The following is a 115343-nucleotide window of genomic DNA, read 5'->3' on the forward strand; positions in this document are numbered from 1 at the left end:
CGCGAATCAGGACTTTGGCGGTATCGCCGTCAAAATCTTTCGGTACGCGGGCGATGGCGATGGATTGTTTCAGGCTGGGCGAGAATACGCCGCTGGTGGTTTCGCCTTGGCCTTTATCGGTCAACACTTCCATATGCGCGCGCAGGATGCCGCCTTTGTCGAGCAGCAAACCGACTTGTTTGACGGCAACGCCTTTTTCTTTCAATGCCAGCAAGGCGGCTTTGCCGACGAAATCGCGGCTTTCGTCTTTCAAATCAACCGTCCAACCCATGCCTGCTTCGAGCGGGCTGGTGTCGTCGTCCATATCGTTGCCGTAGAGATTCATGCCGGCTTCCATGCGCAGGGTGTCGCGCGCGCCGAGGCCGCAGGGCTGCACGCCGGCTTGTTGCAAGGCTTTGAAGAATGCGACGGCTTCGGTGCCGGGCAGGATGACTTCGACGCCGTCTTCGCCGGTGTAGCCGGTGCGGGCGACAAACCAATCGTTGCCCAAATCCGCGCCTTGGAACGGTTTGAGATTATTGACGACATCCGCCCATTCGGGTTTGACGGTCAGGAGTTTTTCAATGGCTTTAGGACCCTGTACGGCAAGCATACCGAGGTCGTAGCGCGGATTGAAGGCAACGCCGAATTCTTGTCCGACTTTGTGGAATTGCGCCGTATCTTTTTCGCGGGTCGCGCCGTTGGACACGATGCGGTATTGGGTTTCGGCTTCGTTGGTGCGGTAAACGATCAAGTCGTCAATCACGCCGCCGTTGTCGTTTAGCAGCGCGGAATAAAGGGCTTTGCCGACGAAGGCGAGTTTGGCAACGTCGTTGGCAATCAGTTTGCGGAAAAAGGCTTTGGCATTTGCGCCTGCTACGTCGGTAACGAGCATGTGTGATACGTCGAACATACCGGCATCGGTGCGCACGGCTTCGTGTTCGGCGATTTGCGAACCATAATGGATGGGCAGCTCCCAGCCGGCAAAATCGACCAGCTTCGCGCCTGCATCTTGATGGGCTTGATAAAACGGGGTGGTTTTCAGGGCAGTCATTCTCAAGTTTCTCCGGATTTTTTGTTCAGATGCCGCCCGCGCACCTGTGCGCGGATGACCCTATCTGTCCTTGAACCTGAGATTTTCGGCCGTATCCGCATGATGGCAAACCAGTCTGCTCACTGCTTTGCGCGGTTGTCTGAATGGTGGTTCAGACGGCCTTCTCCCCTTCGGTGGACGTTATTCAAACGCCGCTCTCCAGATTGTTTGTTTCAATGTGCAGTCCCTGATACCTGAGCGATTTAAGGGTGTCTGCGCCTTCGGTGGCTACATGTAGTTGGGTGTAGCTCTCTCCTGCACATGCTCCGATTATGGCTTGAATCGGCGGTTTGGGCAAGTGGCCGACGAATATTTATGATGTGAATATTCATCTTTTTATCAAAACGGCCGACCGCAAACCTTTGCAAAATTGCCGGATATGCGGCAAATGTTTTTGCAAAAGTCTCAGGCCGTCTGAAGCCCTTACCCGTTTTTCCTATATAATTCTGTTTTTTCGATTTATCTGCGTCCATCATGAACCGCCTCAAACGCATTAAAACCATCCTCTGCACGCTCTACCGCTACCGCCTTGCCGAGCTGATTGCCTCGCTGGTCCGTCCGGGTTGGGCGCGGACTTTCCTCAATATGCTGCCGCAGTCGTCCAAGTTCAAACACGAAACGCCTGCCGTGCGCCTGCGTTTGGCGTTGGAAAGCCTGGGGCCGATTTTCATCAAATTCGGACAGGTATTGTCCACGCGTCCCGATTTGATTCCACACGATTACGCGGTCGAACTGGCAAGGCTGCAAGACAAAGTGCCGCCGTTTGACGCACAGCTTTCGCGCTCGCAAATCGAAAAATCGCTGGGTCAATCCATCGACACTTTATACGCGGAATTTGAAACCGAGCCGGTCGCCAGCGCGTCCATCGCCCAAGTACACAAAGCCCGCCTGCATTCGGGCGAACAAGTAGCGGTCAAAGTCTTGCGCCCCAACCTTTTGCCCGTTATCGAACAGGATTTGTCACTGATGCGCTTTGGCGCGGGCTGGGTGGAACGTTTGTTTTCAGACGGCAAGCGTTTGAAGCCGCGCGAAGTGGTGGCCGAATTTGACAAATATCTGCATGACGAATTGGACTTGATGCGCGAAGCCGCCAATGCCAGCCAACTCGGTCGCAATTTCCAAAACAGCGATATGCTGATTGTGCCGAAGGTGTTTTACGACTACTGCACCAGCGACGTGCTGACCATCGAATGGATGGACGGCACGCCGGTATCCGATATTGCCAAACTCAAAGCCGACGGCATTGATTTGCACAAACTCGCCGATTACGGCGTGGAAATCTTCTTCACGCAAGTCTTCCGCGACGGCTTTTTCCATGCGGATATGCACCCCGGCAATATTTTGGTCGCCGCCGATAACCGCTACATCGCCCTCGACTTCGGCATCGTCGGTACGCTGACCGATTACGACAAACGCTATCTCGCCATCAACTTCCTCGCCTTCTTCAACCGCGACTACCACCGCGTCGCCACCGCACACATCGAATCGGGCTGGGTACCTGCCGACACGCGCGCGGAAGAATTGGAAGCCGCTGTCCGCGCCGTGTGCGAGCCTGTGTTCAACAAACCGATTTCGCAGATTTCCTTCGGCTTGGTGCTGATGCGCCTGTTTGAAGTCAGCCGCCGCTTCAATGTCGAAATCCAACCGCAGCTGGTATTGCTGCAAAAAACGCTGCTCAACATCGAAGGCTTGGGCCGCCAACTCGATCCCGATTTGGACTTGTGGAAAACCGCCAAACCGTTTTTGGTGCGCTGGATGAACGAACAGGTCGGCCCCAAAGCCCTCTGGCGCAACCTCAAAAACGAAGCCCCCGACTGGGCGCAAATCATCCCTTCCCTGCCGCGCAAAATCAGTGCGCTGATTGATGAAAACCGCCAACAGGAAATGCGCGATGCCTATGTGCATCTGGTCAAAGTACAGCAACGTCAAAGCCTGTGGCTGGGTGCGATTGCGGTTGTTTTGCTGCTGATTTTGCTGTTTAAGTAAACCGTAATACAGCTTTAAACGACATAATAAAGGCCGTCTGAAATCTGATTTTCAGACGGCCTTTATTATGCCGACCTATTCTTTTTTCTCGTGCTGAACATGTCCGCTTTCGGCTTCGATATGCCGTCTGAAGCGCAAACCTGCGGCATGGTAAAACGGATGCGGCGAGAATTGGCGCGAGACTTGCGAAGCGAAGATGCAAGTCAACAGCATCCAAAACAGTAAATTCTGTCCGCCCGTCATTTCCATGACCACCACGGCGGCAGTCAACGGCGATTGGGTCGCGGCGGCAAGGAATGCGGCCATGCAGAGCAAAACCGCGACATTGGACGCGTCGCCCAGTTGCGCGAAAGAAGCCATGTGTTCGCCTATCATCGCGCCGATGGTTAACGACGGCGTGAAGATGCCGCCGGGAATGCCTGCCCAATAGCTGAACACGGTTGCCGCCCATTTTGCGGCAGCCAAGCCGAACGGCGCTTCATACGCGCCTTTGAGTGCGGCTGCGGCTTCGTGATAGCCCGTGCCATAGGTTTTACCTTGATAAAACGTACCGAGCAACGCCAGCAAAATACCCATCACAAAGGCAACCACCAACAAATGGCGGCGAATGAAACTGCGCCAGCGTACCGGTGCGAATGCCGCCGCGCCGCGATACAAAAAGCTGCCGAACAATCCGCCTGCCACACCGCAGACGATGCCCGACACCGCCGCCCACATCAGCATATTTGGCAGCTCATGCCCTTGAAAACCTGAGAAATACGGGTTATTGCCCTGTATCGCCACTTGAATGAAACCGGCCGCCAACACGCCCATCAGGATTTGACGTTCCCAACGTAAAAGCACGCCGCGCCCCAATTCTTCGATGGCAAACACCACGCCGGCCAAAGGCGCGTTAAACGCCGCCGCCAAACCGCCGGCCGCGCCTGCGGCAATCAAATCGTTTTCCTGCATGCCCCTAAACGCCAGCCCGTGCTTTTTACACCACGCGCCCCAAGCGTTCATGACCGCCGCACCCACTTGTACAGACGGCCCTTCCCTACCGATCGACGCCCCCAAAATCATGCCCAAAAACGTCAGCGGAATCTTAAAAAAGGTTTCGCCCAGACGAATCAGACGGGTTTTCTGCGCGCCATACGGCAAAGACAACGAAGCGATGACCTGCGGAATACCGCTGCCGGAAGTGTACGGCGCAAATTTGCGCGTAAACCACGCCAAAAGCGGCAAGCCCAGCGGCAAAGCCACCCACGCAAACCACGGATATTTGCCCACCAACAAAGCGTTCCATTCCAAAGCCAAATCCGCCAAACGCGCAAACAGCAAAGCCGTCAGGGCAACCAGCGCCGAGCCTGCCAGCAAAAACAGAAAAGCCATGCTTTTTTTCGACAAGCGTTTGGTTTGGCGGATTTTGTGGGCGAGGCGCGCCGCCCAAGTCTGTGGAAATTTCATCATAAACACGCAGTCAATGTGTTCAGACGGCCTTGATACTTTTCTCAAAGGCCGTCTGAACACAAGGATAAAGGTTTTTTAAGAACGGTAATCCGCGTTAATCGACACATACTCGTGCGACAAATCGCAGGTATAGACGACCGCCTCCGTATCGCCGCGTTGCAAATCGATGCGGACGGTGATTTCCGGACGGTTCATCACGGCTTGTCCAGCCTCTTCGGTATAGCTTTCCGCACGGCCGCCGTTTTCGGCCACCAACACGTCATCCAGCCACATTTTCAAAGCATCAACATCCAAGTCTTCAATACCGGCATAGCCGACGGCTGCCAACAGACGACCCAAGTTCGGGTCGGAGGCAAAGAACGCGGTTTTCACCAAAGGCGAATGGGCGACGGCATAAGCCACCTTGCGCGCTTCTTCGCGGGTTTTCGCGTTTTGCACTTCAATCGTGATGAACTTGGTCGCGCCCTCGCCATCACGGACAATCGCCTGCGCCAATTCCAATGCCAGCGAACCGAGCAAGGCTTTGAGCTGCGCATAGCGCGGATCGGCGGTATTGTCGATTTCGCTCTGACCGCAACGGCCTGTCGCCATAATCACGAAGCTGTCGTTGGTGCTGGTATCGCCGTCCACGGTAATCGTATTGAAACTTTCGTCTGCGATTTCTTGCGTCATCAGCTGCAAAATCGGCTGGGACACTTTGGCATCGGTGGCAATAAACGACAACATGGTCGCCATGTTCGGATGAATCATGCCCGAACCTTTGGCGATGCCGGTGGCGCGGACTGTGTGTTTTTCGCCGACCAAGCCTTGGCGCGAAGCGGCTTTCGGCACAGTGTCCGTCGTCATGATGGCACGCGCCGCGTCCGACCAGAATGCAGGGCGCACTTGCGGCAAAGCGGCCACGATTTTATCCACAGGCAAGGGTTCTAAAATCACGCCGGTCGAAAACGGCATCACCTGATTGGATTGGCAGCCGACCTGTTCCGCCGCCGCCGCACACACTTTAATCGCGTCCAGACGGCCCTGTGCGCCGGTACCCGCATTGGCATTGCCCGTATTGACGACTAAGGCACACACGCCGTCTTGGTCAAACAGATGCGACTTGGCGATATGCACCGGCGCGGCGCAGAAACGGTTTTGCGTAAACACCGCGCCCACCGTATGTCCGCCGCCCAACACCATCAGCGTCAAATCGTCGCGGTCTTGTTGCTTGATGCCGGCACGACCCGTAAACAGACGGATGCCGTCGATTTCCAACAATTCGTCTGCACGTTTTTCAGTCAAATTTACAGCCATATCATTTTCTCCTGTTTTACACTGTTTTCAGACGGCCCAAACGCTATACGCCCAATAAGGGAATCAAAATGGGCACCAATACCGCCGTCAATACGCCGTTGAGCGTCAAGCCCAAGCCGGCATAGGCGGCCATACGGCGGCCGTATTCCAAAGACGCCGCAATCCCCATCGCATGGGAAGCCGTCCCTAAAGACATCCCCACTGAAGAAGGCATGTACAACGCCCCTTTCAACACTTTATATCCGGCCATCTGTCCAAAAAGTCCGGCGATAATCACCGTTGCCGCCGTAATCGCCGGAATACCGCCGACCGATGCCGTGATTTCAATCGCAATCGGGTTGGTCACCGATTTGGAAGCCAACGATAAAACCACATCGCGCGACGCGCCCAGCCATTTGGCGAAATACACGCCCGTAACAATGCCCGTCACGCTGCCCGCCAACTGCGACAACACCACCGGCAACCACTGGCTGCGGATACGGTCCCAATTTCGATAAAGCGGCACGGCCAGCAATACGACCGCCGGTTTCAACCAAAAATCGATAAACTGCGCCGCGTCGTGATACAGCTCGTAATCGATGGCAAATACCTTCAAATACCCCATCAACACCAGCGTGCTGATCAATACCGGATTGCACAAAACGTTTCCCGTGCGCACCCGAATCTGCACCGCCAAAGCATATACGGCCAAAGTCAGAAACAGCATAAGCACGGGCATACGCAACAAATTGTCGATATCGCCCATCACATCAGCCTCCTGACCCATTCATGCACCTTGCCCGTGACCAACAACACGCACACCGTACTGGCGATGGTGGCCGTCAAAATCGAAAACCAGTCGTTTGCAATCACATCCAAATAGCTGATGACAGCCACGCAAGGCGGCACCAAAAACAAAGTCAGGTTCGCCATCAAAATGTCCGCCAGCTCTTCCACCCAAGACAATTTGACCCAACCGGCCTGCAGCGCGGCAAACAGCAAACCCATGCCAACAATGCTGCCCGGCAGCTTCAACCCCAAAATCCAAACGGCCGCCTCGCCCAAAGTCAGGCAACCCAATACCACCAATAAGGCACGAATAATATTCATTAAGCCGGTTTCTCCCTATCTTTTTCAGACGGCCTCAAAAAATTTATTAATCATTGAATCATATCGTGTCACAGGCCGTCTGAAAAGGGAAGAAACGCCTTCTTTTAAGTTTAATGAAAGATAAGCATGATTGCTCCGGCAGATTGGCTTCGGAGCATTGAAACCCTTGCCCTGCTTTTGTCTTTAACGGCCGCCGCAAACCGGACATTCGGGATTGCGCCTCACCCCGTATTGCCGCCATTGTCCGCTCAATGCGTTGTAGGTGGAAAGTTTGCCGTGCGACGGCGTGCCGATACCGAGCAGCACTTTGAGCGCTTCGGCGGCTTGGGTCGTTCCGACAACACCGACCAAGGGCGAAAAAACGCCGAACAATGCACAAGCGCCGTCGTCAGCTTGTTCGCCGTCAAACAGGCAGGCATAACAAGGCGTATCGGGAAGGTCGGGGCGGTACACGGCGATTTGTCCGTCAAAGCGGACGGCCGCGGCGGAAATCAAAGGTGTGCGCGCTGCAACGGCGGCGCGGTTGACCGCCTGGCGCGTGGGATAGTTGTCGGAACAATCGAGGATGATGTCGGCGGCGTTTGCCAATTCGACCAGCCTGGCCTCATCGAGAAATTCGGCCATGGCGGTAATGTGTGTTTGGCTGTTGATCTGTTTCAGACGGCCTTGCATGACCAAAGCCTTGTTTTTACCGATGTCGGCTTCGGTAAACGTGATTTGGCGTTGAAGGTTGGTCTCGTCGACGGTATCGGCATCGGCAATCGTCAGGCGGCCGATACCGGCGGCGGCAAGATACGGCAAGGCCGCCGCACCCAGACCGCCGCAACCGACAACGAGCGCATGGGCGGCTAAGAGTTTTTCTTGGCCTTCGATACCGATTTCATCCAGCAGGATATGGCGGCTGAACCGCAAAAGTTGTTGATCGTTCATCATAACAATAAGGCCGTCTGAAACCCAATGTTCAGACGGCCTGAGTGGTTTAGAAATTGATATTTTCGTAGGCGTTGTCAAACAGGAAAGGACGGCCTTCGCTGCTGGTTTCGGATTCGAGGCGGATGCCACTGAGCATCATATTGCGGTCAACGTCTTTCATCATGTCGTAAACGCTCAAGAGTGCCAAATTGAGGCCGGTCAGGGCTTCGGTGGCAATGCTGCCGTTGCTGTGCGCTTGGACGGTCAATGTGGCTTTCAGGCAGGCCAGCTCGATGTTAATATCGAAATCAACCTGCACGCCGATGATGCGGCCGGGCAGGTGCAGCGGAATCAGGTTGCCGCTTTGTTTGATGTTTTGAATGGCGGCAACGCGGGCGATGGTCAGGATGCTTGCCTTTTCGGCGGCATTCTCTATCAACACCCGTACCGCCTGCTGGCTCATGTTGATGGTGCCGACGGCGACGGCGGTGTGTTGCTCAGGAAAATCGGGCTGGTTGGGGAATTCAATCATGGGGTTCTCGCCTCTGTTTTGACAGTCAATATTTTACGGCATTTTACAGACACCGGCCACGCGGCGGATACGGACGGCCGTTTTCCGGTTTGAAATGTATCGGACGGCAGCATTGGCAGTTTACAAAAATTTGCTATACAATGGATTCGGGACAAACCCAAATTAACATTTAAATAAGAGAAAAATCATGCAACTGCATATCTTAAACAATCCCAAAGATGCCGCTTTGGCAGCGGATGCGGAATTTTTAAAACAGTCTCTGTTCAATCTGCTGCATGAAGAAGCATCGCCTTTGGTGGTCGAAACCGTTAAGTTGTTATCGACTTCAGACGACAGCGCCGCCTTGATTGAGAAGGTGTTGCCGCAACTGGACGAACAGCAAACCCACGATTTAACCCTGGCCTGCGGCCTGTTCGCACAAATTCTGAACATCGCCGAAGACGTGCACCACGAACGCCGCCGCCAAATCCACGAAGATGCAGGACACAACAGCGCCGAAGGCAGCCTGACGGAAACCGTGCGCAAGCTCAAAGCCGGAAAAGTCAACGGCAAAGCGGTGCAACAACAACTGGACAACACGGTCGTTACCGCCGTTTTGACCGCGCACCCGACCGAGGTGCAACGCCAAACCGTCTTGAGCTTCAACCGCCGCATCCGCGCGCTGCTGCCGCAACGCGAACGCTGCACTAATCCTGATGCACTGGCTCAATTGCGCCGCGAAATCGACACAGTCCTTTTGGGCTTGTGGCAGACCAGCGAAACGCGCCGCCACAAACTCAGCGTCAACGACGAGATCAACAACGGTGTATCCATCTTCCCGATGAGCTTCTTTGAAGCCCTGCCTAAACTCTACCGCACAATGGAACGCGATTTTCAGACGGCCTATCCCGGTGTCCGCGTTCCGAATATTCTCAAAATCGGCGGCTGGATCGGCGGCGACCGCGACGGCAACCCGTTCGTTTCTGCCGAAACCTTGCGTTTTGCGTTCAGACGGCATGCCGACGCCGTATTCCGTTTCTATCGCGGCGAACTCGACAAACTCTACCGCGAATTGCCGCTCTCCATCCGCCGCGTCAAAGTCAACGACGACGTGATGGCACTTTCCGCCCAGTCTCCCGATGAAGAAATCGCCCGCGCCGAAGAACCCTACCGCCGCGCCATCGCCTACATCATGGCACGCGCTATGGGCAAGGCACGTTCACTCGGTTTGGGCATGGGCTGCAAATTCGGCTTCCTCGAGCCTTATGCCACGGTTGAAGAGTTCCTCAACGACCTGAAAAAACTGCAACGCTCGCTCCACGAAAACGGCAGCCAACTGCTGGCAGAAGGCCGTCTGGCCGACATTATCCGCAGCGTGTCCGTGTTCGGTTTCCACATGATGCCGCTCGACCTGCGCCAACACGCAGGCAAACACGCCGATGTGGTTGCCGAACTTTTCCAACACGCAGGTTTGGAAGACTACAACAGCCTGAACGAAGAGCAAAAACAAGCCGCCCTGTTGCGCGAATTGAGCCATCAACGCCCGCTATACAGCCCGTTCATCACATACAGCGACCATACCCGTCACGAACTGGCGATTTTCAACGAAGCGCGCAAAATCAAAGACGAATTCGGCGAAGATGCCGTTACGCAAAGCATTATTTCCAACTGCGAACAACCCAGCGACCTGCTCGCCTTGGCATTGCTGCTGAAAGAAAGCGGCCTGTTGACAGTGGGAAACGGCAAACCGCGCAGCCGCATCAACATCGTGCCTCTGTTTGAAACCATCGAAGCGCTCGAAAACGCTTGCCCGGTCATGGAAACCATGTTCCGCCTCGACTGGTATGACGCCCTGCTCGAAAGCCGCGGCAACATTCAAGAAATCATGCTCGGCTACTCCGACTCCAACAAAGACGGCGGCTACGTTACCAGCTCATGGTGTCTGTATCAGGCCGAATTGGGCTTAGTCGAACTCTTCAAAAAATACAATGTCCGCATGCGCCTGTTCCACGGCCGCGGCGGCAGCGTAGGTCGCGGCGGCGGCCCGTCTTACCAAGCCATTTTGGCGCAACCTGCAGGCAGCGTTGCCGGACAAATCCGCATTACCGAGCAAGGCGAAGTCATTACCGCCAAATACGCCGACCCAGGCAATGCCCAACGCAACTTGGAAACCTTGGTTGCCGCGACTTTGGAAGCCAGTATCCTGCCGGATAAAAAAGACCCTGATGCCAAACTGATGCAGGATTTGTCGGACGTATCGTTCAAATACTACCGCGAACTGATTACCCACCCCGACTTTATCGACTACTTCCTGCAAACCAGCCCGATTCAGGAAATCGCCACCCTCAACCTCGGCAGCCGTCCCGCCAGCCGTAAAACCCTGGCGCGGATTCAGGACTTGCGCGCGATTCCGTGGGTATTCTCCTGGATGCAAAACCGCCTCATGCTGCCGGCTTGGTACGGTTTCGGCAGCGCAGTGGAAACCTTGTGCGAAGGCAAACCCGAAACCCTCGCCGCCCTGCGCGAACACGCCCAAAACAACCCGTTCTTCCAAGCTATGCTCTCCAATATGGAGCAAGTGATGGCGAAAACCGACATCACCTTGGCGGAAAACTATGCCGGCTTGAGCGAATCGCCCGATAAAGCAAAAGTCATCTTCGGCATGATCAAGGAAGAATACCAACGCAGCCGCAAAGCACTGCTCGACCTGCTGCAAACCGAAGAGCTCCTGCGCGACAACCGCAGCCTTGCCCGTTCGCTTGCCTTGAGGATTCCATACCTGAACGCCCTCAACGGCCTGCAAGTCGCCATGCTCAAACGCCTGCGCAAAGAGCCCGACAATCCGCACGCCCTGCTGATGGTTCACTTGACCATCAACGGCGTAGCGCAAGGTTTGCGTAATACCGGTTAAAGCAGTACGGAAAAAAGGCCGTCTGAAACAGTTTTCAGACGGCCTTTCAACCAACTGCGAACCATAGCAAAGGCTTTATCCATAAGCCTCATAATGTTTTTCAACCTGCTTGCCACTCTTACCCTATTCATTTAACTTGCCCGTATTTCGGACTATTTTGGGCAATAGCAGATAACCCGCTACAAAATCAATGTGCTCAATGAAGCATGGCAACCGCTTCAGCACGATGATAGTCAACTTACTGACATACCTTAATGCGGCACTGCTCCATATCGCAGCACAATAAGCTTTCAGACCACCCAGATGCCGTCTGAAAAATAAAAATACCTCACACCAAGGCAACCGTCATTATGTTTGACATTGTATTTATCTTGTTATTCGGCAGGCTTCAGCCCCACAAAACAGCCGATTCATCCGACACGCCTGTCACTTTTGGGAGTTCGGCGGCAGGCTCGGCTTTAATTTATTTATGCATACGCATAGGGACAATCATCCTTTATGGGTCGATTTCCGAAGCCATTGACAGCCTCCCCATCATTCTGTTTCAAACAATCTGCATGTTCGGCTGTCTGGTTTTGTATTTCAAAATGTTGCGTACCGCATCCGACCCGAAATACCGTCAGATGATTTATTGGGTACTGGGCATTCTTTTGGGTTTAATCTTAAGCCTCCTGTCCATAAAATTGTTTTATTTAATGGCTTTATTCATTTACTCATTCTTCGGAAGAACAATAGGCTGAATGCCTGCCCCTCTTTTTCAGACGGCCTTTTATTATAAGAACACACCAGCATTGCGGCTGTTTTGAGTACCTCCACAATATGCTATAATCCGCCGTTAAACTTTTATCTTTTCAGGAAAAACCATGAGCTTGAAATGCGGCATCGTCGGCCTGCCCAACGTCGGCAAATCCACCCTCTTTAACGCGCTGACCCAATCGGGTATCGAAGCGGCAAACTATCCTTTCTGTACCATCGAACCCAACGTCGGCATCGTTGAAGTCCCCGATCCGCGCATGGCCGAATTGGCAAAAATCGTCAATCCGCAAAAAATGCAGCCTGCCATCGTCGAATTCGTCGACATTGCCGGTTTGGTTGCAGGCGCGAGCAAAGGCGAAGGTTTGGGCAACCAGTTCCTCGCCAACATCCGCGAAACCGACGCGATTGTCAACGTCGTACGTTGCTTTGACAACGACAACATCGTCCACGTTGCAGGCAAAGTCGATCCAATTGCCGACATCGAAACCATCGGCACCGAATTGGCACTTGCCGACCTCGCCAGCGTCGAAAAAGCCATCGTCCGCGAAGAAAAACGCGCCCGCTCAGGCGATAAAGACGCGCAAAAACTGGTCGAGCTGTGCAAAAAACTGCTGCCGCATCTGGACGAAGGCAAACCCGTCCGCTCCTTCGGTTTGGACGCGGAAGAACTCGCCATGCTCAAGCCGCTGTTCCTGCTGACCGCCAAACCTGCCATGTACGTCGGCAACGTTTCCGAAGACGGTTTTGAAAACAATCCGCACCTCGACCGCCTGAAAGAATTGGCTGAAAAAGAAAACGCCCCCGTCGTCGCCGTTTGCGCCGCGATGGAAAGCGAAATCGCCGAATTGGAAGACGACGAAAAAGCCGAATTCCTCGCCGAAATGGGCTTGGAAGAACCGGGCCTGAACCGCCTGATTCGTGCCGGCTACGACCTCTTGGGCCTGCAAACCTACTTTACCGCCGGCGTGAAAGAAGTCCGCGCCTGGACTATCCACAAAGGCGACACTGCGCCGCAAGCCGCCGGCGTGATTCACACCGACTTTGAACGCGGCTTCATCCGCGCCCAAGTTATCGCCTACGAGGACTTCATCGCTTTAGGCGGCGAAGCCAAAGCCAAAGAAGCCGGCAAAATGCGTGTGGAAGGCAAAGAATACGTCGTACAAGACGGCGATGTGATGCACTTCTTGTTTAACGTATAACCCGGTAAAACGCTTTTTCAGACGGCCTTTTCTAAGATTAAGGCCGTCTGAATTTATTTTCAGACGGCCTCACGTCTTGAAATATCAACAAAACAAGACATTATCTCCATAATAAATGCGGGCATAGCCCGTAATTTTTCTTTCTTAAAATCTCCCATTTCTTACCAACACCTTACCTAAAAATAGCGCAAGGTTACATCATCAATAACAATATCATTGATATGACAATGAAAAATCAAACTATACCATATCGTATTGATTCATTATAAAAACAACATATTAAATATTATGTTGAAACTATCAACTTTATTCCTACTCTAATCCATTACTATTCAAACGCATATCATCAGCAATCATTCTAAGAAGGCAAACAAACTGCCCTGTTCCGACAAACAATGGCCGACCTCCGAAATACTGCCATTCTCGGCAGGAATCACTTTTCAGACGACGCCATTAAAATAAACTAATTAAAATCAAAATATTATGAGCAAAGTTTTATCTTACCGCCCAGATATTGATACATTGCGTGCCGTTGCTGTTCTATCCGTTATCGCTTTCCATATTGAAAAAAACTGGCTGCCTGGCGGCTTTCTTGGTGTTGATATCTTTTTTGTCATTTCGGGCTTTCTGATCACGATGATTATCCATCGTGAAATGAGCAGCGGGATTTTCTCGTTCAAAAAGTTTTACATCCGCCGTATCAAGCGGATACTGCCCGCATTTTTTACCGTATTGGCGGCAACGCTGATATGCGGCTTTCTTTTATTCACCAAAGATGATTTTTCCCTTTTATGGAAGACGGCACTGTCTACCTTGGGATTCATCTCCAATATCTTTTTTGCAAAGGGTCAGGGCTATTTCGATCCCATACAAGAAGAAAAACCTTTGCTTCACATTTGGTCTTTATCGGTTGAAGAGCAATATTATTTCATCTTCCCGATATTGCTGTTATTGGTGGTCCGCAAAAGCTGGCGCACTCAGTTTGCCTTCCTCATCACGCTATGCGTATTCAGCATTTTGGCTTCTTTTATACCGACTTCGCTGGATAAATATTACCTGCCCCATCTGCGCGCCTGCGAAATGCTGATCGGCTCGTTGACGGCCGTGTGGATGCAATATCGGCAACAACAAGGGCTGGATACCGGCAAACCATATGCGGCGGCAGGCGCATTGCTTTCCGTCTGCGTACTGTTTGCCTGCCTGTTTGCCTATACGGAAAAAACCGCCTATTTCCCGGGACCTGCCGCCATCATTCCTTGTTTGGCCGCTGCCGCATTCATTTATTTCAATCAATTTGAACACCGGCTGAAAAAATTCTTCCAATGGAAGATTACAGTCGGCATAGGCTTGATTTCCTATTCGCTGTATCTGTGGCATTGGCCTGTATTGGCTTTTATGAGATACATCGGTTCAAACAATCTGCCTTCATATTCGACTGCGGCCGCGATTGTCTTAATGTTTGCACTCTCCCTGTTTTCTTATTATTTTGTCGAGAAACCGTTTAAAAAGTGGAAAGGCTCTTTTGCCCAATCTGTGGCATGGGTTTATGCCGCCCCCATGCTTGTTTTGGCCATAACGCCTTTTCTTGCCATGAAGCTCCCGTTTATGGAGCAGTACGACCATATGGGATTGGCGCGTTCCTACACTTCTTGCCACAACAATACCGACAAACAATGTGTTTGGGGCGATACCGACAAACAGCCGGAATTACTGATTTTGGGCGATTCGCATGCCGACCAATATAAAACGTTTTTTGATACCGTCGGCAAAAAAGAAAAATGGTCGGCAACGATGGTCACGGCGGACAGTTGTGCCTATGTAGAAGGTTATGCCGCCCCCATATTCAAGCAAAACGCCTCCTGCCGTGCCGTTTATGAGTATGCCAAAGAGCATCTGTCCCAATACTCAAAAGTGCTTTTGGCCATGCGCTGGGGCAGCCAAATGCCTGAAAACAGCCATTCCCTTGCTTACGATGCCGATTTTTTCAAAAAATTCGACCTCATGTTGCAAAAACTTTCTTCGGAAAAACAAGCGGTTTACCTGATGCTGGACAACCCTAATCTATCCTACAACGGTTTGCGCGCCTATATCCTGTCTTACCGCATACCGGGATTTAATCAAAATCTTGTTATTGATGAACAAAACACTTTTAAAGGAAATGAACGCATCAAAAAATTAGCCGAAAAATATGCCAATGTGTATATTATCGATGCCACCGCCTATATTCCGCACAGTTTCAAAATCAACGGATTGCCGGTTTATTCCGATAGAGACCACATCAACCCTTACGGCGGTAGAGAACTGGCCAAGCGTTTTTCTGAAAAACACACGCTTCTTCAGTAAGCCATAGCCATTCATCCGATGAAATTTGTTACAATTAGCAGTTTGTAAAACTGCTAATTTTTTTGGAAGACATCAATGAGCGTCATCAAAGACCTACAATCGCGTGGCTTAATCGCGCAAACTACCGACATCGAAGCCTTAGACGCTTTGTTAAACGAACAAAAAATTTCCCTCTATTGCGGTTTTGACCCGACGGCCGACAGCCTGCACATCGGCCACTTGCTGCCTGTATTGGCATTGCGCCGTTTCCAACAAGCCGGCCATACGCCGATTGCTTTGGTGGGCGGTGCGACCGGTATGATCGGCGACCCAAGCTTTAAAGCGACAGAACGCAGCTTGAATTCCGCCGAAACCGTTGCCGGCTGGGTGGAAAGCATCCGCAACCAATTGACCCCTTTCTTAAGTTTTGAAGGCAATAACGCTGCTATTATGGCCAACAACGCCGACTGGTTCGGCAGCATGAACTGCCTCGACTTCCTGCGCGACATCGGCAAGCATTTCTCCGTTAACGCCATGTTGAACAAAGAGTCCGTCAAACAGCGTATTGAGCGCGACGACGTGGGCATTTCCTTTACCGAGTTCGCCTATTCCCTGCTGCAAGGCTACGACTTTGCCGAGTTGAACAAACGCCACGGCGCAGTTTTGGAAATCGGCGGTTCCGACCAATGGGGCAACATCACTGCCGGTATCGACTTGACCCGCCGTCTGCACCAAAAACAAGTATTCGGCCTGACCCTGCCTTTGGTAACCAAATCCGACGGCACCAAATTCGGCAAAACCGAAGGCGGCGCGGTATGGTTGAACGCGAAGAAAACCTCGCCGTATCAGTTCTACCAATTCTGGCTGAAAGTGGCCGACGCCGATGTGTATAAATTCCTGAAATACTTTACCTTCCTGTCCATCGAAGAAATCGATGCCATCGAAGCCAAAGACAAAGCCAGCGGCACCAAGCCAGAAGCGCAACGCATTCTCGCCGAAGAAATGACCCGCCTGATTCACGGCGAAGAGGCCCTTGCCGCCGCCCAACGCATTTCAGAAAGCCTGTTTGCCGAAGACCAAAGCCATCTCACCGAAAGCGACTTCGAGCAGCTGGCACTCGACGGCCTGCCGACTTTTGAAGTTTCCGAGAGCCTCAACGTGGTTGAGGCTTTAGTGAAAACCGGTTTGGCGTCTTCCAACAAAGAAGCGCGCGGCTTTGTCAACAGCAAAGCAGTTTTGCTCAACGGCAAACCTGCCGAAGCCAACAATCCGAACCATGCCGCTGAAAAACCTGACGATGCCTATATGCTGACCGACGAACACAAACGTTTCAGCAAATACACTATCGTCCGCCGCGGCAAACGCAACCACGCTTTGTTGGTTTGGAAATAATCTTTAAACATTAAACGCATCGTTTAAAACAATCATGCCGTCTGAAATCAGCCACGCTTTTTTCAGACGGCATTTTCTATTGATGATATTCAGTTTTCCCAAAAAGAAAGGACAGGTTTTTCACCTGCCCTTCTATTAAATAATCCAATTTTTTAAGCAACTTTTATCGCGCGATTACTGCAAACGCTCATTCTCTTGACGGACGGCATTCACTACGTCCGCGCCAAACAAAGCGTTGACATCGGTTTCATCAAACACATATTTGCTATGGCAGAAATCGCAGTCAATTTGAATACTGCCTTGTTCTGCCACCACGCCGCCGATTTCCTGACCGCCAAGCATCAACAGCATATCGCTGACTTTGCCGCGGGAGCAGGTGCAGGCAAATTCAATGGCTTCCGGTTCAAAAACGCGGGGCGGGGTTTCATGGTAAAGGCGGTAAAGGGCGTGATGAGCGTCCAAACCGGTCAATTCTTGCGGAGTAAGCGTTTGCGCAAGCGTGGTCACATGTTCCCACGCGGCATCATCCAATTCTTCTTCCGGCAGACGTTGCAGCAATAATGCGCCTGCGGCGTGGTCGTCGGCGGCAAGCGTAATATAAGTATCGAGCTGCTCGGAACGTTTCATATAGTTGACCAGCATTTGCGCAATGCTGTCGCCTTCCAGTGGGACAACACCTTGCCAAGGGTCGGCATCTTTAGGCTGATGGGTTAAAACGAACACGCTGTTTTCGCCCAACAGCGCAGTCAGGCTTTCATCATCACGGATTTCAGCGTTTTCGTCCCAACGGGCGGTAGCGCGGACAGTATTTTCAGAAGTCGCTTCCACCACCAACATTTTCAGACGGCCCTGACCTTGAACCTGAACAATCAGCGTGCCTTCGTTTTTAAGGTTGGCAGACAATAAAGAGCCGGCGGCCAGCAACTCGCCCAAAGCGCGGCGGATGGCGACAGGATAATGTTTTTGGTTGACGATGTGTTGCCAAACCTTTTCGAGGCGGATGTGCATACCGCGGATGGGCATATCGTCAAAGATAAAGCGTGTACGGATATCGCTGTGATTTTGTGTCATGTCAGTCTCTGAAAATAAATCAATGAATGCCGCTTATATGGTTGCAGCGGCGGATAAATCAAGCGAAACCGTGCCTGATGTTTTTCTAGTTCTTTTGGAAACAAGGGTTTAACGCAAAATAACAGCAGTTTTTTTGCCAAAAAGACAGTTTTTTAATACAATCAAGCAGATAACAAGAGAATGATACGGGATAACATCTCAGAAACCGGCAATGTGCCTGCAATCGGCAGGGAATGCCTTCTGAAACGGAAGTTTGTACAATGAATTTTTTACTCCGGCTCGCAGCAGTTTGGACTTCGGTCGCCATGCTCGCGAGCGTCAATTTTTCTTACGCCGATGATTTGGAAAACCTGATTACCACCCGTCAGCGTGTTTTAAACCAATTCAACGACAATGCCAATGTTTACGGCAATACGCGTCAGGCAACCCCTGTCCATCCCACCAATACCTATTCTGCCGCAGGCAACAATACGCGCGCACCTTCGGGCAATGCAGATGAGTTAATCGGCAGCGCCATGGGCTTGCTCGGCGTGGCCTACCGCTACGGCGGCACATCAGCCTCTACCGGCTTTGACTGCAGTGGCTTCATGCAACACATCTTTAAACGCGCCATGGGCCTGAACCTGCCGCGTACTTCTGCCGAACAAGCGCAAATGGGCGTTGCCGTGAGCCGTTCCGAATTGCAGCCGGGCGACATGGTCTTTTTTCGCACCATGGGTCGTGGCCGTATTTCCCACGTCGGCCTCTACATCGGCAACAACAATTTCATTCACGCACCGAGGACGGGCAAACGTATCGAAATTACCAGCCTCGGCCACAAATATTGGAGCGCGAAATACGCCTTCGGCCGCCGTGTGAAGAAAAACGATCCTTCCCGTTTCTTAAACTGAGGTGAGCTATGGCAATGCCGCAAATGCCCAAATGGTATGACGACGACGGTCAGATCGTTTCCTGTACCGAAAAAGTCAAAGTCATGACCGAAAACTTGAACGAACTGTACCAAATGGCGCAGGACGCTTTTGAAGACGCCCTGCTGATGGGTTGCTCCGAAAAACAGTTGCGCGAATACTTCCGCGACTTAATGGCCGGGCTGGAAAACCCTTATCAAAAAAATGTTTAATTTCTTCAATCCATACAAAAAAAGGCCGTCTGAAAGTTTTTCAGACGGCCTTTTTTATCGGGCAATTGCCCTATTCTATTTCTAACATTCCACCACGCGCACGGATACGGGGACGGCTTTTTTCTGCAAGGTAACGGCCAGGCCGGCGAGTGAGGTTTCTTTGTAGGTTGCCTTCATATCGCGGCCGGTTTGCAGCATGGTTTGAATCACTTCATCAAGTGAAACTTTTTTGTCTGTGCCGTCTTCCAAAAGCGCAAGCGTGGCGAGCTTGAGGGCTTTTTCGGCAGCGATGCCGTTGCGTTCGATGCAGGGGATTTGCACCAAGCCGCCGACGGGGTCGCAGGTTAAACCCAAGTGGTGCTCCATGGCCATTTCGGCGGCGTTTTCCACTTGTTTGGGCGTGCCGCCGATGACTTCGGCGTATGCGCCTGCCGCCATGGAACACGCTACGCCGACTTCGCCTTGGCAGCCGACGTCCGCGCCGGAAATCGATGCGTTGGTTTTGTACAAAATGCCGATGGCGCCGGCAGTCAGCAGGAAGTCTTCAACACGCGATTGGTTGGCGTGCGGATTAAATTTGCGGAAATAGTGCAAGACGGCAGGAATAATGCCTGCCGCGCCGTTGGTCGGTGCGGTTACGACGCGGCCGCCGGCGGCATTTTCTTCGTTGACCGCCATGGCGTACACCATCGGCCAAAGTTGGGTATTGACGATTTCACTCTCGCGCAGGACTTTGAGTTTGGCCGCCAACTGCGGCGCGCGGCGGCGTACGTTCAAGCCGCCCGGCAATTGCCCTTCCGCACCCAAGCCGCGCTTGATGCAGTTTTCCATCACATCGGCCACGGCGGCCACACGGCAGCGAACTTCCGCTTCGTCGCAATCTGCCAACGCTGCTTCATTGGCCAACACGACTTCGGAAATATTCAACTGGTTCAGACGGCATTGTGCCAGCAACTCGTCGCAGTTTTTGTATGGATACGGCACATCGGCATTTTCCTGAGCCTCTTGTGCAAACCCTTCGTCTGTTACGACAAAACCGCCGCCGACCGAATAATAAATCTGCTCTTTCAGCTTCCGGCCGTCTGAATGGTAGGCGATAAAGTTCAGGCCGTTCGGATGTTTGGGCAACACTTTGTCGCCGCGGATGTCCAAATCTTTTTCGGGATTGAAGGCCATTTCGCGGCCGTTGAGTTTTAAAACGTGTTGCGTGCGGATGCGTTCCAAGCGTTGGGGGATGTCTGCCAGTGGAATATCGTGCGGCAGGCTGCCTTCCAAACCGAGCAATAATGCATCGAATGTACCGTGTCCGATACCGGTCAAAGCAAGCGAGCCGTACACTTCAATGACAATGCGCGCCACTTGTGTATCCAAGTTTTCGGCATGCAGCAAATCGGCAAAAGCGGCCGCAGCCTTCATCGGGCCGACGGTGTGCGAGCTGGACGGGCCGATGCCGATTTTAAAAATATCAAAGATGCTGATCATAATTTTCCTATCATTGTGTGTGCGGGCAGGCTGTTTTTTAGACGGCCTTAAGGCCTAAAGAGGAATCTTGTGCGCCGCTTGCCAATGCAAGTACCAAATGTCCGACAGTCATCAAAGGATCGCCTGCTTCCGGCGAGGTGTATTTCAGCGTCAGCGGTTTTTTACGCAAGGGTTCGTAACGGCTGACTCTACAATGCGTGTCTTCCAAACTTGTGGAACCGGCGCGGTATCTGTATGCCAACAGCCGTAAATCGTTCAAGTCCATTTTCATGCCGTTGTCCAACAATTCGCGCAACTGGTTTTCCCAGGCAATATCGTTGCTTCCGTCTTTAATGGCAATCAAGATGGACTTTTCGAGGATTTTTTTGATGTGCTGGTTCAAGGAGCGGATTGGGAAGTGCCCCAGCCACAACAAATCGGTCTCCGCAAATTGGGCGGAAAAATGCTCGATAAACCAGGAATGTAAACCTCGATAATCCGGCGAATGAAACAGGGTTGATTTAACCTTGTTGCCATCTTTATCCAACATGTAATGGCAGCCGATAATCACGCTGCAAGATTCGGCTGCCCATCTGGGGATAATGACTTTGGGGGTAAAGAGCGTTTCGAGGCGTTGCTCGGTAAATTGAGTGGTGAAATCAGGGTTGTATTGCAACGATGTCGGCAAATAGCCGCGCCAAAGGTACATGCCGATCCTGTTTTCGCCGATAACATCCAAAAGTTGTTCCAGCATGATACGGCTAGGACATGAAATAAATTCGTCCGCATCCAGCGGAAAAACGAAATCTATCGCTTCATCTTTTGCTACAAGCTGCTTCATCAGCTGGTTGACCAATTGCTCATGATTAAACTTGAGCGCTTGATATTGATAGATAAATATCGGCAAACCTTCTTCTTTCAATTGAATCAGGATTTCCCTTGTTCCATCGCTGCTGCCGTGATCGATGATGTGCATTTCATCCATCAGCTCGAGATTGTGACGGACAAACGATTCGATCACGTCGTTTTCGTTGCGCACCATGCTGATGCTGATTAGTTTTTTTCCCATAAATTATGCAATGTATTGATAGGTTTTAATCATCATTTTTCAGACGGCCTTGATCCAGCCGGCAATGCGTTTTTCAATCGCTTCGGCACTCAAACCCAAGTCGTCCAACAGTTTTTTCGGGTCACCGTGTTCGGTAACTTTGTCTTCTACACCCAACAGCAACACCGGTTTGCAGATGCCGTGTTTCGCCAACACTTCCAACACCGCGCTGCCTGCGCCGCCTTGTTCGGCGTTTTCTTCGGCGGTAACGATGTAATCGTGGCTTCGGGCGAGACGGACGATCAGCTCTTCATCTATCGGTTTGACAAAGCGCATATCGGCAACGGTCGCATTCAGTTTATCGGCAGCGGCCAATGATGGGGCAACCATGCTGCCAAAGGCGATAACGGCAATTTTCTCGCCTTCGCGACGGATGATGCCTTTGCCGATTTCAACGGTTTCCAGGCCGTCTGAAACAGTTGCGCCAGTACCCGTACCGCGCGGATAACGGACGGCGGACGGCGAATTTGCCTGATAGCAGGTTGAGAGCAGCAGGCGGCATTCGTTTTCGTCGCTGGGTGTGGCAATAATCATGTTCGGCACGCAGCGCAAAAAGCTCAAGTCGTACAAACCGGCATGGGTCGGGCCGTCTGCACCGACAATACCTGCGCGGTCGATGGCGAACAAAACAGGCAGGTTTTGCAAGGCAACGTCGTGCACCAACTGGTCGTAAGCGCGTTGCAGGAAAGTGGAGTAAATCGCTACAACAGGCTTGATGCCTTCGCATGCCAAACCGCCGGCAAAGGTAACGGCGTGTTGCTCGGCGATGCCGACGTCGAAATAGCGGTCGGGGAATTGCTGTTCAAACTCAACCAAGCCGCTACCCTCGCGCATGGCAGGCGTGATGGCAACCAAACGCTCGTCAGCCGCCGCTTGGTCGCACAGCCATTGGCCGAACACTTGCGTATAAGTCGGTTTGGCCGCGGCAGGTTTCACTTCCGGGGCAGGCACTTCGCTCGGCAGCTTGGCGACAGCGTGGTATTTGACGGGGTCGTTTTCGGCGAATTTGTAGCCGTTGCCTTTTTTGGTGATGACGTGCAACAACTGAGGGCCTTTGCGGCCGCGCAAGTCTTTTAATACGTCCACCAGATTTTCAACGTTGTGGCCGTCCACAGGGCCGGTGTAACGGAAACCGAAGTTTTCAAACAAAGACAGCGACTGTTTGGCGTATTCCGCTTCGCCTGCCAAGGTTTTGATTTTGTTTTCGACTTTTTGGGCAAGCTCCATCGCTCCGGGCAATTTGTCTAATACTTTGCTTGATTGGGCTTTGATGGTACTCAACAGGCCGTGCATATCGCGCACGACGTTGCTGGCGAGATATTTCGGCAGCGCGCCGACATTGGGGGAAATCGACATTTCGTTGTCGTTGAGGATAACCAGCAAATCGACATCCATATCACCTGCACAGTTCAGAGCCTCAAACGCCTGACCCGCTGTCATGGCTCCATCGCCGATAATAGCGACGCTGCGGCGGTTGTTGCCCAACTGTTTGTCCGCAACGGCCATGCCCAAGGCCGCGCCGATGGATGTGGAAGAATGCCCCACGCCGAACGCGTCGTATTCCGACTCGCTGCGTTTCGGAAAACCGGCCAAACCGCCGTATTGGCGCATGGTGTTCATTTGATTTTTGCGGCCGGTCAGGATTTTGTGCGGATAGCTTTGATGGCCAACATCCCAGACCAAATGGTCTTCGGGCGTGTCGTACACATAATGCAGCGCCACCGTCAGCTCGACCGCGCCCAAGTTGCTGGCGAAATGGCCGCCCGTCTTACCGACGGAATCCAACAGAAATTCGCGCAATTCGGCGGCGACTTGCGGCAGCTGTTTTTTCTCCAGACGGCGCAAGTCCTGAGGCGTATCGATCATATCGAGCAAAGGGCTTGGGTTCATGATTTTTGGCGGTGATTTTTTGTGTAACGGACGATTATATCAAGAGATTGCACAACTTGTTACAAATGCTTTCAGACGGCCCGAACCTTTATCCTTTATAATACTGCCAACTGAAAACACAAGGCCGTCTGAAATGACCCAAAACGCAAACAACCTCTGCTGGCTCGATATGGAAATGACCGGCCTCAACCCGGAACACGACCGCATTATCGAAGTCGCCATGATCATTACCGACTCCGATTTGAACGTACTGGCGCAATCGGACGTATACGTCATCCATCAAAGCGACGAATTGCTCGACAGCATGGACGAATGGAACACCGCCACCCACGGCCGTACCGGTCTGACCCAACGCGTACGCGAATCCAAACTGACCGAAGCCGAAGTCGAGCAAAACCTGTTGGACTTCATGTCCGCATGGATACCCGAGAAATCCACGCCCATGTGCGGCAACTCCATCCATCAAGACCGCCGCTTCATGGTCAAATACATGCCGCGTTTGGAAGCCTATTTCCACTACCGCAACTTAGACGTATCCACGCTGAAAGAATTGGCCAAACGCTGGAATCCGGCCGTCGCCAAAAGCGTGGTCAAACGCGGTTCGCACAAGGCATTGGACGACATCCTCGAAAGCATCGAAGAAATGCGCCATTATCGCGAGCATTTCCTCAAACTCCCTTCCGAACAATAATCCCAAGGCCGTCTGAAACCGGTTTGACACCGTTCAGACGGCCTCATCGGCTTCCTTCATCTCATGAAAATCACCAAAATCTTTACCTTCGATTCCTCGCACATGCTCGACGGGCATGACGGCAAGTGCCAAAACCTGCACGGCCACACCTACAAACTCGAAATCACCGTCTCCGCGCCCGTTATCCAAGGCGGCGCGAAAGACGGCATGGTGATGGACTTTACCGACCTGAAAGCCATCGTCAAACAACACATTACCGACCCGTTCGACCATGCCTTCATCTATCACGGCGACAACGAACGCGAAAGCCAAATCGCCGCGCTTTTGGAAGGCTGGAACATGAAAACCCTGCGCCTGCCCTGCCGCACCACCGCCGAAAACATGAGCGTAGAAATGTATGGCCGTCTGAAAAACGCCGGTGTCAAAGTGTGCAGCGTAAAATTATGGGAAACGCCGACTTCGTGTGCGGAATATGAAGGGGAATAAACCGCCATCCTGTATTTTTCAGACGACCTGTTCCCATAAATACCTCATACACTAAACATCAAAAGGAATCTTCATGAAACTCCTCTCCACCCTCCTCGTCCTCTTCGTCGCTATCGAACATTTCTACATCGCCTGGCTCGAAATGACGCAAATCCCAAGCGAAAAAGCGTCAGAGCTGTTCAACATGCCTTACGAATTTATGGAACAAAAACGCGTACAAACCCTGTTTTCCAACCAAGGTCTGTACAACGGCTTCCTCGCCATCGGCTTGGTATGGGCGCGCTTTGCCGCACCTGACAACGCCGTTTATGGCGCGACCATCCTGTTCCTCGGCTTCGTCCTCATCGCCGCCGCATGGGGCGCGTTTTCATCCGGCAACAAAGGCATTTTGTTCAAACAAGGCTTGCCGGCATTTTTGGCCGCCGCAGCCGTCATTGCCGCTTAAATACACACCAGCCATTCTTTCCCATTGAACTAACAGAAAGAATGGCTGCCTCACATCACTTCTTCAAACGCTTCACGACAACAATTCAATCCCACACACCTAATATTCATGACCATTCACATCACGCCGAACAATCCCCAATACCGCATTGTCGAAATCTTTGAAAGCCTGCAAGGCGAAGGCTGGAACACAGGCATGCCCGCCGTTTTCATCCGTTTGGGCAAATGCAATCTCGCATGCAGCTGGTGCGATACCGACTACCTCAAATTCGGCATGATGAGTCTGTCCGATATTTTAGGCCGTCTGAAAACCTACACAGCGCGCAACATCATCATTACCGGCGGCGAACCCACCATCCAACCGCATTTGAATACCCTGCTCAACGCACTCAAAGCCGAAGGCTATTTTCTGTGTATCGAAACCAACGGCCTCAACCCCGCTCCGCCGCAAATCGACTACGTTGCCACCAGTCCTAAAGCCTGTTACGCCGCCAAATACGAAAAAAGCTGCATCGAGAAAGCAGACGAAGTGCGCATTGTTGCCGACGGCGAAGTCATTGCGTTTTGTCAGAAAATGGAACACAAAATCCGCGCCCGGCATTACTACCTTTCCCCCTGCGAACAAGACGGCGCGATGAATATCTACGACACCATCCGCCAAATCGGTGTGTTAAACAGCCGACCCGACGCCCCCGTCCATTGGCAACTGAGCGTACAGACGCATAAGTGGGCAGGAATAGAATAATTCGTTTGAAATCAATCAAAAATTAAACCTTTACAAAATATTGAATGTAAATACCATTCGATATTCGACCAAATGCACTACTGGCAAAGCGCTCAGGCCGTCTGAAACCCTATTTCAGACGGCCTTTTTTGTTATAAAACTCTTGACCGATTACATAAGATTACGTAAAGTGTGCAACAGTTTTCATAAATTGGTAAAACCAATTTACCTGATGACTAACCGCATCTGAGGATGCAAATATCTATTCGAAAAACATTTATTGCTCAACACATCGTATCAAACCGCCATTGCATTGACGGTTATGGTGCTTGTTGCCCCGAGGATATTCCTATGGCTCTCTTTCTCAGCATTTTCCCCATCATCCTGCTGATTTGGCTGATGGTTAAGAAAAACAGTATGCCGTCTTACATTGCACTACCGATTACCGCCGCGCTGATTTACGTCATCAAACTGTTTTATTTCGGCGACAACGCCATGTTGCTCAACGCAACGGCAGCTTCAGGCCTCGTTTCTACCCTGACCCCGATTACCGTGATTTTCGGTGCCATTATGTTCAACCGCATGATGGAAACCACCGGCTGTATCGACGTCATCCGCAAATGGCTGGCCACCATCAGCCCGAACCCGATTGCCCAATTGATGATCATCGGCTGGTCTTTCGCCTTTATGATTGAAGGCGCGTCCGGTTTCGGTACGCCTGCCGCCATTGCCGCGCCGATTCTGATGAGCTTGGGCTTTAATCCGCTGAAAGTAGCCATCTTTACTTTGGTAATGAACTCCGTACCTGTTTCCTTCGGCGCGGTAGGTACTCCGACTTGGTTCGGCTTCGCACCTTTAGGCTTGGATCAAAAGAGCATTATGGAAATCGGTATGCAAACCGGCGTAATGCACTTCTTTGCAGGTTTCATCATCCCTGTTATCGGCCTGAGCTTCATCGTACCTTGGGCTGAAATCCGCAAAAACTTGGGCTTCATCGGCATTGCCGTATTCTCCTGTACCCTTCCTTATGTCGCATTGGCGATGGTCAATGAAGAGTTCCCATCTCTGGTTGCCGGCGCAATCGGCCTGTTGGTATCCGTATTCGCGGCAAACCGCGGCTGGGGCTTAAGCAAAGATTACGCCAAAGACCCGAATGCAGAAAAAGTACCTTTCGCACAAGTTGCCAAAGCACTGGCTCCTTTGGGTATGCTGATCGGTATGCTGGTAGTCACCCGTATCAAACAGTTGGGCATTAAAGGCCTGCTGACCAGCAAAGAAGAATGGTTCAGCTTCCAACTGCCGTTTGATTTGTCCAAAATCACCGTCAGCGACTCCCTGACCATCACCTTCGGCAACATCTTCGGCCAAGGCGTAAACGCTTCCTACCAAACCCTCTACGTTCCGGCTTGGATTCCGTTTGTCTTCACCGTTTGGATTTGCATCCTGCTGTACAAAACCAAGTTCAAAGATGCCTGGTCTTTCTACGCTGCAACCTTCAACCAAACCAAAAAACCTCTGCTTGCCCTGATGGGTGCGTTGATTATGGTTCAACTGATGATGGTTGGCGGCGATGACTCCATGGTGAAAATCATCGGTAAAGAGTTTGCCTCGATGGCAGGCGAACACTGGGTGTACTTCTCCCCTTACCTTGGCGCAATCGGTGCATTCTTCTCCGGTTCCAACACTGTATCCAACCTGACTTTTGGTCCGATTCAACAACAAATCGCGCTTGATACCGGCCTGTCCGTTACCCTCATCCTCGCCCTGCAATCTGTCGGCGGCGCAATGGGTAACATGGTCTGCATCAACAACATCATTGCCGTGTGCAGTGTATTGAACGTAAACAACGCCGAAGGCGCTATCATCAAGAAAACTGTCATCCCGATGAGCATCTATGGCGTCATCGCCGTGACTATCGCTTCAATTTTCTTCTTGTAAACCGCTTCATATCAAAGGCCGTCTGAATATTCAGACGGCCTTTTTTGTATTCTTTCGCTATATTTCTTAAAGAATCATTAATGTATATATTCCGCAACAACCCACATAACTACTTTGCAACACCAAATTACAAACAACTTTCTATTAATAAACAATCGGGTAATCATAAGTAAACACTGTTTTGCAATTTACCTAATTGCCACTACCGACAAAACGCCTAAAATACGCTTCATCTGCAAACGGAAACCCTTTCTCACTTTGCAAGATAACACACAACCCTCATATGGAGCTTAGATCATGAAATTACTTTCTGTTATCACTGCAGCCGCATTGGCTACTGTTTCCTTCTCTGCTGCCGCTGCACCTGCCGGCTTCGTTTCTTACCGTTGTGACGGTGGCAAATCACTGAACGTGATGTACGGTTTCGACCGCAGCGGTCGCGCAGTTACTGCCGACGTAAACGCCGGTGGCAAAAAAGCCTCTTTGGTTGTCGACAAAAAACGTTCTGACAGCACTGGCACTACTTTCACCAACCGTAAAGGCTATGTAATGTCTGCCGGTTTCATCGACAAAAACACCCATACTACTTCTGAAGTGGTTGGCGTGAACGCCCCTAACGGCTCATTCCTGGTGAAAAACTGCGAACCACGTCCACGTTAATCCCAGTTTTCCTATTTAACCGAATCATCCCGGTTTAATCAAAGGCCGTCTGAAAAACAATTTTCAGACGGCCTTTTGATTCAAGCATATAAAAAAGAGCGTGTACCGTACACGCTCTTTTTGTTTGTTCACACATCAATTAAATACGCATCGGCATTACGATGTATTTGAAGTTCGGATTATTCGGTACGGTAAACAGCGTTGAACGGTTGACATCGCCAAAAGCAAGCTGCATATCGTCGGAGTGGATGTTACGCAACACATCCATCAGGTAGCCGATGTTGAAACCGACTTCGAGTTCTCCGCCTTGGTAAGCGATTTCCAGCTCTTCGCGCGCTTCTTCCTGCTCATTGTTGCTACATACGACACTCAGCAAACCAGGCTGCAAGAACAGTCGCGCACCGCGGAATTTTTCATTGGCAAGAATAGCGGCACGCTCGAGCGCACCCAAAAGCTGGGTACGGGATACGAGGAAAATCTTGTCATTATCCAAAGGAATCACGCGGTTAAAGTCAGGGAACTTGCCGTCGATGACCTTGCTGACGATGGTTGTACCATTGCATTGGAAGCGTACTTGATTGTCCAAAAGCTCAACGGTGATGGACTCGGACGGATTGTTCAACAGCTTGAAGAGTTCCAATACCGTTTTGCGCGGCAGGATGACTTCCGTTTTCGGCAGTTCCGCTTCAATTTGGCTGGCCGCATAAGCAAGGCGGTGGCCGTCGGTTGCAACAAGGCGCAGTTGGTTTCCTTCAACCTGCATCAGTAAGCCGTTGAGGTAATAGCGGATATCTTGAACCGCCATGCTGTATTGCACTTGCGAAAGCATGGTTTTGAAGGTTTCTTGAGTCAGCGAGAAAGTCGCGCTGACGTCGCTGCCGACATTCATCAACGGAAAGTCTTCGGCCGGCAGGGTTTGCAGGGCAAAACGGGATTTGCCCGCACGCAGAGTCAAACGGTTGTCCGCCCAATCCAGTGACACCAACGCACTGTCAGGCAGGGCGCGCAGGATGTCTTGGAATTTTTTAGCGTTGGTCGTAATACGGAAATCGCCTGCCTGACTTTCAGGGCCGGCGGTATTGATTTGAATTTCCAAGTCGGTTGCCAAAAGTTTGGTTTGTCCGTCTTTGCTTTCCAGCAACACATTGGACAAAATCGGCAGAGTATGGCGACGTTCGACAATACCGGTAACGGCTTGCAACGGCTTGAGCAGACTGTCGCGATCGGCTTGTAAAATCAGCATGTTCCATTCCTTTGAATTTGAAATCGGTTGATTTGGGTATTTTAAAATATTTTTTGTTTTCAGACGGCCTCATATTGACCTCAGGCCGTCTGAAATTGCATTGGGTCAGTTCTGAATCAGAATCAGCAGTTTTTCATAGTCTTGCGCCAATTCGGGATCTTCTTCGCGCAGTTTCGCCACCGCTTTGACACCGTGCATCACAGTCGTGTGGTCACGACCGCCGAACGCATCACCGATAGAAGGCAGACTGAGCGTGGTCAACTCTTTGGTCAAGCTCATTGCAACTTGGCGCGGACGGGCAATGTTACGCGTGCGTTTTTTGCCCAATATATCGCTGATTTTAATACGGTAGTATTTGGCTGTCGCATCGATGATGATGTCGGCGGTAATGACTTTGTGTTTCTCGGCAATAATATCCTGCAAAGCCGTACGCGCCAAATCCATGTCGATGACAGGACGGTTCATAAAACGGCTACTGGCGCTGACACGGTTGAACGCGCCTTCCAGCTCACGCACATTAGAACGGATCAGATTGGCAATAAACAAAGCGGCTTCGTCTTCGATACTGATACCGGCCGCTTCTGCCTTTTTCTGCAAAATCGCCACGCGCATTTCCAATTCGGGCGGTTCAAGTTCCAAAGTCAAACCCCATGAGAAACGGGATTTGAGACGGTCGTCCATACCTTCGATTTTGGCGGGCAATACGTCGCACGTCAGGATCAGCTGTTTTTTCTCGTTGTGGAAATGGTTGTACAGATAGAAGAACTCTTCCATCGTACGGTCTTTGCCTTTGATGAACTGGATATCGTCGATAATCAGTAGGTCATATTGTTTGTATTGTTGCTTGAACACATCATAAGTGTTGTTGCGCACTGCCTTCATAAAGCTGCGGATATAGTCGTCCGAGTGCATATAGCGCACTTTGGCATCGGGGCGGTTTTTCAGCAATTCGTTGCCGATGGCCTGCACCAAGTGGGTTTTACCCAAACCGGTACTGCCGTATAAGAAAAACGGGTTGTAGCCCTGCCCCGGATTTTCAGCAATCGCTTGGGCGGCTGCGGCGGCAAGGCGGTTGCCCTTACCTTCCACCAAAGTTTCAAATGTATAGTCGCGCGACAGATTGGTCTGTTCGTAGCGCGCTTCTTCCGCATCGTGTTGCGCGTCGGTTTTGGCTTTGGCAACTGCTTTAGACTCAGCCGGAGCGGCAGTTTGCACTTGAGGCTCATGCGGCAGGTTTTTCATGCGCTGCGCCAAAATCTCGGCAGCCGTCTTGGCAGCGGCAGGCTTGGAAACCGTTTCAGACGGCCTGTCTTCTTCTATTGCCGCAACGGTTTGCAAAGGCATTTGAACAGGCTCTACAAATTCTTCAACTTCAATGACTTCTTGCACTTGCACCGGCGCAACAGCCTGAGCCGCCATTTCATAATGCGTACCTACGCCCGGCTTAAACGCAAACGCAGCCTGCTGAGGCACCAATTCGGCACGCACGGCGTCAATTTTGGCGGCAAACTGGCTTTTGAGCATATTGCAGGCAAATTGGTTTTTACCATACACCACCCATACGCCGTTTTCTTCACCCACGGTCAAAGGCGCAATCCATTGCGCAAACTGCCCGGCAGGCAACATTTCGTGAAGGCGGCAAAGGCACAGCGGCCAAAATTCAGCTAACGTCATGAGATTAAGCTCGGAAAATGGAAGATTTGGGAAATACAAGAAGGCAGAGCAGACAGGCAATCCGATAAAAATCAAATTTTTACAATACTCCCGCTGCTTTCAGACGGCCTTGCGCACAGAGAAAAGCAAGGTTGGGCGATTATACCCATTCCGCTCTTTTTTATCCACAACCGCCGCAAAATTTTATCCACAAATTCTATCAATGCATAAAACCCGTTGTCACACTTTGGCCAACGAAAAGTTTTTATATTGATTGACAAAAGCAGTAAATTAGAGTGTAATTCACGGTTTAATTATCTACCAATTTTTAGGAAACATCATGAAACGCACTTATCAACCTTCCGTTACCAAACGCAAACGCACCCACGGCTTCTTGGTTCGCTCCAAAACCCGCGGTGGTCGCGCAGTATTGGCTGCCCGTCGCGCCAAAGGCCGCAAACGCCTGGCTGTATAATTTTGAATTACGGCTTCTCGAAGCAGTATCGCTTATTAAAAACGGATGATTTTTCATCCGTTTTTGCGTTGAAAAACCGACGCAGCCGCGATTTGCTGCAAGTCTCCCAGTCCGCAGACAACGCGCTCGGCCATCCGCGCCTTGGTTTGGTCGTCAGCAAAAAGACCGCCAAACGCGCCCATGACCGCAATTATATGAAGCGCGTCATCCGCGACTGGTTCAGGCTGAATCAACACCAGCTGCCGCCGCATGACTTTGTTGTGCGCGTGCGTCAGGCGTTTAATCGGGAAACTGCTCTGGAAGCCCGCAACCAACTTGCCCAGCTGATGAAAAAACGCTGATGAATACCCTGCTTTCCAAGCTCCTCCTTGCACTCATCCGCTTTTACCAATACTGCATCAGCCCCCTCATTCCGCCGCGCTGCCGCTATACCCCGACCTGTTCACAATACGCAGTCGAAGCCGTCAAAAAATACGGCGCATTCAAAGGCGGATGGCTGGCCATCAAACGCATCGCACGATGCCATCCTTTCGGCGGACACGGACATGACCCTGTTCCATAATGCTGCTGTCAACCATTTAAAGAACACGATTTCCTTTAATTTCCCGTCGGTTTCTATATAATGCCGTCTGAAGCAGTTTTCATCTCGATTACCTATCCGTCAACTCCAGGAATCTCTTATGGATTTTAAAAGACTAATGGCGTTTTTTGCCATTTCAGTGGCAATCTTTGCCGGCTGGGAACATTTTTTCCCCAGCCCCAAACCTAATCCGGCGCAACAAGCCGCGCAACAGCAAACGGCTGCTACTCCGGCAAAAGCCGCTGCCGAAGCCGCGCTAGCCCCGGCCTCTCCTATTACCGTTACCACAGACACGGTTAAAGCCGTCATTGATGAGAAAAGCGGCGACCTGCGCCAGCTGACCCTCTTGCAATACAAAGCAACCGGTGACGAACACAAACCTTTCGTCCTGTTTAACGACGGCAAGGAATACACCTACGTTGCCCAATCCGAGCTTTTGGACGCACAAGGCAACAACGTTCTGAAAGGCATCAGCTTTAGCGCTCCGCAAAAACAATACAGTTTGGAAGGCGACAAAGTCGAAGTCCGCCTGAGCGCGCCTGAAACCAACGGCCTGAAAATCGACAAAGTTTATACTTTCACCAAAGGCAGCTACTTGGTTAACGTCCGTTTCGACATTACCAACAGCAAAGGCCAACCCGTCAACCTGAGCGCAGACTACCGCATCGTCCGCGACCACAGCGAACCCGAAGGCCAAGGCTACTTTACCCGCTCTTACGTCGGCCCGGTGGTTTACTCCCCTGAAGGCGGCTTCCAAAAAGTCAGCTTCTCTGATTTGGACGACGATGCCAAATCCGGCAAATCCGAAGCCGAATACATCCGCAAAACGCCGACCGGCTGGCTCGGCATGATTGAACATCATTTCATGTCCACTTGGATTTTGCAGCCTAAAGACGGCCAAAGCGTTTGCGCCGCAGGCGACTGCCGTATCGACATCAAACGTCGCAACGACAACCTGTATAGCGCAAGCGTTAGCGTGCCTTTAGCCGCCATTCAAGCCGGTGCGAAAGCCGAAACCGCCATCAACCTGTATGCCGGTCCGCAAACCACTTCCGTTATCGCCAACATTGCCGACAAACTGCAACTGGCCAAAGACTACGGCAAAGTACACTGGTTCGCCTCCCCGCTCTTCTGGCTCTTGAACCAACTGCACAACATCATCGGCAACTGGGGCTGGGCAATCATCGTTTTGACCATCATCGTCAAAGCCGTGCTGTACCCGTTGACCAACGCCTCTTACCGCTCTATGGCAAAAATGCGTGCCGCCGCGCCTAAATTGCAAGCCATCAAAGAGAAATACGGCGATGACCGCATGGCACAACAACAAGCCATGATGCAGCTTTACAAAGACGAGAAAATCAATCCGCTGGGCGGCTGTCTGCCTATGTTGTTGCAAATCCCCGTCTTCATCGGCCTGTACTGGGCATTGTTCGCCTCCGTAGAATTGCGCCAAGCGCCTTGGTTGGGTTGGATTACCGACTTGAGCCGTCCGGATCCTTTCTACATCCTGCCTTTGATTATGGCGGCAACCATGTTTGCACAAACTTATCTGAATCCGCCGTCAACCGACCCTATGCAGGCGAAAATGATGAAAGTCATGCCTTTGATTTTCTCCATCATGTTCTTCTTCTTCCCTGCCGGTTTGGTTCTGTACTGGGTAGTCAACAACCTCTTGACCATCGCCCAACAATGGCACATCAACCGCAGCATCGAAAAACAACGCGCCCAAGGCGAAGTCGTTTCTTGATAAAAGCTTAGTCAACGCAAAGGCCGTCTGTTGTTCAGACGGCCTTTTTCTATTTCCCCAAACAAATACAGTTTAAGATTGAACCCAATCCAGTTTTAAGCGGCATGCAACACAAAAATCGTCGGGCGTTTTTTCAAATTCGGCATTTCTTTTCTTTTCCGCCACTGCGCAATCGTCTGGCTGATGATTTCCTGTGTCGGCAAGGTTAAGTCCGTGGCCACGCATAATCGCGTTTCAGGATGCAGGTTTTCCACCGCATCAGCCAACAACGCATCGTTGCGATACGGCGTTTCGATAAACAGCTGCGTTTCATTCTGCTGGCGCGAACGTTGCTCCAAAGCCTTCAAACGCTGAATACGCTCATTTTTTTCAGACGGCAAATAACCCTTAAACGCAAAGTTCTGCCCATTCGCACCCGAAGCCATCAGTGCCAGCAGCAAACTGGACGGGCCGACCAAAGGCCGTACTTCAAAACCGTGTTTATGCGCCAACGCCACCAAATTCGCGCCCGGATCGGCAACGGCCGGGCAACCTGCCTCGCTGACAATACCCATACTGCGCCCTTCTTGCAAAGGTTTCAGCAATTCCGGCAAAGTCTTCAAATCCGTGTGTTCATTCAGCGTTTGCAGATTCAGCTCGCGGATAGGCGTAGTTACGCCCAAATGTTTCAAATGCGCGCGCGCTGTTTTTTCCGCTTCTACGACAAAATCCGTCAGCCCGACAATCGCCTTTTGCTCATGCGGCAACAGGCATGGCGTATCAGGCGCACCCAAAGGGGTTGGAATCAAATACAAAATCGGTTTCATTCTTGCAGCTCCCAAAAATCTCAGGCCGTCTGAACGCATTCAGACGGCCTCAAACTATAAAACTTCCACACCTTCGTTTTTCAAAAAATCAATCAGACGGAAAATCGGAAGACCAATCAAAGCATTTGGGTCCGTACTTTCAATCCGCTCCAACAAAGCAGCGCCCAAACCCTCGCTCTTCGCCGCGCCGGCACAATAAACCGCATCCGGCTCACGTTCCAAATATCGGCTGATTTGTTCCTGCGACAACTGGCGCATGGCAACCACCGTATGATCGACATGATGCTGAACCTTGCCCGTAGCAGTATTCAAAAGCACGATTGCGCTGTAAAATTCAATCCGTTTTCCGCTCAAGTCCGCCAGCATCTGTTGTGCATTTGCGACGTTCATCGGCTTGCCCAATTGACGTCCTTCGCACCATGCAACTTGGTCTGCGCCGATAATCAGCGCGGCAGGAAAAGCTGCCGCCAATGAACGGGCTTTGCCTTCCGCCAAACGCAGCGCCGTTTCGCCTGCATGTTCGCCCGCAATAGGCGTTTCGTCAAAATCAGGCGATGCCGTCTGAAAATCGATACCCAAACGGCGAAGCTGTCCGCAGCGGAAAACCGAACTCGACCCTAAAACCAAAGGCAGTTTTACTTCCATATTTTTACTTAAAAACATTGACGTTAGACCGCCGAAATTATATCATACTCCGTTTATGTCATACCCTAATTTGATTGACCCAGAAGTTTTCGCCGCCGAAGGGCAGAATCTGCAAGGCAGCTTCCTGCTCGAAGAATTGGATGAACGAGTCAGTTCGCACGATTATCCGGCCGACAAACAGACACGCGTGTCGTTTACGCTGCAAGGCGGCCGCGACCGGCTGCAACGTCTGTTTCTCGATTTGAACGTCAAAGCCGACATGCCCCTGATTTGCCAGCGCTGCATTACGCCCATGCCGTTTCTACTCGATGAAACCAGCCGTATCGTCTTGTTTGCCGATGAAGAGAGTTTGGACGAAGCCATGCTTGCCGATGAAGAATTGGAAGGCATACTGCTCGAAAAAGAGCTAGACGTACGAACTCTGGTCGAAGACCAAATCCTGATGTCGCTCCCTTTCTCCCCTCGACACGAAGACTGCGGCAACAATGGAACACTGGACGAAGTCAATCGGGACAAACCAAACCCCTTCGCTGTTTTAGCAGGTTTGAAAAGCAGTTAATTAGGACACAGTTTATTTATCTAGGAGCTTGAAATGGCCGTTCAACAAAACAAAAAATCCCCTTCTAAACGCGGTATGCACCGTTCACACGACGCTCTGACTGCGCCTTCTCTGTCTGTCGACAGCGCAACCGGCGAAGTGCATCGTCCACACCACATTTCTCCAAACGGTATGTACCGTGGCCGTAAAGTGGTAAAAGCTAAAGGCGAATAATCCGTTCGTCTGACTGAAAAAGCCAGAATATTGCCATGCAATGACTGGCTTTTTTGCATTGCACCCTGTATTTTCCTCTTCGGAAGCACACCATGAAACGTAAAATCTGGTACACCTACGACGACATCCACCGCGTAATCAAAGGATTGGCGGAAAAAATCCAAAACTCCGGCACCAAATACGATGCCATGATTGCCATTGGCGGCGGCGGTTTTATCCCTGCCCGCATGTTGCGCTGCTTCTTGGAAATCCCGATTTACGCCGTGACCACAGCCTACTACGACAACGATCACGAAGGTCAAGTGACCGATGAAGTGAAAAAAGTCCAATGGCTTGATCCCGTTCCCGATGTACTGAAAGGCAAAAACGTATTGGTTGTTGACGAAGTGGACGACAGCCGCGTTACCATGGAATTCTGCCTGAACGAATTGTTGAAAGAAGATTTCGGCACCATCGGCGTGGCAGTATTGCATGAAAAAATCAAAGCCAAAGTCGGCAAGATTCCCGAAGGCATCCCTTATTTCAGCGGCATTACCGTGGAAGACTGGTGGATCAACTATCCTTGGGACGCACTGGACATCGACGAACACAATAAATTGGCCGCGCAAACCGATAAATCCGGCATGACCATCGCAACAAGCCTTTCCATCTGATTTTCAATCTATCTCCTGAAAATCAGATGAGTGTGCTTGTCCGATGGTCCGAGGCCGTCTGAAACACACAAACCGGAGAACAACATGATTACACTGGCCGTAGATGCCATGGGCGGAGATGCAGGCCTTGCGATTACCGTCCCCGGTGCAGTGGATTTCCTCAAACAACAATCCGATGTACATCTGATTATGGTCGGCGATGAAGCAGCAGTCCGCCAAGCATTAAGCTCGGCAGGCGCGCCTATGGACCGCATCACCGTCTGCCATGCAGCACAAGTTGTTGAAATGGATGAAGCGCCGCAATCCGCGCTGAAAAACAAAAAAGAATCATCCATGCGCATCGCCATCAACCAAGTTAAAGAAGGCAACGCGCAAGCCGCCGTATCAGCAGGCAATACCGGCGCACTGATGGCGACCGCCCGATTCGTCCTCAAAACCATTCCCGGCATTGAGCGCCCCGCTATCGCCAAATTCCTGCCTTCCGACAGCGAACACGTTACTTTGGCTTTGGATTTGGGTGCCAACGTTGACTGTACGCCCGAACAACTGGTTCAATTTGCCATCATCGGCAGCGAGCTGGTACACGCCCTGCACCCCGAAAAAGGCAGTCCGCGCGTCGCCCTTTTGAACGTCGGCACAGAAGACATCAAGGGTACGGATGCCGTCAAACAAACCTTTAAACTGTTGAGCAGCAGCAAACTCAACTTCATCGGCAATATCGAAAGCAATAGCGTTTTGTATGGCGAAGCCGATGTCGTTGTCGCAGACGGATTTGTCGGCAACGTTATGCTCAAAACCATCGAAGGCGCGGTTAAATTCATGAGCGGCGCTATCCGCCGTGAATTCCAAAGCACCCTGTTCAACAAACTTGCCGCCATTGCCGCCCTGCCCGCGCTCAAAGGCTTGAAAGGCAAACTGGATCCGCGCAAATTTAACGGCGCCATCCTGCTTGGCCTACGCGGTATCGTGATTAAGAGCCACGGCGGAACCGACGAAGTCGGCTTCCGTTATGCTTTGGAAGAAGCCTACCACGAAGCCAAATCTGCCGGCCTCGCCCAAATCGAACAAGGAGTAGCCACCCAGTTGGCCGCTTTAGAAGCCGCCAAAGCAGAAGCAGAGCAGGAAGAAACCGCCGCTCCGGCCACGGAAGCTTAAGGCTGATATACACAGGCCGTCTGAAACTTCAAAATGTTCAGACGGCCTGTTTTTATCTTTGAAACACCAACTTCATGCTTCATATTGGGAATTTCCCCATTTTCGCTTACAATATCCGACTATCTGAATTAACTCTCTAAAAAGGCCGTTCTCATGCAATATGCCAAAATTTCCGGCACAGGCAGCTATCTTCCTGCCAACCGCGTCAGCAATGACGACCTTGCCAAAAAAGTGGACACTTCCGACGAATGGATTACCACGCGTACAGGCATCAAATTCCGCCATATTGCAGACGAGGGCGAAAAAACCAGCGACTTGGCCGCCGAATCAGCACGTCGCGCCTTGGCAGATGCCCATTTACAGGCTGACGACATCGACCTGATTATCGTTGCCACAGCCACTCCCGATATGCAGTTCCCCTCCACTGCGACCATCGTTCAGCAAAAATTAGGCATAACCAACGGCTGCCCTGCCTTTGACGTCCAAGCCGTGTGCGCCGGTTTTATGTATGCCATGACCACTGCCAATGCCTACATCAAAAGCGGCATGGCGAAAAACGCTTTGGTTATCGGCGCGGAAACCTTCAGCCGCATCGTCGATTGGAACGACCGCACCACCTGCGTCCTCTTTGGTGACGGCGCAGGCGCGGTTGTCTTAAGCGCATCTGACGAACCGGGCATCATCCACAGCAAACTCAAAGCCGACGGCAACTACCTCAACCTTTTAAACGTCCCGGGACAAATCGCCAACGGCCAGGTTTGCGGGTCGCCCTACATCAGCATGGACGGTCCCGGCGTATTCAAATTTGCCGTCAAAATGCTGGCAAAAATTGCAGATGACGTTATCGAAGAAGCCGGTTACACCGCCGACCAAATCGATTGGATTGTGCCGCACCAAGCCAACAAGCGCATTATCGACTCTACCGCCAAACACTTGGGTTTGAGCATGGACAAAGTGATCTTGACCGTCCAAGACCACGGCAACACTTCCGCAGCCTCCATTCCGTTGGCACTGGATGTCGGCATTAAAAACGGCCAAATCAAACGCGGACAAAACCTCTTGCTCGAAGGCATCGGCGGCGGTTTTGCCTGGGGTGCGGTTTTGGTGAAATACTAACGGTTGGGCCGTCTGAATATCCCTTTCAGACGGCCTATTCTGCTCAAACCCATGAAATCCCTAACGTTTGCATTCTGCATCAGCAGCCTGTTTTTAAGCATAACGGCTGTAATATTGCCCAAACTGGCAATCGCCTATCTCGCACAGAGCGCATACGTTTTCCTGCTTTACTACCAAGACAAACAGCGCGCACGCAACCACGGCAGGCGCATACCCGAAGCAAAATTGCATCTGCTCAACCTGCTTGGCGGTTGGCCGGGCGGTTATTGCGGCAGCCTTGCATTCCGGCATAAAACCAGCAAATCCGGATTTATCCGCACCTTCCGACTGGGTGCCGCAACCAATACTGCCGCCACCCTCCTTCTGCTGGCAGATACCCTAAAACATTCAAACCAATAAGGAATTACCATGTCTTTCGCATTCTTCTTTCCTGGACAAGGCTCACAAAGCCTAGGCATGATGAACGGCTTTGCCGAACAAGCCATCGTTAAAGCCACATTTGACGAAGCTTCCGCCGTATTGGGTCAAGACCTGTGGGCAATGATTAACGGCGAAGATGCCGAATTAATCGGACAAACCGTCAACACCCAGCCCATCATGCTGGCCGCCGGCATTGCCACCTACCGCGCCTACTTAGAAGCCGGCGGTAAAATCCCTTCCGTCGTTGCAGGCCACAGCCTCGGCGAATACACCGCCCTCGTCGCTGCCGGTGCATTGGATTTCGCAGACGCGGTCAAACTGGTCCGCCTGCGCGCCGAACTCATGCAATCTGCCGTACCACAAGGTGTAGGTGCAATGGCTGCTATTTTGGGTTTGGAAGATGAACAAGTCAAAGCCATTTGCGCCGAAGCCGCACAAGGCGAAGTCGTTGAAGCCGTCAACTTCAACTCCCTCGGCCAAGTCGTGATCGCCGGCAATACCGCCGCAGTCGAACGCGCCATGGCCGCCGCCAAAGAAGCCGGAGCCAAACGTGCCCTGCCGCTGCCCGTTTCCGTTCCCTCACATTGCAGCCTCATGAAGCCCGCAGCGGAAAAACTTGCCGAAGCACTGAAAGACATCACTATCAAACAACCACAAATCCGTGTCATCCATAACGCCGATGTTGCCTCTTACGATGATGCCGACAAAATCAAAGATGCCTTGGTACGCCAACTGTACAGCCCGGTGCGCTGGACAGAAACCGTCAACGCGCTTGTTTCCGAAGGCATTACCGAATCCGCCGAATGCGGCCCTGGCAAAGTCCTCGCAGGCCTCGCCAAACGCATCAACAAAGAAGCCGCGTGCAGCGCATTGACTAATGCCGACCAAGTGGCTGCATTTATCGAAGCCCACTAAAACGTTTTCGGACGGCCTTATCCTGTCAGGCAAGGCCGTCTGAAAAATCAGCCCACCCCAATCCGAATACATTATGAAAAAAACCATTATTCTTGCCGTTCCCTACATGTACGGACTGGATCAATGTATCGAAAAAAATCTGCGTTTTCTTGGCTTTGATGTCATCAACCTGTGCTATGACGACCGAGATTCCTATTACCCGAACTTGGGTAGCAGACTCAAAAACCTCTATCACAAACACATCACCAAAGACGGCAACTATAAAAAACACCTCAAATACAGCCGCCACCTCGACGACATTCAGCAAAAATTGGCCTCGCTAAACGGTAAAAAAGCCGACTATGCGCTCTGTATCCGCGCCAATATTTACCCCAAAGAAATTATCGCCACCATCCGAGAACACAGCAATGTTTGCGTGAATTATCAATGGGATGGCGTAGGTCGTTTCCCAGATATTATTGAATATTTGGATTATTTTGATCAATGTTGGGTTTTCGATCCCGACGATATTCAAAAATATCCACAATGCCGTTTCAAAGCCACCACCAATTTTTACTTTGACTTTCCCGTGGCGGAATATGCGCCTACCAACAAACTCTACTTTTTGGGCGGCTATGAACTCCGACGCGAAGAGCAAACCAAACGTTTTATCCAAGAAACCGAACGCCTCAACCTACCCTTGGATTTCCATATCTACTGCAAAGATGACAGGGCCGAAAAAGCCTTCGGACACAACGGCATCCGCTATCTAGACCGAAGCAGCATCCTTAGCTTCGAAGAAAACCTCAGCCAAGTGCAAAGTTGCGGCGCAGTCGTCGATTTTGCACAATTCGAACATTACGGCTTATCATTCCGTATCTTTGATGCGTTGCGTTTCGATAAAAAACTGATTACCACCAACAAACATATCTTAGAGACCGACCTATACCACCCAGACCGTGTGTTCGTATGGGACGGCGGTAGTTTAGACGCATTGCCTGAATTTTTGGCACGCCCGTATCAGCAACCTGCCCCTGAAATCAAAGCCTATTATTCATTTACACAATGGCTGAACCGCCTGCTCGGCATTGATTAACCCTATGCCGATAGCAAATATCCCTATCTGACAAAATATTATATTGAATACATTATGAGTAAGAAAAAAGTCATTCTCGCCATGCCGGAACTCTTCAAAATCCACGAACTCATTATTGAGAACTTGGAGAAATGCGGATTTGAAGTACTGTCCCTGACCTATGAAGAAAAAGAGTTCAAATACAAAAATGTATTTCAACGGCTGAAAAAAATCTGGTATCGAAATATTCTTGGACAAAAAGACTTCAAAAAACGGACCATGTTCCGCGCCGTAGAAGAACGCCTCAATACCCTGTTAAGCGAACATCCCGAACAAGCGGATTATTGCTTCATGATTTGGCTGGGCGCATACCCGAAAGACTTCATCGCCAAGCTCAGAGCGCATTCAAAATTAATGGTGTATTACAACTGGGAAGCCCTGACCTTCTTAAAAGAAGACTTCGACAACATCGAATTTTTCGACAAATTTTACTTTTTCGATCCGTTTGACCAAGGCAAACACCCCGAATACGCCGAAAAACTCTTTCCAACCACCAGCTTCTACTTTGACAGCTTCAGGCCGTCTGAAAACCCGCAAAACAAAATCTTGTTTATCGGCTCGTACGCTGCCGACCGCAACAATGACATCCGTGCATTTTGCGAAGCTGCACGTTCAATCAGTTTAGAAATAGATTTCCGCTTGGCCAGTAAGAAAATCGAAGAAGAAAAAGCGGCTTTAGGCATTCCCGAAGTCGAGTTCTTCTCATTTGAAAACGCCCTCTCCTATCGTCAAAACTTAGAAGAAGCGGCCAAATCCTCTGTATTGGTAGATTTCCTCAACCGCAAGCACTACGGCCTCTCTTTGCGGATTTTCGAAGCGATTGGATTGGACAAAAAACTGATTACGACCAATCCGACCATCGTACATTACGATTTTTATCACCCGAACAATATGTTCTACTGGGACGGAAGCAACCTTGAAGAACTCAAAGCCTTCCTGACCTTGCCGTATGTACCGCTTGCCCCCGGCCTGAAGCACAAATACAGCTTCAGCAACTGGATCAGCTGCGCCTTTAACATCGAACCCAACATCCCCATTACCCTGCCCCAAGCGGACCCGTCCATTTTGGAGAAACAGCATGTTTGAAAAAGAAAAACTACTAACTGCCGTCCTGCCAGTCAGACAAAGGCCGCCTGAAAAGAACACACGGCACATCGTCTATGCAGCCGATCAAAATTACATCCGACATATCGGCACATCCATGCTTTCCGTACTGGAAAACAACCACTTCTCCATCCATTTCCACCTACTGGTCAGCGGATCGGAAAGCTACGACTTCAGCATTTTCAACCATCTCGAAACCATCAATCCCAACTATGCCGTAACGGTTTACCACCTCAACACCGAATACTTTACCACCCTGCAAACCAACAGCTATTTCACCATAGCCATGTACTACCGCATGTGCATACCTGCCATACTTGGCGGCATCAGTGATACTGCTCTTTATCTCGACACCGATGTATTATGCTTGGGTGACATCTCCGAACTCTTTACCATAGACCTTACAGGCCAACTCGTCGCGGCAGCTCCCGATACCATGTTCCGCGCTTATATCTGCAAGCTAAATCCTGTCGGCTTCAACGACACCGCCCCCTACTTTAATTCCGGCGTATTACTGTTCAACATCCAAAACTGGAACGATTCACAAACAGACAATATATTACAAAACAAAATAGAAGCCGTGGAAAACGCCGACATCCGCCTATCATGCCCCGACCAAGACATCCTCAACCTTACTTGTATCAATAAAATCCGCTGGCTTCCCGATACATACAACTGGATACATTGGCAAAAAAAAGCCTATGAATTAAACAAAAACCCAAATGCAATCAAGCTCGTACACTTTACCGGCCACGTCAAACCATGGCACGTCTTAGGTTTTCATCCCGTTTACGACCGCTACTATCAAAAGTCGCCTTGGAACGAAGGATATATTCATCAACCGTTAAACACATGGCTGCCCTTTCCTAAGCCTTACCAAGCCTTCAAACAAGCCGCCAAAAGACTTTCAAAGCAAGGGGATAAAAAACAAGCCTGGGCATATTACAAAGAATACCTGCTCAGAAAACTCAATCCAAACAGATTCAAAGCACCAGATTTTTAACTGTCAAATAGAAAGTTCAGACGGCCTACTTAAGAAAATTAGATTAAAAAACCTATTCGTGGTATAAGGCCGTCTGAAACCATTTTTCCAATCGCAATTAAGGAATAAAACATGAGTACACAAGATTTGAGCGGCAAAATTGCTTTAGTAACCGGCGCATCGCGCGGTATTGGTGCGGCGATTGCCGATACTTTGGCTGCGGCCGGTGCAAAAGTTATCGGCACGGCCACCAGCGAAAGCGGCGCGGCTGCAATTAGCGAGCGTTTGGCGCAATGGGGCGGCGAAGGCCGTGCATTGAATTCTGCCGAACCTGAAACCATCGAAAACCTGATTGCCGACATCGAGAAAGAATTCGGCAAACTGGATATTTTGGTCAACAACGCCGGCATTACCCGCGACAACCTCCTGATGCGCATGAAAGAAGAAGAGTGGGACGACATCATGCAGGTTAACCTCAAATCCGTCTTCCGCGCCTCCAAAGCCGTATTGCGCGGCATGATGAAACAGCGTGCCGGCCGCATCATCAACATCACATCCGTTGTCGGCGTGATGGGCAATGCCGGCCAAACCAACTATGCGGCCGCAAAAGCAGGCTTAATCGGCTTCTCCAAATCTATGGCGCGTGAAGTCGGCAGCCGCGGCATTACCGTCAACTGCGTCGCCCCCGGCTTTATCGACACCGATATGACCCGCGCCCTGCCGGAAGAAACCCGCAAAACCTTTGAAGCGCAAACTTCTTTAGGCAAATTCGGTGAAGCGCAAGATATTGCCGATGCAGTCTTGTTCTTGGCTTCTGATCAGGCAAAATACATTACCGGTCAGACACTTCATGTCAACGGCGGCATGTTGATGCCTTAAACCATTCTTTTATTTAAAGGCCGTCTGAATATTTCAGACGGCCCTTTTTGTCAATCAAAACACTATTTTACATTCTATCTTGATATAATCTTAATAATCCGTTAGATAACGCTCGAAACAGTAAATCCAAATAAGCATGATACGGGAAATCAAATCGCAGGAATAAATTGCGTTCTGTGCGTTTTTATTTGGGTTTGCTGTCGGTTTTCGACGTGTTTCAGACGGCCTCTATATAACAATATTTACTTTTAATGAAAGGCCGCCCACTCTATGCACGAATTTTCCCTTGCTCCCATTGTCATTGTTCTGTTGGTTGCCGTTATTACGGTTATCTGCTGCCGCAAATTCAACATTCCTTCCATGCTCGGTTATCTTTTGGTCGGTTTTATTGCCGGCCCGGGTATGTTCAGACTGATTCCGCAAAGCCACGCTACCGACTATTTGGGCGAAATCGGCATTGTGTTCTTGATGTTCAGCATCGGCCTCGAATTCTCCCTGCCTAAACTCAAAGCCATGCGCCGCCTCGTATTCGGTTTGGGCGGTTTGCAAGTCATCGTTACCATGCTCTCGATTATGGGCATTTTGATGGCGATGGGTACGCCGTTTAACTGGGCGTTTGCCACCGCCGGCGCACTGACCATGTCGTCCACCGCCATCGTCAGCCGCATTTTGTCGGAGAAAACCGAGCTGGGTCAGCCGCATGGTCAAATGGCCATGGGTGTTTTGCTGATGCAGGATATTGCCGTTGTACCGCTGATGATTCTGATTCCGGCGCTTGCCGGCGGCAGCGAAGGCAACTTGTGGGTAGAGCTGGGCTTGGCCGGTTTGAAAATGTTGCTAACCTTGGGCATTTTGTTTGTTGTTGGCAGCCGTGTGATGTCGCGCTGGTTCAGACTGGTTGCCAAACGCAAATCGTCCGAACTCTTCATGATCAACGTTTTGCTGGTTACTTTGGGCGTAGCCTATCTGACAGAACTTGAAGGCCTGTCCATGGCATTGGGCGCATTCGTCGCCGGTATGCTGCTTTCCGAAACCGAATACCGTATTCAGGTGGAAGACGACATCCGTCCATTCCGCGACATCCTGCTCGGCTTCTTCTTCATCACCGTCGGCATGAAGCTGGATATTCAGGCGCTGATCGGCAACTGGCAGCAAATCCTGATTTTGTTGGTCATCCTGTTGGTCTTGAAAGCACTGGTCGTTTTCATCATCGCTTTGCGCATGAAAAACCCTGTGGGCGACAGCCTCAAGAGTGCGCTTTATTTGGCGCAAGGCGGTGAGTTCGGCTTTGTGATGCTGGCCATTTCCAGCAAAATCAATATGGTTTCGCCCGAATTGGAACAAGCGGCCACCGCAGCCGTATTGCTCTCCATGATTGCCGCTCCATTCATTTTGGGCAGCAGCGATGCCATCATCGGCCGATTCGTCAAATCCGACTGGGACATGAAAGCCTTGGACTTGCATTCCATGCTGGTGGAAACCATGAGCAAATCCGAACACGTCCTGATTATCGGTTTCGGACGCGGCGGCCAATCGGTTGCCCGTGTATTGGCGCAAGAAGGCATCCCCTACTTTGCCCTCGACTTGGACATTGCCCGCGTACAAGTGGCACGCAACGCAGGCGAACCGGTTTCCTTTGGCGATGCCAAACGCCGTGAAGTCTTGGAAGCCGCCGGCTTGGGACGCGCCAAAATGGTAGTCATTACGCTGAACAATATGCACGAGACCCAACATGTTCTCGGCAACATCATGTCCATGCATCCGAGCATGCCGGTTTATGTTCGCGCCACCAATGACGATTACGTCAAAACCTTTACCGAAATGGGCGCGGAAGAAGCCGTTTCCGACACCAAAGAAACCAGCCTGGTGCTGGCAAGCTATGCCATGTTGGGCCACGGCCTCTCCTACAACCACGTTTATCAAACCATAACCCATATCCGTCACAGCCGCTATGCATCGTTGCAAGACTTGTTTATCGGCAGCGACGATGACAGCTTCTCAGACGAAGACAGCAAAGCCATCTCCCGTCACGCCTTCCCGTTGCACGGCGAGGCACACGCCATCGGCAAAACCATCCGCGAATTGCCCTTGTCCGCCCATCATCTGAAGCTATTGTTTATCCGCCGCAAGACCGGAAAAATCCAAGAACTTGATCCTGATTTTGTTTTGAAAAACGGTGATATTTTGATTGTCGCAGGCAAGCAGGAAGAAATTATTTCCTTTGAAAACTGGTGCTTGCAAGGAGATATCTAATAATCGGCAAATAAATCTTGCGCGCATCAGAATTTTTTGGTTTAATAGCGTCTTCGCAATTTTGCGCACGGGTGATTAGCTCAGTTGGTAGAGCGTCTGCCTTACAAGCAGAATGTCGGCGGTTCGACTCCGTCATCACCCACCACTTTCCTTTTCATTGTCTTTGACAGTGGATGCGCGGTGGTAGCTCAGTTGGTTAGAGTACCGGCCTGTCACGCCGGGGGTCGCGGGTTCGAGCCCCGTCCGCCGCGCCATTATTTAAAAATACTGATTTTTCAGTATCTCCCTTTTACGGGTGATTAGCTCAGTTGGTAGAGCGTCTGCCTTACAAGCAGAATGTCGGCGGTTCGACTCCGTCATCACCCACCACTTTCCTTTTCATTGTCTTTGACAGTGGATGCGCGGTGGTAGCTCAGTTGGTTAGAGTACCGGCCTGTCACGCCGGGGGTCGCGGGTTCGAGCCCCGTCCGCCGCGCCATCAAGTTAAAAATAAAAAATACCGGTTTTTACCGGTATTTTTTTCGTCTGTACCTTATGCCTTTTCGTAAAAAGGCCGATTATTTAGACAAGAGAAGCCGGAAATAAACTTAAAACATACGTCTTAAATACTGAAGATAAAACCATCCATCTCAAGCTGATTCACACCAAACGTTTATTCATCCAATTCCTGAATCATCTTTTAAAATAGACATAAATACTTGCCTCCTCTTCTTACACAAAGGCCGTCTGAAACGTCAATACATTTTCAGACGGCCTTTTTTAGCTTATCAAACCTGATACCTAATCATGCAGGAAGCTTTAGCATCAATCCAATGATCGCCACCGGGCTGAACAATTTTAGACACCAGCTTATCCAAATCGCGTAAATAATCGGTCGACTTCGGGCTGTTGATAATGACGACAACCACTAACGGCTTTTCGCCCAACCAATACCCTGCCAATGCGCGGACATCTTTGAGCGTACCGGTTTTGAGGCGCAGGTTTTCACCGGGCTGTTTCAAGCGTGTTTTAAGCGTGCCGTCTTTACCGGCAATCGGCAGCGTACTGATAAACTCGTTTTTAAACGGGCTGAAGTAGGCTTTTTCCAACATTTGCGCCATCATTCGCGCATTGAGCCGTTCTACGCGGGACAGGCCTGAGCCGTTTTCCAACACCAGCCCTTCCGTATTGATACCGGCAACCGCCAACTCGCTTTTTACGATAGAGGCAGCCTTGGCCTGCGCCTGCTTGTAATCAGATATATGTCCGGCAAATTTAAGGAAAACCGAACGGGCAATCAGATTATTGGAATGCTTGTTCATATCGGTGAGGATATCGGCAAGCGGTTTGGATTGATGACTTGCCAAAATATGCGCGTCATGAGGCGCGACACCTGTTGTCAGGCCGTCTGAAACCGTGCCGTCTTGTTGACGCCATTGGTTGACAAAACTTTTGCCGACAAATTCTTTCATGCTGTACATATTCAGATACAGCTCTTTGCCCAAACAACTTTCCGGCAGCTTGCCCGATACGGTCAGCGTATTGTTTTTATAGGAAGTCTTCATGTGGTTTTTTAAAACGCTGCACTTCCCTTCCTTATCTTCAAGTGTTAATTTGTTTTGAATGTTCAGATTCGGCAGCGGCGGATTGGTACGGATGACCAAGCGTCCGTCTGCTTCTTTTTCGGCGCTAAGTTCAACGGTTTTATACGCCAACATATTGGGGTCGGGCGGCGTCATAAAGCTTTCGGCAGAATCGGAAGCAAAATCATCCGGATTCTTCACATCGCCCCACAGGCTGCGGTCGAGTATCAGATGTCCGTCAATATGGCGTATGCCCTTATCGCGCATCTGTTGCTGCATTTGCACCAGATCATGCTGGTCAAACACAGGATCGCCGCTCCCTACCCAATACACATTGCCTTTCAGCGTATCGCCTTTGATTGCGCCGTTGGTTTTAAACTCGGTTTTCCAACGATAATCGCCGCCCAGCATACGAAACGCGGTAAACGCCGTTACCAGCTTCATGGTCGAAGCAGGATTGCGCAACTCATCGGCACGGTGTTCCACAATCACTTTGCCGCTGTCCAATTCCTGCACATAAACGGAAATTTCATTTTCAGGAATACGGCCGAAATCCAAAGCCCATGACGGACACGCCGCCACCATCAGGCTGATTAATAAAATATTTTTTAACTTCATTGTGTTACGAAAAATTGATACATCTGTACGAGGTACTGAGGCCGTCTGAACATTTCAGACGGCCTGTTATTTATTTCTGATGCGCTTTCAAACGCAAAGCAAACATGACGACCACGACACCGACAACCAAAGCGCAACCCATCGCCAAATGGATACCATCCAACATTGCCTGTTGCGGCATATCTGCACTGGAAAGTTTCTCGCCGATATTGGTTGCACCGACAAAAAACGCCGCGCCGATGGCACCGGCAATCGGGTTGATGGTGGTCAGAATCGCCGCACCGTGCGGATTGAGCGTTTTCGGCAACGCGTTCAGACCATGAGTTTCGCCGGTTACACAAGCAGACACGGAAAGCGCCAACAGCGTAAACATCGCCGTCAACATCACCACTTGCGTATCAATCCGCAAAAACAGCCACAATACTGCCAGCGACACCACCAGCATCACTGTTGCTGGCAAGACGACAAAACGTCCACCCTTTTTGTCCAACAATTTGCCGAACAAAGGCGCGGCAACCGCTTGGGCAATGCTGGCAGGCATCAGAATCAGACCGGTTGCCGTACCGGTCAGCATCAACACTTGCTGCGTGTACATCGGTACCATCAGCTCCAAGCCCAAAAACAGGAATACCGCACCGGCCAAAATCACAACGCAATATCTGAACTGTTTGTATTCAAACGCACGAAGGTTCAACAACGGCGTAGCCAAACGGAACTGCCGGTGCGCAAACCAACCCACCAGTACAACGGAAGCGGCAAAGAGCAGGATAAATTCCAGCAGCGGTATATGGGCAAAATTACTGCTCGCATAAACCAACCCGCCGAAGCCCGCAATCGACAGCACAGCTGACAACATATCAATTTTCGGACGGCTGATATTACTCAAATTGACCGTCAAATATTTGCCCACCAGCACCATCGCCGCCAACATAAACGGCGCGGTAAAGCCGAACAGCACACGCCAATGCGTATGGTCGATGATGATGCCCGACAGCGTCGGCCCCATTGCAGGCGCGGCGGTAAACATCATGGTAATGACGCCCATCGCCGTTCCTCGTTTGTTGGGCGGGAAAATCGACAACACGCCGTTAAACAGAAGCGGGACAAAAAACGCGGCAGACACCGCCTGCACCATACGCCCCACAACCAAAATTCCGAAAGTCGGTGCAAACGCGCAAATCAGCGATCCTGCTAAAAACGTTGCCTGCGTAAACAGCACCATTTTGCGCGTTTCAAACCATTGAATCACGCCGGCCGTAATCGGCGTAAATGCCCCCATGACCAGCAAAAAGCCCGTTGTCAGCCATTGAACCGTGGTCTTATCGACACCAAAATCTTTCATAATCGGCGTAAGCGCGACATTCAGCAGCGTGTCGTTGAGATAGCCGAAAAATGCGCCGATGAATAAGGTGGCGACAATGGTTTTAGCTGGAAAGTCGGGATTGTCGGCATAGTATTCGTGTGCCGTTGCGTCCTCTTGCGAATCAGAAGCGTGCATAATAATTTGAAATATCAGCGAAACCGTTATTTTAGCATAAACCATTTTGACAGGCCGTCTGAAACCTTGACCGCTTCCCCAGATAACACTAAAATTTAGAATTGTTTTCATTTTTATTATTAAACAGGAGAAAAACATGTCAAAGAAAGTCAGCATCTTGGTCGGCAGCCTGCGTAAAGGCTCGTTCGCACGAAAAGTCGCACAAAACGTCGTTTCCATGTTCCCCGAAGGCTACGAAGCACAAATCGTCGAAATCGGCCATTTACCTTTATACAACTTCGACTACGACGATCCTGCCGTTACCGACTTCCCCACTCCGTCCAGCTATACCGAGTTCCGTGAAACCATCAAAGCCTCTGCCGGCGTATTGTTCGTGACTTCTGAGAACAACCGTACCGTCCCTGCCTGCCTGAAAAACGCCATCGACATCGGCTCCAAACCCAATGCCGATGTTGCCTGGAAAAAAACACCGGCCGGCATCATCAGCCATTCTGTCGGTAAAATGGGCGGTTATAGTGCGCAAAAAAATCTGCGCCTTGCCCTTTCGTATTTCGATATGCCGCTGACCGGCCAGCCGGAAGTGTTCCTCGGCAACTCGCCTACCCTGTTTGACGACAACGGCCAGCTCATCGAATCCGCGCGCGGCTTTGTTCAAGGCTATATCGACCAATTGGTTGCCTTGATTGAGAAAAACCCTAAATAATCGGGATTGAAGCATACAGGCCGTCTGAAAAACGAAATTTCAGACGGCCTCATCTTTTGCAAAAAATCAGTTTTTCAACCCTTCCTAAATTTTTACTAATTGAGTGCGGCTATAATCACTGTCCACCCATCCTCCGGAGAACTTCCATGCGCGTATTATTGGTTGAAGACGATGCCATGATTGCCCAAGCCGTCAGTGCCAACCTGAAAGACACCGGCTACGCTGTCGATTGGGTCAGCCGCGGTTCGGAAGTTGCCGCAGCAGTGGCGGCGCAGGCATACGATTTGCTACTCTTGGATTTGGGTTTGCCCGGCAAAGACGGTTTGGACGTATTGGCGCAAATCCGCAACGGCGGCTGTACCGTTCCCGTCTTAATCGTGACCGCGCGCGACGATTTGCACAGCCGCCTCAACGGCCTAGACGGCGGCGCAGACGACTACATCGTCAAACCCTTCGACATGGCGGAACTGCAAGCCCGTATGCGCGCCGTATTGCGCCGACACGGCGGACAGGCGCAAACGCTGCTGAGCAACGGCATCATCACGCTCAACCCTTCCACCCATCAGGCGGAAGTGGTCGGGCAGGAACAGGCCATCATGCTCAGCAACAAAGAATTTGCCGTCCTCCAAGCCCTGTTGCTGCGTCCGGGCATGATTCTGTCTCGCAGCGATTTGGAAGACAAAATCTACGGCTGGGGCGAAGAAGTCGAAAGCAACGCCGTTGACTTCCTGATTCACGCCTTACGCAAAAAACTCGGCAAAGAAGCGATTCAAAACGTCCGCGGGGTCGGCTGGCTGGTTGCACAAAACAACCAGGCCGTCTGAAAAACCAAAACAATATCAATACACAAACCATGCAACGCCTTATCCACACCATCAAACAATCCCTGCAAGTCCGAATCAGCCTCGCCCTGATCTGCATGCTCCTGCCCCTCTCCATTCTTGCAGGCATATTTTCATATTACGATACCTATCACGAGACCCAAGAGGTTCAAGACGACCTGTTGCGCCAAGTTGCGAACTATCTCGACCCGAGCGATGCCGATGACGAGAAACACTCGCTCGACAACGACAATAAGATTTCCGTTCAATTTCCCAATACGCCCAACCCCATCGTCAGCCTGCCTGAGCAGATTTCAGACGGCCTGCACACCATTCAGGCCGATGACGACGACGATTACTACCGCGTTTATACCCGCGACACCAAACAAGGCCGAATTGCCGTCATGCAGGAAAGTGACTACCGCGAAGAGCTGGCCGAAATGGCCGCCGTGCAGAGCATCCTCCCCATGCTCCTCGCCCTGCCCCTGATTATCCTGCTCACCGTCTGGATTACCCATCGCGCCATGCGTTCCGTCAAAACCCTGTCCAACGATTTGGAACAGCGCAAAATCAACGACCTCTCGCCGATGGACACCCAAAACATTCCCAGCGAAATCCAAGGCTTTGTCGTCGCCATCAACAATCTGTTGCAGCGTACCGACGAAAACGTCCGCCAACAGCAACGCTTTATCGCCGATGCCGCACACGAATTGCGCAGCCCCATGACCGCCCTTTCCCTTCAGGCAGAGCGGCTCAACAATATGCAGTTGTCCGCCGAAGCGCGCGAGCAGTCCGCCCTGTTGCAACAAAGCATACAGCGCAACCGCCACCTGCTCGAGCAACTCCTTTCCCTCGCACGCGCCCAAGCACCCGAAACCCAACGCCCCAAAACCCTGATCAGCCTGCAAACCCAGTTCCGCCGCGTCTTGCAGGAACTCATGCCGCTGGCGTTGGCCAAAGGACAAGACATCGGCGTCGCCGTTGAAAACGACTGCCAAATCCACGCCGACGACACTGAAATCTACACCCTCATCAAAACCTTTACCGACAATGCCATCCGCTACACCCCCAAAGGCGGCCGCATCGATTTGGGCTTTGACGAAACCGCCGAATACCTCAACATCTGGGTAGAAGACAACGGCCCCGGCATTCCCCCAAGAGAGCGCCAACGCGTTATCGACCCCTTCTACCGCATTCTCGGCACTGAACAACAAGGCACCGGTCTGGGGCTTTCCATCGCAAACACCATTGTCAAACGCCATCAAGGCCGTCTGAAACTGGCCGACAGCCGACGCTTTGACAGCGGCTTGCTGATTATTGCCGAGTTGGATAAAAAGACGCTTTAAATAATCGACCCGCCCAAATTGATTTATCTAGCTTTAATCCGATAAATGAAAACGTTTTAAAACCAAAGGCCGTCTGAAAATACCTTTCAGACGGCCTTTTTATATTTTGGAGCAAACCTCATTCATTCCTCACAAATACGGCTGCAAGGTTTGACGGAGGATTTCCATATCGGTAATTTCGGTGATATTGGCTTTACCCAAGTATTCCAAACCGACAAAACGCATGATGCCGCTGCTGACTTTTTTGTCGTGGCTCATGTGTTCAATCCATTTTTCAAATGAGAAAACAGGCGGCGCAGACGGGAGGGAGGCGGCTTCCATTAAAGCGGCAATGCGGTCGGTATCGGCTTGTTGGGTTTTGCCCAGAATTTGCGACAAACGGGAAGCAAGGACGCAACCGGCGGCAACGGCTTCACCGTGCAGCCATACGCCGTAGCCCATTTCGGCTTCAATGGCATGGCCGAAAGTGTGGCCGAGATTAAGCCATGCGCGGATGCCCTGCTCGGTTTCGTCTTGGGCAACAATATCGGCCTTCATTTTGCAGCAATGGTAAACGGCTTCTGCCATTTTTTCTTGGTGTTGCGCCATCAGGTCGGCCATATTCTCTTCCAACCAGGCAAAAAATTCGGCATCGCCCAATACGCCGTATTTGATGACTTCCGCCATGCCTGCGGAAAGTTCGCGTTGCGGCAGCGTTTGCAGGGCGGTCAAATCGGCCAAAACGGCTTGCGGCTGGTAGAACGCGCCAATCATGTTTTTACCGAGCGGATGGTTGATGGCGGTTTTACCGCCGACCGAAGAATCGACCTGGCTGAGCAATGTGGTCGGCACTTGGATAAAAGGTGCGCCACGCTGATAAGTCGCCGCGGCAAAGCCGACCATATCGCCTATCACGCCGCCTCCCAAAGCGATTAAAGTGGTTTTGCGTTCGGCACGGTTTTGCATCAGGCCATCGTAAATCAGGTTGAGCGTCTGCCAGTTTTTATATTCTTCGCCGTCGGGAAGGATGATGCTGAAATGCGGCACGCCCAGTCTGTCTAAGGCCGTCTGAAGCTGTTTGAGATAAAGCGGCGCAACGGTTTCGTTGGTAATGATGGCTGCTTTTTTGCCTAAATAGGGCTGAAGCAGCGCATCGGCCTGCTCAATCAGTTTATGCCCGATAAAGATGGGGTATTGATGGGACGGGGTTTGGACAGTCAGTGTGCGCATGGTGTTCCTTTGCAAAGCGTGTTTATTCGCCTAAAGCCTGTATCAGGCGTTTGAGCGTTTTGTGGCAGCTGTCGGATTCGATGACGAGATGGGCGGTTTGACGGTACAGCGTATCGCGTTGATCATACAGCTCTTGCAGTTTGGCCAAAGGGTCGGCAACTTGCAACAGCGGCCGGTTGCTGTCGTAACGGGTACGCTCCAGCAAGGTTTCGGGGCTGGCATGCAGATAAACAACCATACCGTTTTGGCGCAAAATCTGTCTGTTTTCACTGCGTAATACGGAGCCGCCACCGGTCGATAAAACGATGTTATGCCGGGAAGCGAGCTTTTTCAGCATATTGGTTTCGCGGTTGCGGAAGCCTTCCTCCCCTTCCATCTCAAAAATGGTCGGAATGGATACGCCCGAAGAAGTGCAGATTTCGTAGTCGCTGTCGTAAAACGGGCATTCAAACATTTGGGCAAGCTGTTTGCCCAAAGTGGTTTTGCCCGCGCCCATCAGCCCGATTAAGATTAAATTACCGTTGATTTTTTCCATGAGGGTCATTTTATACGATATGGTGGTTTCGTGGAAAAGTTCGTCGTTTTTCAGACGGCCTTTTCATCTCAGGCCGTCTGAAAACCAAAACAGGCATACCTTTGCAGATATGCCTGTTTGTCATTTTAAAAATCAGTAACGCAGATTGTTACCCACATTATCCATGATGCGCGGCGTGATGAAGATCAACAGCTCACGGCGGTTTTCACGTTTGCCGCGTGATTTAAACAGATTGCCGACAACGGGAATATCGCCTAAAACAGGTACTTTATTCACTGCATTGGTACTTTCTTCTTCGTAAATACCGCCGACAATCAGCGTACCGCCATCTTCAACCATGGCTTGGGTATTCAAGTGTTTGGTGTTGATACACTTGGTTGTCAGAGAATCCACGGTACAGTCGATCGGGGTATCGCGATTAATCTTAACATTCATGATGATTTGACCGTCAGGTGTAATGTTCGGCGTTACGGTCAAGCCCAAAACGGCTTTCTTGAAGGTAATCGAAGTCGCACCGCTGGAAGATGCCTCTTGGTAAGGGATTTCCGTACCGGATTCAATTTTGGCTTCTTTACGATCTTGTGTCAGCACGCGCGGATTGGAAATGGTTTTACTCTTACCTTGTTCTTCAGACGCACTGATTTCCAAACCCAATGCGCCGGACGAGAACGCACGCACCAGCGCAATGCTGTTGACTGCGGCTGCGGTCGGCAGGCTGACGTTCGGATCCAAAGACCAAGTGGGATAGCCGACATCACCACGGTTAAACGAAGCATTGGTGTTATGGTTGGCTTGCGCATTGCTCCAGTTGCTGCCCCATGCCGTACGGCCGCTCGCACCACCGGAACCGAATTTAACGCCCAAATTGCGGAAGAAGGTATCTTCTGCTTCGACAATGCGCGCTTCAACCATCACTTGACGGGTCGGAACGTCCAATTCATCAATCAGTTTGCGGAATTTCTCAATCACGCCGCGGTTGTCGGTTACGATCAGCGTATTGGTGGCCGGATCGATTAAGACGCTGCCTCGGTTGCTCAACAGAGTGTTGCGGGTATTGGAATTATTGCTGTCGTATTCTTCCAAACGCAAAATTTTGCGGAATTCTTCCACGTTTTTGTATTTCAACTGGAAGGTTTGAGAATACAGCGGACCCAATTCGGCAATCTCTTTTTCAGCCTGCAAGAAGGCTTTGTCTTTTGCTAACAATTCATCGCGAGGTGCGATATTGATAATGTTGCCTTGACGGCGCATATCCAAATTACGCGCCTGCATGACCAAATCCAATGCCTGATCCCAAGGTACATCTTTCAGGGACAGGGTCATGGTGCCTTTGACGGTATCGCTGGCAACAATATTCAAGCCGGACTCTTTCGCCAAAATCTGCAAAATGGTACGGACTTCTACATCTTGGAAATCCAAGGAAATTTTACGGCCTTTAAACGATTTGTTTGCATTTTGGTTCAAGCCGCCGGATTCGGTATTGGCGGCTTTAGGCGATACTTCAAATACAAAACGGCCGGAAGAGGCTTTGGTATTGATGTCCCAATTCGCATTATTGTTACGGATAATGAGCTGGGTAGAATTGCCGATACGTTTGAGCGTAACGTTTTGTACAGGCGTATTGAAGTCGGCCACATCCAAACTGCGTTGCGCTTGTGTCGGCAGCGTATGGTTTTTCAAGGTTACAACGACGCGGTCGCGTTGCTGTTTAATGTCCGGCTGTCCGCTGAAACCCGGGGCAGACAATTCAATAATGCCGGAATTGCGTGCGCCTTTGCGGAAATCGATATTGGCGGCCGAAACGGCTTGATAAGCCTGAGTAGCGCGCGCGGTAGACGGTGTAGCCGCACGTTCATTTACAACGGCCGCATTGGTTTGGTCAGTAGATTCGTTTACGAATACCCAAACTTCGTTGCCGCGAATTTCAGTATTGTATTGGCTGATTTTGTTCAAGCCCAAAACCACGCGTGCGCGGTCGTTGTTTTGTGCCGCAGTAATTTGATTCAGCAAGGGGTCGGCATATTCCAAAACAGGCTGGGGCAAACGGATATTGGTGTTGGCAAAATCCAATGCAATACGCGCCGGAGTAGATGTTACAAAACCATGAGGTGTGGTGACGTCTTTGTCGAAACGGATTTTGATGATTTTTTGGTTGTCAGGCAAAGTGGAAACGTTGATATCGGTAATATTGCCTGCAAAGGCCGTCTGAACAGCGAGGGCAACGCTGAAGCCGGCAAATAATTTTGTCATGTGCTTGGTTTTCATAATCGAGTGAGACCCCTAAATTAATTTGAATTCGAACTATCTGAGCTATCGGAAGAATCTGCCTCTTTACTGCTCAACGGCAATTCGGCCTTCCGGTACACCCAGTTGCCGTAGCTGTCTTCAACTTGCTCGGTCAGGATAATTTTATCTTCAGTAATACTTTGGATTCTGCCGTAATTCTGACCGATGTAGTTTCCGGGATAAACGGTATAAACATGGTCGTTGACTTTGATAAATCCGGAAATCTTGCCGCCGCTTTGAAGCGTTCCGACAAAAGCCATGTTTTCCAGACTGAATGCTTCCAAGGTTTCTTTCGGACGGTTTACATCCGGCGCATTACCGCCTTTGGGGGCAGTATCCAAACGGCGTGAATCAAACGCATTCAAGCCTTTAAAATTTGGAGGGTTATACGGCTTGGGCAATGTAACAGTCGGCTCTTCAAACGGAATAATCTTGGATTTCGCTTCCTGACGGGTTTGCGTCATCCATTGAGTCAAATCTTCATAGCTTTGCGTGCAGGCTGCCAAGGGAAGAAGACTTAAGAGTAAGATGATTTTTTTCATGATTTCCCTATTCTTTTATTTTTGCTCATTCTCGGCAGATTTGCCTTCTTCCTGCGCCTGTTGCGCAGCCAATTCAGCGGCAATCTCTTCGGCAGGACGGGCTTTGTAAGTCGTCGCAATCGCGCTCAATGTCAACTCGCCTTTATTGCCTTTGCCTTCTTTATCCTCGCCTGCGTTTACGAGCTTCAAAGAATCCAACGTAATAATGCGCGACAAATCGCCTACATCACGAGTAAATTGGCTGATCTGAGCGTATTTGCCTGTGATGGAAATCTGATACGGCAGTTTTTGAATCGGGCCATCATTTTCAGGTTGGAGCGGTGCAACGCTGTCCAAACGCAAGCCGTTGGTCGAACCTGCCTGATGCAGCTCTTGAATCAGGTTCGGAATTTCCGCGTCAGTCGGCAATTGTTTCAACAAAACGTCGAATGCAGAACGAATCGAAGCCAATTCGGCCTTCAGATTGTTCAAACTTGCCGCCTGAATGCTTTTACGTGTAAAGGTTTCCTTCAGCTCATCTTCTTTGGCTTCCTGCGTATTCAAGGTTTCAATCTGATCTTTAAAGACACCGACATAGCCCAAAGCCAACATACCAACAATCAATAAACCTGCCAGCAAAAGTTTTGAAGGCATATTGAGCAGGTACAGGTTTTGTACGTCCAATTGTTTTAGGTTTTTAGATGCCATTATTGAGCCTCCGGAGCAGGTTCGGCCACAGGTTCGGCCACTTCACCGCTACTTTGGGCAGTCGGTGCAGGAGCCGGCGTATTCACCTGGTTGATTGAAGATTTCAAAGTAAATTCTTGGTAATTATCTACTTTTTTAATGCTCAACAATTCAGGCTGCAAGAAAATACCTGTACTCGGCAGGGAGCGCATCATAACGGCAATTTTATTGTCGCTGATGGCATGGCCGCTGATTTTATAGCTGGTCGGGCTTTCGGCTTCCAACGCGGTCAAATAAGTATTATCGGGCGTAAGCGTATTCAAAGAATCAAGGATATAGGCCGCTTGATAGCGTTTTTCCTGCAATTCTTCCACTTTCAGCTTTTTAGCCAAGAAGGCTTCTTTTTCTTGCTGAAGTTTATCGATTTCACCCAATTCCCTATCGAGTCTGTCGATTTCGGTTTGCAGGAAGTTGTTGCGCCCTTCTTGATTGCTGATGGCGTTGTCAATACCGAGATAGGTTGCGGCCGCCAAGCCCAAACCCACGGCAAAAGCGCCAAGCATCAATACTTTGAATTGCTGCTGCTTGCGCTGTTTAATCTCTTCCCGATACGGGAGAAGGTTGATTCTGGTTAATTCAATCATGTTCTCAAAGTCCCCTTAATGCCAATCCGAACGCCAAGGTCAGTGACGGTGCATCAATTTGAAGCTGCGGCAATTCTACTTTTGCACTGCGTTCCACATATGAAATCGGATGCAGATATTCTGTCGCCGTATTGGTTTGCGAGAAAATGCTTTCCGCCAAACCTGCCTGCTGAGCGGTAAAGCCGGTCAGCAGAATGTGTTTGATATTGGAAAATGAATCAGTGGCTTGCGTGGTATAGTAAAATTGCAAAACACGCTGAACTTCTTGTGCAACCTGTACGTTAAAACGGTCGGCAATCTGAGATTGGTAGTCGGAAGGCTTGTTTTGAGAAGCCATCATTTGCGCGGCTTTTTCTTCCGTTACCTGATAAGTACGCTGAATCAGCTGATTGAGCTGCTCCGTGCTGACCGGCGTTTCTTGTTTGTAAAGAATACGGCCGTTTTGCAGGATCAGGGCATACATTTGCGTCGCATGAATGCCGAACACGGCAACTTTTTCATCTGCCATCTCGGGGGCATGCGTATTCATCCAATAGACGAAGGCATTGCGTTGCGCCAGCAAGTCCAAATCCAAAGCCGACAAAGGCAGGCCCGCATTCTCGAACATTTCAATGCGCGGCTCGACATCGTCTTTTTTGGCGGCAACAGCTAAAACATGCTGGCCCGAACCGACTTCTTCAGCTTGAAAGTCGTAGTTCATTTCTTCAATCGGCGCAAATTGGCCGACTTCCGCTTCGACAAACTCTTCCAAGTCCAAATCGGTATCACGCGGGTTGTAAATAATTTGCTCGACTGTCGCCAAGTTTTGTGGCACGGCCGCAACAATATTTTTGCAAGAACTGCGTAATTGTGCGTAAGTATGCTGGATGTAAGTAGCAAGCTGATCGTAGTCTTGAATTTTGTTGCCTTTGACAATATTTTTAGGCAATTTGGTAATAACGTATTTTTCCAGCTGAATTTGGTTTAAACTACGGCCTGTCAGTTGTACCATCTTAATGGCATGTTGGCTGATATCGACGCCGATGGCAGAGCGGTTGTTCAACCCGCTAGAAGCCTTGCCTGTTTTGGTATCTTTCGTGCTTTTAAATAAGCGCATGATTTGACTTCCCTGTATCATTTAGGAGTGAGTAACTGTTTCGTTATCCGTAAAGGACTTCTTATTCTTTGCACAGTATTGACTGTGGCTGATAGAAATCGTTTCCCATTTTACTTTATTTATCGCCATTAATGGCAAATTATTACTTAGTCATGATTAAAAAGATTATAACGACCTGCCTGGGTCTCTTATTGGGACTGGCTCTTTTCGGTGTGGGGCTGCTTGCAATTGCAATTTTGGTCACCTATCCGAAGCTGCCGTCTTTGGACACTTTACAACACTACAAACCCAAAATGCCGCTGACGATTTATTCTTCAGACGGCCAAGTGATTGGCGTTTACGGCGAGCAACGGCGTGAATTTACCAAAATCGGTGACTTTCCCAAAGTTTTGAAAAATGCCGTGATTGCCGCCGAAGACAAACGCTTCTACGACCACTGGGGTGTGGACGTTTGGGGCGTGGCGCGTGCTGCGATCGGCAACGTCATGGCCGGCGGCGTTCAATCCGGTGCCAGTACGATTACGCAACAGGTTGCCAAAAACTTCTACCTGAGCAGCGAGCGTTCGTTCACCCGTAAGTTCAACGAAGCCCTGTTGGCCTACAAAATCGAGCAGTCTTTGAGCAAAGATAAGATTTTGGAGCTGTACTTCAACCAAATCTATTTGGGTCAACGCGCTTATGGTTTTGCATCTGCAGCCCAAATTTATTTCAACAAAAATGTTAACGAGTTAACATTGGCCGAAGCCGCCATGTTGGCCGGCTTGCCCAAAGCCCCTTCCGCCTACAATCCGATTGTGAACCCTGAGCGTGCCAAACTGCGTCAGGCTTATATTCTGAACAATATGCTGGAAGAAGGCATGATTACCCTGCAGCAACGCGATCAAGCTTTGAAAGAAGAGTTGCATTACGAGCGTTTTGTACAAAACATCGATCAAAGTGCCCTGTACGTTGCCGAAATGGTGCGCCAAGAGCTGTTTGAGAAATACGGCGAAGATGCCTACACGCAAGGTTTCAAGGTATATACCACCGTCGATACTGCACACCAGCGCGTGGCCACCGAAGCCCTGCGCAAAGTCCTGCGCAATTTCGACCGCGGCAGCAGCTACCGCGGTGCAGAAAACTACATTGACCTGAGCAAAAGCGACAACGTAGAAGAAACCGTCAGCCAATACCTTTCTACACTTTACACCGTCGATAAAATGATTCCGGCGGTTGTATTGGAAGCCTCCCGCAAAGGTGTACAGATTCAATTGCCGAGCGGCCGTAAAGTCACGTTGAACAGCCACGCTTTAGGCTTTGCCGCCCGTGCCGTCAACAACGAAAAAATGGGCGAAGACCGCATCCGCCGCGGCTCCGTCATCCGCGTTAAAGGCAGCGGCGATACCTTTACCGTCGTTCAAGAGCCTTTGCTGCAAGGCGCATTGGTGTCTTTAGATGCGAAAACCGGTGCAGTCCGTGCATTGGTCGGCGGCTACGACTACCACAGCAAAACCTTCAACCGCGCAACTCAAGCCATGCGCCAACCCGGCTCGACGTTCAAACCGTTCGTTTATTCCGCCGCTTTGGCAAAAGGCATGACTGCTTCCACCATGATTAACGATGCGCCGATTTCCCTGCCGGGCAAAGGTGCAAACGGCAAAGCGTGGAACCCGAAAAATTCAGACGGCCGCTACTCCGGTTACATCACGCTGCGCCAGGCTTTGACCGCTTCGAAAAACATGGTGTCCATCCGCATCCTGATGTCTATCGGTATCGGTTACGCGCAACAATACATCCAACGCTTCGGCTTCAAGCCGTCTGAAATCCCTGCCAGCCTGTCTATGGCTTTGGGTACAGGCGAAACCACGCCGTTGCGTATTGCAGAAGGTTACAGCGTCTTTGCCAACGGCGGTTACAAAGTGTCCGCCCACGTCATCGACAAAATCTACGACAGCCAAGGCCGTCTGAGAGCGCAAATGCAGCCTTTGGTAGCCGGTGAGAACGCGCCTCAGGCCATTGACCCGCGCAACGCCTACATCATGTACAAAATCATGCAGGACGTTGTCCGTGTCGGTACCGCACGCGGTGCAGCCGCACTCGGCCGCGCCGACATCGCCGGTAAAACCGGTACCACCAACGACAACAAAGACGCATGGTTTGTCGGCTTCAACCCTAGCGTTGTGACTGCCGTCTATATCGGCTTTGACAAACCGCGCAGCATGGGTCGTGCAGGTTACGGTGGTACAATCGCCGTACCGGTATGGGTAGAATACATGCGCTTCGCCCTGAAAGGCACCAGCGTCAAACCGATGAAAGCCCCTGAAGGCGTGGTTTCGAACGGCGGCGAAGTGTACATGCGCGAACGCATGACCACCAGCTCCGACCTGGCCTTGGACAACAGCGGCGTTGCACCGCGTCCCGCTCAACCTGCCCGTCGCGCGGTTCCGAATGAAAACCGCCGCCGTACCGAGAGCGGCAATGCGCCAGCCCGTGAAGAATTAGACGAAACCCCAGTTCTGCCAAGCAATACCGGCAACAATAACAAACAACAACTGGACTCTCTGTTCTAACAAATCAAGGCCGTCTGAAACGTTCAGACGGCCTTTTTTGAGAAAATTCCAAGCAAAACCATGATTGATTTACACTGCCATTCAACCGTTTCAGACGGCATGCTCTCCCCAACCGAAGTCGTCCGACTCGCCCGTCAAAACGGTTGCACCCTACTCGCCCTGACCGACCACGACCACACCGGCGGACTGGCCGAAGCTCGTGCCGAAGCCGATACCCTCGGCCTCCCCTTCATCAACGGCGTAGAAATATCCGTCACTTGGCGCGGCCGTACCATCCACGTTGTCGGCTTGGACTTTGACGAACACAACGAAACCCTGCAAAACCTGCTTGCCGAAGTCCGCAAAGGCCGTCTGAAACGATTGGAAGCCATCGCGGCGAAACTGAAGAAAAAAGGCATAACAGGCGCGTATGAAGGCGCGCTGGCATTGGCCGCCAACAAAGAAATGGCCAGCCGCACCCACATTGCCGAATTCCTCATCCGCGCAGGCCATGTCAAAAACAAACAGCAGGCGTTTACCAAATACCTGGGCGACGGCAAATCCTGTTCCGTCAGACATGAATGGGCCACACTGGAAGACTGCGTAGCCGCGATTACAGGCGCGGGCGGCATGGCCATTATCGCCCACCCGATGCGCTATGAATTATCCGCCACCGCCAAACGAAACCTGTTTCAAGAATTCAAAAATCTCGGCGGCGCAGGGATTGAAGTGCACAGCGGCAACTGCTGCAAAAACGACCGCCTCAACTATGCCCTGCTTGCCGACCGCTTTGACTTTCTCGCCAGCGCAGGCAGCGACTTCCACCGCCCCAACGACTTCAGCGGCGGCATACTCGGCGCCTGCCCCGACTTACCCGAACAATGCCGGCCGGTCTGGAAACACTTTAAGGCCGTCTGAATTTTTGACAGCAATTTTTCAGACGGCCCGCCAAGTATGAGACAGTTATAAACATATCACACTCTACATATTGAAACTGCCTGCCCGATACACCATAATAACCCTATAAATACCCCAAAAATAAAGGTTAACACCATGTGCCAACTGCTCGGCATGAATTGCAACACTCCCACAGACATCATGTTTTCTTTTGAAGGCTTCCGCCGTCGCGGCGGCATTACCGACCACCACGCCGACGGCTTCGGTATCGGCTTTTTCGAAGGCAAAGGCGTGCGCTTGTTTCACGACGACAAACCCAGCGCCAACTCGCCCGTTGCCGACTTGGTACGCGCCTACCAAATCAAATCTGAAAACGTTATCGCCCATATCCGCAAGGCCTCACAAGGCCAGACCTCATTGGCGAACACTCATCCCTTCATGCGCGAGATGTGGGGCGAATATTGGCTGTTTGCCCACAACGGCCATTTGATTGATTTTTTCCCCGAGCAGGGCGAGTACTACCATGCCGTCGGCTCAACCGATTCCGAACGCGCGTTCTGCTTTATTCTCAACCGCCTGCGCAGCCGCTTTGCCACCAAGCCCGAACCTGAAGTTTTGTTTGACGCCATTGCCGGCCTAACCCATGAAATCCGCCGCTACGGCTTGTTTAATTTCGTGATGTCCAACGGCGACTGCCTGTTTGCCCATGCCAGTACTTTGCTTCACTACATCGTGCGCAAAGCCCCGTTTGGCAAAGCACGTTTGCTGGACGATGATGTCATGGTCGATTTTTCAGAGGTGACCACCCCGAACGATAAAGTTTCCGTCATCGCCACCCTGCCCCTGACACGAGATGAAACCTGGTCGCAATTGGCAGTCAATGAATTAGTGATGTTTCAAGACGGCGACATTGTCCTCAGCGACCGCCCCGACAATCCGGTTTACATGAGCGCGGAAGAAGGTTTGGAAATCGCCCGTGCCGTCGGCGTATCGGTTTGACGTTTGATTGACTGAAAAACACAAGGCCGTCTGAAAAGCCCGACTTCGCCAAAGTTGCCCTTTCAGACGGCCTTTTTATACCTAAATTCTACGCAAAAGCCTTTACTATACGAAAATAACGCAATCCGCTACAATAATAGTTCACAAACAATAAATTCAATTGCTTAGCGACCTTGCCGAGCGTATGACAAGGAAACCCGATGAAGTGCCCGTTTTGCCAACACCCCAACACTCAAGTAACCGACTCGCGATGGCTGGAAGACACCAACAGCATCCGTCGCCGCCGCAAATGCTTGGAATGCGGACAACGCTTCAGCACTTTTGAAACCGTTGAAATGCGGATGCCGCAAGTCATCAAATCCAACGGCACACGGGTTCCCTTCAATCCGCACAAACTGCAGACCAGCCTTGAGCGCGCGCTGCACAAACGCCCTGTCACGCAAGAACAAATCGACGAAACCGTTGCCCTGATCGAGCAGCGCCTCTACCGTTTGGGCAAAAAAGAAGTCGCTTCGCGCATCGTCGGCGAAATGGCGATGGAGGAGCTGGCAAAAATCGACCAAGTTGCCTATGTCCGCTTCGCGTCCGTCTATAAAAGCTTTAAAGACGTTTCCGAATTCACCCAAGTCATCGCCGAATGCAAAGCCAAATAAGGCCGTCTGAAACCATGTTTTCCGCACTTGATACCCAAATGATGCAAACCGCCCTCGAGCTGGCCAAGCTTGGGCGGTTTTCTACTTCCCCCAATCCCCGCGTCGGTTGCGTGATTGCACACGGCGCCCAAATCGTCGGACAAGGTTTCCACGTCAAAGCAGGCGAGCCGCACGCCGAAGTTCACGCATTGAGGCAAGCCGGAGCGGCGGCAAAAGGCGCAACAGCCTATGTCACGCTGGAGCCTTGCAGCCATTACGGCCGTACACCGCCATGCGCCGAAGCGCTGATTCATTCCGGCGTAGCACGCGTGGTCGCCGCCATGACCGACCCTAACCCGTTGGTCGCAGGCAAAGGTTTGTCCATGCTGGAAGCCGCCGGAATCCGTACCGAAAGCGGTTTGCTGGAAGCGCAGGCGCGCGAGCTCAACCGTGGCTTTCTGTCGCGTATCGAACGCGGCAGACCGTTTATCCGCCTCAAATGCGCCGCCAGTTTGGACGGCAAAACCGCCCTTTTAGACGGCCGCAGCTTTTGGATTACCGGCGAAGCGGCGCGCGAAGACGTACAAATTCTCCGCGCCGAAAGTTGCGCCGTTTTGACCGGTATCGGTACCGTACTTGCCGACAACCCGAAACTCAACGTCCGCAGCTTCCCCACCTTGCGCCAACCTGCGCGCATCGTCTTAGACAGCCGGCTGCAAATCCCTTTGGACTGCCACCTCGTGACCGATACCGACAGCCCGACCGTTATCGTTACCCTTTCCTCAGACGAACAACGTTTGCAGGCGCTGGGTAAATTTGAACATATCCGCATCATCAGGCCGTCTGAACACATCAACGGCCGCATCAATCTTCCTTCCCTCATGCCGCAACTGGCAGAGCTTGGCTTTGGCGAAGTTCTGGTAGAAGCCGGCTCAACACTTGCCTCAGCCTTCCTGAAGGATGACTTGGTGGATGAAATCGTCCTCTACCAAGCGCCGAAACTGTTAGGCGCAGGCAAACCTCTTTTCTCCCTCCCTGAAAATCCGGCCGCCCTACTTTCAGACGGCCCTTGGCACAGTCAATCGGTAGAAATCATCGGGCAGGACATCAAATGGGTTCTACGGAAAAATCCGTCTGATTGCTTGTCATAAATAATTTAATTATTTTCAATAGAGTTATTCTATTGTTTATACAGCAATAAATGTGATTTATTCATCAATCTATTATAATGACTATAGCGTATTTCAATTTAAAACTTTGACTTAGGCTCATTATAATTAACCTGATTGTCAACAAAATTCTTTTTTTCTTCACGAAATAATAAACTTTTAAAATAAGTTAAGCCGAGAAAATTTATTAAAAGTTTTTATTCTAGAAGGGTTTTAAACGACATAACCGACAGCTTGATTTCATAAACCAAGCATTTGACAGAAAAATATCCAAAATTAAAACATGTGGTTGCATAAAACCTTTTAAAATTAAATATTCAAAAATACCGTTTCCATACCTCAGAGGCCGTCTGAACGACCGTTAAACTTTTTTGATTGAGACGAATCTGATAAATGCTTATGATTTCGTCTGCTGGGATTATAAGTACGGTTTTGAGGCTTCACACGATACGGCAGCAGCAAACAACTCAGGCATCGGGCAAACACTCCCGATTTACTCATTCATTACACGAAAGACATCATGAAAAACATTACGATACAAAAATTTGCCGATAAGACCGCAAAAATCGGCATCGTCGGTTTAGGCTACGTCGGTTTACCACTGATGCTGCGCTATGTGGACATCGGTTACCAAGTTTTGGGTTTCGACATCGACAAAACCAAAGTCGACAAGCTCAACAAAGGCGAAAGCTACATCGAGCATATTCCTTCCGACAAAATTGCCGCCGCTTCAAACAGCCTGTTTGAAGCCACCACCGACTTCTCCCGCATCGGCGAAGTAGAAGCCGTGATTTTGTGCGTACCGACTCCGCTGAACAAATACCGCGAACCGGACATGAGCTTTGTGATCGACACTACCGACGCGGTCAAACCTTACCTGCGCGCCGGTCAAGTGCTGTCCTTGGAATCCACCACCTACCCCGGCACTACCGAAGAAGAATTGCTGCCGCGCATGGAAGAAGGCGGCTTGAAAGTCGGTCAAGACGTGTTCTTGGTTTACTCTCCTGAGCGCGAAGACCCGGGTAACCCTAACTTCGAAACCCGTACCATCCCCAAAGTCATTGGCGGCCATACCCCTGCTTGTTTGGAAGTCGGCCTGGCACTGTACCAACCCGCCATCGATAAAGTTGTTCCGGTAAGCTCCACCAAAGCGGCCGAGCTGACCAAACTTTTGGAAAACATCCACCGCGCCGTAAACATCGGCTTGGTGAACGAGATGAAAATCGTTGCCGATAAAATGGGCATCGACATTCACGAAGTCATCAATGCCGCCGCAACCAAACCGTTCGGCTTCGTTGCTTATTACCCGGGCCCCGGCTTGGGCGGCCACTGTATCCCTATCGACCCGTTCTACCTGACTTGGAAAGCCCGCGAATACGGCGTAAACACCCGCTTCATCGAGCTGGCAGGCGAAGTGAACTCCCACATGCCCGACTATGTTATCGAAAAAGTCGGCCTGGCTTTGAACGACCACAACCGTTCCATCAAAGACAGCAAAATCTTGGTTTTGGGTATCGCCTATAAGAAAAACGTGGACGATATGCGTGAAAGCCCGTCTGTGGAAGTGATGGACCGCCTGCACAAACTGGGCGCAGTGGTTTCCTACTCCGACCCGCACGTTCCAGAGTTCCCACACATCCCAGGCCACCACTACTTCGACCTGAAGAGTGAAGCGCTGACCCCTGAAACTGTCGCCCAATACGACTGCGTGGTTCTGACCACCGATCACGACAAATTCGACTATGACATGATAACCGAACATGCCAAGCTGATTGTCGATACGCGCGGCAAATTCCCAGTGAAAAATCCTAAAGTCATCAAAGCATAATCTTGCTTCAGACGCATCCGGCTGCCTCCGGTTTCCCCACCGGGACGGCGGCCGGGTTCCCAAGGCCATTTGTTTTTCAGACGGCCTTGGGAAACCGGCAACGGTGACAACGCATCTCTTACGAAAAACGCTCAGCTCGAACTTCCGGCCGTCTGAAAACAAATAATATGAACGCGAAAAAAATCCTCGGCTACGCATTGGGCCCGATAGGAAGCGCCGCTTTCGGCCTGCTTTCCCTGCCGCTCATCTCATGGTACTTCCCTGCGGAAGACATCGGCCGTATTGTACTCTTGCAGACCATTGCCGGATTGAGCATCCTGTTGCTGGGCCTGGGTTTGGACCAATCCTATATTCGCGACTATTACGCCGTTAAAGACAAGGCCGCGCTGTTCAAATCCGTTTTTTTATCGCCATTAATTCTGACGGTGGCGGTTGTGGTTTTAGTGTTGCTGATAAACGCATCATGGCCGTCTGAAATCATTTTCGACATCCCCAGTGCGAATTTGGGAATTCTCTTCCTGATTTTCTTGGCCACCACGCTGATTATCCGTTTTTTAGCCTTGATTTTGCGGATGAAAGAGCAGGCACTGGCTTTTTCACTCAGCCAGCTTGCGCCGAAATTTTTGATTTTGGTGTTGGTTTTTGCCGTGATTGCTTCCGGCTTGCCCGCCAATACCACTTCGCTGGTTTTTGCCTATACCGCCGCCCAAGTGCTGACCGTTGCGCTGTTGATCTATCAACTGCGCCGAGACCTGCAAGCCGTTTCCCATGCGAAATGGTCGCCTGAGCTGCATCGGGACGGCCTGCGCTACGGCCTGCCGCTGGCATTCGGCAACTTGGCCTATTGGGGTTTGACGTCGATTGACCGCTTTGTCCTCAAGAATATCTCGGGCTTGGACGAGTTGGGTATTTATTCGATGGCAGTCAGCTTTGGCGCCGTCGCCTTGATTTTCCAAAGCGTGTTCTCCACCATTTGGGCGCCTTTGGTGTTCAAATGGGTGGAAGAAAAAACCAATCTGGACAAAATCGGCGACATCACGCTTTCCATGACCGTCCTCATCAGCGCAATGATTTGCCTTATCGGGATTTTCTCGCCGATGGCGACCTGGATACTGCCGGAAAAATACACGCAGGTTCAATTTATCCTGCTCTCGTGTATGCTCTTCCCCCTGTTTTACACGCTGACCGAAGTCAGCGGCATCGGTTTGAACGTCGTCCGCTCGACTTGGCTGATTACCGCCATCAACATCGTTGCCTTTATCGCCAATACCGCCCTGCTCTATCTGCTGGTGCCGAAATTCGGTGCAAAAGGTGCGGCTATGGCCAGCGCAACGGCTTTTTGGCTGTTTTTCATCTTGAAAACCGAATTCTCTTCACGCCTGTGGCAACCTTTGCCGCGCCTGAAGATTTATACCAACTCAACGCTCTGCCTGATAATCTGCCTTGCCTACACTTGGCTGGGTACGCGCGACAACTATATTTGGTTTGCGCTGGCATGGGCAGTCGGACTGGGTTTCCTGTTCCTAAAATACAAACACGCATTATTTGCCGCGACCGAAAAAATCAAAGCCAAATTAAACCGTTCGGCAAAATAGCCAACCTGAGATTCACGTCTCTACGATAACAACAGCACGACTATGAAAATAAAACGTCTGAACTTATACACTTACATCCTATACATCATGCTCGCAGCCTATATGCTGGGGCCCGCGCTGTCCTTCAAGGTCGGCGTGCCGCGTATCGACAACCCCTTGACCCTGATATTTGTACTGCTTGGTTTTGTCGTATTTTTTCTGGAAAGCAAGCATATTCCGCGCAAGATTTTCGCTATGCTCTGCGCCCTGACTGCCATGTGCATCTGGCCTGCCATCCACATGGGCATTACATCGCTGACGCCGACGCAGTACATGGATATTTTGTTTTTTATGGCGGTTCCGGCTTTCTTCTACTTGTTTTACCAAGTATTGAAGCGCGCCGACGACCCTTTGAGGACAATTCAGAAGTTCCTCGTCGTATTTACGCTGTTTATCGCCGTGCCGCCGTTTGCAGAGCTGGCCACCGGTATTCAGTTTGTGAGTGCCAGCGATGAGTTGGCTATTGACGAAGGCTCGCTCAAGGGCTTGTTCTTTAACCCGAACAACCTTGCCGCCACCGCAGTCTGCCTTGCGCCTGCCATTTTGTTTTTCTTCCAACTCCAAGGACGGAAACACAAAGAAAAACTGCTGGGCTGGGGCTTGTTCCTGCTGTTGGGCATGGCCATTTTCGCCAGCGTATCGCGTACCGCCATCGGCTGTTACCTGTTAATTTTGCTGGTTTATACGGCCTATCGCAAAAACGGTTTTATTACGGTCGGCGTAGCAGGTTTGCTGGCGTTGGTGTTGTCGATGATTCCGTCTCGCGCAATTGCGGAATTTTTGCTCTCACTCAACGGCAACCAGTTTTTGGAACGCTTTTCCAGCCGCGTGTACCTCTTCCTGTACGACTTGGGCAGCGACAACTCCGTGTCCTACCGTCAGGAGATTTACAACTACTTCTGGAACAACCCGCCCCTGCTGCTGACCGGCTACGGCCCTAAAAACTTCCGCGAATATTTCGGCGGCCATTTGAGCGGCAGCTTGGGCTTTGAAAACCCGCACAGCTTCATCATCGAGCTGTATCTGGGTTTCGGCATGATTTCCCTGCTCGGCTTTATTGCCTTTGTGGCGTGTTATTTCCTCTATACCGCCTCAAACCGAGCAGTAACCGGCAAATCACGCGTTTTGGCTTGGGTTGCCTTAGGCATTTTCCTGCTGGCCGGTTTTATTCCGTCCACTATTTTGCGTATGCCGTTTATCTGGCTGCCCTGCCTGCTGATTTTTATTTACAGCGTATTTGTCGCGCCCAAGCTGAAAGATATGGCCGCTTACGCATACAACGAAACACTATACGATACGAAGAAACCATCATGAAAATCATCCTGACTACCTCCATGTCCGGCCTCGGTGGCACTGAAAACGCCACTTTTCGCCTCGGCCGCCTGCTCAAACAACGCGGACACGATATCGTATTGGCCTCTTCAGACGGCCCTTTGATTCAGGAAGCGCAAGCATTGGGCATCCGTTGGCAGCCGATTGATTTTTATCAAGGCGGGCTTTTGGGTTACATCAAAGGCATGTTTGCCTACATGAAACTGCTGAAAAAAGAGAAACCTGATGTGATTCACTGCCAAATGGCGCGTATCGTTCCGGCCTGCGCCATTGCGGCCAAGTTTGCCTCGCCGAAAACCAAAGTGTTCTACCATGCGCGCGGCCTTGATCCGGAAACTTATCCGAAAATTGCCAAGCTTTTCAACAAGCTGGGCGTGTACATCATCGGCAACTGCAAACACGAACGCGAAAAACTCATCCGTTACGGTTTCCCTGCCAACCGCATCACCTACACTTACAACGCCCTGCACAAAGCGGATTACGTTCCTGAAAAAACAGTCAAAGACTATGTCCAACTGGGCACGCTTTCCCGTTTGGACACCGTCCGCGCCGTGCATCTGATGTTGGACATTCTCAAGAAAATGGTTGACCGCGGTATGCCTGTACGCCTTAACGTTGCAGGCATCGGCGAAGAAATGGACAACCTCAAAGCCCAAGCCAAACGTTTGGGCATCGAAGACAAGGTTACCTTCCTCGGCGGCGTCCGCGACTTGACCGGCTACTTCAAAGAAGTCGATATTTTGGTGAACACGCCGCATTGCGTGGGCGACCACGGTGCAGGCGTCGGCAACAATATTTTGGAAGCCGGCCTTTACGACACACCTGTCGTGACCTACAACATGGCGGGCATTTCCGAAATGGTCATCACCGGCCAAACCGGCTACTGCATTCCTTTCGGCGATGACGAAGCGTTTATCGAAGCCGTCGATACACTCATCAAACATCCAGAGTTGCGCGGTCAAATGGGCAAAGCCCTGCACAAACATGTCGAAACTTTATGCTCCGACGACGAAATCTACCGCACCACCATGGCTGCGTACAAAATGTAAGGCCGTCTGAAACATGAACATTACCATCGTCGCCCCTTATTGCTCGCTGCCGTCCGAGCCGCATTTCAACCGCTTCTGGTATCTTGCCGAGCTGTTGTCGCAGTCGCATGACGTGTTGCTGATTACCAGCAATTTCAAACACTACGACAAATCTTTCAGACGGCCCGAAGATGCAAAGGCCGCCTCACAAGGCCGTCTGAAAGTGATGTTGTTGGAAGAAAGCGGATACAGCAAAAACGTGTCTTTAGGGCGCGTGACCAGCCATCACCGCTTCGTCAAACATTTTGAAAAATGGTTGGAAAACTGCCGTCCGGGAGAACAAGACGTCGTCTTTTCCGCCTATCCGCTGATTGCCACCAACCTGCTCTTGGGCAAACACAAAGCGCGTTTGGGCTACAAGCTGATTGTCGATGTGCAGGACGTATGGCCGGAGTCCTTCTCCTCAGTCGTACCGTTTTTGAAAAAAGTACCGCACAACCTGCTGCCCTTTGCTTCACGCGCCAACCAAGCCTACCGCTACGCCGACGCGCTGGTCGCCGTATCGCAGACTTATCTCGACCGCGCCAAAGAAGCCAATCCGAATGTACCCGGCGAAGTCGTCTATATCGGCGCGGACTTTCCCAAACTCGATGCCGCGCCTGCCAAAAATTTCGGCGACGACAAAACCCGCTTTTTCTACTTGGGCACGCTCAGTTACAGCTATGACGTGGAAACCGTGTGCAAAGGCGTTCGCAAGCTGTTGGACGCCGGCGAAAACGTCGAGTTGCACATCATGGGCGGTGGCCCCGATTTAGACAGGCTCAAACAATATGCCTGCGACGGCATCAAGTTTTACGGCTACATTCCTTACGCCGAAATGATGTCGGTCGCCAAGGGCTGCGACATCTCCGTTAACGCCATCCACTCTTACGCCATGCAGTCGATTACCAACAAACTGTCCGACTATATGGCTTTGCAAAAACCGATTCTGAACAGCCAGGTCAACGATGAAGTTGCCGAAGTCCTTACCCTGCTGCCGCATGCGAACTACCGTTCTGGCGATGTGGACAGCTTCGTTCAAGCCGCCAAAGATATTTTGAAGCGCAAAGACGATCCTGTTCAGTCCGAAGAAATCGTCCGCCGCTTCAAGCGCGACGTTGCCTATCAAAAAATCGTCAACCTGATTGAAAGATTAGCTCATGAATAAATTTTTCAAACGCCTGTTTGACATTGTTGCCTCAGCCTCAGGGCTGATTATCCTGTCGCCCGTGTTTTTGATTTTGGTGTACCTCATCCGCAAAAACCTAGGCTCGCCCGTGTTCTTCATCCAAGAGCGGCCGGGCAAGGATGGCAAGCCGTTCAAAATGATTAAATTCCGCTCCATGCGCGATGCAATCGATAAAGACGGCAACCCGCTACCGGACAGCGAACGCCTGACCGATTTCGGCAAAAAATTACGGGCCACCAGCTTGGACGAACTTCCTGAATTATGGAATGTCTTAAAAGGCGAGATGAGTTTGGTTGGCCCTCGTCCGCTGCTGATGCACTACCTGCCGTTGTACAACGACTTCCAAAACCGCCGCCACGAAATGAAACCGGGCGTAACCGGTTGGGCGCAAGTCAATGGCCGCAACGCTATTTCATGGGACGAAAAGTTCGCCCACGATGTTTGGTACATCGACCACTTCAGCTTCTGGCTGGATATTAAAATTTTGTTCCTGACGGTTAAAAAAGTCTTCGTCAAAGAAGGCATCTCAGCCGAAGGAGAAGCCACTATGCCTTATTTCACGGGTAATAAAACTGATGAAAAAAAATAACATACTGATTCTGTCGGCAGGCCGCCGCGTCGAATTGGTGCAGGACTTCCAAACCGAAGCCGCACGTTTTTCAGACGGCATCGGCGTATTTGCCACTGACCTCAATCCCCACATGTCTTCAGCTTGTCATGTCGCCGACCGCGCTTTCAGCGTACCGCGCATCGACGCAGCCGAATACATCGACAGCATTTTCGAACTGGCCAAACAAAACAACATCGGCCTGATTGTGCCGACCATCGATACCGAACTGCTCAAGCTGGCCGAAGCACGCGACCGTTTTGAAGCCGAAGGAATACACATCGTCATTTCCGACGCCAAACTGATTACCCTGTGCCGCGACAAGCGCCTGACCGCAGGCCTGTTTGCACAATACGGCATCCGTTCGCCTGAAATTTACGAACGGGACAGCCTGGTCTTCCCGTGTTTTGCCAAGCCTTACGACGGCAGCCGCGCCATCGGTGCGAAAAAAATCAACACACCGGCCGATCTGACTGCCGACATTGCCGAAGATCCGAAAATGATGTTCGCCCAATACATCGATATTGAAAATGCTTTTTCCGAGTTTACCGTCGATATGTATTACGACCGTCAAGGCCGTCTGAAATGCGCCATTCCTCGCGAACGTTTGGAAGTGCGTACCGGCGAAGTCAGCAAAGGCGCAACCCGGCGCAATGCCCTGTATGAAGAGCTGGTTGCAAAAATGGCCGTATTGGAAGGCGCACGCGGCTGCATTACCGCGCAGTTCTTCGTCAGCAAAACTGACAATACGACCTACGGCGTGGAAATCAATCCGCGTTTCGGCGGCGGTTTCCCACTGACCTACGCCGCAGGCGGCAACTATCCGGGCTGGCTGATTCAAGAATATATCGGCGGCCAAGACGTCCCCTTCTCCGACGACTGGGAAAACAATTTAATCATGCTTCGTTATGATGCTAAGGTTTTAGTAAGAGAATATGATTAAGCCGGAAGAATCCGTCATCGTTTTTGACCTTGACGATACGCTTTACTCCGAACATGACTACAAATGCTCCGGAATACGGGCAGTTGTAGAGATGATTACGTCGCTTTACCCGCAATACGATGCCGGCGTACTATATGAAATTGCCGACAATAAAAGTAAAGACTGGCTCGACAATTTGTGTCATCATTGCAAATTAAACGAATCAGAGAAACAATCACTCTTGTGGCAATATCGACTGCATCAGCCTGCCATCCGACCCTATGTCGAACCGTCTTTTTTACGGAAGCTGATGCGCCCTTTTGCCGCACGCGCCCTGATTACAGACGGCCGCAGCCTGACACAGCGGTTGAAAATACAGGCCTTGGGCCTGACCGATTTGTTTGACGACATTTTGATTTCGGAAGCCATGCAATCGGAAAAGCCCGACGACAAGCGTTTCGTTTTCCTGCAAAACAAATATCCGGCCGCAAAACGTTTTATTTACATCGGCGACAACATCAAAAAAGATTTTGTCGCACCCAACAAACTGGGTTGGCTCTCCATAGGCATCATGCCTAAGCCGCACAATATTCATCAAGCCGAGCCCGAGCAATACGGCCGTGAATACCAGCCCACCCTTTGGATAAACACCCTGGAAGAATTGACTACACTGACAACTTCCGCCACCGAAAAAGCAAATGCATAAGGGACATTTCTCCATGAAAATCTTATTTATGGGTCGTAAACAGGTTTCCGCCAACCTGCTTCGTTTTTTGACCAAACAAGACCATATCGAAATCGTCGGTGTCTTGACCGACAGTCATCTGCAAGGCTCGCCGACCACGGCTGCCGCGCAGGAATTGGGCCTGCCCCTGTACACCTTCGATACGGCTTTGGAAGCAATGCGTGAAGGCCGTCTGAAATACGATTTGGGCTTGTCCGTCCTTTACTGGCGCAAGCTGCGTGATGAATTCCTGAGCATTCCGACTTTAGGCACAATCAACTTCCACCCTGCGCTGTTGCCCGAATACAAAGGCACAGGCGGCTACAACCTGGCTATCATGGATGAGCTGAACGAATGGGGCAACACCGCCCACTACGTCGATGCCTCCATCGACACCGGCGAAATCATCGAAGTGGACCGCTTCCCCATCGCCGCCGAAACAGAAACCGCCCAATCGCTCGAACGCAAAACCATGCAGGCGCTGGAGCCGTTCGCACAACGCATCATCGCCCGCGCCATCGAGTCGAAAACCAAATTGCCGACCACACCCAACATCGGCGGCCGCTACGTCAGCCGCGACGAAATGGAAGCCATGAAGCAAATCCTCGACGGCGACAATATCGAGAAGAAAATCCGCGCCTTCTGGTTCCCGCCTTACGACGGCGCATACGTCGAAATCAACGGTCAGAAATACACCCTGATCAACCGCCAACTGCTGGAAGAAATCGCCCCCAAAGGCTCAACCAGTCTTTTCGCAGGAAAAACAAATGCTTAATACATCACTCTCCCCATGGCCAAGCTTTACTCAAGAAGAAGCCGATGCCGTTTCCAAAGTCCTGCTGTCCAACAAAGTCAACTACTGGACAGGTACGGAATGTCGCGAATTTGAAAAAGAATTTGCTGCCTTTGTCGGCACGCAATACGCCGTCGCCCTTTCTAACGGTACGTTGGCTTTGGACGTAGCCCTCAAAGCAATGGGCATCGGCCAAGGCGATGATGTGATTGTCACTTCGCGCACCTTCTTGGCTTCAGCGTCCTGTATCGTGACCGCCGGCGCCAATCCGGTTTTCGCCGATGTCGATTTGAACAGCCAAAACATCAGCGCCGAAACCATCAAAGCCGCGCTGACGCCAAACACTAAAGCCATCATCGTGGTTCACCTTGCCGGCATGCCTGCCGAAATGGACGACATCATGGCGTTGGCCAAAGAACATAACTTGTGGGTTATCGAAGACTGCGCCCAAGCGCACGGCGCGAAATACAAAGGCAAATCCGTCGGCTCTATCGGCCATGTCGGTGCATGGTCGTTCTGCCAAGACAAAATCATGACCACCGGCGGCGAAGGCGGCATGGTAACGACCAACGACAAAGAGCTGTGGAGCAAAATGTGGTCGTACAAAGACCACGGCAAAAGCTACGATGCCGTGTACCACCGCGAACACGCACCCGGTTTCCGCTGGCTGCACGAAAGCTTCGGTACCAACTGGCGCATGTTGGAAATGCAGGCGGTCATCGGCTGCATCCAGCTCAAACGCATGCCCGAATGGACGGCGCGCCGCCAAGAAAACGCCGCCAAACTGGCTGAAAGCTTGGGCAAATTCGCTAGCATCCGTTTGGTTGAAGTGGCCGACTACATCGAACACGCGCAATACAAGTTCTACGCCTTCGTCAAACCCGAACGCCTGAAAGACGGCTGGACGCGCGACCGCATCGTCAGCGAACTGAACGCACGCAAAGTCCCCTGCTATCAAGGCAGCTGCTCCGAAGTGTATTTGGAAAAAGCCTTTGACAACACGCCTTGGCGTCCGAAAGAGCGACTGAAAAACGCTGTCCAACTGGGCGACACCAGCCTGATGTTCTTGGTGCATCCGACCCTGACCGATGAAGAAATTGCGTTCTGCAAAGAAAACATAGAAGCCGTATTGACTGAAGCCACGGCATAATCATTTTCAGACGGCCTGCAACTTCAGGCCGTCTGAAAAAAGCAAAACAGCCTGCTTCAAACAATCTGTACCAAGCCACATTACAACACTCAGACACACGTAAAAAATAAAATGAACTTGGAAACCCTGCTGGCTCTGCCGCGCAATCTAAAAAAAACCTTCTTCGTCATTCACGATATCTTGATGATCTTCGTGGCGTTTTGGTTTGCCCAAAGCCTTAAAGTGCAATACTCCGACGAATGGTTGAGTATCGCCAACTGGCTGGCTTTCGGCAGCACCGCGTTGCTGACCATCATCCTTTTCATCCGTATCGGCCTCTACCGTGCCGTTACGCGCTTCGTCAGCGTCCGCGTCCTGACCGCCGCCGCATTCGGCAGCATTATTTCAGCGGTCTTGTTCTGCCTGACCACCCTGGTTTTTGAACAAAAACTGCACCTTGCCCTGCCCATCGTCTATTTCTTGGTCTTGGTGGTCGGCGTAACCAGTTCGCGCATGATCCTGCGCGCGATTCTGACCGACCACCACCGCAAGCAGATGACCCCCGTCATTATCTACGGTGCAGGCCAATCCGGCCGCCAATTGTTGGAAGCCATCAAACAGGTTAACGAATACTCGGCCATCGCCTTTGTCGATGACAACCCGAAAATCCAACGCACCGTCATCTATGACCTTGCCGTCTACAACCCCAACGAAATCCCGATGCTGATCAGCCGCTACGGCGTCCGCAAAATTCTACTGGCGATTCCAAGTTCTACGCCTGAAGAACGCAAAGACATCATCCGCCGCCTAGAAGCATACAAATGCGAAGTCCTGACCATTCCGGGCATGAAAGATTTGGTGGACGGGAAAATCAGCGTCAGCTCATTGAAAAAAATCTCCGTGGTTGATTTGCTCGGCCGCGCCCCTGTGGCACCGCGCCCTGAATTGATGAGCGCCGACATCAGCGACAAAGTCGTGATGGTGACCGGCGCAGGCGGCTCTATCGGCTCCGAGCTTTGCCGCCAAATTCTCAACTGCCGTCCGACCAAACTGTTGTTGTTTGAATTGTCCGAATTCGCCCTGTACAGCATAGACAAAGAATTGCGCGAAACCCAAGCCGCGCAAGGCAGCCAAGTCGAAGTCGTACCGCTTTTGGGTTCGGTTCAAAACAAAGAACGCCTCAGCAGTGTCATGAAGGCCTACCAAGTCGATACCGTCTATCATGCCGCAGCCTACAAACACGTCCCTATGGTCGAATTCAACACCATCGAAGGCATTCAAAACAACGTGTTCGGCACCCTCTGCTGCGCGCAGGCTGCCGTAGATGCGGGCGTTTCCACCTTTGTTTTGATTTCCACCGACAAAGCCGTCCGTCCGACCAATACCATGGGTGCCAGCAAACGCATGGCCGAACTCTGCCTGCAAGCGCTTGCCGCCGAGCCGGAACAAAAAACACGCTTCTGCATGGTGCGTTTCGGCAATGTATTGGGTTCGTCCGGCTCCGTTGTCCCGGTATTTGAAAAACAAATCGCCGAAGGCGGCCCGATTACCCTGACCCACCAAGACATTACCCGCTACTTCATGACCATTCCCGAAGCGGCGCAACTGGTTATCCAAGCCGGCGCAATGGGTAAAGGCGGCGACGTCTTCGTCCTCGACATGGGCGAATCCGTCAAAATCATCGACCTTGCCCGTCAAATGATTGTCCTCAGCGGCCTCAAAGTCAAAGACGAGCAACACCCGCACGGCGACATCGAAATCAAGATTACCGGCCTGCGCCCGGGCGAGAAACTTTATGAAGAACTGCTCATCGGCGACGAGGTGCAAAAAACCACTCATCCCCGGATTATGACCGCCAGTGAAGTAATGCTTCCATGGACGCAATTATCTGACATACTGTCGGAACTCCAAACCGCTTGTCTCCAAAGCGACCAAAACAGCCTGCGCCAACTTCTGTTGCGCGCACCGACAGGCTTCGTACCTAAAGACGGCATCTGCGACTTGGTTTGGCAACAAAACAACAAGGCCGTCTGAACATTTTCAGACGGCCCGGACACCATACTGCAAGGACTACTACATGAAAAAAACGCTCTCCCTGCTTACTCTATTTGCACTGGCTGCCTGTAACAGCACGACAGTCATTCCCGGTTCGACCATCAAAACCCGAACCAAAACCATTGTTTACACCGACAACGACACCGCAGCCGATACCAACCTTGACAGCCGCGTTGCCATTTACCCCATCACGCCCAACCTGATTGAAAAAATGCGTACGCCGCCCGTACTTTCCCAAGCCAACCAAGGCTTGGAGCAAAGCAAAAGCGCTTACCGCTACCGCATCGGCAGCGGCGACGTCCTCAACATCATGGTTTGGGCGCACTCCGACCTCAACTCCCCCATCCAGCAAAGCAACCCGCAAACCAACCAAGTCAGCCGCGGCGCCTGGGTGGATGAGGGCGGTTACATCACTTACCCGTTGGCAGGCAAAATCCAAGCCAAAGGCAAAACTTTGGACGAATTGCAAAACATCCTGACCAACCTTTTAAGACGCTACATCAAAAACCCTCAAGTCGCCATCAACGTTACCGAGTTCCGCTCGCAACGCGTTTCCGTTTCCGGCGCCATCAACCAAGCCGGCCAATTGCCGATTACCAATATCCCGATGACCATTTTGGATGCCATCAACCAAGCCGGCGGCGTTACCCAAAGCGCCGACACCCAGCACATCAAATGGACGCACAACGGCGTCGACCGCACCATTTCCCTGCAAAATATGCTGCAATACGGCGATATGTCGCAAAACCACCTCCTCAGCCATGGCGACATCGTTTACGTTCCTAACAGCAGCAACAACAAAATCTACATCATGGGCGAAGTCGGCAAACAAGCGACCCTGCCGATCGGCAACCACGGCCTCAACCTGACCCAAGCGCTCGGCGAAGTGGGCGGCATGAACCAAGCCTATGCGGATGCAACCGGCGTATTCGTAATCCGCCGCGTACCTGAAGATGCGGCCAAACCTATCCACATCTACCAGCTCAACCTGAAAGATGCGACCTCTTACGCGCTGGGCAGCGAATTCAAACTGCGTTCCGAAGACACCGTTTACGTTACCTCCGCCCCGGTTACCCGTTGGAACCGCGTGATGTCACAAATTACCAACTCCATCAGCAACGTCAACACCCTCGACAATACGTTTAAATAAGCAGTAGCTCCTGCTGTCAGACCCCGTTTGACAGCAGGATACAAAATCACGCACAATCCGACCAAATTACATAAACGGCATATAAAAGCCGTACACACCGCACAAACGGAAAAGCAGTACCTTATAGTCTGACTCACGCTTTTTTCAGACCATAAACCGAAACAATATCATGTACCACAACATACTCATCGTCTGCCTAGGCAACATCTGCCGCTCCCCCACCGCAGAGCGGATTATGCAGAAAAAACTACCCGGCCACCGCATCAGCAGCGCCGGCATAAAAGCACTGGCAGGTAAGGATGCCGATTTCCAAGCCATCAAAACCGCACTCAAACACGGCGTTATCGTTGCAGGCCATACGGCACGCCAACTGACCGCCCAAATGTGCGAACAGGCCGATTTGATTCTCGTCATGGAGCCCTGTCAAATCGACATGGTGGCCGACATCCATCCGCCGGCACGCAGCAAAACCATGCTGTTTGCCCAATGGTTGCCGAAGAAAACCGTACCTGACCCATACAAACAAAGCAGCGAAATGTTTGAAGCCGTTTTCGAACAGCTCAATGCTGCCGCAGACACTTGGAAAACCAAACTAAACGGAAAAACTCAACCGGTATAAAACCGGCATGAACAAGAAAGCAAGCAATGAAAAAAACGACCTACACACCTTATAGCGCAGACAACGACGAAATCGACTTCGGCCAACAGCTCCGCGTCATTTGGATGCACAAATACAAAATCCTCGCCGCCCTGCTTGCAGGCGGCATTCTTGGCGCAGCCTTCAGCCTGGCATCCACTCCGCAATACCGTGCCGATGCCATGCTGGAAATTGAAACGCGACAAAACCAAATCCTGACCGAAATCAACAGCATCTTCAACAACCAAACCACGCCGTCTGAAGCAGAAGTCGAGTTGGTTCAATCACGCTTGGTGCTGGGTAAAACCGTTGACGACCTTCAGCTTGACCAAGAAGTCAAAGCCAAATACACACCCGTTATCGGCAGCCTGATGCACAACATCAGCGGCGACCCCGATCCCAAACTGACCGTCGGCAGCTTTACCGTACAAGACGAATGGTTCAACAAAACCTTCACGCTGACCGCTAAGAGCAACAAAGCCTATACCCTTACCCTGCCTGACAAACGCGTTGTCGAAGGTAAGGTCGGCGTACCTCTGAAAATCAACAATCACACCACCCTCAAAATCGATCAAATACTGGCCAATCCGGGTCAAGAATTTGCGTTGACCAAGTTCTCCCGCATCAGCGCCATCGAAAACATCCAAAACAAACTGGCTGTTATCAGCAAAGGTAAAACCAGCCCCATCATCAACCTTGCCTTTACCGGCACCGACCCTAAACGTACCAGCGTCATCCTCAACAGCATTGCCGACAACTACGTTGCGCAAAACCGCGAACGCGACGTCCAAGTTGCATCCAGCGGTTTGGCTTTCATCAGCGAAGAATTACCACGCTTAAAAGAAACCTTGCAAGACGCTGAAAACAAACTCAATGCCTACCGCCAACAATCAGGCTCCCTCGACATTCCGCTCGAGTCTAAAGGCGCATTGGAAAGCCTGACCGGCATCGAAACCCAAATTACCCTGCTCAAAACCGAAGAAGCAGGTTTGGCCGAGCTGTACACGCCGGAACACCCTTCCTATAAAGCCGTATTGGACAAACTTGCCGTCCTCGAGCGCGCTAAAAACAAAATCAACCAACAAATCGCCGAGTTGCCGAACACCCAACAAGAAGTTATCCGCCTGACCCGAGACGTAGAAACCAACCAGGCTACCTACGTCCAACTGTTGAGCAAACAACAAGAACTCAACATCATGAAAGCCAGTGCGCAAGGTAATGTCCGCATCGTCGATTATGCCTATGTCCCTGAAAACCCCGTTGCACCGCGCAAAGCCGTCATCACGCTCCTGAGTGCACTTGCCGCAGGCTCATTGACCGCTTTGTGGCTGATAATTCGCAACCGCATGAAAAACGGCATTACTTCATCCGGAGAAATCGAAAACCTCAATTTAGAAGTCGTCGCTCTTGTTCCGCACTCCAAAACCCAGCAAAAACGCGACTTCTTCAAAAGCAAATTCAAGAAAACCGGCGGCCGTTCCAACTATCTGCTGGCCAGCGAAGACCGTACCGATACGGCCGTCGAAGCCATCCGCGCCCTGCGCACCAATATCTACTTCTCCATGCTGGACGCGCCCAACAACGTCCTCATGATTACCGGCGCCGCGCCTGAAGCAGGCAAGTCCTTTATCTCCGCCAACCTTGCCGCCGTAATGGCGCAGTCGGGCAAACGCGTTCTGCTTATCGATACCGATATGCGCAAAGGCTATCTTGACCGACTCTTCGGCCTTACCCCTGAGTTCGGCCTGTCCGACATCCTAAGCGGCAAGGCGGCTCCGGCCAAAGCCGTACAAGAGACCGGCATTGAAAACCTCCACCTCATCAGCAGCGGCAGCTATCCCAGCAATCCGTCCGAGCTTTTGATGGACAACCGCTTCAACGAGTTGCTCGCCCACGCGCGCCAACGCTACGATTACGTCATCTTGGACACGCCGCCCGTATTGGCCGTGACCGACGCCGTCATCATCGGCCAACATGCCGGCACCGTCCTGATGATCAGCCGTTATGCGCACACCCGTGCACGAGAGCTTGAAGCCAGCGTCGAACGCCTCAAACAAAACCACATCAATATCAAAGGTGTCGTCCTCAATGGCATGAAGCGCGAAGCCAACAACAGCTACGACTACTACGCCTACGATGCCTACCATTCCGGCAACAATAAATCATAAACCGAAGCAGGCCGTCTGAACTTTCAGACGGCCTAAGGCTTTTTAAACGGCACAAAATATTTTTCACAAACGCCGCCCTTGCACCCCAAAGCCGTTTGTTTTAAAGTAAGCCCCGTTCCCATATGGAAGAGAAACATGAATATTACCGTCATCGGCGCAGGTTCGTGGGGTACAGCTCTCGCGTTGCACTTTGCGCACCACAACAATGAAGTTGCCCTTTGGACACGCAATCCCGACCAAATCCGCACCCTGCAAGCAGATCGCGAAAACAAACGCGGCCTGCCCGGCTTCCCTTTCCCTGAGTCCCTGACCGTTCACGCCGATTTGGGCGAAGCGCTGAAAGACAGCCAACTTGCCCTGATCGTTACCTCCGTAGCCGGCCTCAGAAGCAGCGCCGAGCTGCTCAAACAGCATAACGCCGCCGATATTCCCGTTCTCGCCGCCTGCAAAGGTTTTGAACAAGATACTGGCCTCCTGACTTTCCAAGTACTGAAAGAAGTCCTGCCTAACAATAAAAAAATCGGCGTTCTCTCAGGCCCGAGCTTTGCCCAAGAACTTGCAGCCCAACTGCCTTGCGCCGTCGTTCTTGCTTCCGAAAACAAAGACTGGGTGGAAGAAACCACCGCCCAACTGAACACCAACGTAATGCGCCTATACGGCAGCACCGACGTCATCGGCGTTGCTGTGGGCGGTGCCGTTAAAAACGTCATGGCGATTGCCACCGGCCTTTCAGACGGCCTCGAATACGGTCTCAATGCACGTGCAGCCTTAGTAACACGCGGCCTTGCCGAAATCACACGCCTTGCCATCGCCATGGGCGCGCAACCCAAAACCATGATGGGCTTGGCAGGCATCGGCGACCTTATCCTGACCTGTACCGGCGCACTCTCGCGCAACCGCCGCGTCGGCCTCGGCCTCGCAGAAGGCAAAGAGTTGCATCAAGTGCTTGTCGAAATCGGCCACGTTTCCGAAGGCGTCAGCACCATTGAAGAAGTCTTCAACACCGCCGCCAAATACCAAATCGATATGCCCATCACTCAAACCCTGCTGCAACTCATCCGCAAAGAAATGACCCCGCAGCAAGTCGTTGAACGACTGATGGAACGAAGCGCGCGCTTCGAATAAATGGTCGCGCCGTCTGCCATTCAGACGGCCTGACGCACAATATGACGACCATCAGGCCGTCTGAAGGGAAACACATGAACCAATCACTGAACAATCTGGAAATCAACGTTTACCAACTTGTCCAAAAATTTGAAACGCTGGTTTCAGAAAACCGCCGTCTCAACGAAGAAATCGACAGACTCAAACTCGAGCAAGAGCAACAAAAACGCCAACACGACGCGGCCATTGACGAACTCAGCGAAGCCTTGCTGGTTCAAGTCGGCAAACTCAAAGAAGACCTGCAAAGCAAAATTGACAACCTGACTGCCGAAAAAGAAAACTACCGCAACGCGCTGGCCCAAAGTGCAGACCAAATCCGCAGCCTCATTGCCCGATTGCCCCAAGAAACACAACAATAAAAGGACGCCCCGTGAGTATCGAACAAGTCAATCTCGACATCATGAATGTCAACTTCACCATCAACACACCGAGTGAAGAAAAAGCCACCCTTCTGCAAGCCGTTGAAATGCTCAACAAGAAAAGCGATGCGATTAAAGAAAGCGGCCGCATCGTCGGCACGGACAAAATCGTCGTCATGGCAGCCCTCAACGTCGTACACGACCTCTTGAAAACCACCCTCAACGACGATTTGGCAATCGGTGAATTTGAGCGTAAAATAACCGACATGAACAACGCGTGCCAAAAAGCACTGGCGCGCTTGGAGCAAAACTAATTTCCCCTTTTCCCTGCGGTGTTCGCGAAGGCATATATTCCTTTGAACCAATACGTTCGCTTTAGGTTGCCGGGAGTTGTAGTGGGCGCGAGCGTCCGTTTGCCGGACGCACCCGAAACTACCCGAGGTGACCGCCTTGTCAGCAAGGTTCAAGCGGATTCAGCCTAAACGGCACTCGTGGGGATTCCCTAAAAAAGCCATACCGAAAGGTGTGGCTTTCCCCTTTCTAAGTAAAGACTTTCGTAAAGATTTCCGGCCGTCTGAAAAAACCGCATATTCATGCATCAAACACGCTCAATTAAGATTGACAAAAACCAATCTCCTCTTTAAAATCCATAACTTTCTATATATATCTGGATTCCAACCATGAAAACCTTCTCTGCAAAACCCCATGAGGTGAAGCGCGAATGGTTCGTCATTGACGCAGAAGACAAAGTTCTGGGTCGTGTCGCAGCCGAAGTCGCACACCGTCTGCGCGGCAAACACAAACCCGAATACACCCCTCACGTTGATACCGGCGACTACATCATCGTCATCAATGCAGACAAACTGCGCGTGACCGGTGCTAAATTCGAAGACAAAAAATACTTCCGTCACTCTGGTTTCCCAGGCGGCATCTACGAGCGCACTTTCCGCGAAATGCAAGAGCAATTCCCTGGCCGCGCTTTGGAACAAGCCGTAAAAGGCATGTTGCCTAAAGGTCCTCTGGGCTACGCCATGATCAAAAAACTGAAAGTGTACGCCGGTGCCGAACACGGCCACGCTGCACAACAACCTAAAGTTTTGGAACTGAAATAATAAGGACACGACATGAACGGTAAATACTACTACGGCACAGGCCGCCGCAAAAGTTCAGTGGCTCGTGTATTCTTGACTAAAGGTACCGGCCAAATCATCGTAAACGGCCGTCCCGTTGACGAATTCTTCGCACGTGAAACCAGCCGCATGGTTGTACGTCAACCTCTGGTTCTGACTGAAAATGCCGAATCTTTCGACATCAAAGTTAACGTAACCGGCGGCGGCGAAACCGGTCAATCCGGCGCTATCCGTCACGGCATCACCCGCGCCCTGATCGACTTCGACGCAGCCCTGAAACCAGCTCTGTCTCAAGCAGGCTTCGTTACTCGCGATGCTCGTGAAGTTGAACGTAAAAAACCAGGTTTGCGCAAAGCACGTCGTGCAAAACAATTCTCCAAACGTTAATACGTTTTCAGAATCGAATCAAAAGCCTTGCTCTGCAAGGCTTTTTTCATTTATCAAACAATCATTCAATCTTTTTTCACGGCAAATACATGACGAAAACCCTGCTCCACTACGCCAAATCATTGCTTCAGGCCGTGATTATTTTCATCTTTCTCTCCTTGATTGTCGACTGGGTACGCAAACCCGACCAACCCTTGCAATCAGCAGCGCAAACCCTCACGCTAACCAACGGACAAACCACTTCCCTCCAATCCTTCAGCCAGAACCGTGTTGCCGTTGTTTACTTTTGGGGTAGCTGGTGCGGTATTTGCTCATACACATCGCCGACCATAGAAAAACTGCATCAAGACAATATTCCGACTCTGGGCGTAGCCTTGCGCTCCGGAAGCGACCATGATATTGCCCGCCATATGCAAGAAAACAATCTATCCTTTCCAAACCTCAATGATTCAGACGGCCTGATGGCTCAAAAATGGAACATAGCCGTCACACCAACCATTATCATATTAAAAGATGGAAAAATGATTCATCACACATCCGGACTTTCCAGCTACATCGGCTTAAAAATCAGAATTTACTTAGCAGACATCTTCGGCTAAATTCATTGAAAATCCACTAAAAATAGAAAATCCAAAGAATCATCTCCGCCGAATATATTTACCCTATTCCATTTCATAAATAAATAAACTATCTCTTTCCCGATAACATATGATTTTGTTGAGATTATAAAGAAAATAGACTAAGATATAACCATAAGAACAATTGGAAACATTATTATCAAAACAAACTGTTAGAGATCTTCATCTAATATTGTGGCCGTGATGCTTTTGTTCCCATAGACCCGGTTGCCGACGGCAGCCTTAAAACAGCAATATTCGCCTTTATTAATTTACCTCACGCTTCAACGGTTTGATTTTTGATAACCCCGGAGACTTAGTAATGCCCAACCAATCTAAACATGCATCTATCAATATCGGTCTGATTCAGGCAAGGGAAGCATTGATGACCCAATTCCGCCCTATTCTGAACCAAGCCAATATTACTGACCAGCAATGGCGTATCATCCGGCTCTTAGCGGAAAACGGCACACTCGACTTTCAAGATTTGGCCAATCAGGCCTGCATCCTCCGTCCCAGCCTGACCGGCATTCTGACCCGCTTGGAAAAAGCAGGTTTGGCCGTGCGCCTGAAGCCTTCCAACGACCAACGCCGCGTTTATCTGAAACTGACGCCCGAAGGCGAGAAACTCTATGAGTCCACCGGCGCATTGGTTGACGAGCGCTATGACGCAATTGAAAAAGTCCTTTCCAAAGAAAAAATGGCACAACTCAAAGAACTCTTGGCAGAGCTGGCAAAAATCGAACAGGCATTAAAATAAAGCGAGCCGGATGACAGATTCAACACACACACTCAAGAGATCCTTCCGAGATGCCATGGCCTCCTGTGCCGCCGGTGTACACGTTATCACGACAGACGGTGAAGCAGGGCGCTATGGCATTACCATGACTGCCGTCACTGCCGTTACCGACGAGCCGCCGACAGTCATGCTGTGCATCAACCGCCAATCCGCCATCATCCCCATCCTGCAGGGCAACCGCGATTTGTGTATCAACACGCTCAACGACAGCCAGCAGGATGTCGCCGAACACTTTGCCGGACTGACCGACCTCTCGCCCGAAGAACGCTTCGAATACCATATTTGGCATAGAGGGCAAACCGGACAGCTCGAAGTCGAAGGCGCGCTGGCGCACCTACACGGCAGTATTGTCGATCAACGCGAAATCGGCACACATTACGTCTTTTTCGTTCAGATCAACGAAATCCGCAATACCGACGCGCAAGCGCCGGCATTGCTGTATTTCCGTAGGCAATTCAAATCTTTGGCATAAATAAAGGTCTCAGGCCGTCTGAAACATCTGTTTCATTTTTTCAGACGGCCTGAGACTTTTTCTGTTTCACACATTATAGGCACAACCATGAAAGCAATGATATTGGCCGCCGGTCGCGGCGAGCGCATGCGCCCTCTGACCGACCACACGCCCAAACCTTTACTCGAAGTAGCAGGCACGCCACTTATCGGTTGGCACTTGCGCCGCCTGCAGCAGGCCGGATTCACTGAAATCGTCATCAACCATGCCTGGCTTGGCCAGCAAATCGAAGACACCTTAAAAGACGGTTCGGACTACGGCGTGCGCATCGCCTATTCTCCCGAGCGCGCCGGAGGCCTGGAAACCGCCGGCGGCATTGCCACTGCCCTGCCGCTTTTGGGCAACGAGCCGTTTTTGGTCGTCAATGGCGACGTGTTGACCGACATTGATTTCCAAGCTGCACGACTGGCTGCCCAGCGTATGCAGGAACACAACCTTCTCGCCCATTTGTGGCTGGTGGACAATCCGCCCCATCATCCCGAAGGCGACTTCGGCCTGCTTTCAGACGGCCTGGTATCTGCATCATCCGCAGACGGCCAAGCCCTTACTTTCAGTGGTGTGGGCGTTTATCATCCTGCGCTTTTCAAAGACACCCCGGCACACCAGGCTGCCAAGCTTGCCCCTCTGTTGCGTCAAGCCATGAGCCAAAACCAAATCAGTGGCGAACACCATAACGGCCTTTGGTTGGACGTCGGCACAGTCGAACGCCTGCAAGAAGCCGACCGTATCGCCCAAAGCTGGTAAAACAAAAGGGACGTATCCGATACGCCCCTTTTAATATTCAAGGCCGTCTGAAAACATTGATCAAATCATTTTCAGACGGCCTCAATCCATCAATCAAATTTTGCCAATTTCTTTTCTTTCTTCATTCCCAACAGGCCATTGGCAATCATCACGCACAATCCCGACCAAATCAGTCCGTAGCCGATCAATGCGCCGCCTTGTACCGGCTCGCCCAGCCACACAATCGACACAATAAAAAGCAATACAGGCTCCAAATAGCTCAACATACCGAACACTGCCACCGGCAGCAATTGATTCGCCTTCAAATTCAAATGCATGGATATTGCACTATTAAAACCCAGCAACACAATAAAAAAGATTAAAACCGGTTTGGCCGCAATCATCGCCGGCGTATCCGTTGCCAGCACAATATACGCCAACGCAAACGGCGTAATCATCATCAAATCAAAGGTCAGCCCGATTAAGGAAGGCACGCCCAGCTTGCGGCGCAGCAGATAATAAAACGGATAAGTACCGAACACCCATACAGTCGTCCACGAAAACGCGCCCGACCGCACCAATTCACATGCCACGCCTGCATACGCCAAGATTACCGCCACCCTCTGCAACCGGTTCAAACGCTCTTTAAACCAAATCCGTCCGCCCAGCATCATCGCCAAAGGAAACAGGAAATAACCCATGGCAATGTTTACCCCTTCCCCATTGACCGGCCCCCAGACAAACAGCCACAACTGGCTGGCAAATATCGGCGTCGGCAATACAATCAGCAGCCACCGTTTCCAATCCCGGCCGACGCCATAAGCAAAACGCATTGCCGCCTGCCAACCGTTGACCATGGTCATCAGCACGCACAAAGCCGACAGCATGGCGACCATGCGCCAGGCAAACACCTCCGTCCCCGTCATCGGCCTCATCCACATGCCGTACAAAAATAGCATGGAAAACAACAAATTGGACGCTACCGCAGCCAGCAAACCTTTGGATAAATTCGTCATTTCAGACGGCCTTTTGCAATCAATCAAAGTTAATATTGTAGAAAAAACGGATGAAAAAATTACTCATCTTTTTGAATGAAGTTGTACCGCAAACATCTATTTCATTAAAGGCCGTCTGAAAACCCTGTCTTCAGGTTTTCAGACGGCCTTTCATTACATCGAAGCAGTCTAATGTATCAACCCTGCTTCACAATATCCGACAGCGGCCAGCGCGGCTTGACATTGAATGCACCGACAGCCTGACGCTCGGCAAGACGCATCGCGCCGGCAAAGGCAATCATTGCGCCGTTGTCGGTGCAATATGCCATCGGTGGGAAATAGACGTTGATTTTTTCTTCCTGCGGCTTGGGTTTGCCTTTTTCAGACGGCATTTTGACGGTTAAGCGCGAAAATTCATCGCGCAGTTTCCAGTTTGCACCCACACCGCCGGCAACCACCAAAGTTCTGAAACCTGTATCCAACAACGCTTTTTTGGCTTTGGCCGCCAATACGTCAACCACCGCATCTTGGAAAGCGCGGCAAATGTTGTTACGCGTCTGCTCGGGAATTTCATCGCAACCCGTTTCGGCGCGGACTTTTTCGACAGCGGTTAAAACGGCGGTTTTCAAACCGGAAAAGCTCATCTGCAAATCGTGCGAATGGAGCATGGGGCGTGGGAACGTGAAGGCATCAGGCGTGCCGAGTTTGGCCAACTCGGATAATTTGGCACCGCCGGGATAAGGCAGGCCCAAGAGCTTGGCCGTTTTATCAAATGCCTCGCCTGCCGCATCATCCACACTTTCACCCAGCAAGGTGTAATCGCCGATACCGCGTACAGCCATAAATTGCGTATGTCCGCCCGACACCAGCAAAGCAACAAATGGAAATTCAGGCTTGTCGTCTGCCAACAAGGGCGAGAGCAAATGGCCTTCAAGATGGTGGACAGGGATAACGGGCTTGCCGATGGCAAATGCCAACGCATTGGCAAAGCTTGAACCGGCCAGTAATGCGCCACCCAAGCCCGGACCTTGCGTAAAGGCAACCGCGTCAATATCGGCATAGCCTACGCCTGCCTCCTTCAAGCAACCTTGCGTCAACGGCACCACACGGCGGATATGGTCGCGACTGGCCAATTCGGGAACAACGCCGCCGTATTCGGCATGCATCGCCATTTGTGTGTGCAAATGATGCGCCAACAGGCCGCGCTCGGTATCGTAGAGCGCAACGCCGGTTTCGTCGCAAGATGATTCAATTCCTAATACCAACATGGTTTGAGGCCGTCTGAAAAAATGATTAAAAACGATTCAGACGGCGTTTTCTCCGAAAACGGAAAAAGGCCGTCTGAAATAAAGTGCAGAATAAGCGGTTTACAAAGTGCCGTAAGAGTGCAGGCCGCTCAAGAACATATTCACGCCGATAAAGGCAAAGGCGGTAATGACCAGACCGATAACCGCCCACCAAGCCAACACTTTGCCGCGCCAGCCTGCCACCAGCCGCAAATGCAACCAGATCGCGTAATTCAGCCAAACGATGAATGCCCAAGTTTCTTTCGGGTCCCAGCTCCAATAGCGGCCCCACGCATCGGCCGCCCACAATGCGCCGAGAATGGTGGCAATGGTGAAGAACAGGAAACCGACAGCAATCGCTTTGTACATGACTTCTTCAATGACTTGCGAGTGCGGCAGCCATGATTTTTTGCCCGCATCTTCTTTTCTGAGCGCCAGCAGTTCGGCAATACCCAGCATGGCGGCGATACAGAATGCGCCGTAGCCGATAAAGTTGGCCGGAACGTGGATTTTCATCCACCAAGACTGCAAAGCAGGAATCAGCGGCTGAATGGTATGCGCCTCGCGCGAAACGCTGTACCACAAGACAAATCCGACTACGACCGCCATAAAGCTGAAGACAAATCCGCCCAGTTTTTGTACGGCAAAACGGCCTTCGTAATAGAGGTACATCAGCGCCGTAATGACCAAGAACAAGATAAATACTTCATAAAGGTTGGAAACCGGAATATGGCCGGCATCGGGACGCAACAGATAGCTTTCATGCCAGCGCACCAGCAAGCCAACAAAGCCCGCCATCGCGGAAACCCACGCAAACACGCTCCCCATGCCCAAAAGCGTATTGGTCGGCACATTCTTGCGCACCGCCGCTATCGCACCGACGATATAGGCAAACAAGGCAAAGAATACAAACGCGCATTGCCACATAATCGCCGACTGGCTGCTTAACAGGTATTTGAGCAGGAAGCCGTCTGCGCGTTTGATATCGCCGCCATACAAATCAACGGCCAAATACGCCAGGCACACGCCCACAGGGATAAACCAGCGCATCGGTTTAAAAAACCAACCCAGAAAAACGGCAATACCGGCACTCGCCCACAAAATCACCATTTCGTAGATGTCCATATGCAGACCGGCCTGGGTTTGGGCAATAAACGCACCGATGGCAATCAGCAGTGCGAATGCCCAGTCGAAGAGGTTGAGGTTTCGGATAAATGATTTGTGTGTCAGAAGCTCATGCTCGGGCAAGGCCTGATGTTTGTTATTCATGGTTCAAATCCTTGGCAAGCTGCTGCAATTGCCGTGTGTGTTGCGGAAATTCTTTCTGCAAGTCGCGTTCGTTGCGGCTGGAAGACATGGCAAAACGGATACGGCCGTCTGAAAACAGCAGCCAAGCGCGTTTTTCACGAATATAGAACATAAACACCGTACCCAACACCAGCAATACCGAACCCAGATATACCAAGAATGCGCCCGGCGAACGGGTCATCTGCAATCCGGAAGAGCGCACTTCGGAATAGCCGTCCAATTGCAACAACATCGGCGCAGGATACTCGGTCAAACCGGTGTACGCGTCCATTGCATGCAGCAGGAAGCGGTTGCGCTTTTCGTCTTGCGGCCAAGTCGGCAGGTTGTATGTACTGATCGTGTCTTCCAAAGCGGCGTTCATCACACCATAGAGCATCTCGTAAAAATAGCCCTGCATTTTTTCCTGCTGCTCTTTCGGAATATTGGTGGTAACAAATTTGTCCAAAGCCAAATAGCCGCCTTTGGCAAAAATCGACAAGGTATTTTCCGCCGCCGCCATGAATTGCTCGCGGATTTCGGCGGGTGCGCCTTTAACGGCGTTGGCAACGGTTTTACGGCGTGCCGCATCGTCTTTCAAATATTGGCGCAAAGCCATAAAGGTATCGATTTTACCGTTTTTATCCATCGGAATGCGCAACCAACGGTATTGCTGCGCCAAGCCGCTGCGCGTGCCGGTAATGAAGAAATAGTCTTCATCTTGTTTCAGCGGCAACATATAGTTTTTATATTCGACCGCCTGCCCCGCTTTATCGCGGATACGGTAAACGATAGACGGGCCAATATTGGTGTATTTTTTGTCTTCCTGACGGACGGAGCGTACATCATTAAGGGCGGATTTCAGGTTTTGCTCTTTTTCAGACGGCTCGCTCATGTCTTCGACGTTCATCGAAGTAAACTGGTCGAATTCCAGTTTATAAGAGGTCTTGCCCAAATCCAGCGGAAACTCGCGCATGGAAGTCGCTTTGAGTTTGACCGGAGTGCGGTCGGCATCGGCCAGATTCCACGCTTTAAACGTCAAGTCTGAACCGCCGTCGGCGAAACTTGCCTGATAAACCGTAATACCGTGCAGCGTCAAAGGATGGTTGACGCGGATGGTGTGTTCGCTGACTTTGCCGGTTGCCTTGTCCGTGACTTCCAAGTCGCTGGCGAAATCGCGTGGCATACCGGTATCGTAAAAATCAATATGGAATTTCTTCAATTTGACGGAAAACGGCAAGTCTTGCACGAGCATGCCGTTATCCGCATTCAAAAATACCACGTCCGCGCTCTGACCTTCCGAAATATTGACATTGCCCCTAAACGACAAATTAGACGTACCCAACACGCTTTCGGGCTTAAAGTCTTTGGCGTAAACCGCCGTATTGTCCGGCACGACCTGGCCGGTAAGCATACCGATTTTCAGCAGGATATTGCTGTCTATCAAACCGCCCAAACAAATCACAATCAGCGCGGCATGGGCAAAGATATAGCCCCATTTGTTCATCGCACCTTTTTTTGCCGCCACCAAAACCGAACCGTCTTCACGCGTAACGGTTTTGCAGCCATAGCCCTGCACTTCCAAATAACGTTGCGCGACTTCAGGCGTCACCTGTCCGTCTAAAACGATGGAATGGCGCATTGCCGCCAGCGATTTTTCCTTCGCATTTTCACGGAAGGAACGAATCTCGCGCAAAAACGGCGGAACATTGCGAATCAGGCACAATCCGGTGGAAATCACCAAAAACATCATGATGACAACGAACCACGCCGAGGCGTACACGTCGTACAGGCCCAAAAAGCCGAAAATCTGCGACCAAAACGGGCCGAATTTCACCAAATAATCGACTTGTGGCTGGTTTTGCTGCAAGACCGTACCGATAATCGAAGCCACACCCAACAGGCTAAGCAGGGCAACGGCAAAGCGCATGGAGCTGAAAAAGGCAAACCATGGTCTACGGATGAGTGGGACGGATGATGAAGATTTACTCATGTCTCAAATGTCGGCTTTGGGCAACCCGATCGGTAGAACGGACTGCAATGACGTGTGATGCGAAAGGAAGAATACTGCATATTGTAGTAAAAATCTTGCTGTCGCTATTTGAAAAAACCAATCAGGCTTATCGGCCTATATTGGCTAAGGCCGTCTGAAGGGTTTTCAGACGGCCTGTATCAATAAGCTCGTTTCAAAACGAAATTAGTGCAAACCTTGAATGAAGTTGGCTACTGCGTTCAACTCTTCTTCGCTCAGGCGGTTGGCAATATCGGCCATAATGGCGTTTTTGCGTTGGCCGGATTGGTAAGCTTTCATTTGCTCGACAACGTAAGCTTTGTGTTGGCCGCCCAGACGAGGATAGGCTTGGATTTCAGTACCGCCGCCCGGGATACCTGCGCCGCTAGGACCGTGGCAAGACATACATGCCGGCAGTTTTTTAGCGCTCAGGCCGCCGCGATAGATTTTCGCGCCCAGCTCTGGGTTTTCTTTAGGATTGGCTTCGCCCGGTTTGCCTTGTTGTTTGGCGTAGTAGGCGGCAGCGTCGCGGATGTCTTGTTCGGACAAGTTCATCACCATCGGTTTCATCACGCCGGCAGCACCGTGGGTACGGGTACCGTCTTTGATGGCCATGGTTTGACCGTAGGTGTAGGCCGCAAACTGACCTGCCAGTTTAGGATAAGTTGCGATACCGCTGTTACCATCGGCTGCGTGACACGCCGCACAGATAGTAGTCGCTACCTGTTTGCCTTTTTCAGCATCTGCTTTAGGGGCAGCGGAAACCGCACCGGCAGCCAATACCAAGGCCAATAAAGTCAATCGTTTCATGGAGTGCTCCTGATTACAGCATTGCGTACCGCGTCAATGCCTTTTTTATACTCAAATACCGGGGAATTTTCCCGATTAAAACCGATAATTCTATAAACGTGCTATTCTATACCAAGTTTACATTAAATTACTACTCAAATTACCAAACTGCTGCAACATAAATGCCCGATACAAATTATGATGTTGCAGTTTTGTTTCCATGCAAGGAAATACTGATGAACCTTTTTCAAAACGCCAAATTCTTTACAACGGTCAACCATCTGAAAGACCTGCCCGACACGCCGGCCGAGATTGCCTTTGTCGGTCGAAGCAATGCCGGCAAATCCAGCGCCATCAATACTTTAACCAATCATGTGCGCCTTGCCTACGTTTCCAAAACACCGGGCCGCACCCAACACATTAATTTCTTTGAACTGGAAAACGGCAATTTCATGGTCGACTTGCCCGGCTACGGCTACGCGCAAGTACCGGAGGCCATCCGTGCGCACTGGGTCAAACTCTTGGGCGACTACCTGCAACAACGCCGCCAGCTGATCGGCCTGATTTTGATTATGGACTCGCGCCATCCTCTCAAGGCTTTGGACATTCAGATGCTGGACTTCTTCCACATCACCGGCCGTCCTGTGCATATCCTGCTGTCAAAAGCAGACAAGCTGTCTAAAAACGACCAGATTAAAACTTTGGCGGCGGTTAAAAAATCACTCAAACCCTACACCGAACGCCAAAAAATCAGCGTTCAACTGTTCTCCAGCCTGAAAAAGCAAGGTATAGACGAAGTCAATCAAGTGGTTGGCTCATGGTTTGACGCGCATCGCGAAGAAATCGAAAATCTTGCAGGCGAAGCATCGCCTGAATGATTGTAAAACAAGGCGGAATGAGATGAGTTGACCAACCGCAAATCTTATTCCGTCATTTGTTTCCACAATGCCGTTTTCTATCTCACTTTCAAAGGGTATGTATACGCATACCCTTTTTTATTGCGTTTTTTTATTTCCTCATCGCAAACTCAAAGCAACGACGTATCAGTAAAAATTCTTAAAAAGCATGGTGTTATTCAACCAAACCTTTTTCAGACGGCCTTTGCACCATCTTCGCCGTCCACCCAACCTGCTTCTTTCAATTTCCGCTGTTGCGCATCATATCGGGCTTTTTCCGCCCAATACATTGTCTGAATACAGGCATCGCCGCACTCGCTGCCGCAACATTCCCACGACTCGGGGCGGACGGGTTCGTCTAACAACGGCTCGCCCAAGATGGCTTCGGCTTTATTCTTCAGGGTCGTATCCATCGGCGATTTCCAAGCGCGCACCATCAAACTCAATCACTTCGCCGCCACGTATTTTGGCGGTTTTACGCGTTTCGGTTTCGCCATTGCGCAACACCAGCCCTTCGGCGATAAACGCTTTTGCCTGTCCGCCGCTTTCGGCAAGACCGGCCAATTTCAACAGGTCGCATAAAGCGATGTATTCGTTGTCTTCAAGATAGACAGTAGCTTCCATCATTTAATCCTTTTCAATAATGGCGATATTTTAACATGGCCGTCTGAAAGAAAGCCCACTTCTGTTTTATTTGCTTTATCCAACCCCATTACATTTGGTTTTCAGACGGCCTTTCGCTGCCAACCCTGCTACAATACGCCTTTTATTGTTCACGCCGATTTTGCCATGACCGAGCCGACCTACATCCCCCTGCGCCTGCATACCGAATTCTCGATTACCGACGGTATGGTGCGGATTAAAAAACTGATTGCCAAAGCGCAGGAATACGGTTTGCCTGCTTTGGGCATCAGCGATTTGATGAACGAATTCGGCTTGGTGAAATTCTATAAAGCCTGCCGCGGCGCAGGGATTAAGCCCATTGGTGCGGCAGACGTGTGGATAGGCAATCCGAATGCGCCCGACAAGCCGTTTCGCGCCATGCTAATTATCCGCAATGATGCGGGCTATCTACGCTTGAGCGAGCTTTTAACGGCGGCTTATGTCGGCAAAAACCGCAATATCCATCATGCGGAACTCAACCCCGAATGGCTGGAAAGCGGCGACAACAGCGGCTTGATTTGTTTGAGCGGCGCGCATTACGGCGAAGTGGGCGTGAATCTGTTGAACGGCAATGAAGACGCGGCGCGTGCGGCGGCGTTGAAGTATGCGGCGTGGTTCCCCGATGCGTTTTATTTAGAGCTGCAACGCCTACCCGAACGCCCCGAATGGGAGGCTTGCGTTTCGGGCAACGTGAAGCTGGCGGAGGAATTGGGTTTGCCGGTGGTGGCGACACACCCGACGCAGTTTATGAGCCGCGACGATTTCAACGCACACGAGGCGCGGGTGTGCATCGCGGGCGGCTGGGTACTGACAGACAAAAAACGTCCGCGCGATTTCACGCCGAGCCAGTTTTTCATTCCGCCGGAAACGATGACCGAACGTTTCGCCGACTTGCCTGAAGCCTTGGAAAACACGGTGGAAATCGCCAAACGCTGTAATCTGCACATCACATTGGGCAAAAACTTCCTGCCGCTCTTCCCTACTCCGGACGGCCTGTCGCTGGACGATTATTTGGTGAAACTCTCTAACGAGGGCTTGCAAGAACGCATGGTTCAGCTTTATCCCGACGAAGCGGAGCGTGCGGCAAAAATGCCGGAATATCAGGAACGTTTGGATTTTGAGCTGAACATCATCATCCAGATGAAATTCCCCGGCTATTTCCTTATCGTACAAGACTTTATCAACTGGGCGAAAACGCACGGCTGTCCGGTCGGGCCGGGACGCGGCTCGGGCGCGGGTTCGCTGGTGGCGTATTCGCTGAAAATTACCGACCTCGACCCGCTGAAATACGCGCTGCTGTTCGAGCGTTTCTTGAACCCCGAACGCGTCTCCATGCCCGACTTTGACGTCGACTTCTGTCAGGCAAACCGCGGCCGCGTGATTGAATATGTGCGCGAAAAATACGGCGCGGATGCGGTAAGCCAGATTGTTACCTTCGGCACGATGTCGTCCAAAGCGGTGATTCGCGACGTGGGGCGCGTGTTGGAACTGCCGTTTATGCTGTGCGACAAACTGTCCAAGCTGATTCCGTTGGAAGCCAACAAACCTCTGGGTTTGGAAAAAGCCATGGAGGCCGAGCCGCAGATTCAGGAATTAATCGAAGCGGAAGAAGCGGACGAACTGATTACGCTGGCGAAAAAACTGGAAGATTTGACGCGCGGTTTGGGTATGCACGCGGGCGGCGTGTTGATTGCGCCGGGCAAGATTTCCGATTACAGCCCCGTGTATCAGGCGGACGAATCCGCCTCGCCCGTATCCATGTATGACAAGGGCGACGTGGAAGACGTGGGTTTGGTGAAGTTCGACTTTTTGGGCCTGCGCAACCTGACCATTATCGAAATGGCGCAGAACAACATCAAAAACACCACCGGCGATATCGTCGATGTCGGCAAGATTCCGCTTGACGACCAGGCCGCCTACCAAATCTTCCGCGATGCGAACACCACCGCCGTGTTCCAGTTTGAGTCGACCGGCATGAAAAAAATGCTGAAAACGGCGCACACCACCAAGTTTGAAGAACTTATCGCCTTCGTATCGCTCTACCGCCCCGGCCCGATGGACAATATTCCCGATTTCGTCGCGCGCATGAAGGGGCAGGAATTCCAATACATCCACCCGCTGCTGGAAGGTATCCTCGCGCCGACCTACGGGATTATGGTGTATCAGGAACAAGTGATGCAGGCGGCGCAGATTATCGGCGGCTACTCGCTCGGCGGCGCGGACTTGCTGCGCCGCGCCATGGGTAAGAAAAAGCCCGAAGAGATGGTGAAACACCGCGAAATCTTCGCCGAAGGCGCAGCAAAACAAGGCATTTCGCGCGAAAAATCCGACGAAATCTTCAACTACATGGAAAAATTCGCCGGCTACGGTTTCAACAAATCCCACGCCGCCGCCTACGCCCTGATTTCCTACCAGACCGCATGGCTCAAAGCCCATTACCCCGCCGAATTTATGGCGGCAACCATGTCGTCTGAATTGGACAACACCGACCAGCTCAAGCATTTCTACGACGACTGCCGCGCCAACGGCATCGAGTTCCTGCCGCCCGACATCAACGAATCCGACTACCGCTTCACGCCGTATCCGAACATGAAAATCCGCTACGCACTCGGCGCGATTAAAGGCACGGGCGAAGCCGCCGTCGAATCCATCATCGCCGCGCGGCAAAGCGGCGGCGAGTTTACCGGCCTGTTGGACTTCTGCGAGCGCGTCGGCAAAGAACACATGAACCGCCGCACCCTCGAAGCCCTGATACGCGGCGGCGCGTTCGACAGCATCGAACCCAACCGCGCCATGCTCTTGGCAAACATCGACCTCGCCATGAACAACGCCGACCAAATAGCCGCCAACGCCAATCAGGGCGGGTTGTTTGACATGATGGAAGACGCCATCGAACCGGTGCAGCTCATCGATGCGCCCATGTGGAGCGAATCGGAAAAACTCGCCGAAGAGAAAACCGTCATCGGCTTTTACCTGTCCGGCCACCCGTTCGGCCCGTATGCCCAAGAAGTCCGCCAAATCGCCCCGACCAAATTAGGCCGTCTGAAACCACAAGACAGCGTCCGACTCGCCGGATTCGTTACCGCCGTGCGCACCATGATGGGCAAACGCGGCAAAATCGCCTTCGTCAGCCTCGAAGATTTGAGCGGGCAGATTGAAATCATGGTCAGCGGCCAGACGCTGGAAAACTGCGCCGACTACCTCAAATCCGACCAAGTGCTGATTATCGAATCCAAAGTCAGCCGCGACGACTACGGCGGCGGCGACGGGCTGCGCATCATGGCAAACCAAGTCATGACCCTGCAAATGGCGCGCGAACGCTACGCCCGCAGCCTCAGCCTCGCCCTCGCCCCCGGCCACGATATTGCCCGCCTTGCCGCCATTCTCACCGCCCACCGCCTGCCCGACACGCAGCACATCCCGCTGCAACTGTCGTACAGCAACGGCAAAGCGTCGGGCAGGTTTCAAGTGCCGCCGAAATGGATGGTGACGCCCAGCTCCGCGTTATTCGACGAACTGGAAAAACTGCTCGGCAGTAGGGCAGTGCGCGTGAATTGGTAAGGCGCAGAGGTCGTCTGAAACCATACGTTCAGACGGCCTTTTTCAATTTCATTACAAAAGCTATTTTCCTTTATGGTTTTTCTAGAATGAAAGTATTGCCATAAAATAAATACCCTGTAGTTTTAACAAATTCTATCCGGCGTATTCATTCCTAAATCAAAATATTGTGCCCAAACATAAGGCTATACCATCACTGCAATAAATGTTGCAAGCACCAATATACAAAAAATCTGTCGTCGTTTGGTTTTTTGTGTAGAAATCACGACATAGCCTAGCTTTCCCGACGTGGTACTTTCAACCCCATACTCTTCACGACACCGTTCTGATCGGTTTCTTTAACCGTCAATGAAAACCCGTCAACGACAATGCGGTCGCCCTCGACGGGCTGCGCGCTGCCTCCTCTGGATTGAAACCATTCGAGCAGGCTCATACCGGCTTCGCCGTCTTCCAGCTTCAACCCGTACGCCGCTGCCAAATCGCCGGTATTGACATACGGGTCGACGGCAAATTCGCCGAAGAAATCAAAATTTTCGCGCACATTCTGCCCGGTTTCACTGAAGTATTTCGCCATTTTGTCCACTTGGCTGTCAGGCAGGATATACCAAGCCGTATCGCCTTCCCTCAAAACCGTATCATTCTGCATTTCGATTTTCCGCCCGTCACGTATCAGCGCGAAACAGCGCAAGTCAAACGATTCCGAAATGGGGGCAACGGCATCGGGATGCTTGCCTTCCGCCTCAGATTCCTTCGTTACCTTGAAAGAAAACAAAGCCACAGCTTCGCGTTCCGACAGCCAAATGTCGTGCATTCCTTCCGGCTCGGGTTTGGGCGGCATGGCGACCTTGAGCAGACGCGCCATGACGGGTATCGTCGTTCCTTGAATCAGCAGGGAAAGTACGACGACGGCAAAGGCGACATCGAACAACAGTTCAGAATTCGGCACTCCCATGACTAAAGGCATCATCGCCAAAGAAATCGGTACTGCGCCGCGCAACCCGAGCCAACTGATGTAGGCTTTTTCACGCACACTGTATCCGAATTTCCACAAGCCGCTGAAAACGGCAAGCGGACGGGCGACCAGCATGAGGAATACGGCGATAACCAAGGCATCGACGCTTTTTTCCCAAACGCTGCTGGGCGTTACCAACAAACCCAGTACGACGAACAAAGTCGCCTGCGCCAGCCACGCCAGGCCGTCCATCACACGCCAAACGTGTTCGGTTGCGCGGGTATGCTGGTTGCCGACGATAATCCCCGCCAGATAAACCGCCAAGAAGCCGCTGCCACCGATGGTATTGGTAAATGCGAATACCCACAGGCCGCCTGACACAATCATCAGCGCGTACAATCCTTCCGCAAGGTTCAGACGACGTACGAGTTTCGCCAACACCATTCCGCCCGCCCACCCCATCAGCAGGCCGAAGCCGATTTGGAGCAGCAGCATCCATAAAAACGCCAACACACCTGATTGTTCGGGGTTGGTAATCATGGTAATCAGGGCGGTAACTAAAAAAATCGCCATCGGATCGTTCGCACCGGATTCGATTTCCAAAGTCGCCTGTACCCTGTCATTTAGGCGCACGCCGCTGTGGCGCAGCAGGCTGAACACGGCCCCCGCATCGGTTGAGCCGACAATCGCCGCCATCAGTACACCGAATTTCCAATCCAAACCCAAATAAAATGTGGCGAACAAGCCCAAAGGCAACACGGTGGCAAACACGCCCCATGTCGCCAATACCGCAGAAGGCTTCAATGCAATTCGGAAACTTGAAAGCTGGGTCCGCAACCCGCCGTCAAGCAAAATGACGGCTAACGCAAGCTGGCTGATGACGTTGGCCAAAACGAAATTGTCAAAATCGATGCGCCCGATACCGTCCTCACCCGCCAACATTCCAACCGCCAGAAATACCAACAAAAGCGGCATCCCCAGCCTTGCCGACAAAGTGGTCGAAACCACGCTTAAAAACAATAACGCCCCGCCGAGCAAAAACAGATTGTTCATCCAGTCCACGTTGCAAAAGTCCTACCGTTAATAAAAACGAGGCGAAATTGTATCATAAAATCAATAAGATTTACTGAAGGCCTACCCATTATACAGAAATAAAAAAACCGTCTGAAAGACGGCTTCGTTCATACAACAAACCGCTTTACCCAAACGGCTTTTTCTGCCAATAAAACTTACCCCTTCTCAGACGGCCTTATTGTATAGAGAGATTATCTGAAAAGTTTACTGCAAAAAGCCTTTGGCCAACAGGGAAAGGTAGCCCACAACAAAGGGGAACGACAATGCCGAAACAATGCCAATCACCCAGTAAATACATTGGTTCAGTACAGTTTTTGAGGCGGTAAGCCGCAACAGTTTGAAATACAGAGAGAACCAAGTGGATGACAAGACAATAATCAGCAAAAAGCTGACTAGGGAGAAGGAACCGGAGAAAGCGTATCCCAGCATTGTCCCTATCACGGCATAAAGCATGCCTGCGCCTAGCGCCCATTTCCAGATGGGATAAAGCCTATCGGGGAAATTCAGTGTTCCGGAGGCTTGGAGCCTGCCGAATACCAATACAAATATGATGTCAAACATAATAATGGCTGTTTTAGTGTAGGGTGCGACAATATATATGAAAAGGGGGTGAAAATACACCCCCTTTCCCTACAGATGCCCCATATCAGAGGCCGTCTGAAAAACAGTTTTATTTAACGATTTCAACCGGACCGTGGTCGTCGCAGTGGTCGCCGTGTTGGTGATGCAGGCGGCCGTTGACGATGTAGTCGACGTGATCGCCGTGCGGTACGGCTTCGTGGCCGCAACCTTCGCCGTGAACGTGGCCGTGGCAGGTGTCAACCGGATGGCAGCCGTCAGGGTTGGTTTCATTGACGCTCAGGGCGTGCTCGTCGTAGTGGCCGTTGTGTTCATGGTGCAGGTGGCCGTCGTGCAGATAATCGACGTGGCCTTCGTGTTTGATGGCAGTGTGGCCGCAGTTTGCGCTGTGAACGTGGTCATGATGTTCGTGGGTTTTACAGGTCATTTTTCTCTCCTAATGTTCAGTGAATAGCAATCTTTCGCGATTGATTCTTTTATCTTATCTTTTTCTGATGTAAACGTAAAAAAATTTACAGTTATTAATATATTGTTACGATATATCATCTATTGATATATCAGCCTATTTTGTTTTTCAGACGGCCTTTTATTTATCATTCATTTATTTTCAGCGGGTAATTTAACCCTTTCCGCCTATGCTGAATATCGAATTTTTCAGCCGTAACGGGTAATATTGAAACCAAGGGATAAATCCTTCAAACAAACAGGTACTGTAATGGGAAAACAAGCCAGACTTTATATGGTTCGCAGCACGCAAGGTGCGCTTTATGACGTATTTTTCGAGCGCGGTGTGGCGGCGTTGGCCTGGCCTATGCTGGCCGAAGCGGCGGCAAAAGGCTTTGGCCGTGAGGAGCTGACGGATATTTACCGTTCGGCCGTGCCGGATGTGAAATTGAGAACGGCGCAATCGGGTGCGGCTCAGATGTGGCGGTTTGTCAACGAGTTGGCCGATGGAGATGCCGTACTGACCTACTCGCCTGCCCTACGCCGTTATCGGGTCGGCAGGATTACGGGCGGCGCGGTACATTGTCCGCAATGGGACGATGAAAAAATGTCGCTGGTGCGGCCGGTTGAGTGGCTGGGCGAAGTGTGCCGCGACGATTTGAGCGCGGCGGCGCAACGGGCTTTGGGCAGCGTGGCGACTTTGTTTGCGGTATCGGAAGCGTGTGCGGCAGAAATTTTTGAACGCGTGGGTTTTCAGACGGCCTAAAAAGGAAAAGGAAACAGGATTATGTGGAACACCATGCATGAATGGCTGAACGCTTTGCCTGTCAGTGAAGAAATCATCAAATCGGCATTGATGTCGGTATTGATGATTGTGGCCGTCATTGCCGGGCGCAGCATCTTGCTCTCGGCGCATTTTCGCAGCCATCCGGATTTGAGCATTGAAAACAAACGCCGCTCGCTGGTGTTCAGCCGCAACGTAACCATGCTGCTGATCCTACTCGGGCTGGCGATGATTTGGGCGGCGCAGATTCAAACTTTAGCCTTGTCGATGTTTGCAGTGGCCGCGGCGATTGTGGTGGCAACTAAAGAGCTGATTATGTGTTTGTCCGGCAGCATCCTACGCTCGGTAACCAAACAATACTCCATCGGCGACTACATCGAAATCAACGGCCTGCGCGGACGGGTGGTCGATATCAATATGCTGAACACGCTGATGATGCAAATCGGCCCTAACCCTTTAATCGGCCAGCTTTCCGGCAAAACGCTCTCGTTTCCCAACAGCCTGCTTTTGAGCCATACCGTGCGCCGCGACAATATTTTGGGCAATTATGTGATTCATACGGTGGAAATCCCCGTGCCGATTCATTTGGATTCGGACGAAATCATAGGCCGTCTGAAAGCCGTGCTTGAGCCGTTGTGCGCGGCCTATGTTCCCGTTATCCAACAATATTTGGAAAACGTTCAAGCGCAAAAACTCTTTATTACCCCCGCCGCCCAGCCGCGCGTGTCCCGCGTGCCGCATGATGACAAGGTGTACCACATCATCGTACGCTTCGCCTCCCCCGTTTCCAAACGGCTGGAAATACAACAGGCCGTCTTAGACGAATTTTTGCGCACGCAATACCGACTGATCAACCAAACAAAATAGTACGGTTTGTTTATTGATACAATCAAATCCCTTACAATAATGAAGTTCACAATCAACAATAAGGAAAAGTCATGTTGCCCGAATCAGCCCTTGCCGAAATGTACCCCGTCATTATGACCCCCAGCCATGACGGCAAATATTTCCACAACTACACCCTTTCGCTTCTGAACATCGTCCACACCAACGCCTCCCTCGGCCTGCCGCTGCAAGTAATGATGCAGCGCGGCGAAAGCCTGATTACGCGCGCGCGCAACAACTGCGTGGCCAAATTTTTGGAAAACAAAGAATGGACGCATTTATTCTGGATTGACTCCGACATCGGCTTCTCTCCCGACTCATTCTACCGCCTGCTCTTGGCCGATAAAGACGTTGTGGCCGGCGTTTATCCGCTCAAACGCGAAAACTGGCCCCAAGCAGGTCTTCCTGCCGGCATGACCCAAGCCGATTTCGAGCGTATGTACACTTCTTACACCGTCAACACCAACGACAAAAATGAAAACGGCGAAATCGTCCTGAAAGTCGATGAAGAAGGCTTTATGAAGGTTCATGACGCGCCAACCGGCTTCATGGTTATCAAACGCAGCGTATTTGAAAAAATGATAGAGGCTTATCCCGAGTTGAACTACGTCTCCGACAGCGACTACAGCCCGGAAAACAAAGGCCTGCACTACCGCTTCTTCGACTGCATGGTCGATCCCGAAAGCAAACGCTACCTGTCCGAAGACTACACCTTCTGCCACCTCTGGCGACAAATCGGCGGCGAAGTGTACGTCGACGTACAATCCAACCTGACCCACCAAGGCGCAAAAGTGTATCACGGCTCGTTTGCCGAATCCTTGCAAACCAATGTTGCCAATGCGGTTTACGCCCCCGAAGGCACCACCATGCGCCTCGAACTGGCCGCCCCGTTGCACGCCAATCCGCGCGGTCCGGAATAAGGTTGGCCGACAGGCAGGCAAAACACTTTAATTCTGCCTGTCTGCCACCATATAACGCCTATCGTTTTCTTTTCAGACGGCCCCAAGGCCGTCTGAAACCATCTTATTCAGGAGAAACCATATGAGCGACAACGTCCTGCTCCACTTGGGCGAAGAACCCCGTTTCGACCAAATCAAAACCGAAGACATCAAACCCGCCCTGCAAACCGCCATTGCCGAAGCGCGCGAACAAATCGCCGCCATCAAAGCGCAAACGCACACCGACTGGGCAAACACTGTCGAAAAACTGACCGACATTACCGAACGCGTCGGCCGCATTTGGAGCGTGGTTTCCCATCTCAACTCCGTGGTTGATACGCCCGAATTGCGTGCCGTATACAACGAATTGATGCCAGAAATCACCATCTTCTTCACCGAAATCGGTCAAGACATCGAGTTGTACAACCGCTTCAAAATCATCAAAAACTCTGCCGAATTCGACACCCTATCCCCGGCGCAGCAAACCAAGCTCAACCACGACTTACGCGATTTCGTCCTCAGCGGTGCCGAATTGCCGCCCGAACAGCAGGCAGAACTGGCGCAACTGCAAACCGAAGGCGCGCAACTGGGTGCCAAATTCGCACAAAACATCCAAGACGCAACCGACGCTTTCGGCATTTACTTTGACGATGCCGCGCCGCTTGCCGGCATTCCCGAAGACTCCATCGCCATGTTTGCCGCCGCCGCGCAAAGCGAAGGCAAAACAGGCTACAAAATCGGCCTGCAAATTCCGCACTACCTCGCCGTCATCCAATACGCCGACAACCGCGAACTGCGCGAACAAATCTACCGCGCCTACGTTACCCGCGCCAGCGAATTGTCCGACGACGGCAAATTCGACAATACAGCCAACATCGACCGCACCCTCGAAAACGCATTGAAAACCGCCAAACTGCTCGGTTTCAAAAACTACGCCGAGCTGTCGCTGGCAACCAAAATGGCCGACACGCCCGAACAGGTTTTAAACTTCCTGCACGACCTTGCCCGCCGCGCCAAACCGTTTGCCGAAAAAGACTTTGCCGAAATCAAGGCCTTTGCGCGCGAAAACCTGAATATCGAAGACCCGCAATCGTGGGATTTGAGCTACGCCGCCGAAAAACTGCGCCAAGCCAAATACGCCTTCAGCGAAGCCGAAGTGAAAAAATACTTCCCTATCAGCAAAGTCTTGGCAGGCCTGTTTGCCCAAATCAAAAAACTCTACGGCATCGAGCTGGCTGAAAAAACCGTCCCCGTTTGGCACAAAGACGTGCGCTATTTCGAGCTGAAACAAGACGGCCAAACCATCGGCGGCGTTTACATGGACTTGTACGCACGCGAAGGCAAACGCGGCGGCGCATGGATGGACGGCTACAAAAGCCGCCGCCGTTTCGCCGACGGTACGCTGCAACTGCCGACCGCCTACCTCGTCTGCAACTTCACCCCGCCTGTAGGCGACAAAGAAGCGCGTTTGAGCCACGATGAAATCATCACCCTCTTCCACGAAACCGGCCACGGCCTGCACCACTTGTTGACCCAAGTTGACGAAGTGGGCGTATCCGGCATCAACGGCGTCGAATGGGACGCGGTCGAGCTGCCCAGCCAATTTATGGAAAACTTTGTTTGGGAATACGACGTATTGGCGCAAATGTCCTCACACGAAGAAACCGGCGCGGTATTGCCGAAAGAGCTGTTCGACAAAATGCACGCGGCTAAAAACTTCCAACGCGGTATGTTCCTCGTCCGCCAAATGGAATTTGCCCTCTTCGACATGGAAATCTACCATCAGGAAGATGAAGGCCGTCTGAAAGAATGGCCGCAAATCTTGGACAAAGTGCGTCAAGAAGTCGCCGTAACCCAACCGCCGGCATACAACCGCTTTGCCTTGAGTTTCAGCCACATCTTCGCCGGCGGCTATGCCGCAGGCTATTACAGCTACGCATGGGCGGAAGTTTTGAGCGCAGACGCTTACGCAGCGTTTGAAGAAAGCGATGACGTGGCCGAAACCGGCCGCCGCTTCTGGAAAGAAGTGCTGGCCGTCGGCGGTTCGCGCAGCGCAGCCGAATCCTTCAAAGCCTTCCGCGGCCGCGAACCAAGCCTGGATGCCCTGCTCCGCCACAGCGGTTTCGACAACGCAGCTTGATTTGAAAATCCGCCGTTTTAAACAGAACGGTTGCTGATTCAAAGTTAAAGGCCGTCTGAAATGTTTCAGACGGCCTTTCGGTTGGCACAATTAATGAGGAACAATAAATACGTCCAATCTCTAACAACTTTTTCGGGAGAAACTGAAGCACGTATTTCAAAACCCAATCTCCCCGGCCCATCGCTCAAATCAATTTTTGCCCTTTTTATCGCCGGCTGCCAAACGCATATTGATAAATTCCATCATCAAATCTTTTTTCGTCCAGAAAAAGGTTTTCATTTTTTCCAAAGAATAGATTTTCCGAATCATCGCCGGCAATCCTGCGTGAACGATGGCCGCGACTTCGCCATTGGTTGTTTCATTGTCCATGGCGGCTTTGAGGTTTAGATTGCGCGTATTCAGGTAGTCGCAAAGCGCTTTTCTGACGCTGTGGCTGATTTCAAATTGTTTCATGTTTTCCGTCCATAATGCTTTTATAGTTAAATAGCATAGGATTCTAGCAAGTTTTTTGCATTGTGCATATCTCAATGTGCATATTATTGCGGAATTTACAATTTGGCTTTTGGGTAAAATCATGCCTGCCACACATTGTTGCGGCGCACCCTGTCGGATTGTTTTGACTATTTTGTTTCGGCTTGGGCCGCATTGCGGATAAAATAACGGTTTTAGGTGTTGAGGCCGTCTGAAATGTATTTGTGGTTTAAGCTGTTGCACATATTTTTTGTGATTTCTTGGTTTGCAGGACTGTTTTATCTGCCGCGGATTTATGTGAATCTGGCGCAATTAGAACTCGGCAGCGCGGAATATGTACGGCTGACGGATATGTCGCGGCGGCTGTACCGCTTTATGTCGCCTTTGGGCTGGGGAACACTGATATTCGGCGCGGCCATCGGCTTTGTCAACAATTGGTGGGGCAACGGCTGGCTGGCGGTTAAATTATTGTGCGGCCTGCTTCTCTTGGCTTATCAGCTTTATTGCGGCCTGCTGCTGCGCCGTTTTCAAAACGGCAGCAATGTGTATTCGCACCGCTGGTATCGGGTATTCAACGAACTCCCCGTTTTGATGATGGTGGCCGCGCTTTATATGGTGGTTTTCAAGCCGTTTTGATCTTCAGACGGCCTGTTTGGTAAATAAGGAAAGAATTCATGACGGTCGAAATCGAACGCCGCTTTTTACTGGCGGATGACAGTTGGCGCGAAGCGGCAAGCGAGCCGCTGGTGTTGCAACAAGGTTATTTGAGCGTAGAAAAAGAGCGCACCATCCGTGTGCGGATTATCGGTTCGCAAGCATGGCTGACCCTGAAAGGCTATATTTCCGACATGACGCGCAGCGAGTTTGAATACGAAATCCCGCTGGCTCACGCGCAGGCGATGATGGCGGATATGTGCCCGTTTAAAATGGAAAAATACCGCTATCGGGTCGAATTTGAAGGCTTTGTGTATGAAATCGACGAATATTTCGGCGACAATGCGCCCTTGATTGTGGCGGAAATCGAATTGCCGTCTGAAGATACCGAGTTTTCCAAACCGTCTTGGCTGGGCAAGGAAATCACGGCAGACGGTAAATTCACCAATGCGTATTTGAGCAAACATCCGTATTCGTCTTGGACGGAATAAGGGCGGCAACCACTCTACACACAAAAAAAGCATGTATCGCACATGCCTTTTTTTCTTTTCAGACGACCTGATTTGCCTTACCGATATTTGTATCGAGCTGCTTTTGACATACCGTTTCAAATATCGGGCAAGTCCGTGTGTTTTATCCGTGTAACCTTACGCCGGACGGCAGGCCACCATGTAGTTGACCTCGGTCGAGTCGCATAAGGAATAACGGCCGCTCAACAAATTGTAGGTCATGCCCTTGCTGCCGACGGTATCCAATCCGGCTTGGCGGCACATGCGCGCGAGTTCTGCCGGCGTGATGAATTTCTTCCAGTCGTGCGTGCCTTTGGGGACGAATTTCAACAGATATTCTGCGCCGACAATCAGATGCAGATAAGATTTGGGATTGCGGTTGATGGTGGAGAAAAACACCATGCCGTCAGGTTTGACCAGTTTCGCGCAGGCTTGAACGATGGCGGACGGATCGGGAACGTGTTCCATCATTTCCATACACGTTACCACGTCAAAGCTGTGCGGCTGCTCGGCGGCGAGGTCTTCGACGCGGATGCAGCGGTAATCGATATTGGCAACGTGTTGAGCGGCCGCATGGGCAGCGGCGGTTTGCAGGGATTTTTCCGCCATATCGATGCCGGTCACGTGTTCTGCGCCGCGTTTGGCCATGCTTTCTGACAAAATACCGCCGCCGCAGCCTACATCCAGCACACGTTTGCCTGCCAATCCGGCATAGCCGTCGATATAGTCGAGGCGCAAGGGGTTGATGTCATGCAGGGGCTTGAATTCGCCGTTTTTATCCCACCATTTGTCGGCGATTTGGCTGAACTTGGCGATTTCGCCGGCATCTACGTTGTCGTGTTGATTGCTCATGGTTTGCTCCTGCATAAAATCATTCGCCTGATTTTAGCCGATTGCGCTTCAAAATAAAATGTTTCAGACGGCCTTTGCCTGTTTATCGGCACTATTTCAACTTTCATCCTCCTGCCCATAAAAAACGCACCTTGTGGCAAGGTGCGTTTCAATCGGTACGATTTAGAATTTAGCGCCGGATTCGTTGGCCATGTAGTCAACTGCGGCTTTCACTTCATCATCGCTCAAGCTGCCGTTGCCGCCTTTGGCAGGCATGGCTTGGAAGCCTTCGAGGGCATGTTTGTGCAAGGTGTCTTTGCCTTGTTTAATGCGAGGCGCCCAGTCTTCTTTTTTGCCTACGGCCGGAGCGCCGGGAATCAAGCCGCCGTGGCATGCTTTACAGTTCGCTTCAAAAACAGCTTTGCCGTCCACTTTGGCGGATTCGGCAGGCTTGGCTTCAGCGGCAGGCGCTTCGGCTTTCTCTTCGGGCTTGGCGGCTTCTTCAGGTTTGGCGGCTTCCTCTGCTTTGCTGGCGGCGGCTTCAACCTTATCAGCTGCTTCTTGAGCGGCGGATGCAGTCGCATCGGCAGCAGAAGCGGCTTCGGTTTTAACTTCAGATGCAACGGCTTGAGCAGCCTCTTGAGTCTCCTGTTTAGCCTCTTGGGAACAAGCTGTCAAACCAGCCATCATCATTACGGCAATCAGTAATTTGTTCATGTTCGGTCTTTCCTTAGTTTTAGTTTAAATCACTGTTTTATATAAACAGCTTAAAAATTCTAGCATAGAAACTAATACTTTCGACCTACACTATAATAAATATTGGTATAAATCAGATTTTGTCTCAAAAACTGAAAAACATATTGACACCACCTCTCTACTCGGATAGAAATTCACCCCATTTGTCATGAAACGCGATAACTTTCATTTTATTGTTCAAGCAGTTACTCATTTTATTTTCAAAGTTTCTTTTAGAATTCAACTTTTTACCGACTTCTCCATAAGTAGCGTCAACCTGAAAGCCATCCCCATCCCAACCAGGCCGTCTGAACCCCAATCAGGTTTCAGACGGCCTTTTTGAATCATGTTAATAAACATTTGCCGCTTGGCCATACAAAAGACACCGGCAGGCTTACTTGTTTATAGAGATTTTCATATTCCGACTACGATTTAATCCAATGCCATTAGCCTTTTGCCAAGGTTTCAGCTTCAGCCCACAAGCCCCGCTTCTGCTCCGCCGTCAATTTCTTAATCCCGATTTCCCGTTTCAACGCCTCACTTTTAGTCAGGCCGTCTGAAACGATGCGCATCTCGACAGGCTTGTTCAAACGCGTGTATTTCGCGCCTTTTCCTGACAAATGAGCGGCAAACCGCTCTTGCGGACGGTTGCTGATGCCGCAATAAAACGCGCCGTTTTCGCACAAAATCAGGTAAACACACCAATTTTCCGCGTTCATAAATCCCCTTCCTTGGCAAAACTCTCGGTAAAAATGCGCACGGCAGCCTCGGTTTTGGCAGACTGTACACGATAAGGCGTGACCAAATAGAGGCTGACCGGCGGCAATGTCCATTCGGGTAAAACCACTTTCAGACGGCCTTGGGCAATTTTCTCCCTCACTTCGCCGCCCACTTGTAAAGACAACCCGAAACCGCTTTCGGTCAGTCTGCACACGGCGGCAAGATGCGTGCAGGCAATGCTGTCGGCAACGTCGAGGAAATAGCTTTCTCCGCCGTGTTGCAAGGTGGTGCGGACAGGCAAAAAATGCAGCCAACGGTGCGCATGAAGCAGAGAGGGATGGGTGATGGGCGGATGCCGGTCGAGATAATCAGGCGCGGCGCAAATGATGTACGGCCAAGTCACGAGATGGCGCGCAACAAGGTTTGGATCGTCCAAAGCGCGGTCGCCGCCGCGTATGGCAATGTCGGTCTGATTGTGTTGCAGGTCGTCCAAAGTATCGCTGAAATTGAGGACGGGACGGATTTTAGGGAACTCGGTTTGCAATCGCGAAAAGGCTGTCTGAAAAGCACGGGATTCGATGACCGTAGAAGTCAGGGAAATACGCAATTCGCCGACGGGTTCTGTTTTCAGATTGTCGATAACGGTACGCGTATCGGCAAGGGTGGCGGCGAGACGGCGGCAGTATTCGCCCAAGGCGCGGCCGGCATCGGTCGGCGCAAGGCTGCGCGTGCTGCGGTTTAACAGCTTGATGCCGTGCAGGGTTTCGAGGCGGTTGATGTGCTGGCTGACCGCCGACGGAGTTATGCCCAGCGCGGCAGCAGCGGCGTTCATGCTGCCGTGTTCGAGGACGGCGGCGAAAACGAGCAGGGGTTTGATGTCTTGCATTTCGACTGATTATGTAGCTCAACTTCACAATCATAACAGTAAAACAGGGATTATCAAGCGTTTCAGACGACCTTACAATGCACTCATCTAATCAATCACATCCCCACAAGGAGTCAAACATGAAAATCGCAGTTATCGGTGCAACAGGTTATGTCGGCAACGCAGTCGTGCAAGAACTGGCAGGCCGCGGTCATGAAGTAACCGCTTTCGCCCGCAATACAGACAAAGTGTTCCAAGCGCAAAATATTGCCGCCGTCTCCGCAGATGTCAACGCGGCGGACTTCGCCGACAAACTGGCAGGCTTTGATGCCGTGGTCAGCGCGTTCAATCCCGGCTGGACCAATCCCAACATCGGCGCGGATTTTACACGCGGCGCAAACAGCATCGTCGAAGCGGCAAAAGCAGCGCAAGTGCCTTATTTGTTGGTCGTCGGCGGCGCAGGCAGCCTGTATGTGGCACCCGGTTTGCAAGTTATCGATACGCCCGACTTCCCGAAAGAAATTTTCGACGGCGCCAATGCCGCACGCCATCTCTTGGCAGAACTCCTGCCGCGCCGCGACGTGAACTGGTCTTTCGTTTCCCCTCCGGCACGACTGGGCGCGGACGGCGGGTTCAGCGAAGACAAAACCGGCAAATACCGCTTGGGCAAAGATGATTTGCTGATGGATGGTGAAATTCCGGCAGGCATCAGCGTGGCCGATTTGGCAGTCGCCATCGCCGACGATGTGGAAAACAAAGCGCATTTGTTTGAACGCTTTACCGTTGCCACTGTTTAATCGTCTCAATTTAAAGGCCGTCTGAAACCCAAAGTTTCAGACGGCCTTTTGCTATAATACGCACATTAAATTTATCTATACGCGAGTTCCCATGTCCGCACCCCAACCCACCATCGCCGCCATCGCCACCGCACCCGGACGCGGCGGCGTCGGCGTGATCCGTCTTTCCGGCAAAAACCTGCTGCCTTTGGCGCAAACCCTCAGCGGCGGCAAAACGCCCAAACCGCGTACCGCGCTTTACACCGACTTTCTCGACGGCGACGGGCAGCCGCTAGACAACGGCATCCTGCTCTACTTCGCCGCGCCTGCCAGCTTTACCGGTGAAGATGTGATTGAGTTGCAGGGACACGGCGGCCCCGTGGTAATGGACATGCTGCTCTCGCGCTGCCTCGAACTGGGCGCGCGTATGGCAGAGCCGGGCGAATTTACCAAACGAGCCTTCCTCAACAACAAACTCGACCTTGCCCAAGCCGAAAGCGTTGCCGACCTCATCGACGCCTCCAGTAAGTCCGCCGCACGTATGGCGTTGCGTTCGCTCAAAGGCGCGTTTTCCCAACACATACACGAGCTGGTGGACGACCTTATTACCTTGCGGATGTTGGTCGAAGCCACGCTAGACTTCCCCGAAGAAGACATTGATTTTCTCGAAGCCGCTGACGCGCGCGGCAAGCTCCAAGCCCTGCAAGGTCGTCTGAAAACCGTCCTCGCCAGCGCGGAACAAGGCGCGATTTTGCGCGAAGGCATGAACGTCGTCCTCGTCGGCGCGCCCAACGTCGGCAAATCCAGCCTGCTCAACGCCTTGGCGGG

General features: G+C 51.3%; 110 protein-coding genes, 4 tRNA genes, 1 other RNA gene and 1 riboswitch (2 of these 116 cut by a window edge). Of the genes, 76 read left to right on the forward strand and 39 right to left on the reverse strand.

Translation table 11 applies throughout. The features are described 5' to 3' along the window. A protein-coding gene (gene gcvT / locus HMPREF2661_RS05735) for a glycine cleavage system aminomethyltransferase GcvT (RefSeq protein WP_070822699.1) crosses the window boundary here: on the reverse strand, nucleotides 1-1033 show its 5' portion. It extends 68 nt beyond the left edge of the window; 1033 of the gene's 1101 nt are visible here — the first part of the coding sequence; it begins with the start codon at nucleotides 1031-1033; the stop codon falls past the left edge of the window. A 210-nt stretch (nucleotides 1034-1243) separates the two neighbouring features. Then, a riboswitch (glycine riboswitch) is annotated at nucleotides 1244-1340 on the reverse strand. Nucleotides 1341-1546: 206 nt separating this feature from the next. On the opposite strand from gcvT, the gene ubiB reads away from it, so the two are divergent. Then, nucleotides 1547-3058 carry a ubiquinone biosynthesis regulatory protein kinase UbiB gene (gene ubiB, locus HMPREF2661_RS05740; protein ID WP_049322520.1) on the forward strand — a complete coding sequence of 504 codons (1512 nt, stop codon included), beginning with the start codon at nucleotides 1547-1549 and terminating at the stop codon, nucleotides 3056-3058. A 75-nt stretch (nucleotides 3059-3133) separates the two neighbouring features. Here ubiB and HMPREF2661_RS05745 read toward each other — a convergent pair whose 3' ends face one another. The 6 genes from HMPREF2661_RS05745 to HMPREF2661_RS05770 all read right to left on the reverse strand — a co-directional run bounded on the left by HMPREF2661_RS05745 (nucleotide 3134) and on the right by HMPREF2661_RS05770 (nucleotide 8336). Further along, nucleotides 3134-4504, reverse strand: a complete 1371-nt coding sequence (locus tag HMPREF2661_RS05745) for a chloride channel protein (protein WP_079453746.1) — start codon at nucleotides 4502-4504, stop codon at nucleotides 3134-3136. Between the two features lie 78 nt (nucleotides 4505-4582). Next, nucleotides 4583-5803 carry a bifunctional glutamate N-acetyltransferase/amino-acid acetyltransferase ArgJ gene (gene argJ, locus HMPREF2661_RS05750; protein WP_070822701.1) on the reverse strand — a complete coding sequence of 407 codons (1221 nt, stop codon included), beginning with the start codon at nucleotides 5801-5803 and terminating at the stop codon, nucleotides 4583-4585. A gap of 43 nt (nucleotides 5804-5846) precedes the next feature. After that, a complete protein-coding gene (locus tag HMPREF2661_RS05755) occupies nucleotides 5847-6539 on the reverse strand; it encodes an LrgB family protein (RefSeq protein WP_107831957.1) in 693 nt (230 codons plus the stop codon). An 8-nt stretch (nucleotides 6540-6547) separates the two neighbouring features. Then, nucleotides 6548-6892, reverse strand: a complete 345-nt coding sequence (locus tag HMPREF2661_RS05760; RefSeq protein WP_049322516.1) for a CidA/LrgA family protein — start codon at nucleotides 6890-6892, stop codon at nucleotides 6548-6550. Between the two features lie 183 nt (nucleotides 6893-7075). Next, entirely contained in the window at nucleotides 7076-7822 is a 747-nt protein-coding gene (locus HMPREF2661_RS05765) for a HesA/MoeB/ThiF family protein (protein WP_199900463.1), read from the reverse strand. Nucleotides 7823-7871: 49 nt separating this feature from the next. After that, nucleotides 7872-8336 carry a cyclic pyranopterin monophosphate synthase MoaC gene (locus tag HMPREF2661_RS05770; protein ID WP_070822706.1) on the reverse strand — a complete coding sequence of 155 codons (465 nt, stop codon included), beginning with the start codon at nucleotides 8334-8336 and terminating at the stop codon, nucleotides 7872-7874. Nucleotides 8337-8523: 187 nt separating this feature from the next. Between HMPREF2661_RS05770 and ppc the strand changes: the two genes are divergently transcribed. The 5 genes from ppc (at nucleotide 8524) to tyrS (ending at nucleotide 16895) form a co-directional block, all read left to right on the forward strand. After that, nucleotides 8524-11226 (forward strand): phosphoenolpyruvate carboxylase, encoded by a 2703-nt coding sequence (gene ppc, locus HMPREF2661_RS05775; protein ID WP_070822707.1) that lies wholly within the window; start codon nucleotides 8524-8526, stop codon nucleotides 11224-11226. A gap of 350 nt (nucleotides 11227-11576) precedes the next feature. Beyond that, nucleotides 11577-11966 (forward strand): hypothetical protein, encoded by a 390-nt coding sequence (locus HMPREF2661_RS05780; RefSeq protein ID WP_070822709.1) that lies wholly within the window; start codon nucleotides 11577-11579, stop codon nucleotides 11964-11966. 123 nt (nucleotides 11967-12089) lie between these two features. Continuing rightward, nucleotides 12090-13181 carry a redox-regulated ATPase YchF gene (gene ychF, locus HMPREF2661_RS05785; RefSeq protein WP_070822712.1) on the forward strand — a complete coding sequence of 364 codons (1092 nt, stop codon included), beginning with the start codon at nucleotides 12090-12092 and terminating at the stop codon, nucleotides 13179-13181. Nucleotides 13182-13664: 483 nt separating this feature from the next. Further along, the gene (locus HMPREF2661_RS05790) at nucleotides 13665-15524 is read left to right on the forward strand and encodes an acyltransferase family protein (protein WP_070822714.1); all 1860 of its coding nucleotides are present in this window, start codon (nucleotides 13665-13667) and stop codon (nucleotides 15522-15524) included. Nucleotides 15525-15599: 75 nt separating this feature from the next. Then, nucleotides 15600-16895 carry a tyrosine--tRNA ligase gene (gene tyrS / locus HMPREF2661_RS05795; RefSeq protein ID WP_049322510.1) on the forward strand — a complete coding sequence of 432 codons (1296 nt, stop codon included), beginning with the start codon at nucleotides 15600-15602 and terminating at the stop codon, nucleotides 16893-16895. Nucleotides 16896-17069: 174 nt separating this feature from the next. Here tyrS and hslO read toward each other — a convergent pair whose 3' ends face one another. After that, on the reverse strand, nucleotides 17070-17966 hold the full coding sequence (hslO, locus tag HMPREF2661_RS05800) for an Hsp33 family molecular chaperone HslO (RefSeq protein ID WP_049322509.1): 897 nt from the start codon (nucleotides 17964-17966) through the stop codon (nucleotides 17070-17072). A 260-nt stretch (nucleotides 17967-18226) separates the two neighbouring features. On the opposite strand from hslO, the gene HMPREF2661_RS05805 reads away from it, so the two are divergent. After that, nucleotides 18227-18856, forward strand: a complete 630-nt coding sequence (locus HMPREF2661_RS05805; RefSeq protein ID WP_049322508.1) for a C40 family peptidase — start codon at nucleotides 18227-18229, stop codon at nucleotides 18854-18856. A gap of 8 nt (nucleotides 18857-18864) precedes the next feature. Next, on the forward strand, nucleotides 18865-19086 hold the full coding sequence (locus HMPREF2661_RS05810) for a hypothetical protein (protein ID WP_049322507.1): 222 nt from the start codon (nucleotides 18865-18867) through the stop codon (nucleotides 19084-19086). A gap of 81 nt (nucleotides 19087-19167) precedes the next feature. Here the strand turns inward: HMPREF2661_RS05810 and HMPREF2661_RS05815 are convergent, their stop codons facing one another. From HMPREF2661_RS05815 to dxs, 3 genes are read right to left on the reverse strand one after another with little or no spacing between them, the layout of a single operon-like run. After that, complete coding sequence (locus HMPREF2661_RS05815) at nucleotides 19168-20568, reverse strand: L-serine ammonia-lyase (RefSeq protein WP_049322506.1); 1401 nt, start codon at nucleotides 20566-20568, stop codon at nucleotides 19168-19170. A gap of 37 nt (nucleotides 20569-20605) precedes the next feature. Next, a complete protein-coding gene (locus HMPREF2661_RS05820; protein ID WP_049322505.1) occupies nucleotides 20606-21616 on the reverse strand; it encodes a glycosyltransferase family 2 protein in 1011 nt (336 codons plus the stop codon). A 39-nt stretch (nucleotides 21617-21655) separates the two neighbouring features. Further along, the gene (gene dxs / locus HMPREF2661_RS05825) at nucleotides 21656-23545 is read right to left on the reverse strand and encodes a 1-deoxy-D-xylulose-5-phosphate synthase (protein ID WP_049322504.1); all 1890 of its coding nucleotides are present in this window, start codon (nucleotides 23543-23545) and stop codon (nucleotides 21656-21658) included. Between the two features lie 133 nt (nucleotides 23546-23678). On the opposite strand from dxs, the gene orn reads away from it, so the two are divergent. The 6 genes from orn (at nucleotide 23679) to HMPREF2661_RS05855 (ending at nucleotide 28488) form a co-directional block, all read left to right on the forward strand. Beyond that, the gene (gene orn / locus HMPREF2661_RS05830) at nucleotides 23679-24236 is read left to right on the forward strand and encodes an oligoribonuclease (protein WP_049322503.1); all 558 of its coding nucleotides are present in this window, start codon (nucleotides 23679-23681) and stop codon (nucleotides 24234-24236) included. 63 nt (nucleotides 24237-24299) lie between these two features. Continuing rightward, nucleotides 24300-24722 (forward strand): 6-carboxytetrahydropterin synthase QueD, encoded by a 423-nt coding sequence (gene queD / locus HMPREF2661_RS05835; protein WP_036492897.1) that lies wholly within the window; start codon nucleotides 24300-24302, stop codon nucleotides 24720-24722. Between the two features lie 73 nt (nucleotides 24723-24795). Then, nucleotides 24796-25167, forward strand: a complete 372-nt coding sequence (locus tag HMPREF2661_RS05840) for a DUF1304 domain-containing protein (RefSeq protein ID WP_049322502.1) — start codon at nucleotides 24796-24798, stop codon at nucleotides 25165-25167. Nucleotides 25168-25275: 108 nt separating this feature from the next. Next, on the forward strand, nucleotides 25276-25911 hold the full coding sequence (locus tag HMPREF2661_RS05845; protein WP_049322501.1) for a 7-carboxy-7-deazaguanine synthase QueE: 636 nt from the start codon (nucleotides 25276-25278) through the stop codon (nucleotides 25909-25911). 330 nt (nucleotides 25912-26241) lie between these two features. Beyond that, entirely contained in the window at nucleotides 26242-27828 is a 1587-nt protein-coding gene (locus tag HMPREF2661_RS05850) for an L-lactate permease (protein WP_070822716.1), read from the forward strand. A 297-nt stretch (nucleotides 27829-28125) separates the two neighbouring features. Then, nucleotides 28126-28488 carry an ACP-like domain-containing protein gene (locus tag HMPREF2661_RS05855; RefSeq protein ID WP_004520408.1) on the forward strand — a complete coding sequence of 121 codons (363 nt, stop codon included), beginning with the start codon at nucleotides 28126-28128 and terminating at the stop codon, nucleotides 28486-28488. Nucleotides 28489-28627: 139 nt separating this feature from the next. Here the strand turns inward: HMPREF2661_RS05855 and dnaN are convergent, their stop codons facing one another. Together dnaN and dnaA are read right to left on the reverse strand one after the other, a co-directional pair. Beyond that, on the reverse strand, nucleotides 28628-29731 hold the full coding sequence (gene dnaN, locus HMPREF2661_RS05860; RefSeq protein ID WP_070822718.1) for a DNA polymerase III subunit beta: 1104 nt from the start codon (nucleotides 29729-29731) through the stop codon (nucleotides 28628-28630). A 105-nt stretch (nucleotides 29732-29836) separates the two neighbouring features. Beyond that, nucleotides 29837-31405 (reverse strand): chromosomal replication initiator protein DnaA, encoded by a 1569-nt coding sequence (dnaA, locus tag HMPREF2661_RS05865; RefSeq protein WP_049322497.1) that lies wholly within the window; start codon nucleotides 31403-31405, stop codon nucleotides 29837-29839. A gap of 319 nt (nucleotides 31406-31724) precedes the next feature. On the opposite strand from dnaA, the gene rpmH reads away from it, so the two are divergent. From rpmH to yidC, 4 genes are all read left to right on the forward strand, one after another. Next, nucleotides 31725-31859 carry a 50S ribosomal protein L34 gene (gene rpmH / locus HMPREF2661_RS05875; RefSeq protein ID WP_002214728.1) on the forward strand — a complete coding sequence of 45 codons (135 nt, stop codon included), beginning with the start codon at nucleotides 31725-31727 and terminating at the stop codon, nucleotides 31857-31859. A 2-nt stretch (nucleotides 31860-31861) separates the two neighbouring features. Next, the gene (gene rnpA, locus HMPREF2661_RS05880) at nucleotides 31862-32200 is read left to right on the forward strand and encodes a ribonuclease P protein component (RefSeq protein WP_049322495.1); all 339 of its coding nucleotides are present in this window, start codon (nucleotides 31862-31864) and stop codon (nucleotides 32198-32200) included. Next, on the forward strand, nucleotides 32200-32421 hold the full coding sequence (gene yidD / locus HMPREF2661_RS05885) for a membrane protein insertion efficiency factor YidD (protein ID WP_003682178.1): 222 nt from the start codon (nucleotides 32200-32202) through the stop codon (nucleotides 32419-32421). The genes rnpA and yidD overlap by 1 nt, the downstream gene beginning before the upstream one ends. A 118-nt stretch (nucleotides 32422-32539) precedes the next feature. Further along, nucleotides 32540-34186 carry a membrane protein insertase YidC gene (gene yidC, locus HMPREF2661_RS05890; RefSeq protein WP_070822720.1) on the forward strand — a complete coding sequence of 549 codons (1647 nt, stop codon included), beginning with the start codon at nucleotides 32540-32542 and terminating at the stop codon, nucleotides 34184-34186. A 95-nt stretch (nucleotides 34187-34281) separates the two neighbouring features. Here the strand turns inward: yidC and HMPREF2661_RS05895 are convergent, their stop codons facing one another. Together HMPREF2661_RS05895 and HMPREF2661_RS05900 are read right to left on the reverse strand one after the other, a co-directional pair. Next, entirely contained in the window at nucleotides 34282-34992 is a 711-nt protein-coding gene (locus HMPREF2661_RS05895; RefSeq protein ID WP_070822721.1) for an SAM-dependent methyltransferase, read from the reverse strand. Between the two features lie 54 nt (nucleotides 34993-35046). Next, nucleotides 35047-35637, reverse strand: coding sequence for a Maf family protein (locus HMPREF2661_RS05900; RefSeq protein ID WP_070822823.1), 591 nt, complete (start codon nucleotides 35635-35637; stop codon nucleotides 35047-35049). Between the two features lie 55 nt (nucleotides 35638-35692). Here HMPREF2661_RS05900 and HMPREF2661_RS05905 point away from each other — a divergent pair, with 55 nt between their 5' ends. From HMPREF2661_RS05905 to HMPREF2661_RS05980, 16 genes are all read left to right on the forward strand, one after another. Further along, the gene (locus tag HMPREF2661_RS05905) at nucleotides 35693-36196 is read left to right on the forward strand and encodes a YceD family protein (protein WP_049322492.1); all 504 of its coding nucleotides are present in this window, start codon (nucleotides 35693-35695) and stop codon (nucleotides 36194-36196) included. Nucleotides 36197-36229: 33 nt separating this feature from the next. Next, nucleotides 36230-36409: a 50S ribosomal protein L32 gene (rpmF, locus tag HMPREF2661_RS05910; protein WP_002240035.1), complete on the forward strand. Its 180-nt coding sequence runs from the start codon at nucleotides 36230-36232 to the stop codon at nucleotides 36407-36409. A gap of 92 nt (nucleotides 36410-36501) precedes the next feature. Further along, a complete protein-coding gene (locus tag HMPREF2661_RS05915; protein WP_070822722.1) occupies nucleotides 36502-37062 on the forward strand; it encodes a phosphoribosyltransferase in 561 nt (186 codons plus the stop codon). 84 nt (nucleotides 37063-37146) lie between these two features. After that, complete coding sequence (gene plsX / locus HMPREF2661_RS05920) at nucleotides 37147-38217, forward strand: phosphate acyltransferase PlsX (protein WP_003748926.1); 1071 nt, start codon at nucleotides 37147-37149, stop codon at nucleotides 38215-38217. 153 nt (nucleotides 38218-38370) lie between these two features. Beyond that, complete coding sequence (locus tag HMPREF2661_RS05925; protein WP_003748928.1) at nucleotides 38371-39333, forward strand: beta-ketoacyl-ACP synthase III; 963 nt, start codon at nucleotides 38371-38373, stop codon at nucleotides 39331-39333. Between the two features lie 51 nt (nucleotides 39334-39384). Continuing rightward, nucleotides 39385-39732, forward strand: a complete 348-nt coding sequence (locus HMPREF2661_RS05930) for a DUF1294 domain-containing protein (protein WP_049322489.1) — start codon at nucleotides 39385-39387, stop codon at nucleotides 39730-39732. Nucleotides 39733-39741: 9 nt separating this feature from the next. Continuing rightward, nucleotides 39742-40668 carry an ACP S-malonyltransferase gene (gene fabD / locus HMPREF2661_RS05935; protein ID WP_070822723.1) on the forward strand — a complete coding sequence of 309 codons (927 nt, stop codon included), beginning with the start codon at nucleotides 39742-39744 and terminating at the stop codon, nucleotides 40666-40668. A gap of 73 nt (nucleotides 40669-40741) precedes the next feature. Continuing rightward, entirely contained in the window at nucleotides 40742-41743 is a 1002-nt protein-coding gene (locus HMPREF2661_RS05940) for a WaaS/CpsH family glycosyltransferase (protein ID WP_070822724.1), read from the forward strand. A gap of 54 nt (nucleotides 41744-41797) precedes the next feature. Continuing rightward, nucleotides 41798-42868 (forward strand): WaaS/CpsH family glycosyltransferase, encoded by a 1071-nt coding sequence (locus tag HMPREF2661_RS05945; RefSeq protein ID WP_070822725.1) that lies wholly within the window; start codon nucleotides 41798-41800, stop codon nucleotides 42866-42868. Continuing rightward, nucleotides 42861-43889, forward strand: a complete 1029-nt coding sequence (locus HMPREF2661_RS05950; RefSeq protein ID WP_070822726.1) for a glycosyltransferase family 8 protein — start codon at nucleotides 42861-42863, stop codon at nucleotides 43887-43889. The genes HMPREF2661_RS05945 and HMPREF2661_RS05950 overlap by 8 nt, the downstream gene beginning before the upstream one ends. 111 nt (nucleotides 43890-44000) lie before the next feature. Then, on the forward strand, nucleotides 44001-44747 hold the full coding sequence (gene fabG, locus HMPREF2661_RS05955) for a 3-oxoacyl-ACP reductase FabG (protein ID WP_003684588.1): 747 nt from the start codon (nucleotides 44001-44003) through the stop codon (nucleotides 44745-44747). Nucleotides 44748-45017: 270 nt separating this feature from the next. Then, complete coding sequence (locus HMPREF2661_RS05960) at nucleotides 45018-47000, forward strand: monovalent cation:proton antiporter family protein (RefSeq protein ID WP_070822727.1); 1983 nt, start codon at nucleotides 45018-45020, stop codon at nucleotides 46998-47000. 69 nt (nucleotides 47001-47069) lie between these two features. Beyond that, nucleotides 47070-47145 (forward strand) — tRNA-Val (locus tag HMPREF2661_RS05965). Between the two features lie 32 nt (nucleotides 47146-47177). Continuing rightward, a tRNA-Asp gene (locus HMPREF2661_RS05970) sits at nucleotides 47178-47254 on the forward strand. A 39-nt stretch (nucleotides 47255-47293) separates the two neighbouring features. Beyond that, nucleotides 47294-47369: transfer RNA gene (locus tag HMPREF2661_RS05975), tRNA-Val, on the forward strand. A 32-nt stretch (nucleotides 47370-47401) separates the two neighbouring features. After that, a tRNA-Asp gene (locus tag HMPREF2661_RS05980) sits at nucleotides 47402-47478 on the forward strand. A 289-nt stretch (nucleotides 47479-47767) separates the two neighbouring features. Here HMPREF2661_RS05980 and dacB read toward each other — a convergent pair. Then, on the reverse strand, nucleotides 47768-49180 hold the full coding sequence (dacB, locus tag HMPREF2661_RS05985; RefSeq protein WP_049322595.1) for a D-alanyl-D-alanine carboxypeptidase/D-alanyl-D-alanine endopeptidase: 1413 nt from the start codon (nucleotides 49178-49180) through the stop codon (nucleotides 47768-47770). A 70-nt stretch (nucleotides 49181-49250) separates the two neighbouring features. Beyond that, complete coding sequence (locus tag HMPREF2661_RS05990; RefSeq protein WP_070822826.1) at nucleotides 49251-50678, reverse strand: MFS transporter; 1428 nt, start codon at nucleotides 50676-50678, stop codon at nucleotides 49251-49253. Between the two features lie 136 nt (nucleotides 50679-50814). Between HMPREF2661_RS05990 and HMPREF2661_RS05995 the strand changes: the two genes are divergently transcribed. The 3 genes from HMPREF2661_RS05995 to HMPREF2661_RS06005 all read left to right on the forward strand — a co-directional run bounded on the left by HMPREF2661_RS05995 (nucleotide 50815) and on the right by HMPREF2661_RS06005 (nucleotide 53548). Beyond that, a complete protein-coding gene (locus HMPREF2661_RS05995; protein ID WP_039864340.1) occupies nucleotides 50815-51381 on the forward strand; it encodes an NADPH-dependent FMN reductase in 567 nt (188 codons plus the stop codon). Between the two features lie 146 nt (nucleotides 51382-51527). Further along, nucleotides 51528-52205: a response regulator gene (locus HMPREF2661_RS06000; RefSeq protein ID WP_070460434.1), complete on the forward strand. Its 678-nt coding sequence runs from the start codon at nucleotides 51528-51530 to the stop codon at nucleotides 52203-52205. A 29-nt stretch (nucleotides 52206-52234) separates the two neighbouring features. Further along, nucleotides 52235-53548, forward strand: coding sequence for an ATP-binding protein (locus HMPREF2661_RS06005; RefSeq protein WP_070822728.1), 1314 nt, complete (start codon nucleotides 52235-52237; stop codon nucleotides 53546-53548). A gap of 129 nt (nucleotides 53549-53677) precedes the next feature. Here HMPREF2661_RS06005 and aroB read toward each other — a convergent pair whose 3' ends face one another. The 7 genes from aroB to pilM form a co-directional block, all read right to left on the reverse strand. Continuing rightward, the gene (aroB, locus tag HMPREF2661_RS06010; protein WP_070822729.1) at nucleotides 53678-54757 is read right to left on the reverse strand and encodes a 3-dehydroquinate synthase; all 1080 of its coding nucleotides are present in this window, start codon (nucleotides 54755-54757) and stop codon (nucleotides 53678-53680) included. A 22-nt stretch (nucleotides 54758-54779) separates the two neighbouring features. Continuing rightward, nucleotides 54780-55292: a shikimate kinase gene (locus tag HMPREF2661_RS06015; protein ID WP_070822829.1), complete on the reverse strand. Its 513-nt coding sequence runs from the start codon at nucleotides 55290-55292 to the stop codon at nucleotides 54780-54782. Between the two features lie 132 nt (nucleotides 55293-55424). Continuing rightward, nucleotides 55425-57557: a type IV pilus secretin PilQ gene (gene pilQ / locus HMPREF2661_RS06020; RefSeq protein ID WP_070822731.1), complete on the reverse strand. Its 2133-nt coding sequence runs from the start codon at nucleotides 57555-57557 to the stop codon at nucleotides 55425-55427. A gap of 20 nt (nucleotides 57558-57577) precedes the next feature. Then, entirely contained in the window at nucleotides 57578-58120 is a 543-nt protein-coding gene (locus HMPREF2661_RS06025; protein WP_070822733.1) for a pilus assembly protein PilP, read from the reverse strand. Nucleotides 58121-58135: 15 nt separating this feature from the next. Continuing rightward, nucleotides 58136-58807, reverse strand: a complete 672-nt coding sequence (pilO, locus tag HMPREF2661_RS06030) for a type IV pilus inner membrane component PilO (protein WP_070822735.1) — start codon at nucleotides 58805-58807, stop codon at nucleotides 58136-58138. Beyond that, nucleotides 58807-59430: a PilN domain-containing protein gene (locus tag HMPREF2661_RS06035; RefSeq protein ID WP_070822737.1), complete on the reverse strand. Its 624-nt coding sequence runs from the start codon at nucleotides 59428-59430 to the stop codon at nucleotides 58807-58809. Before HMPREF2661_RS06035 ends, pilO begins: the two co-directional genes overlap by 1 nt. 4 nt (nucleotides 59431-59434) lie before the next feature. Further along, entirely contained in the window at nucleotides 59435-60526 is a 1092-nt protein-coding gene (gene pilM / locus HMPREF2661_RS06040; protein ID WP_003748971.1) for a type IV pilus assembly protein PilM, read from the reverse strand. A 152-nt stretch (nucleotides 60527-60678) separates the two neighbouring features. On the opposite strand from pilM, the gene HMPREF2661_RS06045 reads away from it, so the two are divergent. The 29 genes from HMPREF2661_RS06045 to murU all read left to right on the forward strand — a co-directional run bounded on the left by HMPREF2661_RS06045 (nucleotide 60679) and on the right by murU (nucleotide 89697). Beyond that, on the forward strand, nucleotides 60679-63075 hold the full coding sequence (locus tag HMPREF2661_RS06045) for a penicillin-binding protein 1A (protein WP_070822739.1): 2397 nt from the start codon (nucleotides 60679-60681) through the stop codon (nucleotides 63073-63075). Between the two features lie 60 nt (nucleotides 63076-63135). After that, the gene (locus tag HMPREF2661_RS06050; RefSeq protein WP_070822741.1) at nucleotides 63136-63972 is read left to right on the forward strand and encodes a PHP domain-containing protein; all 837 of its coding nucleotides are present in this window, start codon (nucleotides 63136-63138) and stop codon (nucleotides 63970-63972) included. Between the two features lie 135 nt (nucleotides 63973-64107). Next, nucleotides 64108-64950, forward strand: a complete 843-nt coding sequence (locus HMPREF2661_RS06055) for a class II glutamine amidotransferase (RefSeq protein WP_036492810.1) — start codon at nucleotides 64108-64110, stop codon at nucleotides 64948-64950. A 200-nt stretch (nucleotides 64951-65150) separates the two neighbouring features. Next, the gene (gene nrdR / locus HMPREF2661_RS06060) at nucleotides 65151-65603 is read left to right on the forward strand and encodes a transcriptional regulator NrdR (protein WP_003748978.1); all 453 of its coding nucleotides are present in this window, start codon (nucleotides 65151-65153) and stop codon (nucleotides 65601-65603) included. Nucleotides 65604-65617: 14 nt separating this feature from the next. Beyond that, on the forward strand, nucleotides 65618-66733 hold the full coding sequence (ribD, locus tag HMPREF2661_RS06065) for a bifunctional diaminohydroxyphosphoribosylaminopyrimidine deaminase/5-amino-6-(5-phosphoribosylamino)uracil reductase RibD (protein ID WP_049322608.1): 1116 nt from the start codon (nucleotides 65618-65620) through the stop codon (nucleotides 66731-66733). Nucleotides 66734-67271: 538 nt separating this feature from the next. Beyond that, the gene (locus HMPREF2661_RS06070) at nucleotides 67272-68579 is read left to right on the forward strand and encodes a nucleotide sugar dehydrogenase (RefSeq protein WP_036492804.1); all 1308 of its coding nucleotides are present in this window, start codon (nucleotides 67272-67274) and stop codon (nucleotides 68577-68579) included. Between the two features lie 167 nt (nucleotides 68580-68746). Beyond that, nucleotides 68747-70174 (forward strand): oligosaccharide flippase family protein, encoded by a 1428-nt coding sequence (locus tag HMPREF2661_RS06075; RefSeq protein WP_049322609.1) that lies wholly within the window; start codon nucleotides 68747-68749, stop codon nucleotides 70172-70174. Nucleotides 70175-70216: 42 nt separating this feature from the next. Further along, nucleotides 70217-71527, forward strand: coding sequence for an O-antigen ligase family protein (locus tag HMPREF2661_RS06080; protein ID WP_049322610.1), 1311 nt, complete (start codon nucleotides 70217-70219; stop codon nucleotides 71525-71527). Beyond that, nucleotides 71524-72594 carry a glycosyltransferase family 4 protein gene (locus HMPREF2661_RS06085; protein WP_070822743.1) on the forward strand — a complete coding sequence of 357 codons (1071 nt, stop codon included), beginning with the start codon at nucleotides 71524-71526 and terminating at the stop codon, nucleotides 72592-72594. Before HMPREF2661_RS06080 ends, HMPREF2661_RS06085 begins: the two co-directional genes overlap by 4 nt. A gap of 13 nt (nucleotides 72595-72607) precedes the next feature. Continuing rightward, nucleotides 72608-73780, forward strand: a complete 1173-nt coding sequence (locus HMPREF2661_RS06090) for a glycosyltransferase (RefSeq protein WP_070822745.1) — start codon at nucleotides 72608-72610, stop codon at nucleotides 73778-73780. Further along, nucleotides 73773-74390: a sugar transferase gene (locus HMPREF2661_RS06095; RefSeq protein WP_036492790.1), complete on the forward strand. Its 618-nt coding sequence runs from the start codon at nucleotides 73773-73775 to the stop codon at nucleotides 74388-74390. The genes HMPREF2661_RS06090 and HMPREF2661_RS06095 overlap by 8 nt, the downstream gene beginning before the upstream one ends. Then, entirely contained in the window at nucleotides 74377-75351 is a 975-nt protein-coding gene (locus HMPREF2661_RS06100) for an ATP-grasp domain-containing protein (RefSeq protein WP_070822747.1), read from the forward strand. Before HMPREF2661_RS06095 ends, HMPREF2661_RS06100 begins: the two co-directional genes overlap by 14 nt. Then, nucleotides 75344-76036, forward strand: a complete 693-nt coding sequence (locus tag HMPREF2661_RS06105) for an HAD family hydrolase (protein ID WP_070822749.1) — start codon at nucleotides 75344-75346, stop codon at nucleotides 76034-76036. Before HMPREF2661_RS06100 ends, HMPREF2661_RS06105 begins: the two co-directional genes overlap by 8 nt. Nucleotides 76037-76049: 13 nt before the next feature. Beyond that, the gene (locus HMPREF2661_RS06110; protein ID WP_070822751.1) at nucleotides 76050-76829 is read left to right on the forward strand and encodes a methionyl-tRNA formyltransferase; all 780 of its coding nucleotides are present in this window, start codon (nucleotides 76050-76052) and stop codon (nucleotides 76827-76829) included. Next, on the forward strand, nucleotides 76822-77997 hold the full coding sequence (locus HMPREF2661_RS06115; RefSeq protein ID WP_070822753.1) for a DegT/DnrJ/EryC1/StrS family aminotransferase: 1176 nt from the start codon (nucleotides 76822-76824) through the stop codon (nucleotides 77995-77997). Before HMPREF2661_RS06110 ends, HMPREF2661_RS06115 begins: the two co-directional genes overlap by 8 nt. Nucleotides 77998-78108: 111 nt before the next feature. After that, nucleotides 78109-80010 carry a polysaccharide biosynthesis protein gene (locus HMPREF2661_RS06120; RefSeq protein ID WP_003749000.1) on the forward strand — a complete coding sequence of 634 codons (1902 nt, stop codon included), beginning with the start codon at nucleotides 78109-78111 and terminating at the stop codon, nucleotides 80008-80010. Nucleotides 80011-80053: 43 nt separating this feature from the next. Next, entirely contained in the window at nucleotides 80054-81181 is a 1128-nt protein-coding gene (locus HMPREF2661_RS06125) for a polysaccharide export protein (protein WP_070822755.1), read from the forward strand. Between the two features lie 169 nt (nucleotides 81182-81350). Then, nucleotides 81351-81800, forward strand: a complete 450-nt coding sequence (locus tag HMPREF2661_RS06130) for a low molecular weight protein-tyrosine-phosphatase (protein WP_004520878.1) — start codon at nucleotides 81351-81353, stop codon at nucleotides 81798-81800. A gap of 26 nt (nucleotides 81801-81826) precedes the next feature. Beyond that, on the forward strand, nucleotides 81827-83986 hold the full coding sequence (locus HMPREF2661_RS06135; protein ID WP_070822757.1) for a polysaccharide biosynthesis tyrosine autokinase: 2160 nt from the start codon (nucleotides 81827-81829) through the stop codon (nucleotides 83984-83986). A gap of 135 nt (nucleotides 83987-84121) precedes the next feature. Then, a complete protein-coding gene (locus tag HMPREF2661_RS06140; protein WP_070822759.1) occupies nucleotides 84122-85111 on the forward strand; it encodes an NAD(P)H-dependent glycerol-3-phosphate dehydrogenase in 990 nt (329 codons plus the stop codon). Nucleotides 85112-85185: 74 nt separating this feature from the next. Next, a complete protein-coding gene (locus HMPREF2661_RS06145) occupies nucleotides 85186-85509 on the forward strand; it encodes a hypothetical protein (protein WP_036494022.1) in 324 nt (107 codons plus the stop codon). Nucleotides 85510-85520: 11 nt separating this feature from the next. Beyond that, complete coding sequence (gene zapA / locus HMPREF2661_RS06150) at nucleotides 85521-85823, forward strand: cell division protein ZapA (protein ID WP_003681511.1); 303 nt, start codon at nucleotides 85521-85523, stop codon at nucleotides 85821-85823. A gap of 7 nt (nucleotides 85824-85830) precedes the next feature. Beyond that, nucleotides 85831-86011, forward strand: a non-coding RNA gene (gene ssrS / locus HMPREF2661_RS06155) — 6S RNA. A 178-nt stretch (nucleotides 86012-86189) separates the two neighbouring features. Next, nucleotides 86190-86621 (forward strand): 50S ribosomal protein L13, encoded by a 432-nt coding sequence (gene rplM, locus HMPREF2661_RS06160; RefSeq protein WP_003684605.1) that lies wholly within the window; start codon nucleotides 86190-86192, stop codon nucleotides 86619-86621. A gap of 12 nt (nucleotides 86622-86633) precedes the next feature. Then, a complete protein-coding gene (gene rpsI / locus HMPREF2661_RS06165; protein ID WP_003681515.1) occupies nucleotides 86634-87026 on the forward strand; it encodes a 30S ribosomal protein S9 in 393 nt (130 codons plus the stop codon). An 89-nt stretch (nucleotides 87027-87115) separates the two neighbouring features. Beyond that, complete coding sequence (locus tag HMPREF2661_RS06170) at nucleotides 87116-87625, forward strand: protein disulfide oxidoreductase (RefSeq protein ID WP_049322620.1); 510 nt, start codon at nucleotides 87116-87118, stop codon at nucleotides 87623-87625. Nucleotides 87626-87965: 340 nt separating this feature from the next. Next, complete coding sequence (gene hpaR / locus HMPREF2661_RS06175; RefSeq protein ID WP_003681518.1) at nucleotides 87966-88403, forward strand: homoprotocatechuate degradation operon regulator HpaR; 438 nt, start codon at nucleotides 87966-87968, stop codon at nucleotides 88401-88403. A gap of 10 nt (nucleotides 88404-88413) precedes the next feature. Continuing rightward, a complete protein-coding gene (gene hpaC, locus HMPREF2661_RS06180; protein WP_049322621.1) occupies nucleotides 88414-88914 on the forward strand; it encodes a 4-hydroxyphenylacetate 3-monooxygenase, reductase component in 501 nt (166 codons plus the stop codon). Nucleotides 88915-89001: 87 nt separating this feature from the next. Next, nucleotides 89002-89697, forward strand: coding sequence for an N-acetylmuramate alpha-1-phosphate uridylyltransferase MurU (gene murU, locus HMPREF2661_RS06185; RefSeq protein WP_049322622.1), 696 nt, complete (start codon nucleotides 89002-89004; stop codon nucleotides 89695-89697). An 89-nt stretch (nucleotides 89698-89786) separates the two neighbouring features. Here the strand turns inward: murU and rarD are convergent, their stop codons facing one another. The 5 genes from rarD to HMPREF2661_RS06210 all read right to left on the reverse strand — a co-directional run bounded on the left by rarD (nucleotide 89787) and on the right by HMPREF2661_RS06210 (nucleotide 96062). Beyond that, nucleotides 89787-90692: an EamA family transporter RarD gene (gene rarD / locus HMPREF2661_RS06190; protein WP_070822761.1), complete on the reverse strand. Its 906-nt coding sequence runs from the start codon at nucleotides 90690-90692 to the stop codon at nucleotides 89787-89789. A 176-nt stretch (nucleotides 90693-90868) separates the two neighbouring features. Then, a complete protein-coding gene (gene tsaD, locus HMPREF2661_RS06195) occupies nucleotides 90869-91939 on the reverse strand; it encodes a tRNA (adenosine(37)-N6)-threonylcarbamoyltransferase complex transferase subunit TsaD (protein ID WP_070822763.1) in 1071 nt (356 codons plus the stop codon). Between the two features lie 99 nt (nucleotides 91940-92038). Then, nucleotides 92039-93226: a c-type cytochrome biogenesis protein CcsB gene (gene ccsB / locus HMPREF2661_RS06200; protein ID WP_070822765.1), complete on the reverse strand. Its 1188-nt coding sequence runs from the start codon at nucleotides 93224-93226 to the stop codon at nucleotides 92039-92041. Next, the gene (locus HMPREF2661_RS06205) at nucleotides 93219-95171 is read right to left on the reverse strand and encodes a cytochrome c biogenesis protein ResB (protein ID WP_070822767.1); all 1953 of its coding nucleotides are present in this window, start codon (nucleotides 95169-95171) and stop codon (nucleotides 93219-93221) included. Before HMPREF2661_RS06205 ends, ccsB begins: the two co-directional genes overlap by 8 nt. 267 nt (nucleotides 95172-95438) lie before the next feature. Then, the gene (locus tag HMPREF2661_RS06210) at nucleotides 95439-96062 is read right to left on the reverse strand and encodes a c-type cytochrome (RefSeq protein ID WP_049322625.1); all 624 of its coding nucleotides are present in this window, start codon (nucleotides 96060-96062) and stop codon (nucleotides 95439-95441) included. Between the two features lie 215 nt (nucleotides 96063-96277). On the opposite strand from HMPREF2661_RS06210, the gene yihA reads away from it, so the two are divergent. Further along, nucleotides 96278-96919, forward strand: coding sequence for a ribosome biogenesis GTP-binding protein YihA/YsxC (gene yihA, locus HMPREF2661_RS06215; protein ID WP_049322626.1), 642 nt, complete (start codon nucleotides 96278-96280; stop codon nucleotides 96917-96919). 212 nt (nucleotides 96920-97131) lie between these two features. Here yihA and HMPREF2661_RS06220 read toward each other — a convergent pair whose 3' ends face one another. Together HMPREF2661_RS06220 and HMPREF2661_RS06225 are read right to left on the reverse strand one after the other, a co-directional pair. Then, entirely contained in the window at nucleotides 97132-97350 is a 219-nt protein-coding gene (locus tag HMPREF2661_RS06220) for a hypothetical protein (protein ID WP_049322627.1), read from the reverse strand. Continuing rightward, nucleotides 97328-97561 carry an RNA-binding S4 domain-containing protein gene (locus HMPREF2661_RS06225; RefSeq protein ID WP_002221492.1) on the reverse strand — a complete coding sequence of 78 codons (234 nt, stop codon included), beginning with the start codon at nucleotides 97559-97561 and terminating at the stop codon, nucleotides 97328-97330. Before HMPREF2661_RS06225 ends, HMPREF2661_RS06220 begins: the two co-directional genes overlap by 23 nt. A 165-nt stretch (nucleotides 97562-97726) precedes the next feature. On the opposite strand from HMPREF2661_RS06225, the gene dnaE reads away from it, so the two are divergent. Then, nucleotides 97727-101161, forward strand: a complete 3435-nt coding sequence (gene dnaE, locus HMPREF2661_RS06230) for a DNA polymerase III subunit alpha (protein WP_070822769.1) — start codon at nucleotides 97727-97729, stop codon at nucleotides 101159-101161. Between the two features lie 271 nt (nucleotides 101162-101432). Here the strand turns inward: dnaE and HMPREF2661_RS06235 are convergent, their stop codons facing one another. The 3 genes from HMPREF2661_RS06235 to HMPREF2661_RS06245 all read right to left on the reverse strand — a co-directional run bounded on the left by HMPREF2661_RS06235 (nucleotide 101433) and on the right by HMPREF2661_RS06245 (nucleotide 104190). Then, nucleotides 101433-103172 carry a potassium/proton antiporter gene (locus HMPREF2661_RS06235; protein ID WP_070815001.1) on the reverse strand — a complete coding sequence of 580 codons (1740 nt, stop codon included), beginning with the start codon at nucleotides 103170-103172 and terminating at the stop codon, nucleotides 101433-101435. 216 nt (nucleotides 103173-103388) lie between these two features. Next, the gene (locus HMPREF2661_RS06240; RefSeq protein ID WP_070822771.1) at nucleotides 103389-103745 is read right to left on the reverse strand and encodes a hypothetical protein; all 357 of its coding nucleotides are present in this window, start codon (nucleotides 103743-103745) and stop codon (nucleotides 103389-103391) included. Between the two features lie 109 nt (nucleotides 103746-103854). Next, on the reverse strand, nucleotides 103855-104190 hold the full coding sequence (locus HMPREF2661_RS06245) for a hypothetical protein (protein WP_039862525.1): 336 nt from the start codon (nucleotides 104188-104190) through the stop codon (nucleotides 103855-103857). 288 nt (nucleotides 104191-104478) lie between these two features. On the opposite strand from HMPREF2661_RS06245, the gene HMPREF2661_RS06250 reads away from it, so the two are divergent. The 4 genes from HMPREF2661_RS06250 (at nucleotide 104479) to HMPREF2661_RS06265 (ending at nucleotide 108954) form a co-directional block, all read left to right on the forward strand. Next, nucleotides 104479-104973: a restriction endonuclease gene (locus tag HMPREF2661_RS06250; RefSeq protein WP_003749044.1), complete on the forward strand. Its 495-nt coding sequence runs from the start codon at nucleotides 104479-104481 to the stop codon at nucleotides 104971-104973. 21 nt (nucleotides 104974-104994) lie between these two features. Next, entirely contained in the window at nucleotides 104995-105858 is an 864-nt protein-coding gene (locus tag HMPREF2661_RS06255) for a mechanosensitive ion channel family protein (RefSeq protein WP_004520900.1), read from the forward strand. A 71-nt stretch (nucleotides 105859-105929) separates the two neighbouring features. Beyond that, nucleotides 105930-106796: a trafficking protein particle complex subunit gene (locus tag HMPREF2661_RS06260; RefSeq protein ID WP_070615877.1), complete on the forward strand. Its 867-nt coding sequence runs from the start codon at nucleotides 105930-105932 to the stop codon at nucleotides 106794-106796. 121 nt (nucleotides 106797-106917) lie between these two features. Then, a complete protein-coding gene (locus HMPREF2661_RS06265; protein WP_070822773.1) occupies nucleotides 106918-108954 on the forward strand; it encodes a M3 family metallopeptidase in 2037 nt (678 codons plus the stop codon). 189 nt (nucleotides 108955-109143) lie between these two features. On the opposite strand, the gene HMPREF2661_RS06270 is transcribed toward HMPREF2661_RS06265, so the two are convergent. After that, nucleotides 109144-109407, reverse strand: coding sequence for a hypothetical protein (locus tag HMPREF2661_RS06270; protein WP_070822775.1), 264 nt, complete (start codon nucleotides 109405-109407; stop codon nucleotides 109144-109146). Between the two features lie 234 nt (nucleotides 109408-109641). Here HMPREF2661_RS06270 and HMPREF2661_RS06275 point away from each other — a divergent pair, with 234 nt between their 5' ends. Together HMPREF2661_RS06275 and HMPREF2661_RS06280 are read left to right on the forward strand one after the other, a co-directional pair. Further along, nucleotides 109642-110061, forward strand: a complete 420-nt coding sequence (locus tag HMPREF2661_RS06275; RefSeq protein WP_070822777.1) for a CopD family protein — start codon at nucleotides 109642-109644, stop codon at nucleotides 110059-110061. A 38-nt stretch (nucleotides 110062-110099) separates the two neighbouring features. Then, on the forward strand, nucleotides 110100-110570 hold the full coding sequence (locus tag HMPREF2661_RS06280; RefSeq protein WP_070822779.1) for a CYTH domain-containing protein: 471 nt from the start codon (nucleotides 110100-110102) through the stop codon (nucleotides 110568-110570). 156 nt (nucleotides 110571-110726) lie between these two features. Here the strand turns inward: HMPREF2661_RS06280 and ubiG are convergent, their stop codons facing one another. From ubiG to HMPREF2661_RS06300, 4 genes are all read right to left on the reverse strand, one after another. Then, nucleotides 110727-111440: a bifunctional 2-polyprenyl-6-hydroxyphenol methylase/3-demethylubiquinol 3-O-methyltransferase UbiG gene (gene ubiG, locus HMPREF2661_RS06285; RefSeq protein ID WP_070584652.1), complete on the reverse strand. Its 714-nt coding sequence runs from the start codon at nucleotides 111438-111440 to the stop codon at nucleotides 110727-110729. A 162-nt stretch (nucleotides 111441-111602) separates the two neighbouring features. Continuing rightward, the gene (locus HMPREF2661_RS06290; RefSeq protein WP_070822783.1) at nucleotides 111603-112136 is read right to left on the reverse strand and encodes a c-type cytochrome; all 534 of its coding nucleotides are present in this window, start codon (nucleotides 112134-112136) and stop codon (nucleotides 111603-111605) included. 464 nt (nucleotides 112137-112600) lie between these two features. Next, on the reverse strand, nucleotides 112601-112873 hold the full coding sequence (locus HMPREF2661_RS06295) for a GIY-YIG nuclease family protein (RefSeq protein ID WP_003749065.1): 273 nt from the start codon (nucleotides 112871-112873) through the stop codon (nucleotides 112601-112603). Then, nucleotides 112870-113760, reverse strand: coding sequence for a LysR family transcriptional regulator (locus HMPREF2661_RS06300; RefSeq protein WP_070822785.1), 891 nt, complete (start codon nucleotides 113758-113760; stop codon nucleotides 112870-112872). Before HMPREF2661_RS06300 ends, HMPREF2661_RS06295 begins: the two co-directional genes overlap by 4 nt. Nucleotides 113761-113879: 119 nt before the next feature. Here HMPREF2661_RS06300 and HMPREF2661_RS06305 point away from each other — a divergent pair, with 119 nt between their 5' ends. Both HMPREF2661_RS06305 and mnmE read left to right on the forward strand, forming a co-directional pair. After that, on the forward strand, nucleotides 113880-114536 hold the full coding sequence (locus HMPREF2661_RS06305) for an NAD(P)-dependent oxidoreductase (protein WP_070822787.1): 657 nt from the start codon (nucleotides 113880-113882) through the stop codon (nucleotides 114534-114536). A 91-nt stretch (nucleotides 114537-114627) separates the two neighbouring features. After that, nucleotides 114628-115343, forward strand: the 5' portion of a protein-coding gene (mnmE, locus tag HMPREF2661_RS06310) for a tRNA uridine-5-carboxymethylaminomethyl(34) synthesis GTPase MnmE (protein WP_070822789.1). 649 nt of this gene lie beyond the right edge of the window; the window shows 716 of its 1365 coding nt (coding positions 1-716); its start codon is at nucleotides 114628-114630; its stop codon lies off the right edge, out of view.

Origin of the sequence: Neisseria sp. HMSC061B04, from assembly GCF_001836705.1 — a bacterium.
Taxonomy (GTDB): Bacteria; Pseudomonadota; Gammaproteobacteria; order Burkholderiales; family Neisseriaceae; genus Neisseria.

Coding starts and splice junctions, on each gene's coding strand:
- HMPREF2661_RS06075 (WP_049322609.1), top strand. CDS start 68,747: ATGAACGCGAAAAAAATCCTCGGCTACGCATTGGGCCCGATAGGAAGC.
- HMPREF2661_RS06275 (WP_070822777.1), top strand. CDS start 109,642: ATGTATTTGTGGTTTAAGCTGTTGCACATATTTTTTGTGATTTCTTGG.
- HMPREF2661_RS05845 (WP_049322501.1), top strand. CDS start 25,276: ATGACCATTCACATCACGCCGAACAATCCCCAATACCGCATTGTCGAA.
- HMPREF2661_RS06105 (WP_070822749.1), top strand. CDS start 75,344: ATGATTAAGCCGGAAGAATCCGTCATCGTTTTTGACCTTGACGATACG.
- hpaC (WP_049322621.1), top strand. CDS start 88,414: ATGACAGATTCAACACACACACTCAAGAGATCCTTCCGAGATGCCATG.
- dnaN (WP_070822718.1), bottom strand. CDS start 29,731: ATGCTGATTTTACAAGCCGATCGCGACAGTCTGCTCAAGCCGTTGCAA.
- ppc (WP_070822707.1), top strand. CDS start 8,524: ATGCAACTGCATATCTTAAACAATCCCAAAGATGCCGCTTTGGCAGCG.
- HMPREF2661_RS06245 (WP_039862525.1), bottom strand. CDS start 104,190: ATGACCTGTAAAACCCACGAACATCATGACCACGTTCACAGCGCAAAC.
- HMPREF2661_RS06170 (WP_049322620.1), top strand. CDS start 87,116: ATGACGAAAACCCTGCTCCACTACGCCAAATCATTGCTTCAGGCCGTG.
- tsaD (WP_070822763.1), bottom strand. CDS start 91,939: ATGTTGGTATTAGGAATTGAATCATCTTGCGACGAAACCGGCGTTGCG.
- HMPREF2661_RS06260 (WP_070615877.1), top strand. CDS start 105,930: ATGTTGCCCGAATCAGCCCTTGCCGAAATGTACCCCGTCATTATGACC.
- HMPREF2661_RS06045 (WP_070822739.1), top strand. CDS start 60,679: ATGATTAAAAAGATTATAACGACCTGCCTGGGTCTCTTATTGGGACTG.
- ccsB (WP_070822765.1), bottom strand. CDS start 93,226: ATGAATAACAAACATCAGGCCTTGCCCGAGCATGAGCTTCTGACACAC.
- HMPREF2661_RS06035 (WP_070822737.1), bottom strand. CDS start 59,430: ATGATTGAATTAACCAGAATCAACCTTCTCCCGTATCGGGAAGAGATT.
- HMPREF2661_RS05780 (WP_070822709.1), top strand. CDS start 11,577: ATGTTTGACATTGTATTTATCTTGTTATTCGGCAGGCTTCAGCCCCAC.
- HMPREF2661_RS06055 (WP_036492810.1), top strand. CDS start 64,108: ATGTGCCAACTGCTCGGCATGAATTGCAACACTCCCACAGACATCATG.
- HMPREF2661_RS06025 (WP_070822733.1), bottom strand. CDS start 58,120: ATGAAAAAAATCATCTTACTCTTAAGTCTTCTTCCCTTGGCAGCCTGC.
- HMPREF2661_RS06050 (WP_070822741.1), top strand. CDS start 63,136: ATGATTGATTTACACTGCCATTCAACCGTTTCAGACGGCATGCTCTCC.
- HMPREF2661_RS05790 (WP_070822714.1), top strand. CDS start 13,665: ATGAGCAAAGTTTTATCTTACCGCCCAGATATTGATACATTGCGTGCC.
- HMPREF2661_RS05840 (WP_049322502.1), top strand. CDS start 24,796: ATGAAACTCCTCTCCACCCTCCTCGTCCTCTTCGTCGCTATCGAACAT.
- HMPREF2661_RS06220 (WP_049322627.1), bottom strand. CDS start 97,350: ATGGATACGACCCTGAAGAATAAAGCCGAAGCCATCTTGGGCGAGCCG.
- HMPREF2661_RS05990 (WP_070822826.1), bottom strand. CDS start 50,678: ATGCACGCTTCTGATTCGCAAGAGGACGCAACGGCACACGAATACTAT.
- HMPREF2661_RS06225 (WP_002221492.1), bottom strand. CDS start 97,561: ATGGAAGCTACTGTCTATCTTGAAGACAACGAATACATCGCTTTATGC.
- HMPREF2661_RS05960 (WP_070822727.1), top strand. CDS start 45,018: ATGCACGAATTTTCCCTTGCTCCCATTGTCATTGTTCTGTTGGTTGCC.
- HMPREF2661_RS05895 (WP_070822721.1), bottom strand. CDS start 34,992: ATGAAACCGATTTTGTATTTGATTCCAACCCCTTTGGGTGCGCCTGAT.
- dacB (WP_049322595.1), bottom strand. CDS start 49,180: ATGAAGTTAAAAAATATTTTATTAATCAGCCTGATGGTGGCGGCGTGT.
- HMPREF2661_RS05810 (WP_049322507.1), top strand. CDS start 18,865: ATGGCAATGCCGCAAATGCCCAAATGGTATGACGACGACGGTCAGATC.
- HMPREF2661_RS05945 (WP_070822725.1), top strand. CDS start 41,798: ATGAGTAAGAAAAAAGTCATTCTCGCCATGCCGGAACTCTTCAAAATC.
- dxs (WP_049322504.1), bottom strand. CDS start 23,545: ATGAACCCAAGCCCTTTGCTCGATATGATCGATACGCCTCAGGACTTG.
- HMPREF2661_RS06115 (WP_070822753.1), top strand. CDS start 76,822: ATGCTTAATACATCACTCTCCCCATGGCCAAGCTTTACTCAAGAAGAA.
- HMPREF2661_RS05940 (WP_070822724.1), top strand. CDS start 40,742: ATGAAAAAAACCATTATTCTTGCCGTTCCCTACATGTACGGACTGGAT.
- HMPREF2661_RS06250 (WP_003749044.1), top strand. CDS start 104,479: ATGGGAAAACAAGCCAGACTTTATATGGTTCGCAGCACGCAAGGTGCG.
- HMPREF2661_RS06125 (WP_070822755.1), top strand. CDS start 80,054: ATGAAAAAAACGCTCTCCCTGCTTACTCTATTTGCACTGGCTGCCTGT.
- HMPREF2661_RS06135 (WP_070822757.1), top strand. CDS start 81,827: ATGAAAAAAACGACCTACACACCTTATAGCGCAGACAACGACGAAATC.
- dnaA (WP_049322497.1), bottom strand. CDS start 31,405: ATGACGTTAGCTGAATTTTGGCCGCTGTGCCTTTGCCGCCTTCACGAA.
- HMPREF2661_RS06085 (WP_070822743.1), top strand. CDS start 71,524: ATGAAAATCATCCTGACTACCTCCATGTCCGGCCTCGGTGGCACTGAA.
- HMPREF2661_RS06270 (WP_070822775.1), bottom strand. CDS start 109,407: ATGAAACAATTTGAAATCAGCCACAGCGTCAGAAAAGCGCTTTGCGAC.
- HMPREF2661_RS05765 (WP_199900463.1), bottom strand. CDS start 7,822: ATGAACGATCAACAACTTTTGCGGTTCAGCCGCCATATCCTGCTGGAT.
- HMPREF2661_RS05805 (WP_049322508.1), top strand. CDS start 18,227: ATGAATTTTTTACTCCGGCTCGCAGCAGTTTGGACTTCGGTCGCCATG.
- rpmH (WP_002214728.1), top strand. CDS start 31,725: ATGAAACGCACTTATCAACCTTCCGTTACCAAACGCAAACGCACCCAC.
- plsX (WP_003748926.1), top strand. CDS start 37,147: ATGATTACACTGGCCGTAGATGCCATGGGCGGAGATGCAGGCCTTGCG.
- murU (WP_049322622.1), top strand. CDS start 89,002: ATGAAAGCAATGATATTGGCCGCCGGTCGCGGCGAGCGCATGCGCCCT.
- fabD (WP_070822723.1), top strand. CDS start 39,742: ATGTCTTTCGCATTCTTCTTTCCTGGACAAGGCTCACAAAGCCTAGGC.
- HMPREF2661_RS05820 (WP_049322505.1), bottom strand. CDS start 21,616: ATGGGAAAAAAACTAATCAGCATCAGCATGGTGCGCAACGAAAACGAC.
- rpmF (WP_002240035.1), top strand. CDS start 36,230: ATGGCCGTTCAACAAAACAAAAAATCCCCTTCTAAACGCGGTATGCAC.
- HMPREF2661_RS06145 (WP_036494022.1), top strand. CDS start 85,186: ATGAACCAATCACTGAACAATCTGGAAATCAACGTTTACCAACTTGTC.
- HMPREF2661_RS05815 (WP_049322506.1), bottom strand. CDS start 20,568: ATGATCAGCATCTTTGATATTTTTAAAATCGGCATCGGCCCGTCCAGC.
- pilQ (WP_070822731.1), bottom strand. CDS start 57,557: ATGAAAACCAAGCACATGACAAAATTATTTGCCGGCTTCAGCGTTGCC.
- HMPREF2661_RS06000 (WP_070460434.1), top strand. CDS start 51,528: ATGCGCGTATTATTGGTTGAAGACGATGCCATGATTGCCCAAGCCGTC.
- HMPREF2661_RS05925 (WP_003748928.1), top strand. CDS start 38,371: ATGCAATATGCCAAAATTTCCGGCACAGGCAGCTATCTTCCTGCCAAC.
- HMPREF2661_RS05905 (WP_049322492.1), top strand. CDS start 35,693: ATGTCATACCCTAATTTGATTGACCCAGAAGTTTTCGCCGCCGAAGGG.
- ribD (WP_049322608.1), top strand. CDS start 65,618: ATGTTTTCCGCACTTGATACCCAAATGATGCAAACCGCCCTCGAGCTG.
- HMPREF2661_RS06255 (WP_004520900.1), top strand. CDS start 104,995: ATGTGGAACACCATGCATGAATGGCTGAACGCTTTGCCTGTCAGTGAA.
- HMPREF2661_RS05855 (WP_004520408.1), top strand. CDS start 28,126: ATGAAATTACTTTCTGTTATCACTGCAGCCGCATTGGCTACTGTTTCC.
- rarD (WP_070822761.1), bottom strand. CDS start 90,692: ATGACGAATTTATCCAAAGGTTTGCTGGCTGCGGTAGCGTCCAATTTG.
- HMPREF2661_RS06110 (WP_070822751.1), top strand. CDS start 76,050: ATGAAAATCTTATTTATGGGTCGTAAACAGGTTTCCGCCAACCTGCTT.
- HMPREF2661_RS06240 (WP_070822771.1), bottom strand. CDS start 103,745: ATGTTTGACATCATATTTGTATTGGTATTCGGCAGGCTCCAAGCCTCC.
- ubiG (WP_070584652.1), bottom strand. CDS start 111,440: ATGAGCAATCAACACGACAACGTAGATGCCGGCGAAATCGCCAAGTTC.
- HMPREF2661_RS06100 (WP_070822747.1), top strand. CDS start 74,377: ATGAAAAAAAATAACATACTGATTCTGTCGGCAGGCCGCCGCGTCGAA.
- HMPREF2661_RS06280 (WP_070822779.1), top strand. CDS start 110,100: ATGACGGTCGAAATCGAACGCCGCTTTTTACTGGCGGATGACAGTTGG.
- HMPREF2661_RS05900 (WP_070822823.1), bottom strand. CDS start 35,637: ATGGAAGTAAAACTGCCTTTGGTTTTAGGGTCGAGTTCGGTTTTCCGC.
- orn (WP_049322503.1), top strand. CDS start 23,679: ATGACCCAAAACGCAAACAACCTCTGCTGGCTCGATATGGAAATGACC.
- HMPREF2661_RS06130 (WP_004520878.1), top strand. CDS start 81,351: ATGTACCACAACATACTCATCGTCTGCCTAGGCAACATCTGCCGCTCC.
- HMPREF2661_RS06205 (WP_070822767.1), bottom strand. CDS start 95,171: ATGCGCTTTGCCGTTGCCCTGCTTAGCCTGTTGGGTGTGGCTTCGATT.
- HMPREF2661_RS06210 (WP_049322625.1), bottom strand. CDS start 96,062: ATGAAACGATTGACTTTATTGGCCTTGGTATTGGCTGCCGGTGCGGTT.
- HMPREF2661_RS06080 (WP_049322610.1), top strand. CDS start 70,217: ATGAAAATAAAACGTCTGAACTTATACACTTACATCCTATACATCATG.
- HMPREF2661_RS06290 (WP_070822783.1), bottom strand. CDS start 112,136: ATGAACAAATTACTGATTGCCGTAATGATGATGGCTGGTTTGACAGCT.
- HMPREF2661_RS05950 (WP_070822726.1), top strand. CDS start 42,861: ATGTTTGAAAAAGAAAAACTACTAACTGCCGTCCTGCCAGTCAGACAA.
- HMPREF2661_RS06015 (WP_070822829.1), bottom strand. CDS start 55,292: ATGGAAAAAATCAACGGTAATTTAATCTTAATCGGGCTGATGGGCGCG.
- fabG (WP_003684588.1), top strand. CDS start 44,001: ATGAGTACACAAGATTTGAGCGGCAAAATTGCTTTAGTAACCGGCGCA.
- HMPREF2661_RS06140 (WP_070822759.1), top strand. CDS start 84,122: ATGAATATTACCGTCATCGGCGCAGGTTCGTGGGGTACAGCTCTCGCG.
- HMPREF2661_RS06295 (WP_003749065.1), bottom strand. CDS start 112,873: ATGAACGCGGAAAATTGGTGTGTTTACCTGATTTTGTGCGAAAACGGC.
- HMPREF2661_RS06265 (WP_070822773.1), top strand. CDS start 106,918: ATGAGCGACAACGTCCTGCTCCACTTGGGCGAAGAACCCCGTTTCGAC.
- HMPREF2661_RS05930 (WP_049322489.1), top strand. CDS start 39,385: ATGAAATCCCTAACGTTTGCATTCTGCATCAGCAGCCTGTTTTTAAGC.
- HMPREF2661_RS06095 (WP_036492790.1), top strand. CDS start 73,773: ATGAATAAATTTTTCAAACGCCTGTTTGACATTGTTGCCTCAGCCTCA.
- yihA (WP_049322626.1), top strand. CDS start 96,278: ATGAACCTTTTTCAAAACGCCAAATTCTTTACAACGGTCAACCATCTG.
- HMPREF2661_RS05915 (WP_070822722.1), top strand. CDS start 36,502: ATGAAACGTAAAATCTGGTACACCTACGACGACATCCACCGCGTAATC.
- hslO (WP_049322509.1), bottom strand. CDS start 17,966: ATGACACAAAATCACAGCGATATCCGTACACGCTTTATCTTTGACGAT.
- yidC (WP_070822720.1), top strand. CDS start 32,540: ATGGATTTTAAAAGACTAATGGCGTTTTTTGCCATTTCAGTGGCAATC.
- HMPREF2661_RS06120 (WP_003749000.1), top strand. CDS start 78,109: ATGAACTTGGAAACCCTGCTGGCTCTGCCGCGCAATCTAAAAAAAACC.
- HMPREF2661_RS05995 (WP_039864340.1), top strand. CDS start 50,815: ATGTCAAAGAAAGTCAGCATCTTGGTCGGCAGCCTGCGTAAAGGCTCG.
- ychF (WP_070822712.1), top strand. CDS start 12,090: ATGAGCTTGAAATGCGGCATCGTCGGCCTGCCCAACGTCGGCAAATCC.
- pilO (WP_070822735.1), bottom strand. CDS start 58,807: ATGGCATCTAAAAACCTAAAACAATTGGACGTACAAAACCTGTACCTG.
- rpsI (WP_003681515.1), top strand. CDS start 86,634: ATGAACGGTAAATACTACTACGGCACAGGCCGCCGCAAAAGTTCAGTG.
- queD (WP_036492897.1), top strand. CDS start 24,300: ATGAAAATCACCAAAATCTTTACCTTCGATTCCTCGCACATGCTCGAC.
- HMPREF2661_RS05850 (WP_070822716.1), top strand. CDS start 26,242: ATGGCTCTCTTTCTCAGCATTTTCCCCATCATCCTGCTGATTTGGCTG.
- aroB (WP_070822729.1), bottom strand. CDS start 54,757: ATGCGCACACTGACTGTCCAAACCCCGTCCCATCAATACCCCATCTTT.
- ubiB (WP_049322520.1), top strand. CDS start 1,547: ATGAACCGCCTCAAACGCATTAAAACCATCCTCTGCACGCTCTACCGC.
- HMPREF2661_RS05760 (WP_049322516.1), bottom strand. CDS start 6,892: ATGAATATTATTCGTGCCTTATTGGTGGTATTGGGTTGCCTGACTTTG.
- HMPREF2661_RS05770 (WP_070822706.1), bottom strand. CDS start 8,336: ATGATTGAATTCCCCAACCAGCCCGATTTTCCTGAGCAACACACCGCC.
- pilM (WP_003748971.1), bottom strand. CDS start 60,526: ATGCGCTTATTTAAAAGCACGAAAGATACCAAAACAGGCAAGGCTTCT.
- nrdR (WP_003748978.1), top strand. CDS start 65,151: ATGAAGTGCCCGTTTTGCCAACACCCCAACACTCAAGTAACCGACTCG.
- hpaR (WP_003681518.1), top strand. CDS start 87,966: ATGCCCAACCAATCTAAACATGCATCTATCAATATCGGTCTGATTCAG.
- dnaE (WP_070822769.1), top strand. CDS start 97,727: ATGACCGAGCCGACCTACATCCCCCTGCGCCTGCATACCGAATTCTCG.
- yidD (WP_003682178.1), top strand. CDS start 32,200: ATGAATACCCTGCTTTCCAAGCTCCTCCTTGCACTCATCCGCTTTTAC.
- HMPREF2661_RS06005 (WP_070822728.1), top strand. CDS start 52,235: ATGCAACGCCTTATCCACACCATCAAACAATCCCTGCAAGTCCGAATC.
- HMPREF2661_RS06070 (WP_036492804.1), top strand. CDS start 67,272: ATGAAAAACATTACGATACAAAAATTTGCCGATAAGACCGCAAAAATC.
- HMPREF2661_RS05745 (WP_079453746.1), bottom strand. CDS start 4,504: ATGAAATTTCCACAGACTTGGGCGGCGCGCCTCGCCCACAAAATCCGC.
- tyrS (WP_049322510.1), top strand. CDS start 15,600: ATGAGCGTCATCAAAGACCTACAATCGCGTGGCTTAATCGCGCAAACT.
- HMPREF2661_RS06300 (WP_070822785.1), bottom strand. CDS start 113,760: ATGCAAGACATCAAACCCCTGCTCGTTTTCGCCGCCGTCCTCGAACAC.
- rplM (WP_003684605.1), top strand. CDS start 86,190: ATGAAAACCTTCTCTGCAAAACCCCATGAGGTGAAGCGCGAATGGTTC.
- HMPREF2661_RS06090 (WP_070822745.1), top strand. CDS start 72,608: ATGAACATTACCATCGTCGCCCCTTATTGCTCGCTGCCGTCCGAGCCG.
- argJ (WP_070822701.1), bottom strand. CDS start 5,803: ATGGCTGTAAATTTGACTGAAAAACGTGCAGACGAATTGTTGGAAATC.
- HMPREF2661_RS06305 (WP_070822787.1), top strand. CDS start 113,880: ATGAAAATCGCAGTTATCGGTGCAACAGGTTATGTCGGCAACGCAGTC.